A 112,992-nucleotide genomic window follows, 5' to 3' on the forward strand; every position below is an offset into this window, starting at 1 on the left:
TGAAGACAACTGGGGAGGTTGGTTAATACGAACGGGACAGTGGAGGAGAGGGTCCGAACGAGTGACGCGGGGACTCGTGGGGCGGTCGGTAAAGTCGTGGAACAGGTCTATGTCGCCCACACCGATCCACGCGGGCGGCAGCCCGTCGAGGTTCCTGCGCCTTGCCGCCGCAATATAGGGGCGATCGTCGAGGTCCTGTGGCGGGCGGCCGAGGTAGGAGGTCCAGGCGAAGCGGTTGGACTCCGGGGTCCACGTATAGATGGCGCTGTGGGGAGGGTCGACGCGTAGAGCCGTGCGGTCGTCGAGCATGGGGTAGATGAGGAGTTGGAACCGGACCGGCACTCCTGAATCGTGGGCGCGCTGGACTACGGCGGCGGCGAGTCCGCCTCCGGCGCTTTCGCCGCCGACGGCGATGCGGGCGGGATCGACGCCGAGGTCGGCGGCGTTGGCGTGGAGCCAGCGGAGCGCACCGAAGCAATCGTCCAGAGCTGCGGGGTACGGATTTTCGGGTGCGAGGCGGTAGTCGACGCTGACGACCAGAGCGCCGAGTTCGTCGGCAACGCGGCTGCACCAGGTATTCTCCTGCCGAGCGGCACCCATGACGGTTCCTCCGCCGTGGATCCAGAGCAGCGCTGCGCGCGGCGCTCGGCCTGATGCCTGGTAGGTGAGCACCTCGACGGGGAGGTCGTCGGTCGTGGCCGGCAGCGTGCGCCGCTCGACGCGGACGCCCGGCCTGGAGGCGGCTCCCGCCAAGGGCACGACGCGGCGGGCGATGGCCAGAGTGACCGGGTTGCCGAAGTTCAGCGGGAGGAAGAGCACGGGGTGCCGCAGCTCGCGGGGGACTGCCGCCAGAGCGCGGCGACGTGTGCTGATCGCCGCGGCAACGCCGAGGGTTGCTGCGGCGCCCAGTCCGGCGAGGACTCGTCGGGGTGTCATGTACTGCGCACCTTTCGTTCGGGTGGTCACGATTCTCGGGTTCAAGCGGTGGCGCCTTGACGGTCGGCCGCGGTTTCCAGGTCGGGCAGTGGTGGTCGGCAGATCTCGTGGGCCTCGTCGCTGGGAAGGCCGAACATCCGCAGCAGATCCTCGGTGACCTGGTCGGCCGCTTCGGCGTCGTCGCGTTCGGGGTTGTCGTGCGGGAGTTGGCCGAGGCAGAGCGCCGCGCCCGCGACAAGGGCGAGGGCCGGCTCGCAGTCACGAAGGTTGAACCGGCCGGTGTCGGCCGCGGCCTGGATGTCGCGCCGCGCCCGCGAGGCCATGTCCCTGTTCACGCCGGTCAGGGCCAGTCCGTTGCTGAGTAGGACTTTGCTGCGCTCTACCGAGGCGCGAAGGTTGTCACATGCGCAGGTCCGGTCTGACGAGCCCTGCTTCGTAGGCGAAAGCCACCGCCTGGACGCGGGTCCGGGCACCGCTCTTGGCGAGGATGCTGCTGACGTGTGACTTGATCGTGGTTTCGGCCAGATGCAGGTCCTCGGCGATCTCTCCGTTGCTCCGACCCGATGCGACGCGGGTGAGAACCTCACGCTCGCGTCCGGTGAGGTGATGGAGCCGGCCGCTGTCGTCGTGGTCCTGGTCCGGGACGGGGCTGTGCAGGCGGTGAGCGAAGGTGTCGAGGAGTTTGCGGGTCAGACTCGGCGCGATGACGGCGTCACCTCTGGCCACCGCGTGGACTGCGGCGATCAGTTCCTCGGGGCCGGCGTCTTTGAGGAGGAAGCCACTGGCTCCGGCGCGCAGCGCCTTGTAGACGCGTTCCTCGAGATCGAACGTGGTCAGGACCAAGACCCGTGAACGACTGCCGGAATCAACAATGCGCCGTGTGGCCTCCGTGCCGTCCATGCCAGGCATGTGCACGTCCATCAGAACGATGTCGGGCTGGAGTGCGGAGGCCATACGGACCGCCTCGGAGCCGTTGCCGGTCTCGCCGACGACGGTCAGTCCAGGTTGTCGTTCGAGGATCATGCGCACGGCGAGGCGTTGCGAGGACTCGTCGTCGACGTTCAGCAGGGTGGTCATGGTGCTGGTTCTTTCGTGGGGGCGGACCGGCGGTACGGGTGTGTACGGCGCTTCCCGAGTACGCCTACTCGTGTGCGATGTGAGCGCGGTGTTCGGCGAGTACGTCCAGTCCGAAGTCGGAGGTCAGGTCACGCCACACCGAGTGGGCGTGGTTGGCGTACCGCTGTGTGTTGTCGTACTCGATGAGGACGCGAGGGTCCTGCACCCGGTAGTAGTGCGGTTCCCCGGCGTCTGTGCTGCCCGCCCAGCCGAAATGCACGGCGTCGAGGACGGTGTCGGAGGCGTAGTGGGTGTCGTAGGCGTCCGCCAGGAACTCGGGTGCCCGTCCGGTGTAGAGGGTGACGAGCCGGCGCAACAGGTGTCGCTGCTCGTTGTTCAGGTCGCGACCGCTGATGCCGTTGGGGGGAATCGTGATGGCCACGCGCGCGTGATCGTTCTCGGTGTATCCGCTGCCCGCTTCCGCCCGGCGGTCGATGTCGTCGACGAGCCGGTCCAGCTCGGGGTCGGCGAACTGTCCGCGCCACAGGTCCTGCATGTGCATCATCGTGTCGCCGTGTTCGACGCGTGGGCGGTTGCCGGAGACGATGTCCGAGACCGCGGACGGGTGGAGCAGGGCGCTCCGGAGCTGGCCCGGGTCCAGACTGCGGACCAGTTGACGGGCCGTCTCCTCAGGGCCCTGCAAGGGCCGCAGGGTGCCTCCGATCAGCTCGGTCGTGGCCGGGTCGGCACCGATGAAGCAGGGGGTCGTGGAGACGAGCCGGCCGGCGACGACGAGGTTGTTCAGGGAGATGTGATGGCCGCCGAACCGCCATGCCCAGACCCGGTCGCCGGGGCGGCCGAAGATCCTCAGCCAATACAGGCCGGGGTCCCGTCCGCGCTGCCGGCCCCAGTGGACCCGCCACCCTTCCAGCTGGTCCAGGACGTTCTCCAGTCCCATCACGGTGGTGACCGTGGCGTAGCCCGGGATGGACAGTCCTGTGGCCACCAGCCGCATGGCCAGGCTCTGTTGGCGGGCGTTCTGGTCTCGGATAGCGAGCCCGCCGTGTTCGGTGGGGGTGTAGAACCAGCGCAGCCGCTCGGCCTCCGCATCCGGGTGGAGCGGGGAGTCGTAGGCGGCGAGCGGGAGTTGGTCCTCGCTCAGGCTGTCCAGCCAGGCGGTGGCAGCATCGGTCATCGCGGCCGCTGCCTTCTCCCGCCCGGCTGCCAGGGCGTCGGGCACGGTGCCCTCTCGGTCACCGGTCACCGGTGGACTCCGGGTCCTCGGAGATGTCGAGCATGACCTTGATGGCGTTGCCCCGGCGCTCGGCGTAGGTGTCGAACGCCTCGGCGACGTCGGGCAGGCCGAAATGGTGGGTGACCAGTTCCGCGGTGCGCAGCCGGCCCCGGGCGGCCAGGCCCACGGCGCGGGACACCGAACCGGTGCCCTCGCCGCGGACCGTGTGGATCGAGATGCCGTTCATCACGGCGTGGTTGAGGTCGGCCCGTACGGGCTCTTCGAAGAAGCCGACGAGGACGACCTTCCCGGACCGCTTGGCCATGCGCAGGGCGTCGTCCACCGCGCTCGGCGCGCCTGAGCACTCCAGGACGATGTCGGCGCCGACTCCGTCGGTCGCCTCCCGGACCGCCTCAACCGCGTCTTCCTCCCGGGAGTTGACGACCAGATCCGCGCCGAAGGACTTGCCGATGGCCAGCCTGGCTTCCCGCGTCCCCGCCAACGTGACAGTCCTGGCGCCGAGTTCACGTGCGACCTGCACCGCGAGCAGACCTATCGGTCCGGGGCCGATCACGGCGACCGTCGCACCGACGAGCAAGGTGTCGAGCACGTCGAAGGCGTGCATCACGGTGCCCACGGTGGTGAGGACGACCGCGGCGTCGAAGTCCACGGTGTCCGGCAACCGGTGGAGGGTCGCCACGTGGTTGAGCGCGTACTCCGCGAAACCCCCGTTGACGGTCATCCCCTGCACGCGGTGCCCGGTGTGCCGCAGGCCGTAATTGAGGCAGTCCGTGTAGGCCCCGGCCAGGCAGTTGGCGCAGCGCATGCAGCCGCGGTGGGCTTCCGTCACCACCCGGTCGCCGACCCGGAGCTCGTCCACGGCGCTGCCCACCGCAGCGACGACACCGGCGTACTCGTGGCCGGGTACGAACTCGCCCGCGGCCGGGCCGCCGTCCCTGAAGAAGTGCCGACTGCGGATCTTCAGGTCCGTTCCGCACAGGGACGCCCTGCGGACGTGCACCAGAACGTCTTCCGGTCCCACCTGCGGCACGGGCAGCGTCGTGACGGCGAGGGTGCCGGGCTCGCCCAGCACCGCGGCCTGCATGGTTTCCGGCAAGGACATAGGGGCCTCCAGTTACGGCCATGAACATGCGTCGGGAATCGACGGGCCGAAACGGCCCTGTTCCCCACCTCATCTTGCACGCCGGAAATACCTATTCCCTATTCGCGGCGCATAGGCATCCCTTATGCATGACGCGAGAGATTCCTATTGGAGACCCATCACGACCTCGTGGCAGTGTCATGTGGAAACGACGGACGTAGCCGTCGGCCGTACGGCCGGGGAACGGGGCCACGCGCCCAAGGAGCGAAGCTGTGGATCTGGGAATTTCGGGCAAGACCGCGCTCGTACTGGGCGGAGGTGGGGGTCTCGGCGGCGCGATCGCCCAGGCTCTCGCCGCGGAAGGCGCCGCTGTCGCCGTCGCGGACATCAGCCCACAGGCCGCCGAGCGCACCGCCGAGGCGGTGGCCGACGCGGGCGGGAAAGCCGTACCCCTGGAATGGGACCTCGCGGACCTGGGCGCGATCGACCAGCACATCGCGGCAGTCGAAGGGGCGCTCGGTCCGGTGGACATCCTGGTCAACAACACGGGAGGGCCGCCGCCCTCGCCGGTTGCGGGACAGGACCCCGACCTCTGGCTGAAGCACTTCCAGTCCATGGTGCTGTCCGTCATCGCGATCACGGACAGGGTCGTGCCACTGATGCGGAGCCGCGGCTGGGGCAGGGTCATCACCAGCGCCAGCTCGGGGGTGATCGCCCCCATCCCCAACCTGGGGCTGTCGAACGCTTTGCGGAGCAGCCTGCTCGGCTGGTCCAAGACGCTGGCCCGGGAAGTCGCGGCCGAGGGCGTCACCAGCAACGTGGTCGTCCCGGGACGGATCGGCACCCAGCGGATCAAGTTCCTCGACCAGGCCAAGGCCGATCGGGAGGGCAAGTCCGTCGCGGAGACGTCCGCCGAGAGCGTCGCGTCGATCCCTGTGGGCCGCTACGGCGAACCTCGGGAATACGCCGCCGCCGTCGCCTTCCTCGCCAGCGTCCAGGCCTCTTACATCACAGGCTCGGTCATTCGCGTCGACGGCGGACTCATCGCCAGCCTCTGAAAAAGACATCGGACTTCTGAGGAGGCACAACAATGGCACCCCTGGACCGCAACACCAATGGTGTTTTCGCCATCGCACCAACACCCTTCGACGAACAAGGCGCAATCGATTTCGACTCACTCAGCCGACTCATCGACTTCTACGGAGACGCCGGCGTCACCGGACTGACCCTCCTGGGCCAGATGGGCGAAGCACCCAAGCTCTCCCACGAGGAAAGCGTGCGCATCGTCCAGCACGTCCTCAAGCGCACCGATCTGCCGATCGTCGTGGGTGTCTCCGCACCCGGCTACGCCGCCATGCGGGCTCTCACGGCCGACGTCATGTCAGCCGGCGCCGGCGGCGTCATGATCGCCCCACCGAACACGCTGCGTACCGACGACCAGATCGTGAGCTACTACGAGGGAGCGGCGGGCGCCATCGGCGCGGACGTGCCGTTCGTGATCCAGGACTATCCGCTGTCGTTCTCCGTCGTCATGTCCCCTGCCGTCATCGCCCGCATCGCGAACGCCGCGCCGGGGTGCGTGATGCTCAAGCACGAGGACTGGCCGGGCCTGGAGAAGATCAGCGCACTCCGGCGACTCGAAGCCGAGGGCGCGATGCCCCGCCTGTCGATCCTGTGCGGAAATGGCGGCCTCTTCCTGGACTTCGAGACCGAACGCGGAGCCGACGGAGCGATGACGGGCTATTGCGTTCCCGAGCTCCTCGTCGACGTGGTGCGCCACACCGCCGCCGGCGACCGTGATGCCGCCCATGACATCTTCGACGCCCACCTGCCCCTGCTGCGCTACGAACAGCAGCCGGGCATCGGCCTGGCCGTGCGCAAGTACGTCATGAAGCGCCGCGGAATCCTGGCCTCCGACACCCAGCGCAAGCCCGGGCCCGTGCTCTCGGCGCGCGCCCGCACCGAGGTCGACTACTTGCTGTCCCGGCTCACCCGTAAGGACAGCAGGGTCACACTCACGGCATGACGGCACGGCAGTCGAAGGACCGCCCATCACGGCACATCCAGCGGAGCGCTCAGCCCCGCCCCACCAGCAGACCGGGACTCTGCAGGAGGAGCGGGGCGCAGTTCTACCGGAACAACTTACGGAGACCCCATGCCTGCGACAGAGCCGTCGGAGCCGCAGAGAACGTCCACCGCCACACTTCCTCCCCCGGCCGAGAGCGCAGCCACCGCATCCGGCCGCCTGATGCTCTCGATCGCCGGATCCCAGTTCGGCATCGCCACCGTCTACGGTGCGGTGCCCGGCCTCCTGCTCGCCCTTCAGATCGAACACCTCGCGGGGGACGACAAGGCCGGCGTGCTCAGCCTGTTCACCCTCGCCGGCGCCGTGACGTCCCTCATCGCTCAGCCGTTGGCCGGGTTCCTGTCCGACCGGACGCGCACGCGCTCGGGCAGCCGCACACCGTACGTACTGGGCGGCAGTCTGCTGGCAGCGCCCGTACTGTGGGCCATGGGCTGGACCCAGTCGCTGGTGGTCCTCGCCGTGCTCTACGTAGCCTCGGAGTTCGTCCTCAGCGCGGCCCAGGGGCCGCTCGCCGCCGTCATACCCGACCGCGTCCCGGTCGAACGGCGGGGACGCTACAGCGCCGCCCTCGGTCTGGGCATCCTGCTCGGGTCGGTCGCCGGGACCGTGCTGGGGTCGGTGACCTCCGGCGACCTGCACATCGCCTACCTCGTCGTCGGCTGCATCCCACTGGCCCTGGCCGGCTCGCGCCTGTTCCTCGCACCCGACCCCGACAACAGATCCGCGGTCCGCACGGCACAAATCGCGACCGGGACTCGCTGGTGGCGGACCTTTCTCGTGTCCCCGAGAAGCCATCCGGACTTCTGGTGGGTTCTCGGCAGCCGGGCCCTCACCTACACCGGCTTCTTCATGATCAACGGCTACGGTCTCTATCTGCTCGACGAGTACATCGGGCTGGGGGACGACGCCGTCGACATGGTGCCGATCGCCGCCGGGATCGCCGCCCTGTGCATCTGCGTATCGACGGTGCCGGCGGGCATCGTCTCGGACCGGGTCGGCCGTCGAAAGATCTTCGTCTGCGCGGCATCGGCGACGATGGCCGTCGGCCTGCTGATCCCTCTCATCTGGCCGACCGTGACCGGATACCTGACCATGATCGTCGTCATCGCACTGGCCTTCGGCTGCTTCGAATCCGTCGACAACGCCCTGCTCACCCAGGTACTGCCGCGCTCCGACTCCTACGCCCAGGACATCGGCGTCCTCAACGTCGCCGCGATCGCCCCGCAGATCCTCGCACCCGCGCTGGCCGGCGCCCTCGTGGTCGGCACCGACTCGTACGCCCTGATCTTCCCGGCCGGCACGCTCTTCGCCCTGCTCGGCGGGCTCAGCGTCCTGCGCGTGCGAGGCGTGCGCTGACGGCATGGGGCACGGGCGGCGCCCGGTCGCGTAGCTTGATCGCATGCAGCTACGTCAGCTGGAGTACTTCCTCGCGGTCTGGGAGGCGGGCTCCTTCAGCGGAGCGGCTGCGCGGCTCTATGTCACGCAGCCTTCGCTCTCCCAGCAGATCGGGGCCCTGGAGAAGGAGCTGGGCGCGGTCCTGCTGGAGCGCGGCCGGCAAGGGGTGACGCTGACTCCCGCGGGCCGTGTCTTTCTACCCCGTGCGCAGGACGTCGTCCGTGCGGTTCAGGACGCGCAGGACTCGGTGCGCGAGGTGGTGGAGGGCCGTCAGGGCGACGTCCATGTCCTGACCGTACGGTCCGTCGCCTCGGGGATCCTGCCGCCGTCCGCGGCACGCTGGCACTCGACGTACCCCTCCACCGTGCTGAGACTGCACGACTACTCCCACCGCAGGGACCTCGAAGAGGCCATGCGCAGTGGCCAGGGCGACATCGCGGTCGGTCCACGGCCCGACCCGTGGGAGGGACCCGTCATCTCCCTGGGATACGAGGAGATGGTGGTGACCGGCTCGGCCGAATACCCGGCGGAGGCAGCGGCCGATCCGGCCGAACTGGCCGCTGCCGACTGGGTGCTCTACGAGCAGGAACAGGGCATGAGCGAAGTGGTGGACCGCCTGGCAGGGCACCTCGGGTTCACACCGCGCGCCGTCGCACGCACGGGCCAGGTCTCCGCAGCGCTCCTGTTCGCGGTCGAGGGGATCGGCGTGACGGTGACACCGGAGAACGCGGTGCCGCTGCGCTGGTCGAGGCACGCCCGGCGGATCGGGCCCGGCTATTTTCGGGAACTGGTGGTGTTCAGCAGGAAGCTCCCCTCCCAACTGGCCGAGCGGTACCGGGACATGCTCACCACTTTGGAGTTGCCGCTGACCGCGGAGCGGGATCTGCCCGAAGGAGCACTTCGCTTCTGAGGGCCGTGAAGAATCAACACGCTGCTTCGCGGTCTCTCTGTCGCCGTCGGGGAGTTCACGAATGCGGGATGTCAACGGCAGCCGGCCGGTGCACCCGTGCGGGCGACGTCCATGACTTCCTTGGCAGCTCGCTGGGCAAGGGCCTGCCCTGAGGACCATCTGCAACCTGGTGACGGGCACCGGCTGCGTGAACGTCGTTACGCCCACGACATCGCGAACTCACTCCGGAGCCGGCCATCATAATGGTTACGCTGTTTCCGTTATTGCGCTAGGCTGAGCCGCTGCATCGATCGACCAAATCGCCCGTCTGGGCGCCGAGCGATGCACCCGGCCGGCAACTCGACCGCGCCCGACACATCCCATAACGGTCTCGCGACGACCCGCCCGCCGCAGGCCGTCACCGGTGACGCCCATGCCGCCACGACGCCGACACCCTGGAGATACAGCATGATCACCATCACCCTCGCCTGCGCCATCGCCCTGATCTTCGGGGCGAGCGGAGTGCTCAATGCACTCGCATTGCCGAAGGCGCGCGAGCTAGCCGCCGAGACCGGCTTCTCCGTCGCCGCCTACCGCCGCATCGGCGTGCTGCAACTGGCAGGAGTCGCCGGTGTGGCGCTCGGCCTCGCCATGCCGCCGCTCGGCGGCCTCGCGGGGACCGGGCTTCTCCTGCTGCTCGCCGGAGCTGTGGTCGTACACCGGCGCAACGGCGACCCGGTTGCCAAACTCGTGCCCGCCATAGTGTGCGCGGTGCTTGTCGCCTCATACCTCGCGGCCTTGTTCGCCTGAAGCGCTGCGGATCGAGGCCACGCCGCCACAGATGGGCAGCTGCCGCGGTTTCGCCCTGTAAGCAATGCTGCCCAAGCTGTGATTTCACCTCGAAGAGCCGGCCGACCGGGATGACCTCGGACCGCCACGCTCCCGAAGGGCAGATCCAGCCTGGGCTCAAGGGCGCTGAAGCCGCGACCGCACGGTCCGCCTGACTACACCAGCGCCCCGTCGACAGTTCCGACCCCCGAGGGGTAGACGATGCCTGTCCTGATCGTGATAGCGATCTACGCTATCCGGATCGCGCGCGCCCCCTTGGACTCGCGCCTGAAGAAGCGCAACGTCGGCCCCCTGTCGGTCACGACCGGAGCGGTCATGCTCTATCTGACCTGGGACTGGCTCAGGCCCGAGGGCCTCAGCGCTGTCTATTTCGTCCCGCCATCGGTCTGCTGCTGCTCGTCCTCATCTCACTCGGCCGGGTCGGCCGCATCCTCCGACTGCCCTACGAGCGCTGGCTGTTCCTGCATCGCCTCACCGGTCTGCTGCTCCTGTCGGCGCTGTTGCACGGCTGGTTCCTCGATCTCATCATCGACGGGTCCACGCCCCTCCTGGCGATCTACGTCACCATGGCCACCATCGGCATGACCGCCTACGCCTACGACGAACTGGTGCTACGGCACAGGGAACCCCGGGCGGACTACACCGTCCACCGGGTCGAGCGGCCGACGCCCGACATCCTCGACCTGACCCTCACGCCAACCGGCGAGACGGCGCTTCCCGTGACAGGAGGTCAGTTCGTCTACCTGCGGGCCGGCGGCTGGCACGAACACCCCTTCAGCGTCGCAGGAACGCAGGCCGACGGCTCAGTGCGCCTCACCATCCGTGCCCTTGGCCGCGGTACACGCCGCCTCTACGCGGACATAAGTGAAGGACACGCCGCAACCCTCAAGGGTCCTTACGGCATGTTCGACCACACCCTCGGCGGACCCCGGCAGATATGGATCGCGGGGGGCATCGGTATCGCGCCCTTCCTCGGCTGGCTCACCCACCCCGGTGCAGCGCCGCCCCGCACCGACCTCTTCTACTGCGCCCCCACCGCCGAAGACGCGCTGTTCCTCCCTGAACTCACCGCTGCGGCAGCACACCGCCCCGAGCTCCGGCTCCACCCGACGTTCAGCCGCAGCCACGGCCGTCTGACCGCCGAAAGAATCCAGGCCGAGGCCGGACCGATCACTCCCGACACCCACGTCTTCCTCTGCGGCCCCGCCTCCATGATCGAAAACCTCACTCGCGCCCTCCATCGCCAGGGCGTCCCCCGCCGGCATCTCCACGCGGAGCACTTCGCCTTCCGCTGACGAGCCGCCGACCATACGGGTCACATCAGCTGTAGGCCTGAATTCCGCGGTGAGGCAACGGCACGCAGCTCACGCCGGAGACCATGGCGCCGGCGTTCCGGCGCGGGCCCACCTCTGGCGGAACGCGACCGGGACGCTCGCCTCTGGAGCCATCGCCGGCCGCCAAACCGGATCCGTTGGAAGGAACCTCGCGCATGTGATCCACGAGGCCACTGCCGCCTGGATCCACTCACCGAAACGGAAACGCCGCCCTTCGTCCACATCACGGTCCCCATCGGGGATGTCACCGACCAGGACGATCTCAAGTGCACGATCCAAGCGAGCCACACGGCCATCTCCGCACCCGACCCGAGCAACAACTTCATCCCGGTCGCACGGAGCGCCGCCGCACCCCTCCCTTCCGGCACTGCCCGAGCGGGCGCGACCCCGGAAGGCCCGCGGCAGCCGTAGGCGTCAGCGGACACGGCAACCGAGCACCGAGCACCGAGCACCGAGCACCGAGCAAACCCTCCCCCCGATCTCGCCCACCAAAGCGATCGCACGGCGGCCATCGCGGCTGACCACAACGGGCGGCCCGGCACATAGGCCGCCGTGCCGCTGCTCGGCCTGGCCTGGCCGGTCAGGGCCGGGGCCGGAAGGATGGAAACAGCCGACGAGGCCCCCAACAGCCCGTGAAACACGCCAGTCCTGCATCACGTCATCGGCCAGATCAGTAGCCGCCGCCCATAGCAATCGCATCGATGGGCCGCTCTTGAGCGCCGATCCGACGGGGACACCTCCGAATCCCTGCGAGTCACCGGATGGCAGCTCAAAACTGCTGGAGATTCTGTTCCGCCCAGATGGTCTTGCCGACAGGCGTGTACCGGGTACCCCAGCGTTCCGTCAGCTGAGCGACGAGCAGCAGACCACGACCGCCCTCGTCGCTGACCCGGGCTCGACGCAAGTGAGGGCTGGTACTACTGCTGTCGGACACTTCACACGTCAATGTCTGATTCCTGAGCAGCCGCAGCCGGATCGGGCCCGTGGCGTAGCGGATGGCATTGGTCACCAGCTCGCTCACGATCAGTTCGGTGACAAACGCGGCCTCGTCCAACCCCCACGCGGTCAGTCGATCGCAGGCACGGCGGCGGGCCTCGGCCACGATGGCAGGGTCTCTCGGCAGGTCCCAGGAGGCCATATTCTCCTCGCCAAGGCCCCGTGCACGGACTACGAGCAGGGCCACGTCATCGGCATCGGCATCGGCATCGGCATCCGGGTGCATCTCGTCCAGGACGCTGTCGCAGACCGCTTCAAGAGACGGTGCCGGTCGGGCGAGCGCCTGACACAGCGAGCGAATCCCTTCGTCAATATCGTGGTCACGGCCCTCGATCAAGCCGTCGGTGAACAGCGCGAGCAGGCCCTCTTCGGGCATGTCCAGTTCTGCGGCTTCGAAGGGCAGGCTCCCCAGTCCCAGTGGAGGGCCGGCGGGCAGATCGACGACGCGGGTCGTGCCGTCCGGATAGATCAAAATCGGTGCCGGGTGCCCGGCTCGGGCCAGGGAGCAGGTGCCGGAGACAGGGTCGTAGACGGCGTAGAGACACGTGGCGCCGATTTCGCCCGGTATGGCGTCAGTGCTGTCGGCATCCTCGGCGTCATACGTCGGGCCGGCGTGCGTGACGATGTCATCGAGGTGAGTGAGGAGTTCGTCCGGCGGTAAGTCGATGTCGGCCAGGGTGCGAACCGCCGTGCGGAGCCGGCCCATGGTGGCCGAGGCACCGATGCCGTGACCTACGACGTCGCCGACGACAAGACCGACCCGAGCGCCGGGCAGCGGAATCACGTCGAACCAGTCGCCGCCTGCCCCGGCACTACCGCCTGCGGGGCAATATCGGGAGGCCGTCTCGACGGCAGGATGGATCGTCGGTCCCCTCGGTAGCAGCGAACGCTGGAGCGCCATCGCGATGCCGCGCTCGCGGGTAAAACGGCGGGCGTTGTCCAGGCAGACAGCGACCCTGGCGACCAGGTCCTCAGTGACGGTGAGGTCGTGGGGTTCGAAGGGTTCGTTGAAGGTCGCGTACCGGAGGAAGAGCACAGCGCCCAGCATTACGTCGTGGGCCCGAACGGGAACGGCGACAACGGAGTGTGCCCCGAAGCAGTGCACGTGGGCCGCATGGGCCGGATCCTCTCCCAGCCAACGGATGATCGCGGGGTCCTCGATGTCGTAGAGCTCCGCTCGGCCAGTGCCCAGGCATCTGGCGAGAGGAGACGACTGCGGATGCGTGTGGATCTCGCCGACATCGAGTACGGCCTCGGCGGGCAGCCGGCGCGAGCCCCCTTGGGCGGCCCGACGCAGCACGGCTGGTGCGGCAGGGGGACCGGAAGGCGGCAATTCACCGCGGAAGACACCATCCACAAGATCAACGCTGACGAAGTCTGCGAAGCGAGATACCGCGACATCGACGAGTTCCTGAGCGGTTCCGTACACGTCCAGGCTGGCACCTATGCGAGTGCGGGCCTCGCTCAGCAGGGCAAGGCGCCGACGGCTGTTGTACTGCTCGGAGTAGTCGGTCGCAGACAGCCCCACCGCACGCACCTGCCCGTTGGCGTCCTTGAGCGGGAAAACGTCCACCGCCCAGGCATGTGGCTTGGGCTCGCTGGGAAGCAAACCGAAGACCTCGGTGTACTCCGTCTCGCCCGTCTCGCCCACCCGCAGGATCCGTCGCTCGAGTTCCTCAAAAACGGCCCCCTGGAGGAACTCGGTGAGGCGCAGACCTCGGACTGCCCCGTCCGGGAAACCGGAGGCCCGCCGTATAGCGGCGTTACCCCGTAGCGCGCGCCCCTCGCGGTCGTAGAACCCGAGAGCGAGGGGCTGCTGTTCGAACATCCACCGCATGACCACGTCGTCCGAGGGCGTCTCCGATTCCGAGGGCACGGCTGTCACGAGGAAGGCCTCTTCCTGTCCTGTACCGACTATCGGGTGCAGGACGGCGCTCTGGCCCACCACATGACCGTCGTGACCTCGAAACCTCGATCGGTCCGGAGTGAGAAGGTCGGACAGCGGTCTGCCGACTATGTCATCGGGCGGGTATCCCAGGAGTTCCTGACCTCTAGGACTCCAGTACGCCACACGATTGTTCCCGTCTGTCACGGCGACGACGACGGAGAGTTCGGGGTGTGGCTCGTCTGGCTGACGAGCGCGCCGGTCAGGCGGCTCGTCGAAGCGGTGCATCGTGGCGTACCTGCCCTTCTACCTCATGCAGGCACCTTCCACGATCGTCCGCGAGGCCGTTCATAGCAAGGCGAGCACCATCCCGACCAGTCTGCGCCGACAGGCGAGGTCAGCGGTCTCATCGGTGGGCTGCCCACCAGGCGGCGCCGGCGCCGGCTGTGTCTTCCCTGCTTCGTCAGCGGCGGTGATGCGATGCTGGCCAAGGCCGAGTGCAGAGATTCCGCGGCGGGATAGCAGCGGCACGCGATCCGTCGACGGCCGGGCGCCATGTAAAGGTCCGGCATTGCAAAGGGTGAGACCGCTCTGCCCAGCAGCAGCGGCAAACCAGCGATCGCATACATGGGCCGGAACCCGAACTCCGGCGTGATGGCGATGCTCAACAACGCCGACGCGATCGCCCCAACCGCGAAGCCGGCGTTCCCGATCGCGGTGAACAGGTAACGGCGCGGCTCCGGGGCGAACTCGACGGCGAGCGCGATGCAGACGGGTATCACGCCGCCAAGCCCGATGCCGCCGAGGAAGCGGAACAATCCGAACAACTCACTCGTCGGCGCAGCGGCACAAGCAACCATGCACGCAGAGAACCAGCTCGTGCACAGCATCAACATGCGCTTGCGGCCCAACAAATCCGTCGCGAAACCGCACAGCAGCGCACCGAGCAACAGGCCGACGAGGCCGAGGCTCGCGATCACCCCGACCTGTGCCGCGTCGAGACCCCAAGGCCGATACTTCAACAACTCCGGGATAGTGGCGCCGAGAACCGATATATCGTATCCGTCGAAGAATATGATCAGGCAGCAATAAGCGGGGACGAAGGCCCTCAATCTTTTGCCGCGCAACGGTCGGAACGGCGTCATTGCATACTCCTCACCATTGAGGGATGACTGCACGGAAGGTGATATCACGGTCACGAATTCGGCAGCGCCCCACGATGGCTTGGCGCAATCTGGCCTGAAACGTTCACCAACCCGGTCGTGACGTCCGGGAACACGCTGCGGGACTAGGCTGCTATTGGTAATCGCGAGAACACAACGAAGTGCTGCCCACGGCAGCAAGCTCAGCCAAGGGACATGAACGGGGTACAACGCCTCCGAACCCTCCGGGACGGTTACATCGGGACCCTTAACGGATACAATGACTCCGAAACGCGCCTGTCTGAACGTATCACTGAGAGGCCGGCCGCCGAAAGGAGACCGCCGCATGGCTTCGGAGGTTCAGCCCGTTCCAGGCAGTCCTGCCTGGTGGTCGAGCCGGGCGCTCACCCTTACGCATCAGAGCGGGCGCCCACAGACAGACGTCGACACCATCGTCGACACGGCCCTGGAGCTCATCGACGACGTCGGGATCCAGGCGCTGACACTCCGCACCCTCGCCGAGACTCTCGGTTCCGGCACGGCAACGCTCTACCGCCGCTTCGACAGCAAGGACGAACTCCTCACCCTCGTAGCGGAGAGGATCTTGAGCGAAGTCCGCGTCACGCCTGAGGAACTGGAGGGCCTCCCCTGGCGAGAAGCCGTCGCCGTCGCCGCGAACGCCCTCCATGACACCCTTCGTCGACACCCACACGCAATACCCCTTCTCGCCGCTCAACTCCCCGTCGGCCCCAACGGCCTCCGCGCCAGAGAATGGCTCGGCGGGCTGCTCCTCGGGCACGGATTCTCGGTCCCCCTGGCCGCTCGCGCGTTCACAGCCATCGGTCATTACGTGATCGGCTTCGCGATCCAGCAGCACAGCCCGAGAACTTCAAGCCCCGAGGATCAGCGGCAACTCCGGAACTACTACCACTCACTAGACCCGGCCGCCTATCCGGCGACAACTGCGGCCGCCGACGAGCTGACTTCCGTGTCACCCCACGAGGAATTCCGATTCGGCCTGGACCTGCTCCTCGACGGCCTGGAGCAAGCCTCGCGCGAACGTCCCGGCAGGCGCCAACCCGGGCGAATCCCGCGACACCCCATCGAGAGCGATCCGGCCGCCTGACAGGCGGCGCCCTCGGACGATCAACCGCATGCAGGACTCACCGCCCCTCTCCGCTTGCCCTCGCCCCCGTAAACGGCTACGTTGTATCCGAAAGGTATCGGCTACAACGTAGCCAATACCTGGGAGGTGAGATGCCCCGGCCAGGCCCCCGCCGACCGGAACTACTCCATTCAGTCGAGTGCCATCCGCCGCCCAGTGCGGACGCATGGTCCAGTTCGCAGACCCCCAAGGCAGCGTGAGCGATCGCCGCCCTGCCCCAGAGAATCGATTGAGGTCGATCACCATGACAGAAGCCCACGACATCGACGTCCTGGTCGCCGGAGCCGGCCCGACCGGTTCCACCGTGGCGGCCGATCTGCTTCGGCGTGGACTTCGCGTGCGTGTCGTCAACAAGGCACCGCACGCCTTCGAGGGCTCCCGCGCCAAGGGGATCCAGCCTCGCACCCAGGAAGTCCTCGAAGACTTCGGCGTACTGGATGAGGCGCACGCGGAGGGCGGCCCCTACCCGCTCGCGGGACTACACCTCGGGCCAGTCACCGTGCCCTGGAAGATGCAGCAGCGCAACAAGCCGACCTCGGACGTCCCCTACCCGAACATCCTCCTGCTGCCGCAGCACCGGACCGATGCCATCCTGCACCGCCTGCTCCAACGCCTCGGGCTGACCGTCGAGTACGGGGTCGCCCTGGAAGGCTTCGAACAGGACGCGGACGGCGTCACCGTCACACTCTCCACCGGTGAGCGAGTGCGCAGCAAGTACCTCGTCGGCGCCGACGGCGGCGCGAGCGCCGTCCGCGAGGCCACCGGTCTTGGTTTTGTCGGGGAGACCGACGACTCCGACAAGACCCTCATCATCGACTGCTCGATCGACGGTCTGTCCCGTGACAGGTGGCACATGTGGCCCCGTGCGTCCGCGGGAGCATGCCCGCTGCCGCACTCCGAACAGTTCCAGGTGATGATCCGGTTGAAGTCGGGTGACACCCCGAATCTCGACCATGCCGCCCTGGCCGAGCAGTTCCACACGCTCACCGGCCTCAAGCTCCGCGACATCACCTGGGTCTCGGTGTTCCGGCCCAACGTCCGACTCGTCGAGCACTACCGCCAGGGGCGGGTCTTCCTGGCAGGCGACGCCGCCCATGTGCACACCCCTGCCGGCGCGCAGGGCCTCAACACCGGTGTGCAGGACGCATACAACCTTGGATGGAAGCTCGGCCAGGTCATCGCCGGCGCACCGGACAGCCTGCTCGACAGCTACGAGGCCGAACGGCTGCCCATCGCCGCAGGCGTCCTCGGCAAGTCCAGCGAGCTCTACCAGAGCCTCAGCAAGCACCGTGTCGCGGGCCTCAAGCGCGGAGACGAAGAACGCCAGCTCGGACTCACCTATCACGGCGGCCCGCTCGCGCCCGCTGACGCTCCGGCCACCAAGACCCTTCACGTGGGCGACCGAGCACCTGACGCACCGTGCACCGCACCCGGCACCAGCCGCCTTTTCGACGTCTTCCAGGGACCGCACTTCACCCTGCTGGCCTTCGGCCCCAAGGCCACCGCGGCATTGCCCAATCTGACGTGGCCGACCGAAGGTGCCGAGCTGCGCCGTTACGCAGTTCGCGCCGGGCGCGGAATCGACAGCGGCTACCTCACCGACGCCACCGGCCAACTGACCGACATCTACGGCGTCGACGGCGACGCGTTGATCCTGATCCGGCCCGACGGATACATCGGCAGTGTCATCACGACCGACTGGGTGGCCTCCTTCGCCGACTCGGCCAAGGCATTCACTCTGGACGCCGGGACTGGGACAGGTCGGCATCGGAACCCACAGATTATGTGAGGCCCCCGCTGCCCGTACCCGCCGGTGAGCTCCTGGGCCACCCCCTCGGCAAAGAGTCGTTCCGAGCAGACGAGCCGTCGAGTCAGGTCCGCTCAGCCAATGGTCTTTGCCTCGAAGTGCAGCCCGAAGGAGTCCACACCGACGGCCGCGCCAAGGCCGACAACGATCGGCGTCTCTTCTGGGTGGCGCACAAGTGGCTGTATGGCCGCATCGGAGGGTTCATCCCTCGATTGTTGTGGTTGAACTACGTCTGACTGCTGGGGATTATCCTTGTCCCTTTCGCGACGAAGGTCCTCATCGAGGACAGTGATTACCATCCTGGGCGCGACCGGCAACGCCGGATGGAGATCCACGTGGCGAAGCGGTTTCGGCGCCGCGCACGTTGATCGCGGCCGGACGCGACTGGGCCCGCCGCGTCGACGTCGTCATCGAATACGGGTGGGGCGAGCCCACCGCCCGCGCCATGGTCGACATGCTCACCGCCCGCACCGACCGCAGCGCACCGCTCACCTGGATCGACATCGGCTCCGCCGCCGGCTCGACCGCCCCCATCCCCTCTGCGGCACCGCGCTCGACCCGACTGCAGATCGTGGATCCGGCATCGGCGCCGTCCCCGACCGCGGCTTCATCAAGGAACTCCCCCAACCCACACCAGGCCGCGCATCCGGGTCTCCATGCCTGACCTCTCCCAGAAGCCCCTCGTGACAATTTTCGGCGTCCGTTGTGTGAGAACCGCGTTACGGATACATTGTATTCGAAATCATCGGCTGCTGGTCCGGGACGGGCCGCTCCCTGGCGCCGTGCCCTCTTCCCGGCGGCTACAGGTTCCAGCTCATGATCAAGCTGCGCGCCGACGAGGAACCGCATGCCCTACGGCCGCAGCTCGCCGGACAGCCGCCCTGGCGCATCGCCTCGCGCCAGGCCGAACAGGAGGAGCTTCAGGAATGTCAGCAAAGCAGGAGGTCGCCGAGGGCCTCTTGGTCCCGGTCGTGACCTTGGACTTCGTCGGCAGCCGCGCGGAGACAGAAGAGGCCACGTCGGGACTCTCGGCCGAATCACAGGCCGCGCTGCGCCAGTTCCCGTTGGAACGCATGACTGGCTACGGCGTCGACTACGCCGATGCCATCGAATTGCGTGCCCGCGTGATCGAGGGGCAGGACTGGCGCTCGGCTGCCACGGAGCTGGCGGAGGTTTGCCTGCGCCGTGTCGAGGCCGCCCCGGGGGACGCCGGCAGGCCCACCCGGATCGGCTACTTGCGCCGTACGTCCGCCCTGCTGCGCATGAGCCAGATGATGATGCTGTCCGACACCGCGCAGCGGCGGGCGATCTTCTCGCGGGCTGCCGAGCTCTACGCGCAAGCCGCCGAGCCGAGTGGTGACCGCGAGCGCGTCACGATCGAAACCGGGCGTGGCCCCTTGGCGGGGTGGGTCGTCCCCGCAGGCGGCACCGCAACCGGTTCGGCCATCATCATTGGCGGCGTCGAGGGCTGGGGCATGGATTTCGACAGCCTCGGCGAGGCGCTCGCGGCACGGGGCATCGACGCACTCCTGCTCGACGGCCCGGGGCAGGGTGAAACAAGGTTCACACACGGGCACTACCTCACCGCTGGCTGGCGCGACGCGTACGGGCGAGCCGTCGACTTCCTCGACCAGCGTTCGCCGGGCCGCCCGATCGGCTTCATCGGCAACAGCATGGGCGGCAGCGTCGCCATGGCCGTCGCGGTGCAGGACACCCGGATCAAGGCGTGTGTCGACAACGGCGGTATCCACGCACCATGGCTCGTGCCGCCGACCATGGGGACCTTCTTCTCGAAGATGGTGGCCGCCTGCGGCACCACTGACGCTGACGCGGCGGTAGACGTCTGGAAGACCGTCACCCCGCTCGCCGACGGACCGAACTCCGGCTACCCGCTTCTGGTCGTGCAGGGTGGCGAAGACCCCATGATCTCAATGGACCTCGCGGAGATCCTTCTGCAGGGTGCCCCGACCGACGACAAACAGATGCTCGTCTTCTCCGACGGCAATCACTGCGTCTACAACCACAAACACGACCGTGACGCACTCATCGCCGACTGGATGGCGGCGCGCCTGCGCGGCCTGCCGAGCCCCAAGATCGCAAGCTGAGAGGAACCACCCTCGTGATGATCATCGACGCACAGATCCACCTCTGGGCAGGCGAGAGCGCGCCACCGCACCACTGGCGCGCACCGTACACCGTCGATACCGCGCTGAGTGACATGGACGAGGCCGGCGTGGACCGCGCGGTCAACTGTCCGGCAATCTGGGATGCCGACGCGAACGACTACGCGGTGGAGGTGGCCAAGCAGCATCCCGATAGGTTCGCGACCCTCGGCTGGTTCCCCCTCGACGCCGCCGCGGACGAATCCCTCGTCGATTCATGGCTGGACAAACCCGGCATGCTGGGCCTGCGTTTCATGCTGGCTGCACCGGAGATGGCCGACCGCATCGCGTCGGGCGGGCTCGACTGGCTGTGGGCGGCCGCCGACCGGCGGAGGATCCCCGTGGGCCTCATGGTGCTGCCCCCTTACTTGCGCGCCGTCGGCGACGTCGCCGCCCGATATCCGGATATGCGACTGCTGATCGACCACCTCGCGGTCAACCCCTTCGAGAAGCTGCCCGACGCGGCCGGGCACCTCGACGCTCTCCTCGCCCTCGCGCGCCACCCCAACATCGCGGTCAAGGCGACGGGCGTACCGAGCATGGCGACAGACTCATACCCGTTCGCCAGCACACACGCCGTGCTGCGCCAGGTCTTCGACGCGTACGGCGCCGAGCGAATGTTCTGGGGCACCGACATTACGCGGCTGCAGTGCACATGGCGCGAGGCGGTGACGATGTTCACCGAGGAACTCCCCTGGCTGCGAGGCCGCGACCTGGAGTTCGTCATGGGCCGCGCCGTGGCCGACTGGATCGGCTGGCGCTGAGCAGCAAAACTGTCGACCGCGGCGTCGCCAACGACTGTAATCCCGGACGGGAGGACGTCTCTCCGGGATTACAGTCGTGCCGCATTCTCAGGCACTCCCAGGCTCAAGAGCCGGCGTCTCCACGATGCAAGGAGCCGCTCGCCTCGCCTCAGGCCGTGGAATCGCTGACGCCGTCGACATCGAACCCCGCGCTCGAGCAATGTGCTCAGTGCCCCCTGGCGCCTTCACGCTCATGCGAGGAGCTGAGCCCTGACTGTTCCAGCCCGCTGAGGAGCAGGTCCAGGCCGAACCGGAACTCCTCGTGCAACGGTACTGAGGTCAACTCGTCGGCCGCGGCCATCGTGGCCGGATAGGCGGTCGGGTCAAGGGAGTTGTAGTAGTCCCGCAGCTGGCCTTGATCCTCGGGGCGCGGTGCCCCGGGGCCGTGCTGCTGGATGGCAAAGCCGATCACGTAATGGCCGATTGCCGTGAAGGCGCGGGCTGCCAGGCCGACCGGGAACCCGTGGCTCAGGAACAGGGTGATGAGCCGTTCCCTGCCTCGAAGAGCGTTGGGGCCGACGGGAACTTGGGCCGCCAGCAAGGACAACGCGTTGGGGTGCCGGCACAGGGTGCCGTAGAAGGCCTCCGCAGCGACGGTCACGGCATCCCGCCAGGACAGGCCCTCCAGTTCCTCGGGCGGCACGCGTACTTCGCCCAGAATCCTGTCGCCGACGAGAGCGAGAAGCTCGTCCTTGCCGTTGAAGTGCCGGTAGAGCGTCGCCGTGCCCGAGTTCAGGGTGTCGGCGAGCATACGCAGGGTCAGCGCCTGGATGCCGACTTCGTCGATGAGCTTCAGGGCTGTGTCAACGATCCGCCCGGCATCCATCGGGGGGCGCCCACGCCGGTACGCGGGGGCGGGTGTCCGGCTCGCCCACCAGGCAGGACTCCCCGGAACCAGCTGGACCTCCAAAGCCATGGAGCGGTCATCCTCTCGGCCAGATCTGCTGAGGACACGTATCGAGAACAGGAGTTTCGGCCTTATCGTATCCGTTTTCGACAGCGGCACGGCGGGATGCGCCCACGCAAGGGCCAGACCGAGGGGCTGCATCCCGTTTCCGGCCTACAGGCCATCTCTTGTCGGCCGCGCACTCTGCACGAGGCGCTCCTCGACGTGGACGGCGGCGGCCTGGGGTTCCATTGGACGGAATCGCCCGGCCATCACCATGGGCGTAGCCCGCAGCTGCCACGCCTTCCCGCACTGGCTCGTCAGCTGCTGTCGGTTGACGCGCGACGGTCAGCCTCGCCGAGGCGAAGGGCGAAATGGGTGAGGCAAAGGTCTACGGAGCTGTCGTCCTGCCCAGCGACCTCAGCCAGAAGCTGGCGACGCTCTCCACCGACGCGGTGTCGGCCAGCCCTGTGGAACGGCCCGAGATCACCGTCTACACGAACCAGCTTGCAAGCGCCTCGAGCGCATCCATCGTGACCTCGTTCGCCGACCAGGCACTGTCACAGGCCAACCGGACGGTGGGCGAGCAGCTCACCACGGCCGTAGCGTCCCCCCGGGGCGCCGACGGGTCCCACGATCGAAGCCTGTCGGGGACCGCGCGCCTCGTCCTTTCCGAACCCATGAATGTCCAAGTCACGCCCTTCCAGAGCGTTCCGGACGGCACGGGCAACGGCATGTCGGCGATGTACTACGCCCTCCTCCTGGTGTTGGCCGGCTTCACCGGTTCCCTGATCGCCAGCAACTTCGTCGACGCCTACCTCGGCTTCATCCCGACAGAGATGGGGCCGGTCTACCGGCTGGAGGACAACTCGGGACACGGTCGCCTGGCCACCCTGACGATGAAGTGGGCCCTGATGTCCGGCCTTGCCGTCGTCGTCAGCACGGTGTATTTGGGTGTAGCCGCTTGGGCCGGGATGCCCCTGGAGCACCCTTGGACGCTATGGATGCTCAGCGTGCTCGCGATCACCGCCGTCGCCGTGGTCGTGCAGTCGATCCTCGCCCTGCTCGGCGGCCCGGGCATGGTGGTCAACCTCTTCCTGTTCATCGTGCTGTCTGTTCCCAGCTCGGGAGGCACGACGCCACTCGAGGCCACGCCTTCCTTCCTTCGGTTCCTCGCCTCATTCGAACCGATGCACCAGATCTACCTGGGCACCCGCTCGGTTCTGTACTTCGGAGCCACGTGGGACACGGGCCTGGGCCGCGCTGTGATCGCCTCGGTCGCAGCGATCGTTCTCGGCGTCCTGGTCGGCTTCCTCGGCACCCGTTCATACGATCGCAAGGGCCTGGTCAGGCGCCAAACACCTGCCGCCGTACAGGCTTGACCGCCGGAACCTCACCGGCGGACTCCGTCACAAACCTCCGCCTGGGGCCGCCTGACCGTGCGGTCCGTCAGTGGGCCGTCCGCGCTCGGTGTTCCGCGAGCTGATGGCCGGGGTCGCGTGTGGTGCCTCCATCGGCCTGACCACCGCAACGGCCACGCCTACCTCGGCGAGTTGCACCTCAGGGCGCCCGCCGGAGAGACGGGATCTGCGCGCGGCGCGCGGATCGTCGCGACGGCGGCCAATCTGGGGGGCATAGGTGTGGGGCCCCTGTTCGCGGGGCTGCTCGCCGAATACGCTCCGCACCCGTTGCGGCTGCCCTACGCGGTCTTCGTCGTCGCCCTGCTGATCCTGGCCTCGCTCGTCGCGCTCGCGCCCGAAACCGCGAAGGCGCCGACACTCAGGCCGCCGTACCGGCCCCAGCGCATCGCCGTGCCTCGGCACGGGCGTCGGCTGTTCTTTGCCGCCACCCTCGGGCTTCGCCGCCTTCTCCGTGTACGGCGTGTTCGTCGCTGCCGCTGCGCTGTTCAGAACACGCCAGGTGAACATCGAACTCGCCCGCCGCGCTGCTGAATCGAGACCCGGAGACGCCCATCGGTGACCTACGGGCCGCCGCCCCTTACTGCCGCTGCCAGCCGAGGGCAAGCCGATGACCGCTACTTTTCGGTATCATCGTAGCCGTTAAATGTTCCAGGGCGAGCGGATCCAACGCTGTGGTCGACAAGGTTCGACGATCCGGGCTCGCGCAAGACCGTCAAGAAACCCTCAGGTTCCCCGTGGGCGGGACGTCAATTCTGTTCTCGAAGATCAGCCTGTCCCTCCCATTCCTACCGGAAGACTCAGGTATGGCAACGCTCCTCTATCGGATGGGCTCCTTCGGGGCCGAGCGCTGGCGAACGATGTTGATCGGCTGGCTGCTCGCCCTCGGTGCCGTGGCCGGCTTGGGCATCTCGTTCGCCGGCACGTTCCAGGACAGCAGTTCCATCCCCGGCTCACCCGCTGAAACGGCGCTGACCAAGATGGACCGGCACTGGCCGGAACCGGTCGGCACGGGCGGGCAGATCGTCTTCCAGGCGCCCCCCGGACACCGGGTGACCGAGCCCGGGTTGCAGAAGTCCCTCACAAAGACCCTCGACGCGACGAGTCGTGTCGACGGAGTGATCGGGGTCAGCGATCCGGCCGAGGGCGGCGAGGTCTCCGAGGACGAGCGCACCGCGGTCGCCGAGATCCTCTTCGACACCAAGGACGGCGACGCGGCCGAAGCGACGCTCAAGGCCGTGAAGGACGCGGGGGCCGAGGCGCGAGGCGCGGGCTTCAAGACCGTGTACGGCGGTGACGCCTACTCTCCGCAGATTTCGCCCTTCGGTCCCGCCGAGATGATCGGCCTGGGGGTGGCACTGGCTGCCCTGGTGATCACGTTCGGTTCGCTGCTCGCCGCCGGCCTCCCGCTGATCACCGCCATTCTCGGCGTCGCCGGCACGATGCTCGCCATGATGGGCCTGGCGTCCGCATTCAACGTGTCTGACAACGCCCCGACCTTGGCCATCATGCTGGGCCTGGCCGTCGGGATCGACTACGCCCTGTTCATCGTCTCCCGCCATCGCGCCCAGCTCGCCGACGGCACTCCCGTCCGCGAGTCCATCGCCAAGGCCACTGCGACCGCCGGCAGCGCCGTCGTCTTCGCCGGCGCCACCGTCGTCATCGCCCTGGCGGGCCTGTCCGTCGCGGGTGTCCCGATGCTCACCTCGATGGGGCTCGCGTCCGCGGGAGCGGTCGCGGTCGCCGTCCTCATGGCACTCACCCTGCTGCCCGCCCTGATGGGCATGGCCGGGCGTCGGCTCGTCCCCAAGCCCGGTTCACGCGCCGCCCGGCAGGCCGACCGCGACAAAGCCAAGGCCACCCTGGGCGTGCGCTGGACGCAGGGAGTGCTGCGCCATCCCCTGCGCAACCTGATCCTGGGCACCCTCGCCCTCATCGCCCTGGCGATTCCCGCCACGCAGCTCAAGCTCGCCCTCACCGACGAGGGCTCCAACGCCACCACGACGTCCAGCCGCCAGGCCTACGACATGATCAGCGACGCCTTCGGGCCCGGCGCGAACGGTCCTCTGGTCATCCTCATCGAGGACGACTCCCCGGCCACCCTCCAGTCCACGGCGACCGCCGTCGAGAACAAGCTGAACGACACCGAGGGCATCGCGGACGTAAGCGGCGTCGACGTTGCCGAGGGCAAGAAGGCAGCCCGTATCCAGGTCATTCCCACCACTGGACCGCGCACTCAGGAGACCAGCGACCTGGTGTCCCAACTGCGTACGGAGATGCAGCCCATCGCCCGCGCGCACAGCAGCTACGTGGCGGTGACCGGGCTGACCGCCGTCAGCATCGACCTGTCCTCCAAGCTCGGCGACGCGCTGATCCCCTTCGCGATCGTCGTGATCGGCCTCTCCCTGCTGCTCCTGATGGTCGCGTTCCGGTCCATCGCCATCCCCATCAAGGCGACCGTGGGATTCCTGCTGTCCATCGGCGCGGCCTTCGGCGCCACCGTCGCGGTCTTCCAGTGGGGCTGGCTGTCCGGCCTGCTCGGTGTGCCCAGCCAGGGTCCCGTGGCCAGCTTCGTGCCCATCATCGTCATGGCCGTACTGTTCGGCCTCGCCATGGACTACGAGGTCTTCCTCGTCTCCGCCATGCGCGAGGACTACGTCCACCACCGCAACGCCCAGGCAGCGATCATCGCGGGCGCACGCAACGCCGCCCGCGTCGTGACATCGGCCGCGGTCATCATGATCTCGGTGTTCGTCAGCTTCCTCTTCTCTCACGACATCGACATCATGCCGATCGCGTTCGCACTGGCCTTCGGCGTCCTGGTCGACGCCTTCCTGGTCCGCATGATGCTCGTGCCGGCGGTACTGGCCCTCCTCGGCGACCGGGCCTGGTGGCTGCCCCGCCGACTCGACCGGATCCTGCCCCACCTCGACGTCGAGGGCGAGAACTTCCACGTGCCCGACGCCACCAGCAGAGAACACCGCCCCAGTGAGCCCGTAGCGCGATGAACAGCCGCGCCGATACCGGGAATTGTGTCGTATCGCCCCGTCCTCGAACAGGACAGAGGTGGCACAACTCCCCTGCCTCGCGCAAGGAGGACGCATGAAGGACGTTGACACTCCGAGCCCAGCAGACCACGTGCTCGTCGTGGACGACGACCCCGGTATCCGGCGCCTGCTGATCTCCGCACTCGGGTTCGCCGGATTCGAGGTGGACGTGGCGGGCGACCTGGCCGAAGCACTCGAACAGGTCGCCCGCCGGGCCCCGGACGTCATCGTGCTGGACGTCATGCTCCCCGGGGCCGACGGCTTCGACATTCTCCAACTGCTCCGATCCCGCACCGTCGACGTACCGGTCCTCTTCCTCACCGCACGCGATGCCGTCGAGGACCGGGTCCGCGGGTTGCGCCTGGGCGGCGACGACTACGTCACCAAACCCTTCAGCGTCGTCGAGGTCGGCGCACGTCTACAGGCCCTGCTCCGCAGAGCCCGCGGTGGCACCCTCGTGGCCGAGGACACCCTGTTGCGCTGTGCCGACCTGGAAATCGACGACCCACGCCACGAGGTCCGCCGCGCGGGCCGGCTCATCGAGCTCTCGCCCACCGAGTACCGACTGCTGCACCACCTCATGAGCCACCAGGGCCAGGTCCTCTCCCGGGCCCAAATCCTGGAAGCCGTCTGGCAGTACGACTTCGGCAGGGACTCCGTCGTCGTCGAACGCTTCGTCTCCAACCTGCGCCGAAAGATCGACCACGAACGCGTACCGCTGCTCCACACCGTCCGCGGCGTCGGCTACACCCTTCGAGAACAGGCTCAGCAGTGAAGCTCCATGGTCGTCTGCCCTGGTCCTTCTCCAGCGTCCGTCTGCGCCTGCTGGTCGGACTCTCCGTCCTCCTCACGGCCGTCCTGGTCGCCAGCGCGGCCAGCAGCACCCTTCTCCTGGAGGACTTCCTGCTGGAGCGGGACGAGACCACACTCAGAGCCAGTGCCGATCAACTCAGGGCCGTGATCGCCCAAGGCCCACAGTCCGCCGACGCCGACCAGTTCGGCGCACTTCTCGGCGCGCCGCTCGGCGTCGTCGCCGTCGATGCCGACAACCGCGTACTCGCCGCAACGGGTGCGGCCACCTCGGCCGCTGCCACACTCGCCGCACTGACCGACACCGTGCCGCCTGGTGAAGTCGTCACGTACGACAGAGCGGACGGCCGGAACAACTACAAAGCCATCCGCATCCTCAGCCCTGGGCTGACACTCGAACAAGACCCCGACGAACGCACCGTGAAGCCGGCCACACTCATCCTGGCCTTTGACACCTCTGTGGACGACGCGACCACCGACATTCTCGTCGCGCGCCAACTCGCCCTTGTCGGCGTCGCGTTGGCGCTCCTCCTGGGCCTTGCCACGATCGTCCTCCGGCTGGGCATGCGCCCCCTGGCCCAGATGGCTCACGCCGCCGACGCCATCGCCGCCGGCTCGCGCACCGAGCGCCTGCCCACCCGCGGCGACCACAGTGAGACCGACCTGCTGGCGGAAGCCGTCAACCGCGCCTTCGACGCCCAGGCACGCGCGGAAGCGACCGTCCGGTCGATGGCCGCCGACACCTCCCACGAACTGCGCACACCACTGTCGACGATCTCGGGCTGGCTCGACCTGCACCGCCAGGGCGGCGTATCGGGGCCGGGTCTGGAGAAAGCGCTCGACCACATCGAGAACGAGGTCGGACGCATGCGCCTGCTCGTCGAGGACCTCGCTCTGCTCGCCCGCCTGGACGCCGGCCGCCCTATGGACCGGGACGACGTCGACCTCACCGAACTCGCGGCCAGCGTCGTCGAAGACGCGCAGATCATCTATCCCGACCGCAGCATCGCCATGGCACCGTCATCGCCGACGCCCGTCCGCGGCGACGCCGCCCGCCTGCAGCAGGCCCTGCGCAACCTCGTCGGCAACGCCGTCCAGCACACCCCCGTCGGCACCGCCGTCCTGGTCGACATCACCCACCTTCATGGCGCCGTCCAACTCAAGGTCGGCGACAACGGACCAGGCATCTCACCTCAGGACCTGCCCCGCGTCTTCGAACGCTTCTGGCGCGCCGAGGCCAGCCGCAGCCGCGCCTACGGCGGTTCCGGCCTCGGCCTCGCCATCGTCGAAGCCATAGTTCACGCCCACCGCGGGCAGGTGTCCGTAGAGTCCGAAGTCGGCGTGGGCACCACCGTCACCATCCGGCTCCCTCACTCCACCAGCCGAAGACCGAAGGGGGTTGACGCGTAATGGCTTCGGGGACCCTGGCATCACCGCCAGCGCCCGGAGTACAGCGGCCTCGGCCACACCATCGGAACTCCGGAACAAGGCCGGGCGACTTGCCCGAAGGCCAGCAGCCGGACCCACACTGGTGAAGGTGGGCTACCTGCTCCTGAACCGGTCCGGACGCACGAAGTCCAGGCCCTCGACGGTCTGTTTGCCGATCGCCTCCTGTGCGGCGATGTGGCCATAGCCGGTGGCCATTTTGAAGCCCTTTCCGGAGAATCCGGTGGCGCAGTAGACCCTGCTGTTCTCGTCCAGCCAGCCGAGGAGGGGATGCCTGTCCTCGGTGAAAAGCTCGGGGAAGGCGTCGGAGCGCACGATGGTGGGGATCAGGCCGGGGAAGAAGTCGGTGACGATCTCGGTGACCTTTTCGACTTCTTGCGGGGTGAGTTCCCTGGGCACGGAGTCCGGGTCAGGAGTTTCCCTTCCGCGTCCGTCCAGTGGTCCGTCCACCGATGCCTTGACCGTCACGCCGTCGACGGCGGGCGCGCCGTACAGGGAGCGATCGCCGTACAGGCGACTGAAGACGGGGAAGTTCTCCGGCGAGAACTGCTTGCCGTCCTGGGCGACGAACCAGGTCAGGACGATCCGATGGGTTTCCGTGACGGCCTTGAGGTGGTCGGGCATGAGCCTTCGGGACCAGCCGCCCGAGGCGACGATGACCTTCTCGAACGTCCAGGCTCTGTCGCCCGAGGTGACGACCACGCCGTGTTCGGTTTCGGTGATGCTGTCCACCGGTGTGTTCTGAAGGACGGTGGCGCCATTCGCCTGTGCCGCCGCGACGGCGGCGCTGACGGCGCGGTCTGTACGCAGAACGCCGGCGCGGGGATCGTAGACGGCGCAGTCGTCCGGGCGGAGGTTGTGCTGGGGGTAGCGTTCCGCCAACTCCTCCCGGCTGAGGACGTAGTGCTCGGCTCCGCTGAGGCGCGTTGTCTCGAGGAGGCTGTTGATGAAGCTGCCGTTCCCCGTCCCGATGGACAGGCCCCCGGTAGTGGTGAGGATTTCCTGCCCGGTTTCCGCTTCGAGCTCGGCCCAGAGGCTGCGGGAGCGTTCCAGAATGGGGTAGTAGTCGGGCTGTCCGAAGTAGACCATGCGGAACAGGCGGGTGTCCCCGCCCACGGCACTGCGGCCGTGGGCGGGGGTGGCGGCCTCGAAGCCCACTACCGAGTCGGACAGCCGGGAGGCCTGCCACAGGGCCATGCTTCCGATGCTGCCCAAGCCGATGACTGCGAGTTCTGCGTCCATGAGAGCAGTTTCCTTTTCGTCTACTCGTGAAGTCCGGCGAGCCTGCTGCCGAATCGGGCCAGCAGTGAGGTCTTGCTGGAGCCCCTGCTTTCTTCCCACCGGTCGGCAATGCCGAAGAGCCGGTACATGGCGTGAACGCCCAGCCAGCGGATGGGTTCCGGTTCCCACTTCCGTGCCCGGTAGCCGACCCAGGGAAGAGTGGTCCGTTCGGTTTCCTTCTCGAAGGCGAGCTCCACGAGAGTCCTGCCGCCGACGTAGGCCGACGTGACGCCGTGCCCTGCGTAGCCGGTGGAAGATCCGATCCCCGACGCCGGATCCCAGTGCACGCCGCCGTTCCAGTCACGCGTGACGCCCAGGACTCCCGACCAGGCGTGGTCCACCTCGAAGGGGATGCCCGGGAAGAAGGTGCTGAGCTTGTGCGAGATCAGGTCAACGGTGGGCTGGGCGGTTGCACCCGCTCCCCCTGTGCCGGACCCGAAGCGGTAGGGGACACCGCGGCCCCCCATGGCGATACGGCCGTCCGATGTCCGTTGGGCGTAGATGAACGTGTGCGCGGAGTCGCTGAGGCACTGGAGTCCGTCCCAGCCGATCTCCTGCCATGCCTTCTCCGGCAAAGGCCTGGTCACGATCAACGAGGAATTGACCGGGATCAGGGTTCGGCGGCCAAGCAGCTGTCCCGAATAGCCTTCAGTGCAGATGAACGTCTTGGCCGCGGTGACGCGTCCGTTGGCCAGGGTGAGGGTCTTGCCCCCGACACTGTCCACTCGGCTGCCCTCGTAGATCCTTACCCCCATGGAGGTCAGGGTGCCGGCGAGGCCGTGGACGAGTTTCGCGGGGTGGAACCGCGCGCAGTGCTGGTAGGAGAGCCCGCCGTGGACGGTGGAGATGTTGATCCGGCTCCGGAACTCGTCCCGGTCGAGCATCTGGGTTTCGTCTTCCGTCAGCCCGTACTTCAGGTCGGCGTCACGCCTGGTGACAAGCCGGCCCAGCCCCGCCTCCGTGTGTGCGGCGACGAGCGCGCCCCCCTTGTGCTGATCGGCGTTGATACCTTCGGCCTGGAGGATGTCCAGGACGGAGTCGACGCCGGCGACGAATTCCTGCTGCAGCGCCCGGCTCGCTTCCAGCCCTCCCCCCGATGCGCGGGCGAAGGTGGCACGGTTTCCTGGTGGCATCGCCGAGAGCCAGCCACCGTTGCGTCCTGATGCGCCGTAGCCCACCTGTTCGGCCTCGAAGACGGCGACCGAGAGCGACGGTTCGAGCTTCTTGGCGAAGTACGCCGCCCACAGGCCGGTGTAGCCGCCGCCGACAATGGCCACGTCGACGGAGTCCTGGCCGGCGAAGCGGGGGAACGACGGCCTCTCGGCGGCCAGTCCGGCCATCCAGAAGCCGAGCTCTCCGTTTCGGGGTGGTGCCGCAACGGCGTTCATGTGCGTCCTTCTTCCGTGTCTGGGAACCGTGTGCGCCGGCGCCGGAAGGCGGTGTGGCCGCCGTCGACGGGGGCGGGTTGCCCCGGTGATGTACAAGGACTCCGACCATGCGAGGGACAGGACCGCGTCGACGATCTCCTCGGGGGTGGCGAGGCGTTGGAGCGGGATCTGCCCCTCACGCTCGCGCCGGGTGGCCTCGGGGTCGGACCTGGGCTGGAAGAAGGCCTCGATGACCGGGGTCGTGGTGCGGGCCGGGACGACGACGTTCACCAGAGGACTGCTGACATGCAGGCGTCGGGTTGAGAGCGATGGCGTCGACGGTGCCGAAGGTCTCCAGGGCTTCGCGGGCCAGGCACGTGCACGTCTTGACGTGCGGCCTGACGTCGAGGCTGTGCCTCGGCGGCCCTGCTTACGGTCGATGGTGTCCCGCATCACGCCGGCCGGCACGACCGGCTCCGGCTGGAGTGGCGATTCACTCGACGAGGGTGCCGAGTGCCTGTTGGAGCCGGTTCACAGCTGTACAGCTCATGATTGGTTCGCCGCTACACCGCGGTGCAGATCATCTGGATTTCGACAGGTGTGTTGAGGGGTAGCCCGGCGACTCCGATCGCGGTGCGCGCATGCCGTCCGTTCTCGCCCAGCACCTCGATGAGCAGTTCACTGGCCGCGTTGGCAACCTGCGACTGCCGACCGAAGTCCGGCGTACTGGCTACGAAGACCAGCATCTGCACGATCCGGACCCGGTCCAGGTCGCCCACCGCCTGCACAGCGGCGGCCAGGCAGTTGAGCGCGGCATGACGCGCGAGCTCCCGAGCCCTCTCCAGCTCGACGTCCCCGCCGACAATGCCCTGACCCAGCAGCTCGCCGTTCTTGAAAGGCAGTTGACCGGAGATGTGGATGCTGGAGTCCACCGCCCGGTGGTGCACGAAGTACGCGTTGCCGGCGAGGTCGGGGAGCTCCAGACCGAGGGCCTGGAGCCGAGCGGAAGCCGAGGCGCCCTTGACGGTTTGAGGCAGGGGCTGACTCATGCCGCCACCGCCTTGCTGCGGATCATTTCTCGATTCTCCGCTCAGGCGTCAGGGGCGCGGCAGGCCGAAGAGGACCGGGAGGTCGGCGATGTCGGTGATCCTCTCGTAGCCGAGCCAGTGCTCGTCGTGCTCGAAGCCGCGGTCGACGTACACCTTGTTCTTGATGCCCATGATGGCCGCGGAGCGGTGGTCGTACATCGGGCTCGCGGAGACGTGCACGATCTTGTCGGGTGTCACGCCGAGCTTGTCGAGCATGTACTCGAAGGCGCGGAGTCGCGGCTTGTAGACGCCCATCTCCTCGGCGCTGATGACGACCTCGAAGGGGGCCTTGAGGTTCTCCGCGAGGCGCACGGCATGGGCGGTGTCGCTGTTGGTGATGATGACCAGCGGGACTTCCTCGGCCAGGCGGTTCAGCGCCTCGGTGACACCGGGGTACGGGCCCCAGGTGGGGATGCGCTCATACACCGCCCGCGCCTCGTCCTCGCGGTACTCGAGACCGACGCTGCGCGAGGCACGTTCCATGGAACGTGCGACGACCTGGTGGAACGGCTGGTACGCGCCCGTGCACTCGTCGATCCGGTACGCCTTGCAGATCCGCAGGTACTCATCGGCGACCTCGGCCGGCAGCCGGTCGCCCAGGACCTCACGCATCGTGTCGTTGATGCTGAACTTGATCAGTGTTCCGTTCATGTCGAACGTCACGAACTTGGGCTTGATGTCGAATCCCACGAGTCCTCCTAGTTCTTCAGGGGGAAGCGATCTGAGACCGGGCCCCCTGGTCGATTGTCGACCATCTGACGGTCGATTGTCGACCATATAACCATCGGCTGTCAACGAGTCCATGGCCGGTCAGCGTTCAGGCTGCGCGGATCGGAAACGTCACCGATCTGCCAGGGGCTCGGCGTCTCACGCACGAGCCACGGACCGCCGCGCTCCCCCTCGCTCATCGCCGCGGAGACCGAGCAGGCCACCGAACCACCGCCCGGTCAATCACATCGACTCTGGTGGACACGCCCTGGCACGGCCGGCTGGTCCGGTTCCGCCCACCACGGCGCCTGCATGGTCGGCTGTCCTCTGCGGCAGGTCCCCAGGTACCCGCTTCGCCGGACCGGCATGGGCCTGGAGGCAGCCGCGCCTTCAGGGAGCGCCGTGCGCGGTAACCGCCTCGCTAGCAGCGTGGATGAAAAACCAGCGGAGGTATAGTCGACAAACGACCAAGTGGTCGACAATGAGCAACGGAGGGCGCCGGGGTGGACCACAAGTTCGAGTGGCAGGAGCAGCGGACGACGACGCCGGACGGTGTCTACCGCACCCTGCGTGCCGCCATCCTCAACGGGACCGTACCTCCTGGCGGCCAGCTGCGCGAGGCGCACATCGCCACGGATCTCGGGATCAGCCGGTCCCCGCTGCGCGAGGCGCTGACCAAGCTGGAGGAGGAAGGGCTCGTCGTCAAGATCCCCTACCGTGGAGCGTTCGTGGTAGAGGTCAGCGCGCGTGAGGTCGCCGAGATCGACTCGGTCCGGCTACATGTCGAACCGTACGCCGCCGAGCTCTCGGCCGAAGCACTGCGCGGTCCTGAGCGGCCTCAGTTGCTGCAAACCGTCGAAGATCTCCGCCGGGCTATGGAGAAGGACGACATCCCGGCCAGCATCGACGCGCACCTTCGCTTCCACAGGCTCTTCTACGATCTCTCGGGGCACGGCGTCCTGCAGAGTCTCTGGAACGGCTGGGAGACCAAGCTGCGCCTCTACCTCAGCGTCGATCACCGCACTTACAGCGACAACCCGCATCAATTGGTCGTCGAGCACGAGAGGTTGGCCACGGTTGCCCTGGAAGGCGACACCCACTCGTTCCGCCAGGAACTGGCTGCCCACTTCCCCATGGGGCTGCGAGCCCAGACGGGAGATCCAGGGGACCGCACGCCTCGCCATGCATGAGGCCATGCCGCCTGCGTGAAGTGTCCGACCTCACTCGTCACCGGGACGTTGTAGACCGATGTCGGGAGTCAAGGCGCGGGGGTGCGCCGGCAGCCAGTGCTGATGGCAGGCGTCCTGTGGTGACGTAGTTGTCCAGGATCAGACGGACATCGAGGCCGGTGGGACTTCCTTGTCGAGCTTCGTCAGGAACTTCTTCAACTCGACGGCCCGGTGGCGCCGGTGGAGGGAGCCGATCACCTTGCCGGTGGCGGCTTCCGGCGCGGCGAACAGGGTGGTGGAGTTGGTGCGCCGGCAGGAGGGGCAGAACGCGAAGCCGACGGCGTGCGTGATCGACGCGCAGAGCGTCAAGACCTCCACCAGCGTCCCCGCCACAAGTCAGGGCGTGGACGACGCCAAGAAGATCGTGGTCCGCAAGCGCAGCATCGTGACCGACACACTCGGCCTCCTGCTCGCGGTGCCGGTCACCGCGGCCAGCGTCCAGGACTCCATGGCCGGCATCCAACTGCTCGGCCAGGTCACCGCCGACCAGCCCGGCATCCGCAAGGTCTGAGTAGACGGCAGCTGCCGCAAGCACTTCGTCGAGCACGCCGCCACCCTCGGCATCGATAGAGAAATCACCGCCCGCCCCCGGGGACCAGGGGGTTGAGATCCCGAAAAGCTGGGCGGTCGGGCGAACGAACGGCGGGCTGATGCTGCACCGCCGCTTGGCCCGCGACTACGAGACGCTCCCGGCCCGCTCCGAAGCCATGATCCACCTGGCGGGGACGCGCACCCCGCCACCGCACCTCTGGACAGCGAACCCTGACTGGTAGTCAGGTAAGGCTGCTTCACTGCATCGCGCGCTGACCGTGCGCTGGCGAGCGAGGGGATGTTGGACATGAGGTGCGACTGCCTCCAGGAGGCGCGCAGCGACACCACCGGCATCGGTGTTTGCTCGCGCTGCGGCTTGGCCACCTGCGAGAAACACGCCCGCGCACGCCAGGTACAGGTCACCCGCCAGATCGGAATGGGCGCTTCGTACGGCCGCGTCCCGGCACACAGGGTGGCATGCCACACCTGCGACATCCCGAACTACTGGCGCGACGTCCGGGCTCAGCCGTGGCCACGACTCGGCGGCACGCTGGAGGCGCGACCGCGGACCACAAGATGCCGCAGGAGCAGGGCAGTGACGGAGCTGTCACCGGGGGCCAGGACGTCGACTGCGGCACGAGCGGGACGCCCTGCCCGGACCCGCGGGACTTCCGGGCACAGCCATGAAGTCCACGCCGACCAGGGATAGTAGACCGGCTTGCAACCAGTCTCGTCGGGTGTGAGGCCGGTCATCCGTGTCAACCGCTCGAGAACCATCGCTTCCAGCAGCGGCGGATCAAGTCGCGCGCGGTACCCGGTTGCAGCCCGAGGCTTAAGTCTGTATTGACAGTGCTCGACGGCCAGCCATATGGTCGACAAACGACAATATGATGGCTGTTTTAAGCCATCCTGCGGCTGTTTCTCCGCCACTGGTACTCGAGAGGAGAACCGAGTACAGATGATCAAGATCCATACGAAGCCTCGGCTTCCGCTCGGCTCCAGGCCAGCATCCACATCTCCGGTCAACTGCCTTTCAAGAACGGCGAGCTGCTGGGTCAGGGCATTGTCGGCGGGGACGTCGAGCTGGAGAGGGCTCGGGAGCTCGCGCGTCATGCCGCGCTCAACTGCCTGGCCGCCGCTGTGCAGGCGGTGGGCGACCTGGACGCCGCGATCGTTCGGCAGCAGAGGGGACCAGCATCCGCGCCCCCGATCATTCCCAGGCAGAACCACAAGGAGGGCAGCGTGAACCGGCTGCAACGAGCACTCGACGCTCTTGTCGAGCGGATCGACACCCCCGCGCCGATCGTGCTGGTCGACGTCATGCAAGGCAACATCGACCGCGTACAGGGCTTCGCCGACCAGCACGACCTCAAGGTCAGGCCGCACGTCAAGACACACAAGTGTGTGGAGATCGGCCGACGCCAGATCGAGGCCGGCGCGGTCGGGATCACCGCGGGCAATGTCGGTGAGGCCGAGGTCTTCGCCGCGGCCGGCTTCGACGACATCTTCCTCGCCTACCCGATCTGGCCCGCGGGATCGAAGAAGCCCCGGATTCGCCGGCTCGCCGAGTCCACCCGGCTGCGGGTCGGGGTCGACAACGTCGCGGCGATCGAGGCCCTCGCCGACGCGATGGGAGACGAACCGCACCGGCTACAGGTGGTGCTCGAGGTCGACTGTGGCGCCCGTCGTTCCGGGGCGCCGCCCGAGGCTGCGGGCGATCTCGCGCTCGCCGCCCGCAAACGCGGTCTGGTGCCGGTGGGAGTCTTCACCTATCCAGGGCACGGCGGCGCCGGCCGGGACGTTCGCCGGCGCGCCGCGCAGGACCAGGAGGCCGCGCTCACCACCGCGATACGCAGCCTCGCCGGTGTCGGGGTCACCGCTGAGGTGGTCAGCGCCGGCTCCACTCCCACCCTCGAGTTCTCCACCAGCAGCGTGATCACTGAGATCCGTCCCGGCGAGTACGTCTTCGGCGATCTGAACAACGCCCGGCTGGGCTCCTGCGAGGAAGACCAGATCGCGCTGTTCGTCGCCGGCACCGTGGTCAGCGACTGGGTCCCCGGCCAGGTCATCCTGGATGTGGGCACCAAAGCCCTCAGTCGCGAAGGCACCCCCGAGATCGGCTACGGCGGCATCGCCGGCACCAAGGCGGTTCTGGGCAAGCTCAACGAGTACCACGGGTTTCTTCCGCTGCCTGACGGCGAGTTCCGCCCCGGCGTCGGCAGCGTCGTACCGGTCGTGCCGAACCACGTGTGCCCGGTCGTCCTCGGCTTCGAGGAACTGATCGTCACCGACAGCACGGGCACGTCGCTGCAGCGCTGGCCGGTCGACGCCCGCGGATTCCTCAACTGACCGGCTTAGGGACAAGACCCCCGTGGCCGAGCCCGCGCCCCGACCGACCTCCCCCGTAAAGGAATGCCTGACATGAGACTCAACAACGTCACGGCCCTGGTGACAGGCGCCAGCAGTGGCATCGGACAGGCGGTGAGTTCCCACTTCCGCCGCGAGGGCGCGCGGCTGCTGCTCACCGGCCGCAAGGAGCGACTCGACGGCGCTCAGCCCGATGACCTGTACGTTCCCGGAGACCTCAACGACGAGGCGTTCGTCGAGCACATGGCCGAGCAGGCCGCCGAGTCGCTCGGAAGCGTTGACGTCGTCGTCCTCAACCACGGCCTCCAGGCGACCAGTTCGCTCACCGATATGCCCTACGACGACGCGAAGAACGTGCTCGAGAGCAACCTGCTCAGCGCGTTCCTGGTGATGAAGCACTTCGCGCCACTGATGCCCGAGACCGGCGGCTCGTTCGTCTGCGTCAGTTCGCGGCTGGGCATGGTCGGCATGTCCGGGCAGGTCCTGTATTCCGCCGCCAAGGGGGGCCTCATCATGCTCGCCAAGGGCGCGGCGATCGAATGGGCCCCGCGCAACATCCGTGTCAATGTCGTCGCTCCGGGCCTGACCGCCACCCCGATCATCGAAGCGGCGTTCCAGCGCAGGGCCGACCCCGAGGGCTACCGCCGCGAGCGCGAGAGCACGATCCCGCTCCAACGCCTGGCCACCCCTGAGGAGGTCGCTGACGCGGTGCTCTTCTTCGCGTCGTCGGAGTCGTCATACGTGACCGGATCGGTCCTGACCGTCGACGGTGGGTACACCGCCTTCTGAAACCCTGTTGGGGCATCAGCACCAGCATTGGTCTGAACGTCCCGTTCTCCCTCTCGCGTTCTACCTCCGGCGACCGCCGTTCGCGGCTTGCCCGAACGACCACGAGTCGAGCCGCATGCCCCGATCGCCGCACTCGAACTGCCCCACCCACAGTACGTCCCGCCAAGGACCGCATCCTCGCCACCCGGCCGACTGGACGCCACCGCGACGCGTCGTGCTGAGGACCGCCGCCACCCTGCGGGTCACCGCCTGTGACGGCTCCAGCCTCCCCACCGCCGTTCACCTGGCCTTCTGGCCGGCATCGCCCGGACAACAAAGTCGTCGGTGATGTCGATCCACGGCGAACACGCGCCCAGAAGCGACAACCGGCAACGCAAGATGCTCTGTCCGCGTTCGCCGCCCATCTTCGACGACGCCGACCTCGACCTCGCGGTCCGCGAAGCGCTGATCGCGAAGATACGGCTGGGCGGCCAGTCCTGTGTCGGCGCCAACCGGTTCCTGGTCCAGGAGGGAATCGCCGACGCGTTCGCCGACGCCATGGGCGAACGGATCGCCGCCACCAAGGTGGGGCCCCCGGACGGGGAGGACATCGAGCTCGGTCCGCTGGCCGACCACCGTGCGGTGGACAAGGTCCACCACCTCGTCGAGGACGCCGTGGCCCGTGGTGCCGTCGTCGTCGGCAAGGCGAACATCCCTGACGGGCCGGGCCACTATGCAGCCCCCACCGTGCTGGACCACGTCCCCGCCGACGCCGCGATCATGCACGAGGAGGTCTTCGGACCTGTCGCCGCGATCCACCGGTTCTCCACCGAGGCCGAGGCCCTCGCGGTGGCCAGCGACACCGAACACGGCCTCGCGTCGTACGTGATGACGTCTCACATCGACCGCGCCCGCCGGGTCGCCGCCCGTCTCCAGGCCGGAATGGTCGGCATCCACCGCGGCCTGGTCTCCGAGGTCGCGGCACCTTTCGGCGGGGTCAAGCAGTCCGGCCTGGGCCGCGAGGGCGGACCGGAAGGCCTCCACGAGTACCAGCAGCTCAAGTACCAGTCGATGCCCGGCTTCACCACCTGAGCAAGCCGGCACGTCGCCGGCCCGGCCGACCGGCGGATCTTCGACAGGAACGGTGGCGTGAAGCAGCTCCTCACCTGGTTCTCGTTCCAGTCGTACAACCACCTGGACCGCTGTATCCGCCACTACGCCTACCAGCTCCGCCTCGACACCATCACCACCGTTGACGCCGTTGCCGCAGGCGAGCCACAGCCCGGCAGCGACCACCGGTTCGTGGACCGTTGGCCAGGTGACCGGGGCACCTGAGTTCGCCGCGCGGGGGTCAGACGGCCGACGCCGACTTCTTCCGCGATGTGTGGCGCCCGCCCGTCACTTCCGCGCTGTCGTCCCGTGGGGAAGGGGCTCGACCGAGCGCAGGTGTTCCCTCAGCCACTGCTCGGTGTTGCTCACGTGCAGCAGTGCGGCGGCCTGGCTGAGGGCGGCGTCGCGGGTGGACAAAGCGTTGAAGATCGCCTCGTGCTCGGCGAGGGTACGGCCCGCGGCCTTGTCGTCGACCAGACCGCGCCAGATGCGGGCGCGCAGGGTGCGGCCGGAGATCCCTTCGAGGAGGGTGAGGAGGCTTTCGTTGCCCGTGGCCGAGACGACGGCGCGGTGGAAGGCGGCGTCGTGGGCGTTGAGCTGTTCGACGTCGTCGCGGGCCTCGCGCATGGCGTCCAGGTGCCGCTTCACCTCGGCCAGCTGTTCATCGGAGATCCGGGTGGCGGCAAGCGCCGTGGCGACCGGTTCGAGGAGCCGCCGTACCTCCATGAGGTCTTGCAGGGCGGCCGAGTCGCCCTGCAACAGCTCCACCGCCCCGCCGAGGCCCTCCAGGAGCAGGCTCGGTTGGAGGCTGGTCACATACGTGCCGTCGCCGCGCCGGACTTCCAGGACCCGAGCGACGGCCAGTGCCTTGACCGCTTCCCGGGCGAGGTTGCGGGACAGTCCCAGCTGGGCGGCCAGGTCCGGCTCCGGCGGGAGCTTCGAGCCCGGAGGCAGCGCACCGGTCCGGATCAGCTCACGGATCCGCTCGATGGCCTTGTCCGTCAGAGACACCGCGCATCCCTCCCCCCACCGTGCCCCGCGAGCACGTCCGACCTGATCAGCCCCTGAGCGCGGAGATCGTGCCAGAGACCGTCAGGGACGCGCTGATCTTGGAGTTTCACGTTCCGTATGACCTGATCCGGGGTCCGCATGCCGAGGGTGACGTTGATGATACTGGGATGCGTGTACGGGAAGGTGATCGCGGCGGCGGGCAGGGTGGTCCCGTGCCCCTTGCAGACCGCGGCGATCGCCCGGGCACGGGCGACCAGGTCCGGTGGGGCGTCCCGGTAGTCGTACTTCATGCCCTCGGCGGGCCGGTCTTGGGAGAGCAGTCCCGAGTTGAACACCCCGACCGCCACCACGCTCTTGCCCAGTTCCCGCGCGGCGGGCAGGACGTCGTCCAGCGCCGACTGGTCGAGGAGTGTGTAGCGCCCGGCGAGCATGACCACGTCGGCGGCGGTCTCGCGCAGGAAGCGGGCGAGCATCGCCGACTGGTTCATGCCGGCGCCGATCGCACCGATCACGCCCTGGTCGCGCAGTTCGGCGAGGGTGGGCATGGCCTCCTCGGCGGCCTGCCGCCAGTGGTCGTCGGGATCGTGCAGGTAGACGACGTCGAGGCGGTCCAGGCCGGTGCGCTCGAGCGTGTTCTCGATGGAGCGGAGTACGCCGTCGCGGCTGAAGTCCCACTGCCGGCGCAGGTCGTCGCGTACGACGAAGCCTTCGCTGTCGACGCCCTGTGGACGTTCGTTGGGGACGAGGAGCCGGCCGACCTTGGAGGAGATGACGTACGCGTCACGTGGGCGGCCTCGCAGGGCAGCGCCCAGCCGGCGCTCGGAGAGGCCGAGGCCGTAGTGCGGTGCGGTGTCGAAATACCGTAGGCCGGCCTCCCATGCCGCGTCGACGGCGGCGGTCGCGTCGTCGACCGGGGTGACGCGGTAGAGGTTGCCGATCACGGACGCCCCGAAGCCGAGCTCGGTGAGAGAGACGGAGGTGTTCTGAATCTTCCGTTGCTGCAAGGCGTGCTCCTGAGCTGTGGACAATGGGTCGCCGGTCAGCGTCTGACGTGGGCCGAGCCGCCCGCGATGAGTGCCTCGACCTCGGCGAGCGAGGCCATGGAGACGTCTCCGGGCGTGGTCATGGTGAGCGCGCCGTGGGCGGTGCCATAGGCCAGGGCGCGCTCCAGACCGACGCCGTCGAGCAGCCCGTGGATCAGGCCGGCGGCGAATCCGTCGCCGGAGCCGATACGGTCCAGCACCGCCAGGCCGGGCATGCGGGGGCCGGTGACGAAGCCATTGTCGGCGGACCAGGCGGCCGAGGACCAGTCGTTGACCCCGGCCGAGGGAACCCCGCGCAGAGTCGTCGCCAGTACCTTCGCGTCGGGCAGGAGGACGGCGACGCAGGCGAGTGCGTCGGGCACCTCGTCGGCACTGATCCGCACGTCGCCCGGATTCCTCCCGGCCAGGCCGAGGGCGCCCACCACGACGTCGGCGTGCCGGGCAAGCCGCAGATCGACCTCACGGGCGGCGTCGGCGCCGCCCCGGCCGGCCCACAGGCTGGGACGGTAGTTGGGGTCGTAGGAGACGGTGACCCCGTGACGGCGGGCCGCCGCCATCGCCTCGTCGGCGACGTCCACCGTGGTGTCTGACAGGCCCGCGAAGATACCGCCGGTGTGGAACCAGCGCACCCCGGCCGCGAACACGGGGTCCCAGTCGACGTCGCCTTTGCGCAGCTGGGAGACGGCGGTGTGGGCGCGGTCGCTGACGCCGAGCGCGCCGCGTATGCCGTAGCCGCGTTCGACGAAGTTGAGGCCGTTGCGGGCGGTGCGGCCGATGCCGTCGTCGGGCACCCAGCGGATCAGTGCCGTGTCGACGCCTCCCTGGAGGATCAGGTCCTCGACGAGTCGGCCCACCGCGTTGTCGGCGAGGGCGGTCACGACGGCGGTGCGCAGGCCGAAGCAGCGGCGCAGGCCTCGGACGACGTTGTACTCGCCGCCGCCCTCCCAGACCTGGAAGGCCCGGGTGGTGCGGATGCGTCCCTCGCCCGGGTCGAAGCGCAGCATCACCTCGCCGAGGGCCACCACGTCGATCACGCCCTGCTCCTCTCCACCGCGTCGGCGGTCAGCCGACGGATCTCGTCGTAGTCGCCCCGCCGAAGGTGGTCGGTGGTGGCCATCCAGCTGCCGCCGACAGCGAGGACCGCCGGGTGGGCGAGGTAGGCGGCCAGGCGGGAGGCGGCGATCCCGCCGGTCGGTACGAAGCGCACCCCGGGGAAGGGAGCCGCGAGCGCTCGCAGCGTCCGCAGGCCGCCGAGCGGCTCGGCGGGGAAGAGCTTCACGGTGTCGAGGCCCGCCTTCAGGGCCCGCATCAGCTCGGTCGCGGTGGCGACGCCGGGCACCACCGGCACCCCCAGCTCGCGGCACTTCGCGACGACCTCCTCGTCGAAGCCGGGGGAAACGACGAAGCGGGCTCCGGCCGCCACGGCCCGCTCCGCCTGCTCGGGCGTGAGGATTGTGCCGACGCCTACGGCCAGGCCACCGTGAGCGGCCATCTCCTTGAGCACCTGCTCGGCGTCGGGAGTGCGGAAGGTGACCTCGGCGCACCGGGCACCACCCTCCACGAGCGCGTCGGCCAGCGGGCCGGCGGTCGATACGCGCCGCACCGTGAGTACCGGCATCACGCGGGCGCCGTCGAGCACGGAGGCCGGGTCGGTTCCGCTCATCGGCCGAGCCATCCGCCGTCGACGGGCAGGACGACGCCGTGGACGTAGGCGGCGGCATCGGAGGCGAGGAACACCGTGACACCCGCCAGGTCCTCCGCGCCGCCCCAGCGTGCGGCCGGGATGCGGTCCAGGATCGCCTTGCTGCGCACCGGGTCGTCCCGCAGCGCCTGGGTGTTGTCGGTGGCGATGTAGCCGGGTGCGATGGCGTTGACGTTGACGCCGTGCGGGGCCCATTCGTTGGCGAGTGCCTTGGTCAGTCCGGCGATGCCGTGCTTGGCGGCCGTGTAGCCGGGGACGGTGATGCCGCCCTGGAAGCTGAGCAGCGACGCCGTGAAGATGACCTTGCCCTGGCCGCGGGCCACCATCGCCGCGCCGACCGCCCGGGTCAGCGCGAACTGGGCGTTGAGGTTGACGTGGAGCACCAACTCCCAGTCTGCGTCGCTGTGTTCGGCGGCCGGGGCGCGGCGGATCGTGCCCGCGTTGTTGACCAGGATGTCCACCGGCCGCTCCCGCCCGGCGAGGTCCGCGCCCAGGGCCCGTACCGCGTCCGGGTCGGCGAAGTCGGTGCGGATCGCCTCGAACGCACGGCCCGCGGCGCGGACCTCCTTCTCCACCGCGCTGCCGGACTCCTCCAGCGAGGCGCTGACGCCGATGACGTCCGCGCCGGCCCCGGCGAGCGCGCGGGCCATGGCCCGGCCGATGCCGCGCCGCGCTCCGGTGACGACGGCAAGTCTGCCGGTGAGGTCGAAGGCGGTCATACGGTGGCTCCCTGGGCGTCGTCGGTGCAGTCAGTGCAGTCGAGGAGAATCTTCATCACGTCGCCGCCGCCCTCCAGGGCCGCGAAGGCGGCGGGCGCCTGCGTGAGCGGCACGACCTCGCTGATCAGCCGGTCGGCCGGAATGGTGCCGTCGGCTACCAGGGCGACCGCCTTCTCGAAGTCGGAGCGGTCGTACAACCGGGCGCCGACGAGGGTGAGTTCGCGCCAGAAGAAGCGGTGCAGGTTGACCTCGCGGGGGCGGGGGTGAATGGCGACCAGGCACAGACGGCCGCGCACACCCAGCACATCGACCGCCGTGTCCACGCCGCCCGCCGCGCCCGACACCTCGAAGGCGACGTCCGCGCCCGCGTCACCGGTCCACTGCGTGACCAGCGCCGGCACGTCGACATCAGCCGGGTTCCACGCCGTCAGTCCCAACTCCTCGGCGAGCAGCCGACGGTGGGCGCTCAGCTCCACCACCCGGACCTCGGCGCCCGCGGCCCGCGCGACCAGCGCGATGAGGATGCCGACCGGGCCGCCGCCGACCACGACCACCTTCTCCCCTTCGGCGACCTCGGCCCGGCCCACGTCGTGCACCGCGACTGCCGTCGGCTCGACGAGCGCGGCCCGGTCAAGGGGAAGGGCGTCGGGCAGCCGGACGAGCGTCGAGGCGGGCACGATCCAGCGCTGCTGCATCGCACCCGGGGAGTCGATCCCGATGAAGTCCAGGTGCTGACAGACGTGCTGGTGGCCCGCGCGGCAGGCCGGGCAGCTGTCGTCCCAGCGCAGCGGCATCACGGTCACCGCGTCACCGGGCTGCCAGCCCTCCACCTCGGGGCCGACGCGGACGACCCGGCCGGACATCTCGTGTCCCAGGACGGCGGGTGCGGCGACCCGGGCGTCCATGTCGCCGTGGAAGATGTGCAGATCGGTGCCGCAGATGCCGACATAGGCGGGGGCAAGCTCCACCTCACCGGGACCGGGAACGGAGGGCGTGGCGGGAGCCGTGTCCAGGGTGCGGGCGGATGTGTAACGGACGGCGAGTGTCATCGTGTCGTCAGGGTCCCTTCAGCGCGGACGCCGATGGTCAGCAGCAGGTTGGCGTAGGTACGGGTGTCGGCGGTGACGATGGCGAGGGCCAGGTCGGGCGAGCGTGCGGCGTCGTAGAACTCGAAGCGGCCGAGCGTGTCGACCGGAACGGGGGCCAGCATCGAGCGGTACTCGGCGATGGCGGGCGGTTCCGCTTCGCCCTCCGGGGGCACCATCACGTGGGCCGACTCGACGGGCAGGGCGCGTATCAGGACGTCGAGGACGGTGGTGACGTCGAGCAGGCCGGGTGCCAGGTTGAGGTGGACGGTTCTGGCGCGCTCGCCGGTGGCGGTGCTCGCGGGGTAGTGGCCGTCGGCGAGCAGCACACGGGCGCCGTGGCCGGCTCCGGCCAGCGATTCGAGGATGCCGGGGTGCAGCAGTTCCGTCAGGAGCACGGTGTCCCCTCCTTCGTGGGGGCGGGGGTCAGGCGGTAGAAGGCGGTCGCGGTGCCGGCGAGCACCGCGTGGAGCTCGGTGGCGGAGCAGCCGTCCAGGAGTTCCTCGACGGTGGCGGCCAAGCGGTTCCAGCCGCCGGCGAGGATGCAGACCGGCCAGTCGGAGCCGAACATCAGCCGGTCGGGGCCGAAGGCGGAGAGCAGGACGTCCCATACCGGGCGGATGTCGTCGACCGTCCACTTCTCGTGGTCGGCCTCCGTGACGAGACCCGACACCTTGCAGCGGACCTGGGGATACCGGGCCAGTGCCCGCAACTGCTGTGCCCAGTCGGTCAGTTCCCGCCGCGCGATGGGCGGCTTGCCGGCATGGTCCAGGACGAGCGGCAGCTCGGGGAGCCGTTCCGCGAGGCGGATCGCCTGCGGCAGCTGGTGGCTGCGGATCAGCACGTCGTATCCGAGCCCGCGCTCGCCGACCGCTCTCAACCCCCGCTCGACGTCCGGCCGTTGGAGCCAGTGCGGGTCCGACTCGCCCTGCACGACGTGCCGTACGGCCCGCAGGTACCGGCCCGCGCGCCCGGGCCGCAGGTCGTCGAGTACGTCGCCGATCGCGGGGGACGTCAGGTCCGCCCAGCCGACGACGGCGCCGATCAGCGGGTCGCTGTCGGCCAGGGCGAGGAGATCGCGTGTCTCGGGCACGGACGCGACGCACTGGACGACCACCGTGCTGGTCAGTCGCCGTCCGGCGATCGGCCGGGTCGCGGCCGATCGCAGGGCGTGTGAGCTGAAGTTGCGGCGGATCGGCTCGTGGCCCGGTTCGTCCAGCCAGGGCTGCGGCCGGGTGCCCAGGTCCCACACATGGTGGTGGGCGTCGACGAGGGCCTGGACGTCAGACACGAGCGGCCCAGACGGGGCCGTCGGGGTAGGTGTACTCCTTGAGGGATTCGGGGTGCATCTGTGCGCTCAGTCCCGGCAGCGTCGGTGGGAGATAGTGGCCGTCGACGATGCGCACCGGGTCGACGAAGTGCTCGTGCAGGTGGTCGACGTACTCGATGACGCGGTCCGCGGTCGTGCCGGAGACGGCGACGTAGTCGAACATCGACAGGTGCTGGACCATCTCGCACAGGCCGACCCCGCCGGCGTGCGGGCAGACCGGCACGCCGAACTTCGCGGCGAGGAGCAGGATCGCGATGTTCTCGTTGACGCCGCCGACCCGGGCGGAGTCGATCTGCACGATGTCGATCGCGCCGGCCTGGAGGAGCTGCTTGAAGACGACCCGGTTGGCGATGTGCTCGCCGGTGGCGACCTTGATGGGGCTGACGGCCTTGCGTACGGCGGCGTGGCCGAGGATGTCGTCGGGTGAGGTGGGCTCCTCGATCCAGTACGGCCGGTAGGGGGCCAGGGCGCTCATCCAGTCGATCGCGGGCTGGACGTCCCATCTCTGGTTGGCGTCCACCGCGATGCGGATGGAGTCGCCGACGGTCTCGCGGGCCGTGCGCATGCGCCGTACGTCGTCCTCCAGGTCCGCGCCCACCTTCAGCTTGATCTGGGTGAAGCCGTCGGCGACGGCCTCGCGCGCCAGACGGGCCAGCTTCTCGTCGGAGTAGCCGAGCCAGCCGGGGGTGGTGGTGTAGGCGGGGTAGCCCTCGTCGATCAGGTGGCCGATGCGCTGTGCGCGGCCCGGCTCGGCGCGGCGCAGGATTTCCAGGGCCTCCTCGGGGGTGAGGGCGTCGCTGAGCCAGCGGAAGTCGACCTGGCCGACCAGGTCCTCGGGCGACATCTCGCCGAGGAAGCGCCACACGGGCTTGCCGGCGCGCTTGGCGGCGAGGTCCCAGGCGGCGTTCACGACGGCGCCGGTGGCCATGTGGATGGCGCCCTTCTCCGGGCCCAGCCAGCGCAATTGGGGATCGTGCACGAGGGAGCGGGAGAACGCGCCCAGGTCGGCGCAGACCTCCTCGACGGACAGGCCCACCACGTGCGGGGCCAGGGCCGCGATGGCGGCCGCCTGCACGTCGTTGCCCCGTCCGGTGGTGAAGGCGAGAGCGTGGCCCTCCAGTCCGTCGCCGGCGTCGGTGCGCAGGACGACGTACGCGGCGGAGTAGTCGGGTTCGGGGTTCATGGCGTCCGAGCCGTCGAGGTGTTCGGAGGTGGGGAACCGCACGTCCAGAACGTCCAGAGCGGTGATGCGGGCGGATGAGGGCACGGTGGAGGACATGGCGGCAACTCCTCTGGGAGGCAAGGGGGTATCGCTCGCTCCCCTTGCGACGAGACGTGAACGCGGCGGAGGTCGGGCGGCGGGCGACGGCCGCCCGGGTCACTCCTGGACCTTGCCGCCGGTGATGCGGGAGATGGCGAGGGCGCCCAGGATGATCAGGCCGTTGAGGGCGCCGATCCACTGGGCGGGGACGCCGCCGAGCGTGAGGACGTTCTGAATCATGAAGAGCAGGAGGATGCCGCAGAAGGCGCCGAACATGCTGCCCTTGCCGCCGTTGAGGCTGATCCCGCCGATGACGGCGGCGGCGAAGACGGTGAAGATGTACCCGTTGCCCTGGGCCGAGGCCACCGAGGCAAGGCGTCCGGACAGCATCAGTCCGGCGAGGGCGGCGAGCACGCTGCCGGTGACGATGACGATCCACAGCACCCGGTCGGTGCGGATGCCGCCCGCCTTCGCGGCGTCGACGTTGCCGCCGATGGCGTACAGCGAACGGCCGAAGCTGGTCCAGCCGAGCACCACGATCGCGACGGCGAACAGGACCAGGCAGATCCAGATCGAGGCGGGCATCCCGAACCACTGTGCGGTGCCGAGGTAGAGCATCGACTCGGGCAGCTGGAAGAAAGTCTGGCCGCCGGAGATACCGGTGAGGACACCGCGCAGCACGATCAGCATGCCGAGGGTGACGATGAAGCCGTTGAGACCGAAGCGGATGATCAGCAGGGAGTTGATCGCGCCGACGAGCGCGCCCACGGCGAGGGTGACGGGGATGGCCCACGCGCCGGAGAGCAGTCCGAGTCCGTGGCCCGCGCCGACCGGGACCACCAGCCAGGCCGCGACGCCGGGCGCGAGACCCATGGTGGACTCCAGCGACAGGTCCATCTTCTTGACGATCAGGACCATCGTCTGGGCGAGGACCAGCAGAGCCATCTCGGACATGGTCTGGAGGACGTTGACGAGGTTGTCGGCCTGTAGGAAGACCGGGTTGACGATCTGTCCGACGATCGCGATGACCACGATGGCCGGGACAAGCGCGAGGTCGCGCAGGCGGGCCAGGGGTATCCGGCCGCCGAGCAGAGCGATTCGCTTGGGGCCGGCCGCTTCCGTCTCGAGGGTGGGCGTGTCCGCGAGGGCGGTTTCAGGCATCGAGGTCCACTCCTTCCATCGCGGCCACGAGGTCGTGGTCGTGCCAGCCGCGGGCGATCTCTGAGGTCACACGGCCCTGGAACATCACCAGGACCCGGTCGCACATGCGCAGGTCGTCGAGTTCGTCGGAGGCGATGAGCACGCCGGTGCCGGTCTGCGCGGTCTCCTCGACCTTGCCGAGGAGGAACTCCTTGGAGCGCACGTCCACGCCCGCTGTCGGGTTGATCAGCACCAGCAGCCGGGGGTCGTCGGCCAGGGCCCGCGCCATGACGACCTTCTGCTGGTTGCCTCCGGACAAGGCGGAGACGGGCAGTTCGGGACCGGGAGTCTTGATCGCCAGGTGCTCGATCATGCCCTCGGCAAGCCGGTCCCGGCGGCCACGGCTCAGGAACCCGCCCTGGCCCAGCCGCTTGGGCACCGACAGGGTGGCGTTGTCCGCGATCGACATGTCGGGAACGAAGCCCTGGTGGTGCCGGTCCTGGGGGACGAACCCGGCGCCGGCGGCAAGCGCCGCGGGCACACTGCCGGGCCGGGGCCGCCTGCCGGCGATCTCCACCTCGCCCGCCGTTGCCGCCCGCAGCCCCACGACGGTCTCGGCGACCTCGGTCCGCCCGCTGCCGGCGGCCCCCGCGAGGCCGACGATCTCCCCGGCGCCCACCTGGAAGCTGACATCACCGTAGGTGGCGCCACTGTCCAGCGCGCGCACGGACAGCGCGGGCGTGACGGTGGTGTCGTGGGAACTCGACCGCTCCCGCAGCCGGTCGATCGCCGCCTCGCCGGTCATCGCCGCGACCAGCTCGGTGCGGGGCAGTTCCGCGACCGGGGCGGTCACGATGTGCCGGGCATCCCGGAACACCGTCACCATGTCGCAGATCTCGTAGACCTCCTTCAGATGGTGGCTGATGAAGAGGAAGGTCACGCCCTGGCGCTGCAGGTCGCGGATCCGGTCGAAGAGGCGGTTGATGGCCGCCCCGTCGAGCTGGGCGGTCGGCTCGTCGAGGATGATGAACCGGGCACCGAAGGACAGCGCCCGCGCGATCTCCACGAACTGCCGCTGCTCCACGCTCAGATCCCCGGCCGGGGTCTGCGGATCGACGTCCACCGACCACATCGACAGCAACTCCTGCGCCCGTCGGCGCACACCCTGCCAGCTGATCAGGCGGCTGCGGCCACGGTCGTGCCGGTTCAGGAAGAGGTTCTCGGCCACGGTCAGCGTGGGAATGATCGTCGACTTCTGGTAGACGCAGGCCACGCGCTGTCGCCAGGCGTCGCGGTCCGCGAGTCGTGGTGCAGGGCTGCCGCCGAAGGTGACCGTTCCCTCGTCGGGGGCCTGAAGGCCGGTGAGGACCGACACGAGCGTCGACTTGCCGGCTCCGTTGCGGCCCACGAGCGCGTGGGTCTCACCGGGCCCGATGGTGATCCGGGCGCCATCGAGGGCCACCGTCGGACCGAATCGTTTGACTATGCCCGCCGCCTCGACGACGGGCGGGTCCGAGGGTGCCCGTCCGTCGTCCGCCTGGGCGGGCGCGGGGGTGGCTGCTCGCTCCCCGTCACTCATCTCAACCGCCTTGTGCTGGATATCCGTTGGGTTCCTGGTAAAGGGATGTCAGCCGAGGTTGTTGCCCCACAGCGACTTGTCGTCACTCTTGACGCTGGGCACGCCGCCGTAGGTGCCGCCGTCGGCGGTGACCAGCGGGGCGGAGAGCTGGTCCTCGAGCAGGCCGTCGCGGACCTGGATGATCGTGCTGTCATGGTCCGTCTTGCCAGGCTTGAAGGTCTCCCCCTCGATCGCTGCCTTCAGGTAGTACAGGGCGTACTTGGCGTAGAGGTCGGCCGGCTGGGAGACCGTGGCGTCGATCTTCCCGGCGGCTATGTCCTTCAGCTCCTCGGGGATGCCGTCGTTGGACACGACGAACACGTGTTTCTTGTCCTTCGGGTCCACCAACAGACCCTTCTGCTTCAGGACTTGCAGCGTGCCGGACAGGGCGAAGCTGGACTGCATGTAGACGCCCTTGATGTCCGGGTGCTGAGTCAGTCGCGTCTGGAGCTTCTGCGCGGCGACGGCGCCGTCCCAGTTGGTGGCCTCGCCGAACACCTTGATGTCCGGATAGTTCTTCTTCATGCAGTCGTTGAACGCCTCGGTGCGGTCACGGCCGTTGATGGAGTCCAGGCCGCCCTGCAGCATCACCACCTTGCCCTTGCCGCCGAGCTTGGTCCCGAGGTACTGGCAGGCCTTTTCGCCGTAGGCACGGTTGTCGGCGCGCACGACCATGAACACCTTGCCCGTGTCGGGGCGGGTGTCGACGGTGACGACCGGGATCTTCTTCGCCTCCAACTGCGCCAGGGTCGGGGCGATGGCGGCGGTGTCCTGCGGCGCCATCGCCAGACCCTTGACGCCCTGGCTGATGAACGTCTGCGCGTTGGCAGTGAGCTTGGCGACGTCGTTCTGCGAGTTGGTGGTCTTCAGGTCCAGCCCCAGCTCCTTGGCGTACTGGGGCGTGTACTTGATGTACGAGTTCCAGAAGTCGGTGTCGGAGCGCGGGTAGTCGACGCCTACGAGGGGCATGCCACTCGACGACGTCGACGTGGCGGAGCCGCTGCACGCGCTGAGCAACGCCAGTGCGGACAGGGTGGATACGGCGGAACGGAGGGCGGTTCTGAATCTCATCGGTGCTTCCTCGCGCCGGTCCCGTAGCGGGAGATGTTTCGCCTCGACGACATCTGCATATCGCCGTGCAATAGAGATGGGATGTTTATAGACCCGCTCCCGATGCACTGTCTAGCTTCCCGTTCGGCCTATCACAAAGTACCAGTTCAACGGGCACTTAGTGGCTGAGAGGTGACGCGCTAGAACGAGATCCATCCCATCAATCCTCGCCGCCGGATGGACGCAATCAGCCATGAGCTCCTGACAGACATGCCATGTCTGGCAGTCGACAATCGCAACGAACAGGTCAGATAGGGGCGAATTACCTGACTGCCCGATACTTTTCATCCCTGCACGCCGGTTGACATCCCACGGAGACATGGCAGACCTTCATCTCCATGTCGAGTTCGTTCAACAGACGCCACTTCCTGGCCGGTGCCACCTGCGTCGCCACCGCGGCCGTTGCCGGAGGTGTGTTCGGTGCCGGCATCGCCCAGGCGGCGCCCAGCACCTACACACCGGACTGGAACTCCGTCGACCAGCACCCGCCGGCCCCGGAGTGGTTCCAGGACGCCAAGTTCGGCGTCTACTTCCACTGGGGCGTCTTCAGCGTCCCCGCCTATGGCAACGAGTGGTACCCGCGGAACATGTACGAGGCAGGCAACAACGCCAACCAGCACCACATCGCGACCTACGGGCAGCCGTCGGCATGGCCCTACCACAACTTCATCAACGGCGCTCAGGACCTGGCGGGCAACTTCGTACAGTTCGCGCCGAAGCTGAAGTCGGCCGGCGGGAAGTTCGACCCCGACGAATGGGTGCAGCTGTTCGTCGACGCCGGCGCCAGGTTCGCCGGCCCGGTCGCCGAGCACCATGACGGCTTCTCCATGTGGGACAGCCAGGTCAACGAGTGGAACTCGGTGAAGAAGGGCCCGGGCCTCGACCTGTTGAAGCTCTTCTCCACGGCCATCCGCGCGAAGGGCCTCAAGCTGCTGGTGGCCATGCACCACGCGTACAACTTCACCGGCTTCTACGAACACGCCCCCGCCCAGACGGACCCGAGCCTCAAGAAGCTCTACGGGCAGCTGGGGCCGACCGCGGAGAACCAGCTCTGGTACGACAAGCTCAAGGAGGTCATCGACCGCGCCCAGCCCGACATCCTGTGGCAGGACTTCAACCTGACCGCCGTCAACGAACAACAGCGCCTCAACTTCCTCGCGTACTACTACAACCAGGCCGACAGCTGGGGCCGTGAGGTCGTCGCCACGTACAAGGACGGCATGAACGGCAAGGGCGAGGTCTTCGACTACGAGCGCGGCGGCCCGGCCGACCTCACCACCCCGTACTGGCTGACCGACGACAGCATCTCCAGCAGCAGCTGGTGCTACACGCAGGGCATCGGCTACTACACCATCCAGCAGATGCTGCACTCGTTCATCGACCGGGTCAGCAAGAACGGCAACGTGCTGCTGAACATCGCGCCGATGGCCGACGGCACCGTCCCCCAGGCGCAGAAGGACATCCTGCTCGGTATCGGAGACCACCTGAAGCGCTTCGGCGAGTCGGTGTACGCGACTCGAGCCTGGACCGCGTACGGCGAGGGCCCGACGAAAATGGGGGGCGGCTCGTTCACCACTCCGCACGCCGGCACGCCGCAGGACATCCGCTTCACTCGCAACAAGGCCAACACCGTCCTGTACGCCACCGTCCTGGGCTGGCCCGGCAGCTCACTGACGATCAAAACCCTCGGCTCGGACCGGATCAACCTCTCGTCGCTGTCCTCGGTGAAGCTCCTCGGCACTACCGCCGGCACCTACATCGACCTGCCCGCACCGACCCAGAACTCCTCCGGCCTCACGGTCACTCTGCCCTCCTCGGCGCCGTACAGCGCGAACGCCTACGTCCTGAAGCTGGCCTTCTCCGGCACGATCCCGGCGCTGCGGCCGCTCGCAGGAGCCGTCGCCTTCACGGACGTCAACTACACCGGTAACGCCGGCGTGTTCGCCGTCGGCGACTACACCGCGGCCGACCTGACCGCGGCCGGACTGGGCGCGGGCACGCTCTCCTCCCTGCGGCCGGCCCCCGGTTACCAGGTGATCGGCTACTCCGGAGACAACTTCACCGGCACCTCCTGGACCTTCACCGCCGACAACCCCGACCTGCGGGTCACCGGCAACAACGACCGGATCACCTCGCTGAGGGTCCAGTTCAACCCGGCGACGCACTTCCGGGTCACCAACGCAACCAACGGACTTGCCCTGGACAGCGGCGGCAATGTGGCCTCCGGGGCGAACCTCAAGCAGTGGACGTGGGACGGCAGTTCCAACCTGCAGTGGCAGGCGGAGGCGGTCGGGGGCGGCTACTACCGGCTGGTCAACCGCACGAACGGCATGGTCGCCGACGGCTGGGGCGCCACCTCCGACGGCTCTCCCGCCCGACAGGCTCCCTGGAACGGCGGCACCAACCAGCAGTGGAAGATCACCCACAGAGGCGGCGACCGCTACTCGATCGCCAACCGCACCACCGGCCTGGCCCTCGACGGCGGCGGCAACGTCGGCTCGGGCTCCGTCACCAAGCAGTGGACGTACGGCAGCAGCACCAACCTGCTGTGGACCTTCACGGCCCTCTGATCCTTGTTCCCCGGACCCCCGCCGCCGCCCGGTTTCCGTTCCGAGTCGACCGGGCGGCGGTGGGTCACCACGGCGGTGAGTCACCACTGAGAACGCCTGACCGTCATCTGGATCGCGCTGCGGCCGAACGTCGTACAACCCACCGGGGTCCGGTTCGCCCGGCACTGACCCCGCCCTCCGCCCGCGCACCTCGCCCGCGGGACCGACGGGACGTCCGGACGGACGCCGAGCTGCCCACAGTCACGGCGTCCGTGCCGGATACGGAGAGAACGGAGAGCAGGACGAGTGCGCACGCCGGGCCGAGTACGGTCCAGGGCGCCAGCTCGACGTACGGCTGGTTCTCCGACAGCAGGCGGCCCCATTCGGCGGTGGGCGGCTGCTCGCCCAGACCGAGAAAGCCGAGGGAGGCCAGTACGAGGACCGTGGTGGGCAGGCGCAGCAGGGCGTTGCGCAGGACACCCGGCAGTACGGCGGGCAGCAGGTGGTGGCGGAGGAGATAGCCGGGGCCTGCGCCGAAGGAGACGGACGCGAGCATGTGGCCGCTGGCGCGCTCCTGTTCCAGCAACGCCGCGGCCTGGGCTGCGTAGGGCGTCCAGCCGACCATGCAGACCGCGAGGGCGGCACCCGAGGCGGACGGGCCGGTCACCGCGGTGGTCAGCAGTCCGGCGAGGACCGCCGGCATCGTCGACACCACTTCCGTGAGCCCCGCGCCGGCCTGCGCCGCCATGCCGAGCAACAGGCCGGTGAGCGTGCACACCGCGGTCACCGCGAGGGCCACGCCCACCGTGCGCAGCGCGCCGTGGCCGAGGCGGGCCAACAGATCGCGGCCGAGCGCGTCCGTGCCCAACGGGTGTGCGGCCGAGGGCGGGAGCAGTCGGGCCGCCGTGTCCACATGGAGCGGATCGCGGAGCAGTCCGGCGGTGACCAGCGCGAACAGTGCGAGGGCACAGGCGACGGCGGCCCAGCGGGTGAAGCGACCGCGGGAAGCGCCCGGTGCGTGCAGGGCGGGAAGGGCGCCGTCCCGTAGGGCCGGGCCGAGCAGTGCGCGGCGCAGGGCCCGGACGAGGAGGCCGGCGACGACGCCGAGCAGAATGAGGGCCAGGGTCGCGGTCTGCAAGGGTGGCAGGTCCTGCGCGATGGCGGCGTCCAGGGCGAGGCGGCCGAGCCCGGGAATGTTGAAGATCTTCTCCACCGCGACGGCACCACCGACCAGGGCCACGACGGTCGCCAGGAATTGTGGGAGCACCCCGGCCAGCGCGCGCCGCAGCGCATGCCGGGCCACGCGGCCGGGCGCGAAGCCGTAGGCGTGCCAGGTCCGGGCCCACGGCTCGTTGAAGGCGGCGGGCAGCGACTGGTCGAGCAGAGCGCCGATCATCGCCCCGGACGGAACACCGAGGGCGAGCGCGGGCAGGACCATAGACGCCGGTCCCTCCCATCCGCTGGACGGGAACCAGCCCAGCCACACCCCGCACACGGTGGCGAGGAGAGCGGCGAGCAGGAACTTGGGCAGCGCGGCGAGGACGGCGACCCCGATGGCGCCTCTCCTTTGGTGCAGCCGTCGCCGGGAGCCGAGGTAAACGGTGCGGGCGCTGACCAGTGCCGCGACCGCGATGGTGACGACGAGCGCCCCGAGCATCAGCGTGAAGGAGACCGCGAAGGCACCTGTCACCTGCGGCAGCACCGCCTCGCCCGACACCCAGGAGGTGCCCGCGTCGCCCCGCGGCAGCCCGCCCAGCCAGTGCGCGAGATGCGCGAACGGCCCTTCGTCCAGACCCAGTTGCTCCCGAACCGCGGCCAACTGCTCCGGAGTCGGGTCCTGGTCGGCGGAACGGGCCCGCAGGACCGTCAGGGCGGGGTCGTTGCCGGACAGCCAGGGCAGCATGGCCACGGCCGTCAGCAGCGCGGTCCCGGCGGCGAGGCGGCCGAGGCCCGCCCGCCACCGGGACGGGCCGGCCTCGGTACCGACCGACGTGACGCTCACCGGCCGCTACTTCAGGTGGGTGTCGACGTCGATCAGGGAGCGCTCGCGAGGGTCGAGGAGCACACCCTCGACATCGGTGGCGATGCCCTGGACGACCTTCTCGTGGACGAGAGGCACGAGAGCGTCGGTGCGCAGGATCTCGGCTTCGGCCGCCATGATCTTCTGCTGCCGCTTCGTCACATTGCCTTCCACGGCCGCGGACCTGATGGCCTGGTCCACCTCGGGGTCTTTCAGACGGGCGATGTTGTACACGCCGTCGCTCGTGTAGTCACTCGTCAGGTAGGCGACCGCGTCGCCGGTGTCGAGGAGCGTCACCCGGGAGAAGACGAGGGCGTCGTACTTGCCGGCGAGGAGGTCGGCCTCCATCTGCGTGTACTCGCGGACGTCCTGCTTCACGGTGAACCCGGCCTGCTCCAGTTGCTGCTGAAGGACGGTGGCGGCCTCGGGCAGTTCGGCGCGGTTGGTGTAAGTGGCCAGGCGCAGGGTCTTGCCCTTCGTCTCGGCCTTGACCTGCGCGGGTGTCGCGGCCTGGGCGCGGCCGGTGACCTCGAGGCGCTTGTCGGCGGCCCAGGGCACGGCGGGCCCGAAGAGGCCCTGTGCGGGGTCGGCGTACCCGCCGAAGACCGAGTCGACGAGCGCGGAGCCGTCCACGGCCTCACGAGCGGCCGCGCGCAGCGATGGATCGGTGAACAGGCCGCTGCCGGTGTTGAGGACGAGACTGTCGGTCCGTACCGACGGCACTTCATGCCGAGTTTTCGCGTCCAACAGTTTCGCCTGGGCGGTGGGTATCCACTCGGCGATGTCGACGTCGCCGCCGCGCAGGGCGTTGGCGCGGGCGGTGCCGTCGGCTATCCAGGTGATGTCGATGCCGGGGGCCTTGGCCTTGCCGCCCCAGTAGCCGTCGTAGCGGTCGAGGGCCGCCTTGGACTTGCCGGCCAGCTTCGTGAGCTTGAAGGGGCCCGTTCCGGTGCCGACCGGGCTGGCGGCGCCGTCCTTGCCGTACGCCTTGTCGGAGAGGATGGCCAGCGCCGGGCTGGCCAGGCGCAGCGGGAGCACCGGGTCGGCGGCCTTGGTGCTGATGGTGACGGTGTCGGCGTCGTCGGCCTTCGCGGTGAGGGTGACATCGCTGAGGACGCGAGGCTTGGGCGTTGCGGCGTCCGCGTGGTCGAGGGCCTTGACCACGGACTCGGCGGTGACCTTATGGCCGTCCTGGAAGGTGGCCTCGCGCAACTCGAAGGTCCAGGTGGTGGGGTTGACCTGCTTCCAGGACTTCGCCAGCGCGGGCGCGGCGGCGCCGTTCCCGTCCAGGGCAGTGAGGCCTTCGGCCACGGAGAGCTTGCTCAGCACGGTGGCGTCGTTGCTGTAGGGGGACAGCGCCTGCGCCGGCGGCACCGCGAGCGCGATCCTCAGCCGCCCGCCCGGCCCGCCTTCCGCGCCCGAACCGGAGCCCGGTTCGCTCGCCACGAAACATCCGGCCAGCAGCGGGGTGAGGGCCAGCGTCAAGAGGAGACCTCGGGGGGGCGTACGCATGGGTGTCCTGTCGTGCGAGAGGGGTGGCCTGAATCCCGGCACGCCAGAAAGAGCGAGGGGAACCCAGCCAGCATATAAGGCATGCCTAACTTGATCTAACCCCGGTAAGTGAATTCTCAACCAATGAGATCGAGTACGAGGTCACGCCATCCGCGACCGATGGCTTTACCGTGACGCGACCGGGCTCACCCTCGCGACGAGGGCGGGCGGGGCCTGTTCCTCGTCGCCCAGTTCACGCAGCGCTGGGGCACCTGCTACGTGCCCCGCGGCAAGGTGATCTGGACCGAGCAGTCGCTCCACAGCACGTCGGCAGAACCCGACGCAGACATGGCCGAAGCGCTGTTGGGCCGATGGAGCGATGCGGACCGGTGATCACCGTGCCGCGCGGTCAGGCCCTGGCATGACCGGCGCCCGCCGTGCGGCTCAGAACGCCGTGCAGCCTCCGTCCACGGGCAGGACGGCACCGGTGACATACGACGACTCCGGGCAGGCGAGGAAGAGTGTGGCGAGCCTGCGGAGCAGGATGGACTCCTCTCCGACGCGCTGGTAGGCAGCAGGGTCGGGGCGTCGCTGGAACGAGGCCTCGATGATCGGCGTCATGATCAGACCGGGCGCCACGATGGCGGCGCCGCGCGCGAGCGCGATGAGGCCGCCCTTGGCGGCGGAGTACAAGGTCTGGTTCGGCATGCCGACCATGCCGAGGCGAGAGCTGACGCACACCATCGCCGCTCCCGACTCGGGGGCCAGCGGCATCAGGTGCTTCATGACCAGGAACGCGCTCAGCAGGTTGCTGTGGAGAGGTCGCCCGCGAGGTAGAGATCGTCGCGGCGGAAGTGGGAGGCGACCGCCTGGCCGATCCCGCTCGATGCTCCGGTGATCACGGCGTTCACGTCCCGCAGTCTCATGTTCGTTCCTCTTCAGTGGTGGACAGGCCAGTACCGGTACCGGCGGCCGTCAGGCCAGCACCTGGCCGCTGCCGGCGAGGACCTCGGGGCGGAGCAGGGCGGTGAGGGTCTCGGCGGGCAACAGGCCCTTCTCCAGGACGAGTTCGGCGACACCGCGGCCGGTGGCGAGGGCCTCCTTGGCGATGTCGGTGGCCGCCGTGTAGCCGATGTGCGGGTTGAGGGCGGTGACCAGGCCGATGGAGTTCTCGACCGTCGTGCGCAGCACCTCGGTGTTGGCGGTGATGCCGGACACGCAGCGCTCGGCGAGGGTCAGGCAGGCCGCGCGCAGATGCGTGATCGACTCCGACAGGGAGTGCAGGATGATCGGCTCGAAGGCGTTGAGCTGGAGCTGACCGGCCTCGGCGGCCATGGTGATGGCGACGTCGTTGCCGATCACCTCGAAGGCGACCTGGTTGACGACCTCCGGGATCACCGGGTTGACCTTGCCGGGCATGATGGACGAACCGGCCTGCACCGGCGGCAGGTTGATCTCGCCGAGACCCGCGCGCGGACCGGAGGACAGCAGGCGCAGGTCGTTGCAGCTCTTGGACAGCTTGACGGCGATCCGCTTGAGCACGGCCGACATCTGCACGAACGCCCCGCAGTCCTGGGTCGCCTCGACCAGGTTGGCGGCCGTGACCAGCTGGAGCCCGGTGATCCCGGCGAGGTGGCGGCGGGCCGACTCCGCGTACCCGACGGGGGCGTTGAGGCCGGTGCCGATGGCCGTGGCACCCAGGTTGATCTCATGGATCAACTCCACCGCTTCCGCGAGCCGGCTGCGGTCCTCCTCGATCATGACGGCGTATGCGGAGAACTCCTGCCCGAGCGTCATCGGCACCGCGTCCTGCAACTGCGTGCGGCCCATCTTCAGCACGTCACGGAACTCGACGGCCTTACGGGCGAACGCGTCCTGAAGTACGGCCATCGCCTTGAGCAGCCCGCGCACCGCGAACACCGTCGCGACCTTCACGGCGGTCGGGTAGACGTCGTTCGTCGACTGCCCGAGGTTGACGTCCTCGTTGGGGTGCAGGAACCCGTACTGCCCCTTCTCGTGCCCGAGCAGCTCCAACGCCCGGTTGGCCACGACCTCGTTGGCGTTCATGTTGGTCGAGGTGCCGGCTCCGCCCTGAATGACGTCGACGACGAACTGGTCGTGCAGCTTGCCGGACCGGATCTCACGGCACGCGGCGACGATCGCGGCCGCCTTCTCCGCCGCCAGCAGCCCGAGCTCCTCGTTGGCGAGGGCGGCGGCCTCCTTGACGGCGGCCAGGGCATCGATCAGGTGCGGGTACGCGGAGATCGGCGTCCCCGTGATCGGGAAGTTCTCCGTGGCGCGCAGCGTGTGCACACCCCAGTACGCCTCGGCGGGAACATCCCGATCGCCCAGAAGATCATGCTCACTGCGGGTGACTGGGGTCATGGGGCTGGGGCCCTCTCTCGGGAGGCATGGTGGGAGGCCTTCCGCGCCGCTGCACGGAAGGCCCCCGCGGTGTCACCGGTGTCGTACCTGCTCAGAGCAGGCGATCCTTCGCCTTGTAATAGGCGCCGCCGAACGGCAGGAACCAGGGAGTGCCGTTGTAGAAGGGAACGGGCACCTTCGGGAAGCCGAAGCCGCGCAGCGGGTTGGCCTCCGGCTTGCCGTCCATCATCTCGGCGACCGCGCGGCCCATGTAGGTGGCCATCTGGACGCCGTGGCCGCAGTAACCCATGGAGTAGTACAGGCCGTTCACCTCGCCCGCATGCGGAATGCGGTCCCAGGAGAAGCCGACCATGCCGCCCCACACGTAGTCGATGCGCACCCCCGCCAGCTGCGGGAAGATCTCCGTCATCTCCCGCTTGAGGATGTCACCGCTCTTGACGTCGGACGCCGGATTGGACGGGGCGAAGCGGGCCCGGCCACCGAAGGCGAGGCGGTTGTCGGGGGTGAGGCGGACGTAGTGGCCGACGTTCTTGTGGGCGACCAGCAGGCGGCCGTTCGGGATGAGCTCCTTGGCGCGCTCCTCCCCCAGCGGCTCGGTGACGATGATGAAGCTGCCGACGTTGATCAGCCGCTTGCGGAACCACGGCATCGACTTGTCGGTGTAGGCGTCGGTCGCGGCCATGACCTGCTTGGCACGGACGGTGCCGTGCATGGTCTCCACCAGGAAACCGCCGCCGGGCAGGCGGTGGAGGCCGGTGGCGGCGTTGCGCTCGTGGATGTCGGCCCCGGCCCGCTCGGCCGCGCCCGCCAGACCGCCGACGAACTTGCCCACGTGCAGGGCCGCGCTGTCCGGGTCGAGCAGGGCGCCGTGGTAGTAGTCCGTGCCGAGTTCGGCCCGCAGTTCGCTCTTGCTCAGGACGACCGTCTCGTGGCCGAAGTTGTCGGCCAGGTCACGCTGCTTGGCGCGCAGGCCGTCGAAGTGGCCGGGCTTGCAGACCGCGCCGAGGCGCCCGGCGCGGTTGAAGTCGCAGTCGATGTTCTCGGTTCGGGTGAGCGCCTCGACGAGGTCGACCGCGTCGCGGAAGGAGTCGTAGAGCTCGCGGGCCCGCTCCTGCCCGTAGCGCTTGCGCGCCTCGGCGGGGCTGATGGTGATGCCCTGGGTGCACATGCTGCCGTTGCGCCCGGAGGCGCCGGAGCCGACCTTGTCCTTCTCGACGAGGACGGTCCGGGCACCCTTGCGGGCGGTGTGGTAGGCGGTGGACAGGCCGGTGAGGCCGCCGCCGATCACCACCACGTCCGCCTCTTCGGGCAGGTCCTTTCCGGAACGGTCGGGCAGGGCGGGGGCTGTGTCCAGCCAGTAGGGGATCTGCTTCATGGCGTACGTCCTCTGATGTTCTTTCAGTCCTGTGTCGCCGGTGCGCCGTGGGTCAGCAGCCGAGGAGCTTCGGCAGGCCCGACAGGTCGGGCAGCTCGTCGTAGGGCTGGTAGTCGGCGCTGCCCTTGCGGCCGTAGCGGTTGATCCACACCCGGCGCTTCAGGCCGAGGTCGCGGGTGGGGATGTGGTCGTACTCCCAGCCCTGGGCGACGTGAATGACCTGCGACGACTCGACGCCCATGGTCCGGAAGGCGTGCTTGAAGGTCTGGCGGTCCGGCTTGTAGGCGCCGGCCTGCTGGGCGGTGATGACGTAGTCGAACTCGACGCCGATGTTCTCGACGTTCCGCGCGATCAGGTTGTCGTCGGAGTTGGAGATGATGGCGATCTCGTACTTGGTCTTCAGCTTCCGCAGGGCCTCCGGGACCTCCGGCCAGGGGCCGAAGGTGGGGACGGCGTCCACGAGGGCCTCGCCGTCGGTCTCGCGGTACTCCAGGCCGTGCAGGCGCATGGCATTGCGCAGGCTGGAGTGCAGGACCTCGTGGTAGGGGCGGTAGGCCTCCAGGACGGCCTGGAAGCGCATGACGCGGAAGTCGTCGAGGAACTCGTCGACATCCAGGTTGTCCAGATCGAGCCGGTCCTCCAGGACCTTCAGGGTCGTGGGGCCGAGCTCGAAGTTGATCAAGGTGGCGTAGGCGTCGAAGGTGACGATCTCTCTCATGGTGTTCAGCCTCAGTCTCGCGGGTTTCCAGAGTGGGTGGGGGCTTCAGACGACGCGTTCGCCGGGGGCGACGATCGCGTCGAGTACGGCCAGGTCGGCCGGGCTCGGTATCCAGTCGGCCGCCGCCGCGTTGGCGGCGACCTGTTCGGGGGTCATGGCTCCGCAGATGACGGAGCCCACGGCGGGGAGGGCCGCCAGTGCGCCGACCGCGACCTGGAGGAGGGTCAGACCGCGATCGGCGCCGTACTCGGTGAGCGCCTCGACCTTGTCGAGGGCCGCATCGGTGAGCCAGCCCTGCCGCCAGGACAGCCGGCTGCCGGGCGGGGGCTTCTCGCCGCGCCGGTACTTGCCGCTGAGCAGGCCGTTGGCCAGCGGGTAGTACGGCAGCAGACCTACGCCGTGGCGCAGGCAGGCCGGGATCAGGTCCTGCTCCACGCCGCGGTCGAGCAGGTGGTACCGGTCCTGGGTGGACACGAAGGCGTCCGTGACGTGCTCGGCCGGGAGGTTGGAGCAGCCGACGTACCGGATCTTGCCCTCGTGGACCAGCTCCCGGAGGGCGGCGACCGTCTCCTCCAACGGCGTGACGCCGTCCGGCTCGTGGTACTGGTACAGGTCGATCCGGTCGGTGCCGAGCCGGGTCAGCGATGCCTCGACCGCGTACCGGATGTAGGCCCGGGCCCCGCGCGGGCCGTACATGTCGGCGTCCCGGCCCATCTCCATGCCGAACTTGGTGGCCAGCACCACGTGGTCGCGGCTGCCCTTGAGCGCGGCCCCGAGGAGCCGTTCGCCGTCGCCGCGCGAGCCACCCCCCTCACCCGACCCGCCGTACATGTCGGCGGTGTCGAACAGGGTGATCCCCGCGTCGAGCGCGGCATGGACGACGGCCTTGGTGCCCTCCTCGTCGAGGCGGGCGCCGAAGTTGTTGCCGCCGACGCCGACCACCGACACGGCCGGGCCGCGCTCTCCGAGTTTGCGGTATCTCATGACCGGTTCCCGAACCCGATGCAGACGTTCTTGGTCTGCAGGTAGCTGGCCAGGCCTTCGAGACCCTTCTCCCGGCCCCAGCCGCTGTGCTTGTAGCCGCCGAAGGGCAGCTCGACGCCGGTGCCGACGCCGGTGGCGTTGACATAGACCTGACCGGCCCGGATGCCCTCGGCCATCCGCATCGCCTTGTCGATGTCGCGGGTCCACACGTACGAGGCGAGGCCGTACGGGCTGTCGTTGGCGATCTCCAGGGCCTCGGCCGCGTCGTCGAACTCGATGACCGTGACGACGGGGCCGAAGATCTCCTCGCGGGCGCACCGGGCCTGGTTGTCCAGTCCGGTGAGGACGGTCGGCCGGACGTAGTAGCCGTCGGCCAATTCGGGGTCGGCGGGGGCGCCTCCGCCGGCCCGTGCCACGGCGCCTTCCTCGCGGGCCAGTTCGAGGTAGCCGAGGACCCGGTCCCGCTGGCGTGCGGCGACGAGGGGGCCGACGTCCGGGTCGCTGAGACCGGGGCCGATGCTGAGGGCGGCGGCGTGCGCGACGAGCTTGTCCAGGAACTCCTCGGCACCGCGCTGGAGGAGCAGCCGGGTGCCGGCCGAGCAGGTCTGCCCGGCGTTGCCGAAGGCCGAGGCGGCGACTGCGCCGAGCGCCAGGTCGAAGTCGGCGTCCGCGAAGACGACGACCGGCGACTTGCCGCCCAGTTCCGTGACCGAGGGAACCACGTTGGCGGCGGCCGCCTGGGCGACCTTGATGCCGGTCGGCACCGAGCCGGTGAAGGTGACCTGGTCGATGTCCGGGTGGCCGGCGAGGGCCGCGCCGGTCTCGCCGTCGCCGGGGACGACGTTCAGCACGCCCGGCGGGAGACCGCAATCCAGGGCGATCCTGCCGATCTCCAGCGGGGTCAGCGGCGCCTCGGGGGACGGCTTGAGCACCACCGTGCAGCCCGCTGCCAGCGCCGGGGCGGAGCCCCTCGCGGTGTTCTGGAGGGGGTAGTTGAACGGGATGATGTGGCCGGAGACGCCGATCGGCTCACGGACGGTGTAGTCGAGCAGGCCGGGGCCGAGCGGGATAGTCGAGCCGCCGAGCTTGTCGGCGACGCCCGCGTAGAACTCGAAGTAGCGGGCGGCCGCTTCGACATCCGCCTTCGCCTGGCGCAGCGGCTTGCCGACGTCCTGGCTCTCCAGACGGGCCAGACGTTCGCCCTGGTAGCGGATGGCCTCCGCGATCCGGTACAGGATGCGCCCCCGGTCCGCGGCACGCATCCCGGCCCACTCGGGAGCGGTGAAGGCCGCGCGTGCGGCGGCCACCGCCTGGTCCACGTCCGCCTTGCCGGCCAGCGCCACCTGGGCGATGGCCGTGTCGTTCGACGGGTCGAGGACGGTGAAGGAGCGTCCGTCGGCGGCGGGGACGTGCTTGCCGTCGATCAGCAGCTCGGTCAGCTGCAGTTCGTCGCTCATGGCTGGATCTCCCCCAGCACCTCGCCGAAGATGACGACCTCGTCGCCCGGGCGGACCGTGCGGATCCGGCGGACCCAGAGCACGATGCCGTCCTGCGGCGCGGTGACCTCTTCCAGCGTGTTGCCGTAGTGGTCGACGATGTGGGCGATCAGGTCGCCTTCCTTGCAGGTCTCCCCCGGCTCGGCGCGTGCGACGAAGAAGCCGCCGGAGGCGGAGCGGGCGAAGGTGCCGGAGACCGTCGTATAGGTGTCCCGCAGCGATGCCTCGCCGTCGATCATGCCGAGGCTGCGCAGGATGTTGCGGATCGAGTTCATGTGATGCTCGACGTTGGTCTCGCGGTAGGTGGCGCCGCCGCACTCGATGGTGATGGCGGGCTTGCCGGCCTCGAGGACGGGGTGGCGGACCGTGCCGCCCCACTTGCCGCCCTTCCAGACCAGCTCGTGCCCGGCGGCCAGGGCCAGGTCCGTCGCCAGGTTCTCGTAGCCGCCCTGGAGGATGACGAGGGGGGCGATCTCGCCGTAGGCGCCACCGGTGTGCAGGTCGACCACGGCGTCGACGGCCGGCACGACCTGCTCGACGAAGGTGGCGGCCAGACGCTGCGAGTACGAGCCCTCGGCGTCGCCCGGGAAGATCCGGTTGAGGTTGAGGTGGTCGATGCCGCTGGCGCGGGCGGCCGCCTCGAAGGCCGGGGTGTTCAGGCAGGGGATGCCGACGACGGTGCCGCGCAGCGTGGCCGGGTCGAGCTCGGCGAGCACACGGCGGATGGCCTCCTGGCCGTCGTACTCGTCGCCGTGCACGCCCGCGTCCACACACAGGACCGGGCCGTCCTGGACGCCGTTGACGACGATCAGCGGAATGCCGAGCTCCACGCCGTAGCTGCTGGTGCCGACGGGGATGAGGCCGTGCGCACGCTCGCCGGGGGCGACGGTCAGCGGACCGATGGAGTACATGTGGTTCCTTCCCAATAGATGGATCAGATGCGGGACGACGCCTCGGCGAGGGTGCCGGCGATGATCGCGGCGATACGGTCGAGGACGGCGCGGTCGCTGATCAGCGGGGGCGCTATCTGGACCAGCGGCGCGGAGCGGTTGTAGACGCGGGCCAGCAGCCCGGCTTCACGCAGCCGACGCGGGATCAGGTCGCCGATCAGGGCGGCTCGGGCCTTGGCGCTGAAAGCGCCGTCATCGAGGTCGCCGACGAGTTCGCAGGAGTAGAAGAACCCGGTGCCGCGGACGTCACCGACGATCGGCAGGTCCTTGAGGGCCGCCATGCGTTTGCCCAGGTCGCCCTGGAGACGGCGGACGTTGTCCAGGACGCGGTCGCGATCCATGATCTCCAGGTTGCGCAGGGCGATGGCCGTGCTCAGCGGGTGCCCGGCGAAGGTGTAGCCGTGGTTGAGGACCGCACCGGGCCGGTTGATGACCTCGGTGATCTTGGCGCCGACCAGGGTCGCGCCCAGGGGGGCGTATCCGGCGGTGATGCCCTTGGCGACGGTGACCATGTCCGGGCGGGCGCCGTAGCGGTCCCCGCCGAACCACTCGCCGATCCGGCCGAAGGCCGTGATGACCTCGTCGGCGACGAGCAGGAAGCCGTACCGGTCGGCCAGCGCCCGCAACCCCTGCCAGTAACCCTGGGGCGGGGTGATGCAGCCGCCCCGGTTCTGCACCGGCTCGGCGATGAGCATCGCGACGGTCTCGGGGCCCTCGGTCAGGATCGCGGCCTCCAACTCCGCGAGCAGCCAAGCCGTGTACACCTCGTCGTCCGCGAACTCCGGTGCGAGACCGCAGCGGTTGGTGTTCGACACGAACCGGGTGTCGATCGCCGGCGGGCCGTACGGCTCCGTCAGGCCGGGGTCGTCGTTGAACGACAGGGTGCCGATGGTCAGGCCGTGGTAGGCGCCGCGCCGGGCGATCGCTTTGGTGCGGCCCGGCTCGCCGCGCAGGGTGTGGTAGCGGCGGGCTATCTTCCAGGCGGTTTCGACGGCTTCGGCGCCGCCGCTCGAGAAGAAGGTGTGCTCGATGCCGACGGGGGCGATCCAGGACAGTCGCTCGGCGAGTTCGATGGCCGAGGGGTGAGCGGACCCGGTCCACAGCGGGCTGTAGCACAGCTCGCGCAGTTGCCGTTCGGCTGCCTCGGCGAACTCGCCGCCGTAGGAGTAACCGAGCTGGCAGCAGTACAGCCCCGACAGGCCGTCGATGTATCGCCTGCCGTCCGCGGCGTGGACGTACGGACCCTCCCCCCGCTGGACTACAAGGAGGTTTTCGCCCTCGTCACCGAGCGATCCGTTGGCGGTCATGTGCAGCAGCAGGTGCCGTTGAGCGGTGGCCGCGGTCAGCTGAGCGGCGGCGGTGGTGGTCATACGGCCTCGCCTCCGGGGTTGGCGACGCCGACGGTGTTCTCGACGGAGAGCAGAGAGTCCTGTCGTCCGGAGCCGAGCCAGCGGACCAGGGCGACCAGGCCCAGGGCGACGACGGCGAAGGCGATGAGAATCGCGCTGACCGCGGTCACGCTCGGGTCGATCTCGAAGGTGAGGGAGTTGTAGACCTGCACCGGCAGAGTCACGGTGTCGACCGAGGACAGGAACTGGGAGATGTAGAACTCGTCGAAGCTGGTGATGAAAGAGAAGATCGCAGCCGCGATCATCCCGGGTGCAGCCAGCGGGAAGGTGATGCGCCGGGCGATGGTCAGGCGGCCGGCGCCCATGCTCGCCGCAGCGTCCTCCAGCCGTTCGTCGATGCCCCGCAGGGTCGCGATCAGGATCAGCACCGCGATCGGTGCGGCCAGCACGGTGTGGCCGAGAGCGATGGCGATGGGGCTGCCCAGCATCGCGGCCGGCTCGAAGAGCAGGAACAAGCCGAGTGCGGTGACGATCTGGGGGATGACCAGCGGCCCGAGCACGAGGGCGAAGACCGCGGAGCGCAGCGGGAGTTCGCTGCGGACCAGGGCGGTCGCCGCGGTGACGCCGATGATCAGGGAGAACACGGTGCTCAGGGCGGCGATCAGGGCGCTCAGGGACAGGGCGGCGGGCCATTTGCTGCCGTCGGCGAACAGGGCCTTGTACCAGTTCAGCGTCCATGCCTCGGGTGGGAAGGAGGCGAAGGCGTTGTTGCTGAAGGAGGTGACGAGGATGACGACGATCGGCAGCGCGAGGAAGAGGAGGATGACGGTGGCCACGGCTGTGAGGGCGATGCGGCCGCTGAGGGACTTGCGCAGTTCCATCATGTCGCGCTCCTCTTCTTACGGCTGGCACCGAGCGAGGTCACGGCTTTGACCAGGAGCAGTCCGGCCAGGGTGAGGACCAGCAGGATGACTCCTTGCGCGGCCGCTCCGTTCCACTGGTTCTCCTTGGTGACCTGCTGGTTGATGAGGGTGGCGATCATCGTCTGGTTGGGGCCGCCCATCAGGGCGGGGGTGATGTAGTAGCCCAGCGAGAGGATGAAGCTGAGCAGTCCGGCGCTGGCCAGGCCCGGCGCGACCAGCGGCAGATAGATGCGGCGGAAGATGGTCACCTTGCCCGCGCCCATGCTGGACGCGGCCGCGAGCAGACGGCGGTCCACCCCGCGCATCACCCCGTACAGGAGGAGCACGGTGTAGGGGAGCATCATCGAGGTGGTGCCGATGACGACGCCGAGTTCGTTGTAGAGCAGCGGGAAGGGTGCTCCGGGAACCGACAGGCTGGTCAAAGTCTCGTTCACCAGGCCCTTGTCGCCGAGCATGATGATCCAGCCGTAGGTGCGCACCAGGGCGCTGACGAAGTGCGGGACGACCACGACCAGCATCGCCAGGCCCGCGAGGATGGGCTTGAGCCGGCAGATCGCCTGGGCCAGCACGAACCCGAACACCAGGCTGAGGATTGCCGTTTCGGCGGAGATCCGCAGGGTGGTGAACAGCACCGACAGGTTCACGCCGGTGAGGGCGTCGGCGTACCAGTGCAGCGTGAAGGAGCCGTCGGCGTCCTTCAGGCTCAGCAGCAGGGTGGAGAAGATCGGGTAGACGAACAACACCAGCAGATAGACGACAACCGGCAGCGCGTACAGGATCCCGACCCGCGTCCTGCGCGAGGCCAACAGCTTGCGGGGACGGGCGGGAGCCCCCGCGGTGAGGGTGGCGGCCATGACTCACCCGCCCTGTTCGTCAGCGAAGAGGTTGACGTCCTCGGGATCCGCACCGAGACCGACCCGCTCACCCGCGACCGGGCCCCGGCCTGCGGGTACCTCCAGGCGCAGCAGCGGCCCCTGACCTCCGTCGATGCGTACGCCGGCGCGGACGAGGGTGCCGACATAGGTGGCGGTCTCGACCGTGCCGGTACAGAACCCGTCATCGGCGGCACACGCACGCAGCCGACCCGGCTGCACAGCGACCTTGACCTCGGTACCGGAGGGCAGCCGGTGACGGCGCGCCTTCAGCAGAGTGCCGCTGGCATCCAGGCGGACCAGGGTGTGCTCGTCGGTGTGCTGTTCGATGCGGCCGGGCAGGAAGTTGGCCGCACCGAGGAAGTCCGCCACGAACGACGTCCTCGGCCGTTCGAACAGCTCCCTCGGAGTGTCGAACTGCTCGATCAGACCGTTGCGCATGACCGCGATACGGTCGGACATGACCAGCGCCTCCTCCTGATCATGCGTCACATAGATGACGGTCAGGCCGAGTTCCTGCTGGATGGTCTTGATCTCGACCTGGAGCTGGTCGCGGAGCTTCTTGTCCAGGGCGCCCAGCGGCTCGTCCATGAGGATCACCGGGGGGCGGTAGACCAGCGCCCGGCACAGGGCGACACGCTGCTGCTGACCACCGGACAGCTCACGCGGCCTACGGCCGCCGAACCGGGACAGGCCCGCGATCTCCAGGGTCTCCCCGACCCGGCGGCGGATCTCGTCCTTGCCCACCCCGCGCAGGGTGAGCGGGAAGGCGACGTTCTCCTGCACGGTCATGTGCGGGAAGAGCAGGTACTGCTGGAAGACGAAGCCCAGGCCCCGCTTCTGCGGGGCAAGACGGGTGACGTCCCGGCCGCCGACGGTGATGGTGCCGGAGTCGGGTTCGCAGAACCCGGCGATCATCATCAGCGTCGTGGTCTTGCCCGACCCGGAGGAGCCGAGGAAGGTGACGAACTCCCCGGCCGCGATCTCCATCGACGCCTCGTCGACGGCGACCACATCACCATAGGTCTTGCGCAGGGCCACCACCGACAGCGATTTACCGGTCGCGGTGGCCGGCTTGTCACCGGCCACCTCCACCGACGGTACGGCGATACCGAATTCAGCCACGAGCCCACTCCAACCAGCGCTTGGTGACGGCCGACTCGTTCTTCAGCCACCAGTCGACATCCGCGTCGAAACCCTTGTCGTAGTACTGCGGCGCACCCGCGAGCGCGTTGCGCTCGTCCTCGGTGAGCTCGGCGTAAGCAAGCGGGGAAGCCGGGTTCAACGGGAAGGCCTTGGCCAGGTCGGCCTGGATCTCAGAACGCAGCGCGAAGTCCGTGAGCTGGTAGGCGGCGTCCACATTCGCCGCGCCCTTGGCGATGGCGTAGCCCGAGAACTGGCGGCGCATGCCGTTGAGCTGCCTCTCGACCGGTACGCCCTGCTTCTGTAGATCAGCGATCCGGCCGTCCCAGACGGTGGACATCGTCACCTCCTGACGGCTGAGCAGCACACCGGGCAGCGGGCCGCTGTCCCAGAACTTCTTGATGTCGCCCCGCAGCCGCGTCAGCACCTTGAAAGCACGGTCCACATCCAGCGGGTACAGCTTGTCCATCGGCACGCCGTCGGCCAGCAGCGCGAACTCCAGCTCCGGCAGGTCGCCGTCCGGATTGCACATCGCACGGCCGCCCTGGAACGCCTTGGTGTCCCAGAAGTCCGCCCATGACTCGGGCTTCTTGCCGCCGAAGGCATCGGTGCGGTACGCGATGCACTGGCCGTAGAAGCCGTAGCCGATGGCATGGTCGGTGATCTGGTTCTCGGGGATCTTCGCGCTCTTCACGCTCTTGAGCCGGTCGAGGTCCAGCGCCTCCAGCGCGTCCTGCTTGACGTACTTGGTGTGCGACATCATCGAGTTGTTGATCAGGTCGCACTGCGGGCGGCCCTGCTTGATCTGCGCCAGCAGCGGGGCGTCGTCCAGGTTCAGCACCTTCACCTGGATGCCGGTCTCCTGCGTGAACGGCGTGTAGATCGCCTTCTGCAGAGCCGCGCCGTAGGAACCGCCGCTGTCACGGACGACCACCGTCTTGCCGCCCTCACCTCCGCTGCCGGACGACACACGGCTGGTGCCGGTACCACAGGCGGAGAGGGTGGTCGCGGCGGCGACACCCGCAGTGACCCCGCCTATTCCTCGCAGGAACAGTCTGCGGTCTATTCGGGCATCTTTCATTTGGTGCCTCCTGGTGGTACTGGCCGTGAGAAGGGGCGGCTTGGGGACGTGGGAAGGGGGGCGGCTGAAATGGGGGGTCTACGGGCGGGGATCCGTCTCATCGGATCCGGCACCGAGGCCGGGGGCCCGGAGGGTGTCGGCCCGCGCGGCCGTGTCGGGGTCCCACGGGACGGCGAGGGCGGCGAGTTCCTTGCCAGGGGCGACGGTGAGGCCGTGCATGCCGTAGAAGATCCGTCCGCCGGCCGGAGCGTGGACGGTGTGCTCCGTGCCGTCGACCGGGTCGACGATGCGGCCGAGGAGGTCGCCTTCGGCGACTTCGCCGATGACGTCGGCGTCGAAGGAGAACTCTGGGTACCACAGGCCGGTGGCCCCGGCGGTGACGCCGGCGGACCAGACCCACTCGCGGATCGGTGCCGGAGCGGAGTCGTCCTGGTCGAGGACGCCCAGATGGCGAAGTGCGGTCAGCAGGCCGTCGACGCGGCGGAGGGCGGTGGCCTCGTCCCGCTGGCCGAGCTGGCCCACCTCGACGAGGACCGCCGAGATGCCCCGGCGGGCGGCGGCCGCGTGGCTGTTGCCTCCCTCGGGCGTCAGCCCGAGGATGACGTCCTCGATGCCGAAGGAGCCCGCCAGTTCGGCCGTCGCCTTGTCCAGGTCAGGGTCACCGGTGAGGCGGTAGCCGACGAAGTCCCGCAGGACCTGGTCGATGCCGCCGCAGTGCAGGTCGATGTAGACGTCGGCGGCGTCGAGCAGGTGGGTGAAGAGCCAGGCGGCCAGCCGCTCGGTGGGGCCGCCGGCCGGGTCGCCGGGGAAGACGCGGTTGAGGTTGACGCCGTCGACCGGGGAGATGTTGAGCCGGCCCTGGTACACGGCGGGCGGGTTGGCGACCGGACAGATGATCACCTGTCCGTGCACCTCGTCGGGTCCCAGCCCGTCCGCGAGTCGCACGGCGGCGTCGATGGGCGGGAACTCGCCGCCGTGCACACCCGCGGTGATGACGACCCGGGGGCCGGGGCGGGTCCCGTTGACGAGGGTCAGCGGAATGTCCGCGGTGCAAGTGCCCAGGTCGGCGCGGACGGTGCCGCGGGCCTTGGTTCCCGGCTCGGCGACCAGGGTGCCGACGGAGAGGGTGGTGTCGTTCATGGTCATGCCTCCGTACGGCCGACGGTGGAGAGGAAGTCGATGGGCCGGGGCGAGGCGCCGTCCAGCGCGAGGTCCGCGGCGATGTCGCCGAAGGCGGGCGAGAGCTTGAAGCCGTGGCCGGAGAATCCGGCGAGCAGGATGACGTTCTCGGCGCCGGGCAGCGGGCCGACCAGGGGGCGGCTGCTCTCGGTGTAGCCCTCCATGTAGACGGAGAGGCGGGTGGGGTCCGGGTGCAGGTCGGGCAGGTAACGCCCGATCAGCTCGGAGAAGACCTCCAGCTCGTCCGGGCGCACGGTGCGGTCCAATCGGTTGGGGTCGTCGGCGAGCCGGTGCAGCGCGCGGGACAGTCCGAGCTTGACGGAGATGCCGTCCGGGGAGGGCAGGCCGTAGCAGTGGGTGGGTGCCGTGCGGATGAACGCCGGGCGCTCCTCGCCGAACCAGGCGTCGGGGGCGGTGGGCACGTACCAGGCGCTGACGAGACGGCGGACCTCCACCTCCCAGGGCAGGTCGGGCAGCAGGTCGTTGACCCAGGGGCCGGGCGTGACGACGGCGGTGTCGAAGCGCTCGCTGCCGGAGTCGGTGCGGATCTCCACTCCGCCCGCGACGGGGACGATCTCGCGGACCGTGCTGTAGCGGTGGATCACGGCACCCAGTTGCTCGGCGCGGCGGGCGGCGGTCTGGATCGTCAACTCCGGGCGGATGAACCCGGCACGGCGGTCGAGCACGGCCGCGTCGCCGTCCTCGATGCGGTACTGCGGGAAGCGCTTGGCGAGCGTCTCGGCGTCCAGCACCTCGTGGTCGAGGTCGTGCTCGGCGATGGACTGAAGGACGGTGGCCATCTGCTGGTGATCGGTCGGCCCCATGAGCAGGCACCCGGTCAGGCGGCGCAGCTCGCGGCCGGTCTCCTGCTGGAGCTGCTCCCAGAGGGCGTCGGCGTGCTTGAGGAGCGGGACGTACCGGGAGTCCTCGAAGTGGGCGCTGCGGAAGATGCGGGTCTCGCCGCCGGCGGCGCTGCGGTCGTGGCCGGGTGCGTAGCGGTCGTAACCGACGACCTCGGCGCCGCGTGCCGCCAGCCGCCAGGCGGCCTGGCTGCCCATCGTTCCGACGCCGACCACCGCGACGCGCTTCCTGGCAGCTGACACAGGACTTTCCTTTCGTATCGCCGAGGCGCATGCTGAGCCTTCGACGTGAGGATGTTCGATTCGAGATGGTTTGGGGCGGGAGCCAGGCCCCCTCGTGGGCCTGCGGCTCGCAACCGCCGCGTCTCGCAGTCCGGCTCACTTCCGGGGGACCCCTCGAAAGACCGTGCCACTATGTGGAATGCTGTGCTAGAATCTGGCACAGAGAATGACAGCGGCTTCAGGGAGGAGTCAAGAGGGTGTCCAGCGGAAATTTCGAGGATTAACAGGGGGAAACCGGATGGAAATGAAGAGCGTCACCAGGTCGCTGCGCGTCCTGGAGGCGGTCGCCCAGCATCAGCCCGTGACCGTGGGGGAGTTGACGAAGCTCTTCGGACTGCCGAAGTCCACCGTGCAGCGCACCCTGGTCACACTGGCGGAAGCCGGCTGGCTACGCGCCAACCGCAAGGACACCACCCGCTGGGAGATCGGCGCCCGCGTCCTGGCCGTACGACCCGCCGCCCTACAGGGCTCCAGCCTGTTCGCCGCCGCACGCGAACCCATGGTTCGCCTTCGGGACGCGGTGAACGAGACCATCCACCTGTCGGTGCCGGACGCCCTACAGGGCATGGTCGTCGTCGACCGCGTCGACTGCGACCACGCCGTACGCACCTTCCACACGATCGGCGACACCTCGCCCCTGCACGCCACCGCCGTCGGGCGCGCCACTCTCGCCCACCTTCCGAAGCGCGACGTCGAAGACCTCATCGCGGCGGGACTGGAGCGGTACAGCGACACGACTCCCGTCGAGCCCGACGAACTGCGCGCCGAACTGGACCGGATCCGCACCGACGGCTACGCGGTCAACCGCAACCAGTACCGGCCGGGCGTCTGCGCCGTCGCCGCTGCCGTGCTCGACGAGGACGGCACCCCGCTGGCAGCCGTGGCCGTCTCCATGCCCGAGGCGCGGTACGACGGTGAACGTGCAGCCAAGTGGGGCCGTCTCGTCGCCGACACAGCCGCGGAGATCTCACAGCGCCGTCTGGGCGCCTGAACGGCAGACGACGGCCCGCAAGCCGTCGACCGAGGGCCGGCCGCACGCGTCAGCGCGCGAGCCGGCCCTCAGTCGTGTGTCACGGCAGCCACCGCCCCGCGCCCGGCCGGGGGAAGGCCGGACACAGGGCAGCCGCACCACGCGGCCCGGCAGACATGCCGCATTGTGGAATGCTATGCTAGAATCCGGCATGGATCGTGATCGTGACTCCGTGCTGGAGTCACGAAATGAGAACCGGGAACCCACAGGGCTGAGGGGGCATCGGATGGAGATGAAGAGCGTCACCAGGTCGCTACGGGTCCTGGAGGCGGTCGCCCGACATCAACCCGTGACGGTCGGGGAGTTGACGAAAATCTTCGGGCTGCCGAAGTCCACCGTGCAGCGCACCCTGGTCACCCTCAACGAGGCGGGCTGGCTGCGGGCGAACCGCAAGGACACCACCCGCTGGGAGATCGGCGCCCGCGTCCTGGCCGTACGCCCGGCCGCCCTGAAGGGCTCCGGCCTGTTCGCCGCCGCGCGTGGACCCATGATCCGGCTCCGCGACGAGCTGAACGAGACCATCCACCTGTCGGTGCCGGACGCCCTGCACGGCATGGTCGTCGTCGACCGCGTCGACTGCGACCACGCCGTACGCACCTTCCACACGATCGGCGACACCTCGCCCCTGCACGCCACCGCCGCCGGGAACGCCGTCCTCGCCCATCTGGGGAAGTCCGAGATAGACGAGGTCACCGCAGTGACGCTGGAGGGTTACGGCGAGGAGACCATCACCGACCCGGGGCAACTGCGCGCGGAGCTCCGCTGCGTGAGAGAGCGTGGCTACGCCGTCAACCACAACCAGTACCTCCAGGGTGTCTGCGCCATCGCGGCACCCGTGCTCGACGGTGAGGGCACACCGCTGGCCGCCGTGGCCGTCTCCCTGCCCGACTCCCGTTTCGAGCCCGACCGGCTGCCCGAGCTGGGTCGGCTGGTCGCCGAGACGGCGGCGGAGATCACCGCCCGGCACCTGGCCTGACGACGGTCCCAGCGGCTCTGTGCGCGGTTGAGCAACACATCACTTCACGATCACGTAGATCTTGCGCACGGTTTCGACGGTCTTCCAGACACCGACGAAGCCCGGCTTCATGACGAAGCTGTCGCCTGCCTTGTAGACCACCGGCTCGCCACCATCCGGCGTGAGTTCGACGATGCCGGCGAGGATATGGCAGAACTCGAAGGTCTCGCCCTTGATCGAGCGCGTCTCGCCAGGCGTCGCTTCCCAGACTCCCGTATGGATCATCTCCCCGCGGGCGATGTCCTGGGGCCAGGTCATGAACGCGGGGTCGCCGGAAACCAGACGTTCCGGGAGCGGGCCGGATGCGTGCGGCGCGAAGGACGGATGGGTGTCGATGGTCTTCAAGAACGACATGTTCTTCCTTTCCTGGGCGGGAGATGTGCCGGAGGCGCTGATGGGCATGACGACGGTCAGCTCACGGGCACCGCGAGGTACTGGTAGTCCAGGAACTCGTCGATCCCCACCCGGCCGCCCTCGCGGCCCAGCCCCGACTGCTTGACGCCGCCGAAGGGTGCGGCCGGGTTGGACACCAGACCCGTGTTCAGCCCCACCATGCCCACCTCCAGCCGCTCACTCACTCGCAGGGCACGGTCGAGGCCCTCGGTGAAGACGTAGCCGACCAGGCCCCAGGGGGTGTCGTTGGCCCGGCGGATCACCTCGTCCTCGTCGTCGAAGGTGAGGATCGCGGCGACGGGGCCGAAGATCTCCGTGTCCATCAGGCGGCTGCCGGGATCGACGTCGGCCAGCACGGTCGGTGGGTAGAAGCAGCCGGGGCCTTCGGGTGTACGGCCTCCGACGAGCACCTGCGCCCCGCGCTCCACCGCGTCGGCGACCAACTCCTCCACCTTGGCGCGCCCCGTCCTGTCGATCAGCGGGCCGACATCGACGCCGTCCCGGGTGCCCGGACCTACGATCAGCGAGCCCATGCGCTCGGCCAGACGCCGCCCGAACTCCTCCGCCACGGAGCGGTGCACGAAGAAGCGGTTGGCGGCCGTGCACGCCTCGCCCATGTTGCGCATCTTGGCGACCATCGCGCCGTCGACGGCCTTGTCCAGGTCGGCGTCCTCGAAGACGATGAACGGCGCGTTCCCGCCCAGCTCCATCGAAGTTCGTACGACCGCCTCCGCGCTCTGGGCGAGGAGCAGCTGTCCGACGGCCGTGGAGCCGGTGAAGGAAAGCTTGCGCATCCGCCCGCCGCGCAGGAGCGGTTCGCACACCTCCCCCGCACGGGAGGTGGTGACGACGTTCAGTACGCCGTCCGGCAGCCCGGCCTCCTTGAGGATCGCGGCGAGGGCGAGGCTGGACAGGGGGGTCTGCGGGGCGGGCTTGAGGACCATCGTGCAGCCGGCGGCGACCGCAGGACCGATCTTGCGGGTGCCCATGGCCAGCGGGAAGTTCCACGGAGTGATCAGCAGGCAGGGGCCGACCGGGCGGCGGGAGAGCAGCATGCGGTTGCGGCCGTCCGGCAACGTGGCGAGGCCGCCGTCGATGCGCACGGCCTCCTCGGAGAACCAGCGGAAGAACTCGGCCGCGTACGCCACCTCTCCCCTGGCCTCGGCGAGCGGCTTGCCCATCTCGGACGTCATGAGATGGGCGAGTTCGTCGGTGCGCTCGAGGATGATCTCGTAGGCGCGGCGCAGGATCTCGCTGCGCACCCGGGGCGCGGTACGCGCCCACTCCTCCTGCGCCTGAACGGCCGCTTCCTCGGCAAGCTTGGCGTCCTTCGCGCCCGCGTCGGCAACGTGGCAGAGGACCTCGCCGGTGGCAGGGTCGTCGACGGGCATGGTGGCACCGTCCGCGGCGTCCACCCAGGCGCCACCGATGAACAACTGCGTGGGTGTGTCGGTCATGAGGTCTCTCCTGGTTGTCCGGGTCGGTCGGCGGCAGGGTCGAGCAGTTCCGCGAGGTGCAGGGCGCGGATGCCCCTGTCTCCGGCGAGATGGTCGATCTGGGTGGCACAGCTGAAGCCGTCGGCCACGACGACTGCCGGTGTCCGCGGGTCGACGTCGTCGAGGCGGGGCCTCAGGGCGAGGCCGGCGACGGCCATCGAGGTGTCGTAGTGCTGTTCCTCGAAGCCGAAGTTGCCGGCGAGTCCGCAGCAGCCCTCGGCCTCGTCGACCTTCGTCACGCCGAGGCGGCCGAGCAGGTCGCGGGGGTGGTGGCCCTTGAAGGTGGCGTACTCGTGGCAGTGGGTCTGCAACACGACATTGTCCGGCAGCTCCGGTGGCGCCCAGCCGGGTGCGGCGAGGTCGGTCAGGGCACCGGTGAGGGTGTGGACGCGGGCCGCGACGCGCCGGGCGGCGTCGGTGCCGAGGAGTTCGGGCACGTCACGCTTGAGCGCTGCGGCGCAGCTGGGTTCGGCCACGACGATGGGCCGGTCGTCGCCGTTGTCCAGGCGGGCGACCGTGCGGGCCATGATGCGGCGCGCGAGCGACAGCTGGCCGGTGCTCACCCAGGTCAGGCCGCAGCACAGGTCGTCCTGTGCTGTGCAGGGAAGGCCGGCGTCGGCGAGTACGCGGCTCGCCGACCCGGCCACCTCGGGGCGGAAGGCGCGAGTGAAGCTGTCCACGAACAGCAGCGTCTTCGCCGGCTCGCCGGTCCTCGCCGTGCCCAAGGACTTGCGCAGCGCGTGCCGGGAGGCGAAGGCGGGGATCCGGCGCTTCGTGGTCACGCCGCCGAGGCGCGCGAGCAGCTTCCCGAGGGGGCCGCGCAGCAACGCGTTCACCGGGCGGGCCGCGTACCCGACGAGCTTGGACGTCAGGGGCAGCCAGCCCAGGGAGTAGTGGGAGCGGGGTCTGACTCTGCCCTTGTAGTGCTGGTGCAGGAACTCCGCCTTGTACGTGGCCATGTCGACGCCGACCGGACAGTCGCTGGAACAGGCCTTGCAGGACAGGCACAGGTCGAGGGCGTCACGCACCTCCGTGGAGCGCCAGCCGTCCTGGACGGTCCCGCCCCGCACCATCTCCTGGAGCAGACGGGCCCGGCCCCGCGTCGAGTCGTTCTCCTCCCCCGTGGCCCGGTAGCTGGGACACATCACGCCACCGACGTCGCTGCGGCAGCGGCCGACCCCGACACAGCGGCGTACCGCTCCCGCGAAACCGTCCTCGTCGTGGGGGAAGGAGAACAGCGTCTCGACGGGCAGCAGCACCTCGGCGGGCGTGTGCAGCGCCAGGTCGGCGTCGAGGGAGGCCGGGGCCACGATGACGCCCGGGTTGAGCAGCCCCTCGGGGTCGAAGATCTCCTTGAAGCCGGCGAATGCCCGGATCAGCCGGTGGCTGTACATGACCTCCAGCAGCTCGCCCCGGGCCCGCCCGTCGCCGTGCTCGCCCGACAGGCTTCCGCCGTGCCCGACGACCAGGGCGGCGGCCTCCGTCAGGAACCGGCGGGTGGCGGCCCGTCCACTGTCCGTGGCGAGGTCGAAGTCGATGCGCACATGGACGCATCCCGCGCCGAAGTGCCCGTACAGCACGCCCGTCAGGCCGTGCGCGGCCAGCAGCTTGCGGAAGTCGCGCAGGTAGGAGGCCAGGTCCACGGGCGCGACCGCCGCGTCCTCCCAGCCCGGCCAGGACTCCCCGCCGTCGACCAGACGGGCGGCGAGCCCGGCCCCGTCCTCGCGGACCCGCCACAGCGAGCGCCGTTCGGCCGGACTGTGCACGACCCGCCCACCGGTCATCCGGCCCCGTGCTTCGAGCACGTCCAGCAGTTCGCCGGCGCGGGCGTCGACGGCCGCCTGATCGTCACCGTCGAGTTCGACGTACAGCCAGGCACGGCCCTCGGGGAGTCCGGTGACGGAGTCCGGGCCGCGCCGGGCGCGCATGGTGGCGACGATCGCCTCGTCCATGCCCTCCACGGCGGTGGGATTCCAGCGCAGGATCTCCGGGACGTCCTCGGCGGCGTCGACCACGTCGTCGTAGCCGAGGGTGAGGAGGGTGGAAGCCTGTGCGGTCGCCACCAGGCGGACCGTCGCGGCGGTGACGACCGCACAGGAGCCTTCGGTGCCCACCAGTGCGCGGGCCATGTCGAAGCCGTGCTCGGGCAGCAGGTGGTGCAGCTGGTAGCCGGAGACCTGGCGCGGTACCCGGCCCAGCTCGGTGCGGATCGACGCCAGGTCGCCGTCGATCAGGCGGCGCACGTCCGCTTCCAGAGCGGCGACCCGCTGGACGGCATCCGTGTCGTACGGGTCGGCGGCCCGCAGTCCGGTCCGATCGGCGACGGCCCTCACGCCGTCGGCCGTCACGATCTCCAGCGCCTCGATGTGCCCGCTCGTGCGCCCGTGCCGCACGGACCGGTTGCCGCACGCGTCGTTGCCGATCATGCCGCCGATGGTGCAGCGGCTGTGCGAGGAGGGGTCGGGGCCGAAGGTGAGGCCGTGCAGGGCGGCCGCGGAACGCAGCGCGTCCAGGATCACGCCGGCCTCGACGCGCGCGGTGAGGGTCACCGGGTCGATGTCCAGGATCCGGTTCATGTACCGGGAGAAGTCCAGCACGACGCCGGGTCCGACGGCGTTGCCCGCCATGCTGGTGCCGCCGCCGCGTGCGGTGACCGGGACGCCTGTCTCCCGGCAGGCCCGCAGCACCGCGACGACGTCGTCGGCGCTGCGGGGAAACACCACGGCCCGCGGCGGGACCCGGTAGTTGGAGGCATCGTAGGCGTAGAGGCCGGTGGAGCCCGGACCGGTCTCCACCCGCAGGCCGGGAGCGGTCTCGGCGAGCCGTACGACCAGCGGCTCCAGGGCCGTGGTGGTGTCGTTCATCGCCGTGCCGCTCCCGATGTCCCGGCCTCGACCGCGGTCGCCCACGCCTGGAGGCCCTCGTCCACGGCCGTCTCGTCGATGACGAGTGCCGGAATCATGCGGACGACCTGGTTCCAGGCGCCGCACAGCAGCAGGAGCAAGCCCTCCTCGACGGCGGCGCGCTGGACGCGGGCGGCGGTCTCGGGGTCGGGGCTGCCGTCCTCGGTGACGAACTCCGTGGCGAGCATGAGGCCGAGGCCGCGCACGTCGCCGATGCCCGGCGTCCGGTCGGCGATCGCCTCCAGGCCCTGGCGCAGCCGCTTGCCCATCGCCTCGGCGTTCTCGACGAGCTTCTCGTCGCGGACGACGTCGAGGGTGGCGCAGGCCGCTGCGCAGGCAACGGCGTTGGCGCCGTATGTGCCGCCCTGCGAGCCGGGCCACGCCTTGGCCATCAGCTCCTCGGAGGCGGCGATGCCGGACAGCGGGAAGCCGCTGGCCAGGCCCTTGGCGGTGACGAGGATGTCGGGTGTGACGCCGAAATGGTCGTGGCCCCAGAAGCGGCCGGTACGGCCGACGCCGGTCTGCACCTCGTCGGCGATCAGCAGGAAGCCGTGCCGGTCCGCCCGCTCCCGCAGCCCTTCCATGAACGCGCGGTTGGCGGGCACGTACCCGCCCTCACCGAGCACCGGCTCGACGATGATCGCGGCCGTGTCGGCGGGCGAGGAAATCGTCTGGAGGGTGTAGTCCAGCTCCTTCAGGGCGAAGCGGGTGGCGGTCTCCTCGTCCCAGCCGTACCGGTAGGCGGACGGGAAGGGAGTGACGACCACGCCGCTCATCAGCGGGGAGAAACCGGAGCGGAAACGGGTGCCGGAGGTCGTCATGGCGGCGGCTGCGACGGTACGGCCGTGGAAGCCGCCGTGGCAGACGATGACGTTCGGCCGACCGGTGGCCTGGCGGGCCAGGCGCAGCGCGGCCTCGACGGCCTCGCTGCCGGAATTGGTGAAGAACAGGCTGTCCAGACCCGCGGGCAGCACCTCACCGAGCTTTTCGACGAGGTGGCGCAGCGGCTCGTGCATGACCGTCGTGTACTGGCCGTGGATCAGCGTGCCCACCTGCTCCTGGGCCGCCGCGACGACCTTGGGGTGGCAGTGCCCGGTGCTGGTGACGCCGATGCCGGCGGTGAAGTCGAGGTAGCGGCGGCCGTCCTGGTCGAAGAGGTGGACGCCCTCGCCCCGGGCCGCCACCACGGGCGTGGCCTGGCGAAGGTGCGGCGACAGTGCGGTCATGTTCGTCTCCCGGCCTCGGTGTTCGCTCTACAGCGGTCTCCCGAGCATCTCCGCGGACGGGGGGTGCGCCAACCTGCGATCTGTCCGGCCGGGCCGCGACATCCGGACGATGTGTCAGCCTCCTCGAAGGCATGCCGGGTGCCCTTCGCTCACGGACCGCACTTGCGCTGGTCAGCGACGCTTGTCACAGTGGCCGGGCACTCCCGGGCGCTGGGCCGTGCTCGGCAGGGACCCCATGGAGACATGTGAACGACAACCACCCGGCCGACCATGGGCCCACCCGTGCGCTCACCGTGGCCGACGTCCTGGCCCTTCCGGTCCTGGCCGCGGGACAACCCCGAGTCGTCACCGGTATGACCGACCTGGACCGGCCGGTCAGGTGGGTCCACATCACCGAACTGACCGACCCCGCGTCCTTCCTCAAGGGCGGCGAACTCGTCCTCACGACCGGCATGCCGCTTCCGGAGGACGCGGCCGGTGTCCGCCGGTACGTGGACGAACTCGCCGGCATCGGGGCCGCGGCGCTGGTCATCGAACTCGTACGCCGCTATCACCGCCCGCCGGACGCGCTCGTCGACGCCTGCCGCCGGCGCGGCCTCCCCCTCGTCACCCTCGCCAAGGACGTCAACTTTCTGGAGGTCACCCAGGTCGTGCACACCCTGCTGCTCGGCAACCAGGCGGACGCGATGCGCCGCGCCCAGCGCATCCACGAGGCGTTCACCGCCCTGACCCTGCGCGGCGCCGGCCCGGAGGACGTGGTGCGTGCGGCGGCGGAGATGTGCGGCCGCACGGTCGTCCTGGAGAACCTGGTGCACCAGGCCCTGATCTGCGAACCGTCCGGGCTCACCGTCGAGGAGGCACTCGCCGAGTGGGAACAGCGCTCCAGGGCGACCGGGCCCGGCGACAACGCGGCGATACGCGGCCCGGAAGGCTGGCTCACCGCCTCCGTCGAGTACCAGGGCGAGCGCTGGGGTCGCGTGGCCATGCTCCCGGCGCGCACCGACGGACCGGCGTTCGGGCCGGAGGACATCACCCTGCTGGAGAGGACCGCGATGGCACTGACCGTCGCGCGCCTGATCCACCCCACCCCATGGGAACGCACCGCACACCGGAACGCCCTGCTCGACCTCGTGGAACAGCGCCACCGCTCCGCGGAGGACGCCCGCGCCCGCTGCGCCGCACTGGGCCTGCCGACTGATCGAAGCCATTTCGTCGCCGCCCTGGTGGAGCTGCGCGCAGAGAAGCGGGGAGCCGAGACCGAGTCCCGTCTGCTTCAGGAGCTGAGAACGGCAGGCGTCCCGGCTCTCGTCGGCGAACTGGCCCCCGACCGCCTCGGCATTCTGCTGGCTCTGCGCACCTCCCAGCCCTGGCGTCCCATCGTGGAGCGCCTGTCCGGCACGGTACTGGGCCTGGCCCCGGAAGCAGTCGTGAGTGTCGGCTCCGAGGTCACGGACCTCACCGACACCGCCCGCTCGTTCCGTGCAGCGGCCCGCGTCGCCGAGGCCACCCCGCCCGGTCAGCCCCTCCCCCCGGACCGCTCCTTCCACGAGCTGTCCGACATCGGTCTGCGCCGCCTGCTGTACGCGCTCCGTGAGGACGCCCGGATCCAGGAGTACACCGAACGGCAGCTCCGGCGCCTCATCGACCACGACACCCAGCACGGCACCGACCTGCTGACGACCCTGCGCCACTATCTCGACGCGGCCGGCAACAAGACGACCGCCGCCCGCCGGGGCGGCCTCTCCCGCGAGACCATGTACCAGCGCCTGCGCACCATCGAGCGTCTCCTCGCCCGTGACCTCGAATCGGGCGACCAGCGCACCGAGCTCCACGTGGCACTCACGGCACTCGACGTGTTGCGAGCCGACTGACGCGGAGTCCCGGTGCGGCTGATGGCAGGGACGCTCAGTCCTCGTAGCGCGACTCGATCGTGGTCGGCCAGGTGCCCGTGCGGTCGTGGTCGCCGCCCCGTACCGGGGGCCGACACGAGCAGCGCGCCGCCGTGGACGTCGGCGTAGCCGAACCGGACCCCGGCTCACCGCTCGTTTCGGCGGACCGGGACCGTCTCCCACCGGACGTGACATGACCGGCGCCGGGCGCGTGCTTGCCGCCCGACGCCAGGACAGCCGTCCGCGGCGACGGCCCTCGCCGCGGACGGCACCGAAAAGACAGTCACTTCGGTGCACTCCCTGTGACAGCGCAGGCAGTGCCGTTGAGGGTGCAGGAGGTCGGCGGGGCGGTGTTGCCGGTGTGGGCTGCCTGGAAGCCGAGGTCGGCCGAAGCGCCTGGAACGAGGGCGGCGTTGTGGGAGGCGTTCCTGGCCGTCACCCGGCCGGAGGCGGCCGAGTAGTCCGCGTTCCAGCCGGAGGTGATGGTCTGGCCATCGGGCAGGGTGAAGGCAAGGGACCAGCCGTCGATCGGGGTCGTGCCGGTGTTGGCGATGGTGATGTTCGACGTCAGGCCGGTGTTCCAGGCGCTGACGGTGCTGGTGATCCGGCAGGACGCCGTCCCCGGCGCCGGGTTGGAGGTCTGGAACTGTGTGAAGAACTTCCAGACCTCCTGCGGCAGCCAGGTCCTGGAGCCGCTGTCACCGGCGGCCCCGTCCTGCGGAGCGGCGATGTGACCTTCGTCGAACGCGGCCCAGGCGACCGGACGCCCTGCGGAGCAGCCCGCGTAGTGGCCATGCGCCGGCAGGACTCCCTCAGACGCGGGTCCACTTCTGGTTGGCCTGGCCGTCGCAGGTCCTCAGGACCAGAGGGGTCCCGTTGGCGGTGCCGGCCCCATTGGCGGCGAGGCACAGTCCGGCGTGGACGTTGCGGATCGACCCGTCGGAGTTCACGGTCCACTTCTGGTTGTTCTGGCCGTTGCAGGGCCAGGTGATGACCCGGGTGCCGTTGGTGGTGCCCTGGTTGTAGGCGTCCAGGCATTTGTCGCCGTAGACGCGGAGCTCGCCGCCGGCCCAGGTGGTCCACAGCTGGTTGGCGGCGGTGTGGCAGTCCCAGATCAGTGCCGTGGTACCGGCCGCGGTGGAGGCACGGTCGACGTCCAGGCAGCGGCCGGATCCGTTGCCGCGCAGGCGTGCGGTGGTGGAGGCCAGTGGGCTGCCGCCGGTCATCTTGAACACGGCGACACCGTGCGCGGGGACACTCGCCGAGATCTGGCCGGAGGTGCTGGATGGGCCGCCGGTCCACAGGTCGGTGAGGGTGAACGCCCCTCCGGCGAGGCCGACCTGGGCGGCCGTGGTGGTGACCGTCGCGGTGTTGCCGCCCCGGTTGAACAGGCCCACGGCGACCGAGCCGTCGGACAGGGGCTTGGCGAACACCTCGGTGTCGCCGTCGTCGCGCACGCGGCGTCCGCCCGCGCCCAGCGAGTCCTGGTTCACCGCCAGCAGGCGGGGGTTGCGCAGGATCGCGCTCACGTCGGCGGACATGGTCCGGATGTCGTTGCCTGCCATGAGCGGGGCACTCATCAGCGCCCACAGGGCGAAGTGGGAGCGGGACTCGGTCAGTGACAGGCCGGGACGGCCGACGACGAGCATGTCGGGGTCGTTCCAGTGTCCCGGGCCCGACTGGGCGGCCAGGGGGGCGGTGATGTCCAGGACGTTGCCGACGCCCATCGGGTAGCTGTTGGTGTTGTTGTTCTGCCAGATGTCGAGCAGGTCCTCGGTGGTGCGCCACAGGTCGGCGACCTCGCCCCAGTTGTGCTTGTCGCCGGTGGGGGCGTGGAAGCTGTTGGGGTTGATGCTGTAGACGATCGGCCGGCCGGTGGCGCGCAGGGCGTCGCGCATGAGGGTGAACTGTGCGATCTGCTCGGTGAGGGTGCCGTTGCCGGAGCACCAGTCGTACTTGAGGTAGTCGACGCCCCATGAGGCGAACGAGGCGGCGTCCTGGGCCTCGTGGCCCTTGCTGCCCGTGGAGCCGGGGTAGGTGCCCACGCCCTGCGCGCAGGTTTTCTCGCCCGGTGCCTGGTAGATGCCGAACTTCAGGCCCTTGCCGTGGATGTAGTCCCCGAGTGCCTTCATCCCGCTGGGAAACTTGGTCGGGTTGGCCCGCAGGTTGCCCGCCGCGTCGCGCTGCGGGTCGAACCAGCAGTCGTCGACGACGACGTACCGGTAGCCGGCGTCCTTCATGCCCGAGGACACCATCGCGTCGGCAGCCCCGCGGACCTGCGCCTCGGTGATCCCGCACCCGAAACTGTTCCAGCTGTTCCAGCCCAGCGGAGGGGTGAGCGCCGGGCTGCCCGGCGCAGCCTCAGCGGTCGTGCCGGCCGAGGCGGTGACGCAGGCACTGAGCGTCAGCGCAGTGGCCGCGAGGAGGCGGAGCAGCCGTCCGCCTGATCGTCTGGGCACCAAGGGGCTCCTCAGAGGGAAGGGCGCCATGGACGGGCGCCTCGAAGACAAATGTCACGTCCATGACACGAGTGGAGGGACAAGGGCGGTTCGAAGTTTCGTGAACCATTCGGAAAGTCAAGGCTTCACGGATATTAGAGAGACCATCGAGCAAGTCAACACCCACCGCCGAACAACCCTTCACAATGCAACAGTAGAGCCTGTGAAAAGCGGCATATCTGAACCATACCGACAGATGATCTTCTCTGACATGGGATCATCGGCTTCGAATGTTTCGAAGGTCACGACGATTCGTGCGAGAGGTATTGACGGGGTTCACCGGCCTCCTATCATCCAGGGTGCGCAACAAGTCGATCCATGTTCGACATCGCGTATACAGAGAGCCGCTCCGCACGAGCCGAGCAAGGCACCTCCGGGCAACTCCAGCCGACAAGGCTGGGCCACAGAAGGAGACGCCGCACGTGCAAATGTCATGGACTCATCAGACTCTGTCTCGCCGCCGCGCGGTGACGGCCGCCGCCGGTCTGGCCGCCGGCGCCCTGCTTCCTCCGGCCGCGGCACCCGGCACCGCTTCCGCCGCTGCCCCGGGTCCGGACCTCGCGACCGCGGCGGCCTACACGAACCCGGTGATCTGGCAGGACTTCGCGGACATCGACGTCATCCGTGTCGGTGACGCCTTCTACGCCTCGGCCTCGACGATGCACTACTCGCCGGGTGCGCCCGTCCTGCGGTCGTACGACCTGGTGAACTGGGAGATCGCCGGCCACTCGGTGCCCGTGCTCGACTTCGGCGCCAAGTACGACCTGAACGGTGCCCGCGGCTACGTCAGAGGGATCTGGGCGTCGTCACTGGCCTACCGGCCGAGCAACAGAACCTTCTACTGGCTCGGCCAGATCGACTTCGCCCGGACGTACGTCTACACCGCCACCGCCGCCGAGGGGCCATGGAACAGGCTGACGACGATCAGCACCCCCTACTACGACGCGGGGCTGCTCGTCGACGGTGACGACACCCTCTACGTGGCGTACGGCAACACCACCATCAGCGTGGCCCAGCTCTCGCCCGACGGCCGCACCCAGGTCCGCACCCGGCAGGTGTTCACGACACCCTCGAGCGTCGGCACCCTTGAGGGCTCCCGCTTCTACAAGATCAACGGGCAGTACTACATCTTCCTGACCCGCCCCGCGAACGGCCAGTACATCCTCAAGTCGTCGAGCGGCCCCTTCGGTCCGTACACGATGCGGCAGGTCCTCCTCGACCTGCGTGGACCGATCCCCGGCGGCGGCGTCCCGCACCAGGGCGGGCTGGTACAGACGCAGAACGGCGCCTGGTACTACATGGCCTTCGTCGACGCCTACCCCGGTGGCCGGATGCCCGCCCTGGCACCCGTCACCTGGACCTCGGACGGCTGGCCGGTCGTGCAACTCGTCGACGGCGCATGGGGCACCTCGTATCCCCGCCCGGCCGTGCCCCCTCCGCCTCGCCCGGTGGCCCCCATGACCGGCGTCGACACCTTCGACGGGCCGGCCCTGAAGCCTCGATGGGAGTGGAACCACAACCCGGACAACACCAAGTGGTCGGCCGGCAACGGGCTGACCCTGCGGACCGCGACCGTCACCAACGACCTCTACTGGGCCCGCAACACCCTGACGCACCGCATCCAGGGCCCCACCTCCACCGCCACGGTCCAGCTCGACCACTCCGCGATGCGGGACGGCGACCGGGCCGGACTGGCGCTGCTGCGTGACTCCTCCGCCTGGATCGGCATTCGGCGAGACGGCGTCGTCCCACGGCTGGTGATGGTCAACGGGCTGGCCATGGACGGCAGTTGGAACACCACCAGCACCGGCGGTGAGGCCGCGGGCACGGCCGTCTCGGGCAGCCGCGTCTGGTTGCGCGCGACCGCGGACATCCGCCCCGGCACCGGACGCCTCGGCACCTTCTCCTACAGCACCGACGGAACCACCTTCACCCGCCTCGGACCGGCCTTCTCCCTTGGCAACGACTGGCGGTTCTTCATGGGCTACCGATTCGCCCTCTTCAATCACGCCACACAGGCACTCGGCGGCGCGGTCCGCGTCACGCGGTTCGAGCTGTCCACGCCCTGAAGCGGCCCACCGATCGCGTCACGCCTCGAGGAGGTTCACCGACCGCACGACGAACCCCCCACCCCCCTCACGAGGAGAACCATGAACCCGCTGAAACGGCTCGGCTGTCGCCGAGCCTCGGTCCTCGGCCTGCTGGCCGCGACCGTCCTGGTGACGCCCGGGACGGCAAACGGCGCGCCCGAGGCGGTGAAGGCCTCGACCCTGGGCGCCCAGGCGGCCCAGTCCGGACGGTACTTCGGAACCGCCGTGGCCGCGAGCCGGCTCGGCGACGGCACCTACACCGGCATCCTGAACCGTGAGTTCAACTCGGTCACGGCCGAGAACGAGATGAAGTGGGACGCGACCGAGCCCTCCCGCGGCTCGTTCACCTTCGGACCCGCCGACCAGATCGCGAACCGCGCGCAGGCTCGCGGTCAGCGCCTGCGCGGCCACACCCTGGTCTGGCACTCCCAACTGCCCGGCTGGGTCAGCTCCATCAGGGACGCGAACACCCTGCGCGGCGTGATGAACAACCACATCACCACCGTGATGAACCGCTACAAGGGCCGGATCCACTCCTGGGACGTGGTGAACGAGGCCTTCGCGGACGGCGGCAGCGGCCAGATGCGCAGCTCGGTGTTCCGGGACGTGCTGGGCACCGGCTTCGTCGAGCAGGCGTTCCGCACGGCACGGTCGGCCGATCCTGCGGCCAAGCTCTGCTACAACGACTACAACATCGAGGACTGGGGGGCCGCCAAGACCCAGGGGGTCTACCGCATGGTCCGCGACTTCAAGTCGCGCGGCGTGCCCATCGACTGCGTCGGCCTCCAGGCCCACTTCGGCACCGGCGGCCCGCCTGCAAGTTTCCAGACCACGCTGTCGAACTTCGCCGCCCTCGGTGTGGACGTCCAGATCACCGAACTGGACATCGCGCAGGCGCCGCCGACCGCGTACGCGAACACGGTCAGGGCCTGTCTGAACGTCGCACGCTGCACCGGCATCACCGTCTGGGGCATCCGCGACAGCGATTCCTGGCGTGCCTCGGAGAACCCGCTGCTGTTCGACCGGGGCGGCAACAAGAAGTCCGCGTACAACGCGGCCCTGACGACGCTGGGCGGCACACCCACCGCCACCCGCACCACGCCCGTCACCACCAGCGGCGAGCCCGGCGCCCCGCGCAGCGCCACCAACGCCGCTGCTCTGCCCAGCCGTTACTCTTGGAGCTCCAGCGGCCCGCTGATCTCGCCGAAGCCGGACTCGACCCACAACATCGCCGGGATCAAGGACCCGACGGTCGTCCGGTACAACGGCAAGTACCACGTGTTCGCGAGCACCGCCGGCTCCTCCGGCTACAACCTGGTCTATCTGAACTTCAGCGACTGGTCCCAGGCCGGCTCGGCCACACACCACTACCTGGACCGCACCGCCATCGGGTCCGGTTACCGGGCCGCACCGCAGGTCTTCTACTACGCGCCGCAACGCCTGTGGTACCTCGTGTACCAGACCGGCAACGCCTCGTACTCCACCAACCCCGACATCAGCAACCCGAACGGATGGAGCGCGCCGCGCCACTTCTACTCGTCGATGCCCGACATCATCAAGCAGAACATCGGCAACGGCTACTGGGTCGACATGTGGGTGATCTGCGACAGCGCCAACTGCTACCTGTTCTCCTCCGACGACAACGGACACCTGTACCGCTCGCAGACGACCGTCGGCCAGTTCCCGAACGGGTTCACCAACACCGTCATCGCGGCCCAGGACTCCAAGTACGCCTTGTTCGAAGCGAGCAACGTGTACAAGGTGCAGGGCAGTAACCAGTACCTGCTGCTCGTCGAGGCCATCGGATCGGACGGCCGACGCTACTTCCGGTCCTGGACCTCGGGCAGCCTGGCCGGTTCCTGGACGCCCCTGGCCGCGTCCGAGAGCAACCCGTTCGCACGGGCGGGCAACGTCTCCTTCCCCTCGGGCGCCTGGACCCGGGACATCAGCCACGGCGAGATGATCCGAGCCGGCCACGACCAGACACTGACCATCCCCTCCTGCCGGCTCCAGTACCTCTACCAGGGCATGAACCCCAACGCGGGCGGCGACTACAACCTCCTCCCATGGCGGCTCGGCCTCCTGACCCAGACCAACTCGACCTGCTGACGGACTGTGCCGTGGGAGCGCTTCCGATGGGAGCGCTCCCCGCGCCCGCCGCCGGCCTTCGGACGCATCCCTGTCAGAAAGCCGAGGTAATGCCATGCGCCGCAGACTTCTCGCCCTGTTGGCAGCGCTCTCCTCGCTGCCGCTGGCGCTCACCGCCGCGCCGTCCGCCCACGCGGCCGACCCGACGACCATGACCAACGGGTTCTTCGTGGACCCCGACTCCAGCGCGAAGCGGTGGGTCGCCGCCAACCCCGGCGACGGCCGGGCGGCCGCGATCAACGCTTCCATCGCCAACACCCCGACAGCACGCTGGTTCGGCTCCTGGAGCGGCACCATCGGCACAGCCACCGGCGCGTACGCGGGCGCCGCGGACGCCCGCGACAAGCTGCCCCTCCTCGTCGCCTACAACATCTACCACCGCGACTACTGCGGCGGTCACTCCGCGGGCGGAGCCTCCTCTCCGTCCGCCTACGCGAACTGGATCGCCCAGTTCGCGGGCGGAATCGCCGGCCGCCCAGCCGTCGTCATCCTCGAACCGGACTCCCTCGGGGACTACGGCTGCATGACACAGGCCCAGATCGACGAACGCGAGAGCATGCTGACCGGAGCACTCACCGAGTTCAACCGTCAGGCCCCCAACACCTGGGTCTACCTCGACGCCGGCAACCCGGCCTGGGCGAGCGCGGCGACCATGGCCACGCGCCTTCACGAAGCGGGCCTCCGGCAGGCACACGGTTTCTCGCTCAACGTCTCCAACTACCTGACCACAGCCGAGAACACCGCGTACGGCAACGCGGTCAACAGGGAACTCGGCGCCCGGTACGGCTACACCAAACCGTTCGTCGTGGACACCAGCCGCAACGGCAACGGCTCCAACGGCCAGTGGTGCAACCCCTCGGGCCGCCGCATCGGCACCCCCTCCCAGCTGGGCGGAGGCGCCGAGATGCTCTTGTGGATCAAGATCCCGGGCGAGTCCGACGGCAACTGCGGCGTGGGCACCGGCTCCTCGGCCGGACAGTTCCTCCCGGAGGTCGCCTACAAGATGATCTACGGCTACTGATCCAGGGCCGCTCGGACGCGGGTCCGCGGGCCGAGGTCGACCGCACCCGAGAAAGGCGCGGACCGGCCTCGGCCCTGACGTGAGGTCAGCCCCAGTTGAGGAAGGCGGTGCCCCAAGCCTCGTTGAGGGCGTCGAGGGTGCCGTACTCGTTGTTGAGGTGCCACATGATGAGGGCCGGGTGGCCGCCGTAGCGGGCGGCCAAGTCCTCGGTGACGGCGGCGGCGTAGCGGCGGTAGGTGGCGCTGGAGTGCGAGAAGTGCTGCCGGCCGCCCCACCACTCGGTGCGGCCGTCCTCGGTGACGGGCAGGGTGTCGGGGTGCAGCCGGCCCATCCAGGGCGGGGGCGAGGAGGTCGGGGTGGCGAGGACGACGCCGATGCCGTTCGCCTGCCCGCCGAAGAGGAGGCGGCCCCGGCTCGCATCGCTCAGAGCGGGCATCAGGCGGGCTCCCCGTACTGCGCTCCGCGTCCGTTGGTGGAGATGTAGACCCGGCCGTACGCGCGCGGGTCGCCGGTGATGGCGGCGGAGCGGTAGATGGCGTTGAAGTGCGGCAGGTACATGATCGCCTGCGCCACGGCCCGCACCCGGGGCCGGACCACGCTGTCGATGAGCAGCGCGAGGGGCGATGGGGATCGGGCGGTCTCGCTCCTGACCGCGGCCCCGCCGTGAAAGCCGGGGCGGTTCCTGTTGCGCTGGAGGGGAGACAGCGCTGCGGCCCGGCCGACGTCCTGACGGCCGGTGCCGGGCGGGCTGGACCTCGTTGAGCGGCCCGCCACCCGTTCGCGGACGAGCCAGCCCCGTCATTCGAGACCCGCCGACCCCGACACGTGCCCCGTGAAGTGCGGCACGGAGGCGGCCCACATCGGCGGCCGCACCGCGGCTGCTGGCGAGCGGGGACGCGCAGGCCCCGGCCCCGGCCGCTCCGGCACCCCGAACGCACCAGCCGGAGCGCCGTGGAGCAGGGGCCGATCTAGGCTGGAAGCAGCCGCTGGAAACCAGCCCTGACGGGCACGGCTGTCCGGACGGAGGCGTGGTGCGTGGAGATGGCCGACAAGCAGGATGCCCCCACTGCCGCTGTCGTGGTGGACCCGGACGGCATGGTGAGCGGCTGGAGCGAGGGGGGCCGGCTGCTGCTGGGCTGGACGGCGGAGGACACCGTCGGGCGCCCCGTGACCGACCTGCTGGTCGATCCCCCGCCACCCGGCTTCCCCGAGGGCTACGGTGCCGGCCCCGACCCCACGGGGTTCATCCCCCTGCGCCACAGGAACGGTTCCACGGTCGACGCCGTGGTGACGACTCACCCACTGCTCGGCCCCGACGGGCGGGCGCTGGGCCACGTGGTGACCATCCAGCGTTGGGGACGCCGTCCGGTGATCGCCGACCGAGCGTTCGAGCAGTCTCCCTTCGCCCTGGGTGTTTACGACCCTGAGCTGCGGTTCCTGTGGATCAACGCCTCCTCGTGCCGGGTGATCGCGCACTCCGAGGAGCAAGTGCTCGGCAAGAAGTACCGCGAGGTGCTTCCCGAATTCGACCGCACGTTGTTTCCCGAAAGGGACGACAAGCCCTACACCGACGCGCTCGCCCAAGTGGCGAGGACGGGCGAGCCCACGCGTCTGATCACCGTCTTCCGCCCGCGCGGCAGCGACTACGCCAACGCCTGGGCCACCAGCATCTGGCCCGTCCGGGATGCCGAGGGCAGGGTACGCGGGATCGCCAACTGGGGATTCGACATGAGCGCCGAGTACTGGGCTCGGCAACGCCTGCTCATCCTCAACCAGGCCAGCGGCGGCATCGGCCGGACACTCGACGTGATCGGCACCGCCCAGGAACTGGCCATGACCCCGGTGCCGAAATTCGTCGACCTCGTCAGCGTGGATCTCTTCGACGAGGTACTGCACGGAGAGGAACCGCCCTCCGTGTCCGCGTTCGCGCCCGGCGAGACGATCAGGCTCAGCCGTGCCGCCCAGCACAGCGCGAAGGACGGCGCCGACCGGGCTCCCGGGCCCACGAAACCCGTCACGCACCGACCCGGTTCCGTCGCCGCCCGCTGCATGGCCACCGGCAGGTCCACAGTCGAGCTCGCAGCTGACCCCGGCCAGGGCGGCGAGTGGGCCTTCGGGCCTGGGCTCGCCGCCGACCCGGCCCACTGGCCACCGGGCAACCCGGTGATCGACGAGTCCATCGCCGCGGACGGGCTGACGGGCCGGATCACCGTGCCGCTCCGGGCGCGCGGCGCGCTGCTCGGCGTCGTCGCCTTCTCCCGCCTCGACCGGCCCGAGGCCTTCACCGCCGACGACCTGATCCTCGCCGAGGAGCTGACCGCCAAGGCAGCCGTCGCCATCGACAACGCCCGCCGGTACTCGCGCGAGCGCTCGACCGCGCTGACCCTGCAACGCAGCCTGCTGCCGCAGGGACTGCCGATCCAGGAGGCGGTCGACGTGGCCTCCCGCTACCTGCCCGGCGGGACCGAGGCGGAAGTGGGCGGTGACTGGTTCGACGTCATTCCGCTGTCCGGCGCCCGGGTCGCCCTGGTCGTCGGCGATGTCGTCGGTCACGGACTGCACGCCTCGGCCAGCATGGGCCGGCTGCGCACGGCGGTCCGCACCCTGGCCGATGTCGACCTGCCGCCGGACGAGCTGCTGACCCACCTGGACGACCTGGTTCTCCACCTCGCCAGCGACCTCCAGCCCGGCAGCCACTTCCAGCCCAGCGGCGAGTCCGGCGCCACCTGCCTGTACACCGTCTACGACCCTGTCTCCCGGCGCTTCACGCTGGCGAGCGCCGGCCATCCGCTGCCGCTGATCGTCTCTCCGGACGGCACCAGGACACCCGTAGCCGCACAGCCGGGACCGCCGCTCGGCATCGGTGGGCTGCCTTTCGAGGCCACCGAGCTCGAGCTGCCCGAAGGCAGCCTGCTCGCCCTCTACACCGACGGGCTGGTGGGAAGCCGCGAGCACGACGTCGACCAGCGGATCACCGAACTGCAGCGGGTCCTGGAACACTCGGCCACCTCACTGGAGGCCCTGTGCGACACGGTGATGGACGTCATGCTCCCCGAACGCCGCACCGACGACGCCGCCCTGCTGCTCGCTCGCACTCACGCGCTGGATCCCCACCACGTCGCCGACTGGGACATCGAGCCCGACCCCGCGCAGGTACCGCGCGTCAGGAAGTTCGCCGTCGACCAGGTCGACGCCTGGGGCCTGGAGGAGGCGGCCTTCGTCACCGAACTGGTCGTCAGTGAGCTGGTCACCAATGCCATCAGATACGGCGAGCCGCCGATCAGGCTGCGGCTGATTCGCGATGCCTCCCTGATCTGCGAGGTCTCCGACGCCAGCAACACCGCTCCGCACCTGCGCCGGGCCCGCGCCTTCGACGAGGGCGGCCGGGGCCTGTTGCTCGTCGCCCAGCTCACCCGAGGGTGGGGCACCCGGCACACCACCAACGGCAAGACGATCTGGTGCGCGCAGCCCCTCCCCCCAGTCTGAGCCGCACTGACATCCAAGCCCACGGACCGTCGCCGGCCGCGCGGCAGGGCACGGCAACGGGTCCTTCCCGCCGACGGGGGGTGTTCCGATCCCGCCCATGAGCCGCGCCGCAAGGGGGCCTCCTTGCACAGCCCCAGTCCGAGGAACCCCCTCACTCAAGATCCGGACCATTCCCGGGCCAGAGATCCAGCCAAAGTCACAGCAGGCACTGTTTGCGCTGGTCAGCGATGTGCTGCCCTCGACCGAGCCCGGCTTGCGTGCTGACTCCCAATTCCTCCCACGACTGCACCCCTCCTGACCAGTGCCTTGACTGACGCGCTGCCACTCGTTCATGGACTGCTCGATGAGACGGTTCGCCTGCTCTCGACCGTCCCGCCGACCGGGACTGCACCGACTGCCGGCGCGCCGCCCGCGGCAACGACACCGCGTCAAAGGAGGAGTGGCTCGCCACCCGCCGCGCCGAGGAACGGCGAGCCGCCGCAGAGTGGGTCGAGCAGTTCGACATGCCGTCGTTGGAAGGCCCCGAACGGGCCTTGGACTGGGGCGGATGCTCCCGCCACCGGCTGATGACCGACGCACACACCGCGCTCGTCATCGAGGGCACCTGGAACGACGCTGACTGGGCGGAACTGGAAGAGAAGGCACGCGCGGTCAGTGAAGCAGGGTGGTGGATCGACCAGCGCGAAGCAGACGGCGCGGACCTGATCGATCTCCTCGACTCCGCGACCGAGCGCGGCCTCGGCACCGAGAATCCCTTCCGTTGAGCCCTACCGGCGCAGCAGTCTCCACTCCCCGCCGACAGGGCGTCGGATCCCTGTCTCACAGTTCGCTCCCGTCGCTCCTCCGACCTCCGTTCCAGAAGCCCGTCCACCGTCTTGTCCCCAAGGCAGTTTCACCACCCCGGTTTCCAGAACGATGTCGGGGCAGCGAAAGAAGCCCGCATCAGCCTTCGCCGAGCATGGGGTGCGCTTCACCGGACTCGACCCGGCCGACCGGTTCCCGAAGGCCCTGCCCCTGCTGGCCGAACTTCGACATCGCCAGCGTCTACGCCGCAGTCAGCGGCTGACCGAACCCAGGACTCGACAAGAGCCCGAGGCCGTCTCCCTCGTACCGACCGTCACTGGCCCTCCTACGGCAGCCCCGGCCTGACATCTTCCTCGGCTACGGTGCGCCGGTCGAAGACGGATGCGCGAGGGAGTCAGTTGATGAACACGGTGGGGGCCACGACGGGCGCGGGCCCGATGAAGCGTCGTCTGGGTGTGTCGGACGCGGTGGTGATCGGCCTGGGCTCCATGATCGGGGCCGGGATCTTCGCCGCGCTCGGCCCGGCGGCCGGCGCCGCCGGATCCGGGCTGCTGATCGCCCTGGCCTTGGCGGCGGTCGTGGCGTACTGCAACGCGACGTCCTCGGCACGGCTGGCCGCCCTTTACCCGCAGTCCGGGGGCACCTACGTCTACGGGCGGGAGCGGCTGGGCGACTTCTGGGGCTACCTGGCCGGCTGGGCCTTCGTCGTCGGCAAGACCGCGTCCTGCGCGGCGATGGCTCTGACCGTCGGCGCCTACCTGTGGCCCGGCCAGGCTCACGCGGTGGCCGTGGCCGCCGTGGTGGTGCTGACGGCGGTGAACTACGCGGGGGTGCAGAAGTCGGTGCTCCTCACCCGGTTCATCGTCGCGGTCGTCCTCGTTGTGCTCGCTGCCGTGGTGGTCACCGCCCTGACCTCCGCCGGCGCGGATGCCGCGCGGCTGGACATCGGCTCGGACGTCACCGTCGGCGGAGTGCTTCAGGCGGCGGGCCTGCTGTTCTTCGCCTTCGCCGGCTACGCCCGCATCGCCACCCTCGGCGAGGAGGTCCGCGACCCTGCCCGGACCATCCCGCGGGCCATCCCGATCGCGCTCGGCATCACCCTCGCCGTCTACGCGCTGGTCGCCGTCGCCGTCCTGACGGTGCTGGGGCCGGCCGGGCTGGCGGAGGCCACTGCCCCGCTGTCGGACGCCGCACGGGCCGCGGGCGCCGGCTGGCTGGTGCCCGTCGTCCGCGTGGGCGGTGCCGTCGCCGCGCTCGGCTCACTCCTCGCGCTGATCCTCGGGGTCTCCCGCACCACCCTGGCCATGGGCCGCGACCGGCACCTGCCACACACCCTGTCCGCTGTCCACCCCCGCTTCGGCGTTCCGCACCGCGCCGAACTGGCCGTCGGCACCGTCGTCGCCCTGCTCGCCGCGACCACCGACGTGCGCGGCGCGATCGGCTTCTCGTCCTTCGGCGTCCTGGCCTACTACGCCATCGCCAACGCCTGTGCCTGGACCCTCACGCCGCGAGAGGGGCGGCCCAGCCGGCTCGTCCCCGTCACCGGCCTGGCCGGCTGCGCGGTCCTCGCCTTCGCCCTGCCCTTGAGCACCATCGTCTCCGGCACCGCCGTCCTCGTCCTCGGGGCTGCCGTCTACGGGCTGAGAAGGGCCAGGACCCGCAGCTCCCGCCCCTGACAGCGGCCCCGCGCGCGCCCAGCTGCGTTCCTGTGCAGGTCAGTACAGGGTCCGGACGGCGTACATGGTGCCGAGGGTGGCGGCGAGGGCGCCGAGCAGGAGGCGGAGCGCGGTTTCGGGCAGGTGGGGCTGGAGGCGGGCGCCGAGGTAGCCGCCGATCAGGCCACCGAGGCCGCAGGCCAGGCCCAGCCACCAGTCGGGTGCGACGGGTCCGGAGCTCGCCTGAGCCAGTGCCGCGTAGGCGGCGGCCCCGGCGACGGAGGTGGTGAAGGTAGCGGCGAGCGTGGCCGGTGCGACGCGGGCCATGGGCATGCCGCGCGCTGCGAGGACGGGCCCGAGCAGGGAGCCGCCGCCGATCCCGTAGATCCCGCCGACCACCCCGACCGTCAGGGCCAGGGCGGCGAGGACGGGCGGCGACGGCTCGGCCGCGCCGGGACGCTGCCGGTCCGGGCGCAGGGTGCGCCAGCACAGCCACGCTCCGAGCGGCAGAAGGAGGGCGGCGACCAGGATGCGGAAGACGCCGGGGCCGGGGAGGGCGAAGACTCGGACGGCGGCGCCGGCGAGGACGCCGGGCAGCGTCCAGGTGACCAGGCGCCGGGCCAGTCCGCCGCGCAGAGCGCCGTCGCGGCGGTAGCGCCAGAGGGCGCCTGGCCCGGCCACCACGTTGAACAGCAGGTTCGTCGGCGTGACCGCGGGACTCGGCACACCGAGGACGCTGAGCTGGACCGGCAGGAGGAAGACCGCCCCGGACACGCCGACCGGAGCGGTCACCGTCGAGATCAGCAGGCCGGCCGCGAAGCCGGCCCAGATCGTCCACTCCACCACTGCCCCCCGCCGCTCCTTGATCGCCCCGTCAGTATCAACGGACCGGGCCTCGCAGGCGGGTGCGGGCAACGAGATGTTCATGAGCAGCAGGTGCAGCCCGCCGTGCAGTCGCACGCGTCCGTCTCGGCCGCAGCCCTGGGGGCGGGGTGCGCGCGTGGGCGGTGGGTGCACAGCAGCCCTTGCCCGGCGTCGCGGCCTTCCTTGTCGGCGAGGGCGGCGGTGACCGGGGTGGCGACGGGGGCGGCGACGAAGTACATCGACGCCGCCGTCACCCAGGTCCGCGCCGAGGGCCCACGAGATCCGGGACGAGGACAATGCCCGGCTCTCCCCGCTCAAGCACCGCAACCTCAACGTGCTCGGCCGCTACAGCTTCACCGCCTCCACCCCGGCCGCCGGCGCCCTGCGCCCGCTGCGCGACCCGGACGCCCCGGGGCTCGACGAGGACGAGGACGGTATGGAGAGCCTGACCCGGGCGCCGGGTCAGCTGCCGTAGGCACACCCGGCGTCGGCCTTCGCCTCGGCGGGGGTCTGGGCCGGGTCTGCGGCCTGTTCGTCCGGGGTGCAGCAGGCCGTGGTGCCGCAGCAGGTATCGGGCGAGGCGTCGGCCTTCTGAAGGGTGTCGGCGTCGGCCTTGACGACGTAGACCTCCCAGGGCTCCTTGCCGGGGCCGTGGACCCACACCTTGTCCTGAAGGGCGTAGCAGCAGGAGGTGTCGGCCTCCTCGAAGGTGGCCAGGCCCGCTTCCTTCAGCCGTTCGGTGGCGGCGGTGACCTGTTCGGTGGAGGTGACCTCGACGCCGAGGTGGTCCAGGCGGGTGTCCTCGCCCGTCTCACCCTCGATGAGGACGAGCTTGAGCGGGGGCTCGGTGATGGCGAAGTTGGCGTATCCCTCGCGACGCTTGGCGGGCTCGGCGGTCCGCGAGCCGCTGGGTGGGGAGGCCGCGGCCGAGCTGTCGCGGATGTTCAAGGCACTGTCGGACCCGATCCGGCTGCGGCTGCTGTCACTGATCGCCTCGCATGAGGGCGGCGAGGCGTGCGTGTGCGACCTCATCGGCCCGTTCGACGTCTCCCAGCCCACGATCTCCCACCATCTGAAGGTGCTGCGGGAGGCCGGGCTGGTGGGCTCGGAGCGGCGCGGGACCTGGGTGTACTACTGGGTGCTTCCCGAGGCCCTGGCCAAGCTGTCCGCCCTGCTCCAGACGCCGGCCGTGCCCGCGCGGATCCCCGCGTGAGCGCGCCCGCGCCGCTGCTGCGGCGGGCGGTTGTCGAGGGGCTGGGCACGGCCGCGCTGGTCGCGGTGGTGGTCGGCTCCGGCATCCAGGCCACCGAGCTGACCCGCGACGTCGGTGTGCAGTTGCTGGCCAACTCCCTGGCCCGTCTTCGGCCTCGGCGTGCTGATCGCCCTGCTGGGACCGGTGTCCGGGGCGCACTTCAACCCGGTGGTCACCCTGGCCGCCTGGTTCACCGGCCGCCGGACCGGCGAAGCTCCCAACCTGCCCGGCGTCGCCGCGTACGTACCCTCGCAGATCACCGGGGCGATCGCGGGGGCGGTGCTGGCCGACACCATGTTCGGCAAGCCGATGGTGCACTTCTCCACCCATGACCGGTCCGCCGGCCACCTGTGGCTCGGCGAGGTGGTGGCCACCGCCGGGCTCGTCTGGCTCGTCTTCGGCCTCGCCCGCGCGGGCCGCGCGCACCTGGCGCCGGTCGCGGTCGCCTCCTACATCGGGGCGGCGTACTGGTTCACCTCCTCCACCTCCTTCGCCAACCCGGCTGTGACGATCGGCCGGGCGTTCACCGACACCTTCGCCGGCATCGCCCCCACCGCCGTGCTGCCGTTCATAGCTGCCCAGCTGCTCGGCGCCGCCGTCGGTCTGGGCCTGGTCGCCGTCTGCTTCGGCCGTCCGGCCACCGCGGGCGAGGACGAGGTCGTCGTTCCCCGCGGCAGGCCGCAGCCCGCCGCCCCCGCCCCTTCCTCTGAAGAAAGCACACTGACCTGATGAGCACTTCCGCCACCCCGTCCGTGCTGTTCGTCTGCGTACACAACGCCGGCCGGTCCCAGATGGCCGCAGCCTTCCTCACGCACCTCGGCGGCGACCGCGTCCAGGTCCGCTCGGCCGGATCCGCTCCCGCCGACACCGTCAACCCGGCCGTGGTGGAGGCCATGAAGGAGGTCGGCATCGACATCGCGGCCCAGACCCCCAAGGTCCTCACCGTGGAGGCGGTGCAGTCCTCGGACGTGGTGATCACCATGGGCTGCGGCGACACCTGCCCGTACTTCCCCGGCAAGCGGTACCTGGACTGGCAGCTCGACGACCCGGCCGGCCAGGGCGTCGAGGCGATCCGGCCGATCCGCGACGAGATCGAACAGCGCATCCGCCACCTGCTTGCCGAGCTCGGCATCGAGGCTCGTACGTAAAGGCCACGGCAACGCCCGGCTGCACCTGCCATGGTGCGGCCGGGCGTTCTCGTGGAAGGTGTCAGTGGTAGGCGTGGACGACGGCGTGGCCCTTGCCGCGGCCGATCATCCACTTGTTGACCGGCGTCGTGATCACGAAGGCCACGGCGAAGCCGCCCAGCAGTGCCGTCCAGAACAGCGCGTCCGACAGGTGGGCGTCCATCGCTCCCGGCGTCAGGGCGATGATGCCGTTGTCGACCAGCTCCATCACCGCGATCGAGACGGTGTCCGCGGCCAGCGCCACCTTGACCGCGCTCTTGAAGCCCAGGCCGGCGCGGCGGACCGCGAACAGCGTGAACGAGTAGCCGAACAGGAACGCCAGCGAGATCGCCAGGACCATGGTCTGGACATTGCCCCACAGCAGGGCGGTGCCGATGACCATGCCGAGGATCTCGCCGATCGCGCACCCGGTCAGGCAGTGCAGCGTCGCCTTCGCGGCCGCCCCCCAGGTCACCGTGCCCATCTGATGCCCGGCATGCCCCGCCTGGGCCTGGTGCGCGCTGTGGTCGTGAGCGGTGCTGGTGTGGTGAGCGCTGTGATCCATGACCGTCATCCCCAATCGCGTCCAGCGTGTCACCGCTGCCGCGGGACCCACATGACAACCGTATACCCCCTAGGGGTATTCCACGAGGGGTGCGAGCCCGACGAGAGACGCAGGGGTGTGCCGGGCGCCGCACGCCCGGCACATCCCTGCGAGCGCGGGTCAGTTCCTGCCGAGCAGGTCGCTCATCCTGGTGATCTCGGCGGTCTGCGAGGTGATGATGGCGTCCGCCATCGTCTGGGCCTCGGGGAAGGAGCCGTCGGCCTTCTCCGTCTTGGCCATGGCCACCGCGCCTTCATGGTGCTTGATCATCATCTCCATGAAGGCGGTGTCGAACGCCTTGCCCGAGGACGCCTTGAGCTTGTCCATCTCCTCGGCCGTCATCATCCCGGCCGTGCCGTGCGCGGAGTGGTCCATGGCCCCTTCGGCGGGGACCTGCTCGCCCCAGGTGGTCAGCCAGCCCGAGAGGGTCTCGATCTCCGGGTCCTGGGCCTTCTTGATCTCGTCGGCGAGCTTCTTGACCTCGGCGGACTCGGCCCTGCCGGGCGCGAGGTCGGCCATCTCCACGGCCTGGCGGTGGTGAGGGATCATCCCCTTGGCGAACGCGACGTCGGCCGCGTTGTGCTTGCCCTGGGAGACCGGAGCGGACGAGGACGCCGAGGCCGACGGGCTGTGGCCGTTGTGCCCGGCGGAGGTGTCGTCGCCCGACCCGCACGCGGCGAGCACGACGGATGCGGCGCCCGCGGCGGCGACGAGGGCAGTCCGGCGGATGAGGTTCTTGTTCATGGTGCTGCAACTCCTTGATGCGCCGCCCGGAGCGGGCAGGTGCCAGTGCGGAAGTGAGAACGCGCCGGAGCGCGGCATCCCTTGCCGGCCCGAACCGGGACGGGAGGGTGCCGTGCGGGCGGTCCTATATCCGCAGGAGTTGCAGCTCAGCGAGGTCGGGCGGCGCCCGCCCGCTCTCCGGCGTCCCGGCCGCACAGCCGGGCAACGCCACCGACGCAGGCCCGGTATCGACGGCCGCGGCCAGGGCGGGAGGCGCGTACGCGGCGCCGACACCGGCCGCCGCGCACATGGCGTCCGCGTGCTCCGCGTGCCCCATACCGCCGTCGGTGTGCGAGCAGTCAGCGGCAATCTGCGGGCCGGCGTCGTCGTGGACCATCGCCCTGGCGTGGCCACTCGCGGCCACCGGCGCGGGAGCGGGCCCCGGGCCCAGGCCGTGCATGGCCAGCACACCGGCCAGCACCGCCAGCACCAGCAGCACGAAGCCACGCCCGGCGGGGCGACGGCTCGGCTGCAACGTGCTGGTCATGCGGTCATCGTACGATCCGGCCCGGCGACACCGCGCCCCTGACCGTCCGAGAGCCATCCGGCGGGTTGACAGGGCTGCCGGCGATTCTCACAAACGGTCATCTGTGAGAGTTCTGCGACAGCCCCCGGAGCGATCACGTTTCCGCAGATCGCCGTTCGCGAAAGTCCTCTCGAAACCCGCATGTTGCGCGAGGCACTTCTGCGAGACTTCCCGGATGGATCTCCCGCCCGATCGGGCGGTATTGGCGTTGGAACATCACGACTGCCCGAACTGCGACGCGCCTGCCGCACCTGCGGCGGGAAAACCGCCGCGAAGTACCACACTCCGCCCTCGTCCCCGTGCTCCGCGAGAAACTCGAAGGCCGCGTCCCCGCCGACCGCCACCCCGACCGCGCGTGGAAGCAGGGCCCGGCGCTCGCCGTCGCGCCCGCGCCCCGCACCGAGCGCCCGGTCCGCATCGGGTACGCGAGGACGTCAACCGCGCGGCAGGAGCTGGCGAGCCAGCTCGAAGCCCTCCTCCGCGCGGAGTGCCACAAGATCTTCAAGGAGCAGATCAGCACCCGGGTGAAGATCCGGCCTGAGCTGGAGAAGACGCTCGCCTTGGCCCACCAGTTCCAGGAGGCCGCCCCCGAGACGCCCGTCACCCTCACCGTGCACGAGCTCAAGCGCCTCGCGCGCAACGCGGCCGAGCGGATGACGCTGTCCGCCGAGCTCCAGGCCGGCGGCATCCAGCTCGCACTCCTCACCGGCCCGCTCATCGGGATCTACGACCCCAACGGCATGGGCGCCATGTTCTTCCCGTCCTGGCCGTGGCCGGTCAGATCGAGCGCAACTACATCCGGGAGAAGGCCCTCGAAGGCCAGGTCATCGCCGCGTCCAAGGGCAACCACGGCGGGCGCCCGAAGGTCATCGACGATGACATGCTCACCTTCGCCGTCGCGCTCAAGGACAAGGGCGTCCCCGTCCCCGACATCGCCAAGAGGCTCACCATCAAAACCGGGAAGAACGCGGGCAAGTCGCCTTCGGTCGCCTCGCTCTACCGGGCCCTCGCACCGAGGACACCGCGGCCGACGACGGCCTGCCGATGCGGCCCAGGCCCGTCCGCATCCGCCGACCCGAAGAACCGCTCACCCCCGAGGGTTGACCGCTGTGGCCCAAGGCCGTCTCTGGAGAGCTACAGACCGCACCCCCGCCGACCGGCGGGGGATGGGCCTGCCATGTGGCTGGACTATTGCATCGTGAGCAGCGCTTGGTGTTCTGTGAACAGCAGGTAAGACGCTGGTCATAGCGTTGGGGGCAGTTGGGGGGCGTCCCCACCCGTTGTGTCTCAAGCAGGACAGACCTCCCACGATCGGGCCTACTGGAGGAGGAGGTATCCGCTGCGACCCGAACCTCGGGTTGATCTTGATCACCTCTTTGAATACGCAGCCCGGCCCTGTGAGTCGATGCGGGCCGGCAGTTGGGGCCGCACTGAGGTGAACGACTCATACATTCGTGGATCTGTCATCGAATCACGGCTCATGACGTTGTGGCCTGTGCATGGCCCAGGTCGGCTGCCCATCAGGGTCAGGGCTGCCGGGGTGCCGCCGTGACGGTCGCCGGTCGGAACGGCTGGGAGGAGCTACCGTGACCTGCAACTCCCCTGACAACGGGCCCGGGATCGGCCCCGACGATGCAGTCGCCGTTGAGCACCGTGCTGCCACGGGCAACGCCGGGGCCCGTACCGAGGCGGCGCTTGCGGAGGTGCTGGCCGATGTTCTGCACACCGAGCGGGTGCCGGTGGACGGTCACTTCTTTACCGACCTCGGCGCCGACTCCCTGGTCATGGCTCACTTCTGCGCCCGCCTCCGCAAACGCGACGACCTTCCCACCGCGTCCATGAAAGACGTGTACCGGCACTCCACGATCCATGACCTGGCGGCCGCCCTCTATCAGACCGACCCGTCTCCCGCTCCCGTCACGGCAGGTTCTGCGGAACCCGCCCAGGACGTCGAGCCGTTCGACGCCCCTGCCGGTCGATCGTCCGGTACATGGCAGTACGTGCTGTGCGGCGCGGCCCAGTTGTTGACCTTTGGCGGCATGTCATGCCTGGGCGGCCTTGCTTTCGTCCGGGGCTATGCGTGGATCGTCGCCGGTTCCGGCACGGTGGACGTCTACCAGCGGGCGGTGTTGTTCGGGGCGGCGGTCTTCCTGGTCATGTGCGCCGTTCCGATCGCGGCCAAGTGGCTGCTGATCGGCCGCTTCACACCACGCGGGATCCCGGTGTGGAGTTTCGGCTACCTGCGCTTCTGGTGGGTCAAGACCCTCATCCGGTCCAGCCCGGTCCGGCTCTTCATCGGTTCACCGCTGTACGTGCTGTATTTGAGAGCATTGGGCGCGCACATCGGCAAAGGTGTCACGATCCTCACTCGCAACGTTCCGGTCTGCACCGACCTGATTTCCCTCGGTGACGGTTCGGTCGTCCGCAAGGACGTGTTCTTCTCCGGGTATCGCGCGTACGACGGCTGGATCGAGACGGGGCCGGTGACCCTCGGTGCTGGTGTGACCGTCGGTGAGCAGTCGGTCGTCGACATGCACGTGTCGATGGGTGACGACGCACAGCTGGGCCACGCCTCTTCCCTGCACCCGGGACAGACCGTGCCGGCCGGCCAGGCGTGGCACGGCACACCCGCGCAGCCGACCGACACCGACTTCCGCACTGTCGGCCCGGGGACCTGCGGCACACTGCGCAGGACGCTCTACGGTTCGTGGCAGCTCATCGGCATGCTTCTGCTGTACCTGCCGCTGACCGTGGCAGGCATCAGCATCGTGGCGTCCGCGGTGCCGCAGCTCAACGCCGTGGTGACCATCGGAGTGGCGGCCTTCAGCAGCCCGGCGTTCTACCTGGAGGCACTCATCGCTTCCCTGGTCGCCTTCTTCGGCGGCCTGCTGATCGGCCTGCTGGCGATCAACACAATGCCGCGCCTGCTCAATCTCCTGCTCGAGCCGGGCAAGACCTATCCGCTGTACGGCTTCCACTACGGCGTTCAGCGCGTGGTCACACGCATGACCAACATCAGGTTCTTCACCACGCTGTTCGGGGACAGCTCGGCGATCGTCCACTATCTGCGGTCCCTCGGATACGACCTGTACCGCGTGGAACAGACGGGGTCGAACTTCGGCTCGCTGGTCAAGCACGACATCCCGTACCTGACTCAGGTCGGCAGCGGAACGATGATCGCCGACGGCCTGTCGGTCATCAACACCGAGTACTCGGCCACCTTCTTCCGCGTGAGCCGAACCACGATCGGGCCGCGCAACTTCCTCGGCAACAACATCGCCTATCCTCCACGCGGCCGGACCGGCGAAAACTGCCTGCTCGCGACCAAGGCCATGGTCCCCGTCGACGGACCCGTCCGCGAAGGTGTCGGCCTGCTCGGCTCTCCCAGCTTCGAGATACCCCGCACCGTGATGCGCGACCAGCAGTTCGACGACCTGGCCACCGGCGACGAACTGCGCCGCCGCCTGGCCGCCAAGAACAAGCACAACGCGCTCACCGCGAGCCTGTTCCTGCTGGTGCGCTGGGTCCACTTCTTCGGGCTCAGTGTCATCGCCATGGCCGCCGTCGACCTCTATCCCACCGCCGGCGCGGGAGTGTTCGCCCTGGCCGGCCTGCTCACCCTGGCGTTCACCGTCTGCTACTTCGCGCTGGTCGAACGGATCGTCACGGCAATCCATCCTCTGAAACCGCTGTACTGCTCGATCTACGACCTCTCCTTCTGGCGCCACGAACGCTACTGGAAACTCTCCTCCCACCGGTTCGAACAGATCTTCAACGGCACGCCGTTCAAGACCATGGTCTGGCGCCTGCTGGGGGTCAGGATCGGAAGCCGGGTCTTCGACGACGGCTGCGCACTGCCCGAGCGAACCCTCGTCACCATCGGGAACGACAGCACCCTCAACGCCGGTACCGTCATCCAGTGCCACTCGCAGGAGGACGGCGCCTTCAAGTCCGACCGCATCACCCTGGGTGCGAACGTGACCGTCGGCGTCGGTGCCCTCGTCCACTACGGCACCACGGTCGGCGACAACGCAGAACTCACCGCTGACGCCTTCCTGATGAAGGGCGAGGAAGTACCCCCTCGGGAGCAGTGGGGCGGGAACCCCTCGCGGGAGACGGGTGTCGTGTCTGCACGGCGGGGCGATCGGCAACTGACCGGTGCCGGGTGACCTGAGCTGCCCGCAGGTAGGCGGCTTCGCCGGCCTGTCCGGCAAAACGTACGTGACACCCGTGTGCCTCAGCGCTGCAGATCGAGCGACGGCCCTTTCACTCCGCGGACGGTGCCCCGAGTGCCGGGCCCGTCTGCGGCCGGGTTCCGTCAGCGAAAGCCGGCAGGCCCGGGACGCAAGTGACGACGGGCCCTACCGCCTTACCACCACCCGAGCTCGCGCCGCCGAACACAAAGCACGCCGCGGGCTGACCATCTTCAGCACGTCACACAGGGGCGATCAGGGCGTAGCGTTCATCGTCCACCTCGCTACCCCACAAGTCCGGTTATTACTGAGCGGTTCAACTCGTAGGCCAGAAACAAGCGACCGTGGGTCGCGGCCAGGTCCTTGGCGCTGACTCCGCCGTTCCACGGCAGCAACTCGGCGCCGACCACATACGGCAGCACCAACCAGAACCGCGTCGCCATCGCCTCGAACGAGTCGTTCGTGGACCTGGACGTTCACCGAGCCGCGACTCTGCGCGGCCATCGTCGACCGCCTCACCTTCGGCAGGAACATCATCGAGACCGGGACCGAGTCCTACCGACTCGCCAGCACCAGGGCAGCAGGCAGAGGACACCGCGAGGGGCTGACGTCCATGGGCGTCGTGCTCATCGCCGTCATGACGACCGCATTCACTGGTCCGGGGTCGGGCTGGATGTGATGACCTCTCATCAGGATCCGGTCAATCGGTTGCGCTGGACGCGGATCTCGCCGCGCACTGCTGACAACTTCTCTCCGCACCCGGAAAGATCACGGGCATGGCATCTCACGCGAACCAAGTCCGCGCCCTGTCCTTCGACACTGTTGCCACTCAATATGCTGCCACCCGGCCGGACTATCCGTCGGCCCTCTTCCACGCCGTTGAGGAACTCGCCGGCCGACCGCTGGCCGGCGCCGACGTGCTGGACTGCGGAGCGGGCACTGGCATCGCCACTCGGCTGATGCGCGAACGAGGCGCCCACGTCGTCGCCCTGGAGCCGGGCGCCGGTATGGCGGCCGAGTTGCGCGCGGCCGAGCCGGAGATCCCACTGGTGCGGGGCGAGGGGAACTGCCTGCCGTTCGCCGCCGGCAGTTTCGACGTGATCACCTACGCCCAAGCCTGGCACTGGACCGACCCGGCCCGCTCCGTCCTCGAAGCCCTGCGGGTGTTACGCCCGCACGGCGTGCTGGCCCTGTGGTGGAACCAAGCCGACGTCCGCGTCCCGTGGGTCGCGGCGGAGGATGCCCGACTCGCGCCCTTCACCCGCGACTACCCGGCAACCGTGGCCGAGCTGCTCGCCTCGTTCCCGGTCCACGTGGCTACGCGCGAGATCCCGTGGTCGCGCCGGATCACCGTTGAGGAGCACACCAGATACCTCGCCACCCACTCGCACTTCGCGGTCATGGACCCCATCGAGCGGGCCGAACTCCTCGACAGCAACCGCACCGCACTGGCTCGGATCTTCCCCGACGGCGAGCTCGACGAGCCATACCTGTGCGGCCTGACCGTCGTGCGATCAGCCACCACCCCCATGTGAACGGAACCCAGCGCCCACAGACACCTCACCGCGGGAACCTTCAGGCCGTGAGTGTCGATGCCGCTCGTGAACGGTCTTCCAGGGACTGTAGCGCTCCGGCAGGTCACGCCACTGCACACCGGTGCGGATCCGGTACAGCACCCCGTTCATCACCGGGCGGTGATCCCGCCACCGGCCACACCGCCCGTTGCTCACCGGGAGGAGCGACGCAAGCAGCTGCCACTGAGCCTCCGTCAGATCACCCCTATGCCCCACAGTCCCATCAACAGCTCACCTGATCGCCAGGCCACGGCCTAGCTCGCGGAGAACCGAAGGCTCTGACTCGGTCGAACGCCTGGACCAGGCGACTGGCGGGGCAGGTGCGGAGAACCCGTTCCGCTGAGAAGAGCCGGAACATACCCGGAGACCGCCGGTTGGCCAAACCGGCGATCCTGCGGACCCTTGATCCTCCCACCGCCGCTCCCCCGCGTGAAAGGAACCGCATGTCCCTGCCCCCACCCGCCCCGGCCTGGTGCGGACGTGTCACTGGAACTGTGCGAAGAACCTCCAGATCTCTGCTTTGGTCCAGGTGGCGACGCCGCTTTCGCCGGCGGAGCCGTCGACCGGACCGGGTATGTGGCCTCCGTCGAACGCGGCCCATCGGACCGGGTATCCGGCACGGCAGCCCGAGTAGGTGGTGGTGATGTGCGTTCGGCTGCCCTGCGCGGGCTCGCGCGGGCTCTGGGGGGTGCAGCCGTTGTTGTTGACGAATCTGTCGCGCAGGGACCGTCCTTGCGCGATGTTGAGGACGGAGTCGCTGACGCCGTGGATTCCGAAGTAGGCGATGGGCTGGGCGCCGCCGCTGCACCCGCTGATCTGAGCGCCGGAGATGACCGCGACGGCCCTGAAGACGTTCGCCCGGCTGCACGCGAGTGCGTGGCTCATACCGCCGCCCCAGCTGAATCCCGTGGCGAAACGCTGTGCCGGGTCGACACAGAGGCCGCCCTCGATGCGCCGGATCATGTCGTCGACGAAGGTGACGTCCTCACCGCCCGAATTGGCCCAGCCGTTGCCGAGGCCCTGGGGGGCGACGAGGATCGCGCCGTTGTTCGACTGTTCCTGCTGGCCGTAATAGGACCAGGCGCTTCCGCTCGTGCCGCCCGAGGCGACGTCGCCGGCGGTTCCGCCCCGCCAGTGGAACGCGAAGATCAGCCGGTAGGGGTGGCTGTTGTCGTAGTCGGCGGGAACCCTGAGGATGAAGCTGCGGCTCTTACCGCCGCTCTGAATCGTGTGCGTACCGCTCGCCAGAGTCGGGGTGCTGCCGCATCCGCCGCCGCCACCGGACGACAGCTTGATCATCTGCCATTGCTGGTTGGCGCCGCCCCAGTCGGAGTACTGGACGACGTTGCCGCCGTCGGCGGTGGAGGCGCCCTGCACCTCCACCGCCTTGCTGCTGGTGCGGTTGATCAGCCGGACGTGGCCCGCGTCGGAATCGGCCAGGCGGAACTGCTGGTTGGCCCCGCGGTGGTCGGCCCACTGCTGGATCGCGGCACCGTCTGCGGTCGAGGCGCCGGCCACGTCGAGAACCTTGCCCGAATGCCGGGCCTTGAGGCGGTAGAAGCCGTCGCCGGAGTCGATGAACTGCCACTGCTGGTTGACTCCGTCGTTGCGCGTCCACTGGCTGACCCGCGCGCCGTCGGCGGTGGACGTGCCGGAGACGTCCAGCGCCTTGCCGCTGTTGCGATTGACCACGACATACCAGGCATTGGTGTCCACCGTCGCCGCCTCGGCGGGTGCCGGATTCACCGCGGCGAGCATGCCGATCGCGAGGGTCGCCGCCACCACGGCGGCGACCCGGGACCACCAGCGATGTCCGCAGGGAGGGGCGAGGGAAGCCGCACCGTGGGTCTTCATCGGTTCACCCTTTCGTTCGTAACGGGTCCCATCAGGTGCGGGTCCAGCGTTGGTTGCTGCCGTTCGAGCAGGAGTAGAGCTGGATCAGGGTGCCGTTGGCGGTCCCCGATGCGGCGGCGTCGAGGCAGAGGCCGGACTGGACGCCGACGATGGATCCGCCGGAGTCGAGGCGCCATTTCTGGTTGTCGCCACCCCAGCAGCTGTAGATCTGCACTTTGGCGCCGTTGCCGGTGCCGGCGGCGTCCAGGCACTTGTTGCCGTAGACCCTGAGCTCGCCCGCGGCGGTGTAGGCCCACTGCTGGTTGGTGCGGTTGTTGCAGTCCCACAGGTGAAGCTGGGTGCCGTCGGTGGTACTGGTGCCGGGCACGTCCAGGCAGCGGCCCGAACCGACGCCCTTGATCGGTCCGGAGTCCGAAGGGGGCGTAGGGGAGCCGCCGTTGAGTGCGTTGAGGACGGCGGTGTAGGCGGCCTTCTTGCTGCCGTCGCCGTTGAACAGCAGCGGCGAGTGCTCCGGTCGCCAGGAGTCGGTGTCACGCACACCCCAGACGGTGATGCCGAGGCAGCGCGGGACGGCCAGGCAGTCGTTGGTCACGTTGGCGTAGGTCGTGGCCGAGGCGCCCTGGATGTCGAGTTCGGTGATGGCCACGTCGACACCCAGAGCGGCGAAGTTCTGCAGGGTGGTGCGGAAGTTGCTGTTGTAAGGGCTGCCGCTGTTGAAGTGCGACTGGAATCCGACGCAGTCGATCGGCACGCCGCGCTGCTTGAAGTCCCGGACCATGGCGTACATGGCCTGGGTTTTGGCCCAGGTCCAGTTCTCGACGTTGTAGTCGTTGTAGCAGAGCTTGGCGGCCGGGTCGGCGGCGCGCGCGGCGCGGAAGGCGACCTCGATCCAGTCGTTGCCGGTGCGTTGCAGGTTGGAGTCGCGCCGGGCTCCCGAACTGCCGTCGGCGAATGCCTCGTTCACGACGTCCCACTGGGCGATCTTGCCCTTGTAGTGGGCCATCACGCCGTTGATGTGATTGATCATCGCCTGACGCAGCGTGCTGCCGCTGAGGCTCTGCATCCAGCCGGGCTGCTGGGAGTGCCAGGCCAGGGTGTGGCCGCGCACCTGCTTGCCTCTCTGCACCGCCCAGTTGTAGACGCGGTCACCGGCGGTGAAGTTGAACTGGCCCCGCTGCGGTTCGGTGGCGTCGATCTTCATCTCGTTCTCGGCCGTCACCGAGTTGAACTCACGGCCCGCGATCGTCGTGTACGCCGAGTCGCCCAGCCTGCCCGAGGCGATGGCGGTGCCGAAGTAGCGGCCGCTCTGCGCCGCCGCGGCGCCGAGCGTGGTCTCGGCGGCGTGTGCGGTCGGCGGCGCGACCAGTGTGGCGACCGTCCCGAGGACAGCGACGACCAGCGCCAACAGCAGGCCGCGGACTTTCCGGCGGACAACGGGTCTGGGAAGTGCATACGAGCCCATGGCTGTGCCTCCAAGGCAGAAATCACGGAAGGACTGAAGCGCAGGGGAATGCGTCGTCCGCTCCCACTCGGCAGACGGACGGGGCGGGCCGGAACCCGGGCAGCACGGGATCACCGGACACCGCGTTCATGGGACCGGGACGATCTCGACCGGCCGGGATGGCACCCGGTCGGCGGTCGGGTGACGTACGGCGGGGCGGCGGTGACTCGACACAGACATGGGGTACTCCATCGCGGCTCAGCGGGGGACCGCAACGCAGCGTCGCGTACCTCTCCGACTGCGCGAAGAGCCAGGATGCGCTGGTGCGAACCTCACCGGAACGAGACGGGGTGGCGCAGGTGCTGTGGTGCGCGGATCTGTCGTGCAGCTGTGCGTGGATGTGCCGTGCAGCACGATCACCCAGGGCCGACGTGGTTCAACATCGAACTATGGCCGGGTTCTCAGACTCGGATGATTGAGGCATCGACGATGGGTCGTCAACACTCTCCGCAGAAGAAGTTTCCGTTCGTCGCCCGAAACTTTCGCCGCTTGCTCGACTTCTCTCCTCCGCGCGGACGCCTCGGACCGGCGAGCTGTATCGCAGACTCCGGAGCGTTTCCGGTCGGCGTGACAGCTTGTCGAGTCCGTAGGCGTGGCGCTGTTTGTGGACAGATCGGCGACAAGCCTTGACCAGAGGGCTCCACATTCCTAGCTTGTGGCGTCACAGTCTCCGGGAATTCCTCGAATGTTTCGAGAGTGTCCCTGCCCCCCGTCATGCCCGCCCCGCGGTTCATCGGGGTCACCTCACCCCCACCCTCCAAGGAGGCCCTCTGATGTGGTTTCGCCACCCGCCCCCGGTCCGCCCAGGACGCTTACTCGCCGTCCTTGCGCCCTTGCTGCTCGTGGCCACCCTCCTCGGTGCCCAGCCCGCCGGCGCGGCGACCGTAGACCCCAACGCCTCGTATGTGCTGGTCAATCGCAACAGCGGCAAGGCCCTGGATGTCCACAACATGGCGACCAACGACGGCGCCCGCATCACCCAGTGGACCAGGAACGATCAGAACCAGCAGCAGTGGCAGTTCGTCGATTCCGGGGGCGGCTACTACCGCATCAAGTCCCGCCACTCCGGCAAGGTGCTGGACGTCCACAACTGGTCCACCGCGAACGGCGGCTCGATCGTCCAGTGGGCCGACCTGAACGGCACCAACCAGCAGTGGCGGCTGGCCGACAGCTCGGACGGCTACGTGAGGTTCATCTCGCGCCACAGCAACAAAGCCCTCGAAGTACAAGGCGCCTCCACCGCCGACAACGCGAACGTCGTCCAGTACGACGACTGGGGCGGCGCCAACCAGCAGTGGCAGCTCGTCAAGGCCGGCGGCGTCAATCCCGGCCCGTGCGATCTTCCGTCGACATACCGATGGACATCAACGGGCGCGCTGGCGCAGCCCAAGCCGGGGTGGGTCTCGCTCAAGGACTTCACCGTCGTCCCCTACAACGGCAGGCAACTCGTCTATGCGACGACGCACGACACGGGGACGAGTTGGGGTTCGATGAACTTCGGCCTGTTCACCAATTGGTCGGAGATGTCCTCGGCCGGCCAGAACACGATGTCGGCTTCCACCGTCGCGCCCACGCTCTTCCACTTCGCGCCGAAGAACATCTGGGTGCTCGCCTACCAGTGGGGTGGGACCGCCTTCTCCTACCGGACGTCGAGCGACCCCACCAATCCGAATGGCTGGTCGTCCCAGCAGGTGCTCTTCTCCGGAAGCATCTCCGACTCCGGAACAGGACCCATCGACCAGACGCTCATCGGTGACGGGACGAACATGTACCTGTTCTTCGCCGGTGACAACGGCAAGATCTACCGGGCCAGTATGCCGATCGGGAACTTCCCGGGCAGCTTCGGCACTACCTCGACCGTGGTCATGAGCGATACGAGGAACAACCTGTTCGAGGCCCCGCAGGTCTACAAGCTGCAGGGCCAGAACCGCTACCTCATGATCGTCGAGGCGATCGGCTCGCAGGGCCGCTACTTCCGCTCGTTCACGGCCACCAGTCTGAACGGCTCATGGACACCCCAGGCCGCGACCGAGAGCAATCCCTTCGCCGGCAAGGCCAACAGCGGCGCCACCTGGACCAACGACATCAGCCATGGCGAACTGATCCGCACCAGCGCCGATCAGACCATGACCGTCGATCCCTGCAATCTGCAGTTGCTCTACCAGGGGCGCAGCCCCAACTCCGGCGGCGACTACGGCCTCCTGCCCTACCGTCCGGGTCTGCTGACACGGCAGCGATGACAGCGTGACACGAGTCCGGCTCCGGCAGGCAGCCGGCGTGGGGGGGGGGGGGGGGGGGGGGGGGGGGGGGGGGGGCGCGGGCGGCCCCCCCCCCCCCCCCCCCCCCCCCCCCCAGAGCCCGGCACCAACACCGAGCACCTCACAAGCAGAGGCCACCTCACCCAACCCCCACCCGGCCTAAAGCGGCAGCGCAGGGGCACAAGCGAAG

General features: G+C 69.2%; 90 protein-coding genes and 11 pseudogenes. 42 read left to right on the forward strand and 59 right to left on the reverse strand.

Features of this window, described 5'->3' with window-relative positions; genetic code table 11:
• The 5 genes from ACFYX4_RS35730 to ACFYX4_RS35750 form a co-directional block, all read right to left on the reverse strand.
• Positions 1–966 (reverse strand): alpha/beta hydrolase (locus tag ACFYX4_RS35730; protein WP_389342669.1); only part of this gene is annotated, 966 nt, incomplete at its 3' end.
• A gap of 11 nt (positions 967–977) precedes the next feature.
• On the reverse strand, positions 978–1,409 hold the full coding sequence (locus ACFYX4_RS35735; RefSeq protein ID WP_389342672.1) for a hypothetical protein: 432 nt from the start codon (positions 1,407–1,409) through the stop codon (positions 978–980).
• The gene (locus ACFYX4_RS35740; protein WP_389342675.1) at positions 1,336–2,013 is read right to left on the reverse strand and encodes a response regulator; all 678 of its coding nucleotides are present in this window, start codon (positions 2,011–2,013) and stop codon (positions 1,336–1,338) included. Before ACFYX4_RS35740 ends, ACFYX4_RS35735 begins: the two co-directional genes overlap by 74 nt.
• 64 nt (positions 2,014–2,077) lie before the next feature.
• Positions 2,078–3,256, reverse strand: a complete 1,179-nt coding sequence (locus ACFYX4_RS35745; RefSeq protein ID WP_389342678.1) for a DUF3500 domain-containing protein — start codon at positions 3,254–3,256, stop codon at positions 2,078–2,080.
• Positions 3,246–4,349 (reverse strand): zinc-binding dehydrogenase, encoded by a 1,104-nt coding sequence (locus ACFYX4_RS35750; protein WP_389342681.1) that lies wholly within the window; start codon positions 4,347–4,349, stop codon positions 3,246–3,248. The genes ACFYX4_RS35745 and ACFYX4_RS35750 overlap by 11 nt, the downstream gene beginning before the upstream one ends.
• A 251-nt stretch (positions 4,350–4,600) precedes the next feature.
• On the opposite strand from ACFYX4_RS35750, the gene ACFYX4_RS35755 reads away from it, so the two are divergent.
• The 6 genes from ACFYX4_RS35755 to ACFYX4_RS35780 all read left to right on the forward strand — a co-directional run bounded on the left by ACFYX4_RS35755 (position 4,601) and on the right by ACFYX4_RS35780 (position 10,842).
• On the forward strand, positions 4,601–5,386 hold the full coding sequence (locus tag ACFYX4_RS35755; RefSeq protein WP_389342683.1) for an SDR family oxidoreductase: 786 nt from the start codon (positions 4,601–4,603) through the stop codon (positions 5,384–5,386).
• A 32-nt stretch (positions 5,387–5,418) separates the two neighbouring features.
• Positions 5,419–6,354 carry a dihydrodipicolinate synthase family protein gene (locus ACFYX4_RS35760; protein WP_389342686.1) on the forward strand — a complete coding sequence of 312 codons (936 nt, stop codon included), beginning with the start codon at positions 5,419–5,421 and terminating at the stop codon, positions 6,352–6,354.
• Between the two features lie 129 nt (positions 6,355–6,483).
• Complete coding sequence (locus ACFYX4_RS35765) at positions 6,484–7,770, forward strand: MFS transporter (protein ID WP_389342689.1); 1,287 nt, start codon at positions 6,484–6,486, stop codon at positions 7,768–7,770.
• Between the two features lie 43 nt (positions 7,771–7,813).
• On the forward strand, positions 7,814–8,719 hold the full coding sequence (locus ACFYX4_RS35770; protein ID WP_389342693.1) for a LysR substrate-binding domain-containing protein: 906 nt from the start codon (positions 7,814–7,816) through the stop codon (positions 8,717–8,719).
• Between the two features lie 447 nt (positions 8,720–9,166).
• Positions 9,167–9,508, forward strand: coding sequence for a DoxX family protein (locus ACFYX4_RS35775; protein ID WP_389342696.1), 342 nt, complete (start codon positions 9,167–9,169; stop codon positions 9,506–9,508).
• Between the two features lie 539 nt (positions 9,509–10,047).
• Positions 10,048–10,842 carry a hypothetical protein gene (locus tag ACFYX4_RS35780; RefSeq protein ID WP_389342700.1) on the forward strand — a complete coding sequence of 265 codons (795 nt, stop codon included), beginning with the start codon at positions 10,048–10,050 and terminating at the stop codon, positions 10,840–10,842.
• An 808-nt stretch (positions 10,843–11,650) separates the two neighbouring features.
• Here ACFYX4_RS35780 and ACFYX4_RS35785 read toward each other — a convergent pair.
• Complete coding sequence (locus tag ACFYX4_RS35785) at positions 11,651–14,050, reverse strand: SpoIIE family protein phosphatase (protein WP_389342703.1); 2,400 nt, start codon at positions 14,048–14,050, stop codon at positions 11,651–11,653.
• Positions 14,051–14,073: 23 nt separating this feature from the next.
• Entirely contained in the window at positions 14,074–14,907 is an 834-nt protein-coding gene (locus ACFYX4_RS35790) for an MFS transporter (protein ID WP_389342706.1), read from the reverse strand.
• A gap of 343 nt (positions 14,908–15,250) precedes the next feature.
• Here ACFYX4_RS35790 and ACFYX4_RS35795 point away from each other — a divergent pair, with 343 nt between their 5' ends.
• The 5 genes from ACFYX4_RS35795 to ACFYX4_RS35815 all read left to right on the forward strand — a co-directional run bounded on the left by ACFYX4_RS35795 (position 15,251) and on the right by ACFYX4_RS35815 (position 20,802).
• Positions 15,251–16,030 carry a TetR/AcrR family transcriptional regulator gene (locus tag ACFYX4_RS35795; RefSeq protein ID WP_389342709.1) on the forward strand — a complete coding sequence of 260 codons (780 nt, stop codon included), beginning with the start codon at positions 15,251–15,253 and terminating at the stop codon, positions 16,028–16,030.
• A 235-nt stretch (positions 16,031–16,265) separates the two neighbouring features.
• A complete protein-coding gene (locus tag ACFYX4_RS35800; RefSeq protein WP_389342713.1) occupies positions 16,266–17,858 on the forward strand; it encodes an FAD-dependent monooxygenase in 1,593 nt (530 codons plus the stop codon).
• Between the two features lie 382 nt (positions 17,859–18,240).
• Positions 18,241–18,540 carry a hypothetical protein gene (locus tag ACFYX4_RS35805; protein ID WP_389342716.1) on the forward strand — a complete coding sequence of 100 codons (300 nt, stop codon included), beginning with the start codon at positions 18,241–18,243 and terminating at the stop codon, positions 18,538–18,540.
• Between the two features lie 262 nt (positions 18,541–18,802).
• Complete coding sequence (locus tag ACFYX4_RS35810; RefSeq protein WP_389342719.1) at positions 18,803–19,981, forward strand: alpha/beta hydrolase; 1,179 nt, start codon at positions 18,803–18,805, stop codon at positions 19,979–19,981.
• Positions 19,982–19,998: 17 nt separating this feature from the next.
• Entirely contained in the window at positions 19,999–20,802 is an 804-nt protein-coding gene (locus tag ACFYX4_RS35815) for an amidohydrolase family protein (RefSeq protein ID WP_389342909.1), read from the forward strand.
• A gap of 205 nt (positions 20,803–21,007) precedes the next feature.
• Here ACFYX4_RS35815 and ACFYX4_RS35820 read toward each other — a convergent pair whose 3' ends face one another.
• On the reverse strand, positions 21,008–21,667 hold the full coding sequence (locus tag ACFYX4_RS35820; protein ID WP_389342722.1) for a TetR/AcrR family transcriptional regulator: 660 nt from the start codon (positions 21,665–21,667) through the stop codon (positions 21,008–21,010).
• A 419-nt stretch (positions 21,668–22,086) separates the two neighbouring features.
• Here ACFYX4_RS35820 and ACFYX4_RS35825 point away from each other — a divergent pair.
• From ACFYX4_RS35825 to ACFYX4_RS35840, 4 genes and pseudogenes are all read left to right on the forward strand, one after another.
• Positions 22,087–23,109 (forward strand): annotated as a pseudogene (locus ACFYX4_RS35825) (DUF3533 domain-containing protein); the annotation flags it as partial.
• 842 nt (positions 23,110–23,951) lie between these two features.
• The gene (locus ACFYX4_RS35830; RefSeq protein ID WP_389342725.1) at positions 23,952–26,153 is read left to right on the forward strand and encodes an MMPL family transporter; all 2,202 of its coding nucleotides are present in this window, start codon (positions 23,952–23,954) and stop codon (positions 26,151–26,153) included.
• A gap of 94 nt (positions 26,154–26,247) precedes the next feature.
• Positions 26,248–26,967 carry a response regulator transcription factor gene (locus ACFYX4_RS35835; protein ID WP_389342728.1) on the forward strand — a complete coding sequence of 240 codons (720 nt, stop codon included), beginning with the start codon at positions 26,248–26,250 and terminating at the stop codon, positions 26,965–26,967.
• Entirely contained in the window at positions 26,964–28,412 is a 1,449-nt protein-coding gene (locus ACFYX4_RS35840) for a sensor histidine kinase (RefSeq protein ID WP_389342731.1), read from the forward strand. The genes ACFYX4_RS35835 and ACFYX4_RS35840 overlap by 4 nt, the downstream gene beginning before the upstream one ends.
• Before the next feature lie 132 nt (positions 28,413–28,544).
• On the opposite strand, the gene solA (ACFYX4_RS35845) is transcribed toward ACFYX4_RS35840, so the two are convergent.
• From solA (ACFYX4_RS35845) to ACFYX4_RS35860, 4 genes are all read right to left on the reverse strand, one after another.
• Entirely contained in the window at positions 28,545–29,690 is a 1,146-nt protein-coding gene (gene solA / locus ACFYX4_RS35845; protein WP_389342734.1) for an N-methyl-L-tryptophan oxidase, read from the reverse strand.
• 20 nt (positions 29,691–29,710) lie between these two features.
• On the reverse strand, positions 29,711–31,117 hold the full coding sequence (locus ACFYX4_RS35850; protein WP_389342737.1) for an NAD(P)/FAD-dependent oxidoreductase: 1,407 nt from the start codon (positions 31,115–31,117) through the stop codon (positions 29,711–29,713).
• Between the two features lie 542 nt (positions 31,118–31,659).
• On the reverse strand, positions 31,660–32,145 hold the full coding sequence (locus ACFYX4_RS35855) for a RidA family protein (RefSeq protein ID WP_389342740.1): 486 nt from the start codon (positions 32,143–32,145) through the stop codon (positions 31,660–31,662).
• 48 nt (positions 32,146–32,193) lie between these two features.
• Complete coding sequence (locus ACFYX4_RS35860; RefSeq protein WP_389342743.1) at positions 32,194–32,874, reverse strand: haloacid dehalogenase type II; 681 nt, start codon at positions 32,872–32,874, stop codon at positions 32,194–32,196.
• A 521-nt stretch (positions 32,875–33,395) separates the two neighbouring features.
• Here ACFYX4_RS35860 and ACFYX4_RS35865 point away from each other — a divergent pair.
• Positions 33,396–34,082 (forward strand): GntR family transcriptional regulator, encoded by a 687-nt coding sequence (locus ACFYX4_RS35865; protein WP_389342746.1) that lies wholly within the window; start codon positions 33,396–33,398, stop codon positions 34,080–34,082.
• Between the two features lie 138 nt (positions 34,083–34,220).
• On the opposite strand, the gene ACFYX4_RS35870 is transcribed toward ACFYX4_RS35865, so the two are convergent.
• The gene (locus tag ACFYX4_RS35870; RefSeq protein WP_389342933.1) at positions 34,221–34,439 is read right to left on the reverse strand and encodes a hypothetical protein; all 219 of its coding nucleotides are present in this window, start codon (positions 34,437–34,439) and stop codon (positions 34,221–34,223) included.
• Between ACFYX4_RS35870 and ACFYX4_RS35875 the strand changes: the two are divergent.
• The 6 genes and pseudogenes from ACFYX4_RS35875 to ACFYX4_RS35900 all read left to right on the forward strand — a co-directional run.
• Positions 34,363–34,894: pseudogene (locus tag ACFYX4_RS35875) on the forward strand (transposase); the annotation flags it as partial. The gene ACFYX4_RS35870 and the pseudogene ACFYX4_RS35875 sit on opposite strands and share 77 nt — an antisense overlap.
• Before the next feature lie 907 nt (positions 34,895–35,801).
• Positions 35,802–37,001 (forward strand): alanine racemase, encoded by a 1,200-nt coding sequence (locus tag ACFYX4_RS35880; RefSeq protein ID WP_389342749.1) that lies wholly within the window; start codon positions 35,802–35,804, stop codon positions 36,999–37,001.
• A 72-nt stretch (positions 37,002–37,073) separates the two neighbouring features.
• Complete coding sequence (locus ACFYX4_RS35885) at positions 37,074–37,808, forward strand: SDR family NAD(P)-dependent oxidoreductase (RefSeq protein WP_389342752.1); 735 nt, start codon at positions 37,074–37,076, stop codon at positions 37,806–37,808.
• Between the two features lie 211 nt (positions 37,809–38,019).
• A pseudogene (locus ACFYX4_RS35890) lies at positions 38,020–38,186 on the forward strand (IS110 family transposase); the annotation flags it as partial.
• A complete protein-coding gene (locus tag ACFYX4_RS35895; RefSeq protein WP_389342912.1) occupies positions 38,187–38,879 on the forward strand; it encodes an aldehyde dehydrogenase family protein in 693 nt (230 codons plus the stop codon). It abuts the pseudogene before it with no gap.
• Between the two features lie 6 nt (positions 38,880–38,885).
• Positions 38,886–39,122, forward strand: a pseudogene (locus ACFYX4_RS35900) (AbfB domain-containing protein); the annotation flags it as partial.
• A gap of 63 nt (positions 39,123–39,185) precedes the next feature.
• Here the strand turns inward: ACFYX4_RS35900 and ACFYX4_RS35905 are convergent.
• The 12 genes from ACFYX4_RS35905 to ACFYX4_RS35960 all read right to left on the reverse strand — a co-directional run bounded on the left by ACFYX4_RS35905 (position 39,186) and on the right by ACFYX4_RS35960 (position 50,877).
• Positions 39,186–39,908 (reverse strand): FadR/GntR family transcriptional regulator, encoded by a 723-nt coding sequence (locus ACFYX4_RS35905; RefSeq protein ID WP_389342755.1) that lies wholly within the window; start codon positions 39,906–39,908, stop codon positions 39,186–39,188.
• Positions 39,899–40,912: an aldo/keto reductase gene (locus tag ACFYX4_RS35910; protein ID WP_389342758.1), complete on the reverse strand. Its 1,014-nt coding sequence runs from the start codon at positions 40,910–40,912 to the stop codon at positions 39,899–39,901. Before ACFYX4_RS35910 ends, ACFYX4_RS35905 begins: the two co-directional genes overlap by 10 nt.
• Before the next feature lie 35 nt (positions 40,913–40,947).
• Positions 40,948–41,985 carry a sugar kinase gene (locus tag ACFYX4_RS35915; RefSeq protein WP_389342762.1) on the reverse strand — a complete coding sequence of 346 codons (1,038 nt, stop codon included), beginning with the start codon at positions 41,983–41,985 and terminating at the stop codon, positions 40,948–40,950.
• Positions 41,982–42,614: a bifunctional 4-hydroxy-2-oxoglutarate aldolase/2-dehydro-3-deoxy-phosphogluconate aldolase gene (locus tag ACFYX4_RS35920; RefSeq protein ID WP_389342765.1), complete on the reverse strand. Its 633-nt coding sequence runs from the start codon at positions 42,612–42,614 to the stop codon at positions 41,982–41,984. Before ACFYX4_RS35920 ends, ACFYX4_RS35915 begins: the two co-directional genes overlap by 4 nt.
• Positions 42,611–43,372, reverse strand: a complete 762-nt coding sequence (locus ACFYX4_RS35925) for an SDR family NAD(P)-dependent oxidoreductase (RefSeq protein ID WP_389342769.1) — start codon at positions 43,370–43,372, stop codon at positions 42,611–42,613. The genes ACFYX4_RS35920 and ACFYX4_RS35925 overlap by 4 nt, the downstream gene beginning before the upstream one ends.
• Positions 43,369–44,421, reverse strand: a complete 1,053-nt coding sequence (locus ACFYX4_RS35930; RefSeq protein ID WP_389342772.1) for a zinc-binding dehydrogenase — start codon at positions 44,419–44,421, stop codon at positions 43,369–43,371. The genes ACFYX4_RS35925 and ACFYX4_RS35930 overlap by 4 nt, the downstream gene beginning before the upstream one ends.
• Complete coding sequence (locus ACFYX4_RS35935) at positions 44,418–44,855, reverse strand: RbsD/FucU domain-containing protein (protein WP_389342775.1); 438 nt, start codon at positions 44,853–44,855, stop codon at positions 44,418–44,420. The genes ACFYX4_RS35930 and ACFYX4_RS35935 overlap by 4 nt, the downstream gene beginning before the upstream one ends.
• Positions 44,846–45,748, reverse strand: coding sequence for an amidohydrolase family protein (locus ACFYX4_RS35940; RefSeq protein WP_389342778.1), 903 nt, complete (start codon positions 45,746–45,748; stop codon positions 44,846–44,848). Before ACFYX4_RS35940 ends, ACFYX4_RS35935 begins: the two co-directional genes overlap by 10 nt.
• Positions 45,741–47,066, reverse strand: a complete 1,326-nt coding sequence (locus ACFYX4_RS35945; protein WP_389342781.1) for an L-fuconate dehydratase — start codon at positions 47,064–47,066, stop codon at positions 45,741–45,743. The genes ACFYX4_RS35940 and ACFYX4_RS35945 overlap by 8 nt, the downstream gene beginning before the upstream one ends.
• A gap of 99 nt (positions 47,067–47,165) precedes the next feature.
• Positions 47,166–48,209, reverse strand: a complete 1,044-nt coding sequence (locus ACFYX4_RS35950; protein WP_389342784.1) for an ABC transporter permease — start codon at positions 48,207–48,209, stop codon at positions 47,166–47,168.
• Positions 48,202–49,767, reverse strand: a complete 1,566-nt coding sequence (locus ACFYX4_RS35955) for a sugar ABC transporter ATP-binding protein (RefSeq protein WP_389342787.1) — start codon at positions 49,765–49,767, stop codon at positions 48,202–48,204. The genes ACFYX4_RS35950 and ACFYX4_RS35955 overlap by 8 nt, the downstream gene beginning before the upstream one ends.
• 48 nt (positions 49,768–49,815) lie before the next feature.
• Positions 49,816–50,877, reverse strand: coding sequence for a sugar ABC transporter substrate-binding protein (locus ACFYX4_RS35960; protein WP_389342790.1), 1,062 nt, complete (start codon positions 50,875–50,877; stop codon positions 49,816–49,818).
• A gap of 377 nt (positions 50,878–51,254) precedes the next feature.
• Between ACFYX4_RS35960 and ACFYX4_RS35965 the strand changes: the two genes are divergently transcribed.
• Entirely contained in the window at positions 51,255–53,486 is a 2,232-nt protein-coding gene (locus ACFYX4_RS35965; protein ID WP_389342793.1) for an alpha-L-fucosidase, read from the forward strand.
• A 103-nt stretch (positions 53,487–53,589) separates the two neighbouring features.
• On the opposite strand, the gene ACFYX4_RS35970 is transcribed toward ACFYX4_RS35965, so the two are convergent.
• From ACFYX4_RS35970 to solA (ACFYX4_RS36050), 17 genes are all read right to left on the reverse strand, one after another.
• Positions 53,590–55,368 carry an ABC transporter permease subunit gene (locus ACFYX4_RS35970; protein ID WP_389342915.1) on the reverse strand — a complete coding sequence of 593 codons (1,779 nt, stop codon included), beginning with the start codon at positions 55,366–55,368 and terminating at the stop codon, positions 53,590–53,592.
• A gap of 105 nt (positions 55,369–55,473) precedes the next feature.
• Positions 55,474–56,997: an ABC transporter substrate-binding protein gene (locus tag ACFYX4_RS35975; RefSeq protein WP_389342796.1), complete on the reverse strand. Its 1,524-nt coding sequence runs from the start codon at positions 56,995–56,997 to the stop codon at positions 55,474–55,476.
• A gap of 423 nt (positions 56,998–57,420) precedes the next feature.
• Entirely contained in the window at positions 57,421–57,762 is a 342-nt protein-coding gene (locus ACFYX4_RS35980; protein WP_389342799.1) for an SDR family NAD(P)-dependent oxidoreductase, read from the reverse strand.
• A 14-nt stretch (positions 57,763–57,776) separates the two neighbouring features.
• Entirely contained in the window at positions 57,777–57,902 is a 126-nt protein-coding gene (locus ACFYX4_RS35985; protein ID WP_389342802.1) for a hypothetical protein, read from the reverse strand.
• A gap of 49 nt (positions 57,903–57,951) precedes the next feature.
• Complete coding sequence (gene aspA / locus ACFYX4_RS35990; protein WP_389342805.1) at positions 57,952–59,361, reverse strand: aspartate ammonia-lyase; 1,410 nt, start codon at positions 59,359–59,361, stop codon at positions 57,952–57,954.
• Positions 59,362–59,452: 91 nt separating this feature from the next.
• Positions 59,453–60,736 carry an NAD(P)/FAD-dependent oxidoreductase gene (locus tag ACFYX4_RS35995; RefSeq protein WP_389342808.1) on the reverse strand — a complete coding sequence of 428 codons (1,284 nt, stop codon included), beginning with the start codon at positions 60,734–60,736 and terminating at the stop codon, positions 59,453–59,455.
• Between the two features lie 52 nt (positions 60,737–60,788).
• Positions 60,789–61,454: a haloacid dehalogenase type II gene (locus ACFYX4_RS36000; RefSeq protein ID WP_031484183.1), complete on the reverse strand. Its 666-nt coding sequence runs from the start codon at positions 61,452–61,454 to the stop codon at positions 60,789–60,791.
• Between the two features lie 45 nt (positions 61,455–61,499).
• Positions 61,500–62,438: an aldo/keto reductase gene (locus ACFYX4_RS36005; protein WP_389342813.1), complete on the reverse strand. Its 939-nt coding sequence runs from the start codon at positions 62,436–62,438 to the stop codon at positions 61,500–61,502.
• Positions 62,435–63,895 (reverse strand): aldehyde dehydrogenase family protein, encoded by a 1,461-nt coding sequence (locus ACFYX4_RS36010; RefSeq protein WP_389342816.1) that lies wholly within the window; start codon positions 63,893–63,895, stop codon positions 62,435–62,437. Before ACFYX4_RS36010 ends, ACFYX4_RS36005 begins: the two co-directional genes overlap by 4 nt.
• Complete coding sequence (locus ACFYX4_RS36015; protein WP_389342819.1) at positions 63,892–64,845, reverse strand: succinylglutamate desuccinylase/aspartoacylase family protein; 954 nt, start codon at positions 64,843–64,845, stop codon at positions 63,892–63,894. The genes ACFYX4_RS36010 and ACFYX4_RS36015 overlap by 4 nt, the downstream gene beginning before the upstream one ends.
• Positions 64,846–64,868: 23 nt before the next feature.
• A complete protein-coding gene (locus ACFYX4_RS36020; RefSeq protein ID WP_389342822.1) occupies positions 64,869–66,254 on the reverse strand; it encodes an aminotransferase class III-fold pyridoxal phosphate-dependent enzyme in 1,386 nt (461 codons plus the stop codon).
• Positions 66,251–67,117, reverse strand: coding sequence for an ABC transporter permease (locus ACFYX4_RS36025; protein WP_389342825.1), 867 nt, complete (start codon positions 67,115–67,117; stop codon positions 66,251–66,253). Before ACFYX4_RS36025 ends, ACFYX4_RS36020 begins: the two co-directional genes overlap by 4 nt.
• Positions 67,114–68,010: an ABC transporter permease gene (locus tag ACFYX4_RS36030; RefSeq protein WP_389342828.1), complete on the reverse strand. Its 897-nt coding sequence runs from the start codon at positions 68,008–68,010 to the stop codon at positions 67,114–67,116. Before ACFYX4_RS36030 ends, ACFYX4_RS36025 begins: the two co-directional genes overlap by 4 nt.
• A 3-nt stretch (positions 68,011–68,013) precedes the next feature.
• Entirely contained in the window at positions 68,014–69,153 is a 1,140-nt protein-coding gene (locus ACFYX4_RS36035) for an ABC transporter ATP-binding protein (protein WP_389342831.1), read from the reverse strand.
• Positions 69,146–70,252 (reverse strand): extracellular solute-binding protein, encoded by a 1,107-nt coding sequence (locus tag ACFYX4_RS36040; RefSeq protein WP_389342834.1) that lies wholly within the window; start codon positions 70,250–70,252, stop codon positions 69,146–69,148. The genes ACFYX4_RS36035 and ACFYX4_RS36040 overlap by 8 nt, the downstream gene beginning before the upstream one ends.
• A gap of 78 nt (positions 70,253–70,330) precedes the next feature.
• Entirely contained in the window at positions 70,331–71,392 is a 1,062-nt protein-coding gene (locus ACFYX4_RS36045) for a succinylglutamate desuccinylase/aspartoacylase family protein (RefSeq protein ID WP_389342837.1), read from the reverse strand.
• Positions 71,393–71,394: 2 nt separating this feature from the next.
• Entirely contained in the window at positions 71,395–72,534 is a 1,140-nt protein-coding gene (gene solA / locus ACFYX4_RS36050) for an N-methyl-L-tryptophan oxidase (protein WP_389342840.1), read from the reverse strand.
• A gap of 283 nt (positions 72,535–72,817) precedes the next feature.
• Between solA (ACFYX4_RS36050) and ACFYX4_RS36055 the strand changes: the two genes are divergently transcribed.
• Together ACFYX4_RS36055 and ACFYX4_RS36060 are read left to right on the forward strand one after the other, a co-directional pair.
• Positions 72,818–73,564, forward strand: coding sequence for an IclR family transcriptional regulator (locus ACFYX4_RS36055; protein WP_389342918.1), 747 nt, complete (start codon positions 72,818–72,820; stop codon positions 73,562–73,564).
• A gap of 271 nt (positions 73,565–73,835) precedes the next feature.
• Entirely contained in the window at positions 73,836–74,579 is a 744-nt protein-coding gene (locus ACFYX4_RS36060) for an IclR family transcriptional regulator (RefSeq protein WP_389342921.1), read from the forward strand.
• 39 nt (positions 74,580–74,618) lie between these two features.
• Here the strand turns inward: ACFYX4_RS36060 and ACFYX4_RS36065 are convergent, their stop codons facing one another.
• From ACFYX4_RS36065 to ACFYX4_RS36080, 4 genes are read right to left on the reverse strand one after another with little or no spacing between them, the layout of a single operon-like run.
• Positions 74,619–74,972, reverse strand: a complete 354-nt coding sequence (locus ACFYX4_RS36065) for a cupin domain-containing protein (protein WP_389342843.1) — start codon at positions 74,970–74,972, stop codon at positions 74,619–74,621.
• 56 nt (positions 74,973–75,028) lie between these two features.
• Complete coding sequence (locus ACFYX4_RS36070) at positions 75,029–76,468, reverse strand: NAD-dependent succinate-semialdehyde dehydrogenase (RefSeq protein WP_389342846.1); 1,440 nt, start codon at positions 76,466–76,468, stop codon at positions 75,029–75,031.
• Positions 76,465–79,371 carry an FAD-binding and (Fe-S)-binding domain-containing protein gene (locus ACFYX4_RS36075; RefSeq protein ID WP_389342849.1) on the reverse strand — a complete coding sequence of 969 codons (2,907 nt, stop codon included), beginning with the start codon at positions 79,369–79,371 and terminating at the stop codon, positions 76,465–76,467. The genes ACFYX4_RS36070 and ACFYX4_RS36075 overlap by 4 nt, the downstream gene beginning before the upstream one ends.
• On the reverse strand, positions 79,368–80,636 hold the full coding sequence (locus ACFYX4_RS36080) for an aspartate aminotransferase family protein (RefSeq protein ID WP_389342852.1): 1,269 nt from the start codon (positions 80,634–80,636) through the stop codon (positions 79,368–79,370). The genes ACFYX4_RS36075 and ACFYX4_RS36080 overlap by 4 nt, the downstream gene beginning before the upstream one ends.
• Before the next feature lie 245 nt (positions 80,637–80,881).
• Between ACFYX4_RS36080 and ACFYX4_RS36085 the strand changes: the two genes are divergently transcribed.
• Entirely contained in the window at positions 80,882–82,507 is a 1,626-nt protein-coding gene (locus ACFYX4_RS36085) for a PucR family transcriptional regulator (protein WP_389342855.1), read from the forward strand.
• 301 nt (positions 82,508–82,808) lie between these two features.
• On the opposite strand, the pseudogene ACFYX4_RS36090 reads toward ACFYX4_RS36085, so the two are convergent.
• Together ACFYX4_RS36090 and ACFYX4_RS36095 are read right to left on the reverse strand one after the other, a co-directional pair.
• A pseudogene (locus ACFYX4_RS36090) lies at positions 82,809–83,312 on the reverse strand (cellulose binding domain-containing protein); the annotation flags it as partial.
• 25 nt (positions 83,313–83,337) lie between these two features.
• Positions 83,338–84,984: a glycoside hydrolase family 27 protein gene (locus ACFYX4_RS36095; protein ID WP_389342858.1), complete on the reverse strand. Its 1,647-nt coding sequence runs from the start codon at positions 84,982–84,984 to the stop codon at positions 83,338–83,340.
• A 467-nt stretch (positions 84,985–85,451) separates the two neighbouring features.
• Here ACFYX4_RS36095 and ACFYX4_RS36100 point away from each other — a divergent pair, with 467 nt between their 5' ends.
• From ACFYX4_RS36100 to ACFYX4_RS36110, 3 genes are all read left to right on the forward strand, one after another.
• Positions 85,452–87,092, forward strand: a complete 1,641-nt coding sequence (locus ACFYX4_RS36100) for a glycoside hydrolase 43 family protein (protein WP_389342924.1) — start codon at positions 85,452–85,454, stop codon at positions 87,090–87,092.
• Positions 87,093–87,173: 81 nt separating this feature from the next.
• Complete coding sequence (locus ACFYX4_RS36105) at positions 87,174–89,222, forward strand: non-reducing end alpha-L-arabinofuranosidase family hydrolase (RefSeq protein ID WP_389342862.1); 2,049 nt, start codon at positions 87,174–87,176, stop codon at positions 89,220–89,222.
• A 94-nt stretch (positions 89,223–89,316) separates the two neighbouring features.
• A complete protein-coding gene (locus tag ACFYX4_RS36110) occupies positions 89,317–90,282 on the forward strand; it encodes a glycoside hydrolase family 6 protein (protein ID WP_389342865.1) in 966 nt (321 codons plus the stop codon).
• Positions 90,283–90,370: 88 nt separating this feature from the next.
• On the opposite strand, the pseudogene ACFYX4_RS36115 reads toward ACFYX4_RS36110, so the two are convergent.
• Positions 90,371–90,718, reverse strand: a pseudogene (locus ACFYX4_RS36115) (beta-galactosidase); the annotation flags it as partial.
• Complete coding sequence (locus ACFYX4_RS36120) at positions 90,718–90,855, reverse strand: hypothetical protein (RefSeq protein WP_389342936.1); 138 nt, start codon at positions 90,853–90,855, stop codon at positions 90,718–90,720. The pseudogene ACFYX4_RS36115 and the gene ACFYX4_RS36120, both read right to left, overlap by 1 nt.
• Before the next feature lie 468 nt (positions 90,856–91,323).
• On the opposite strand from ACFYX4_RS36120, the gene ACFYX4_RS36125 reads away from it, so the two are divergent.
• The 3 genes from ACFYX4_RS36125 to ACFYX4_RS36135 all read left to right on the forward strand — a co-directional run bounded on the left by ACFYX4_RS36125 (position 91,324) and on the right by ACFYX4_RS36135 (position 96,248).
• The gene (locus tag ACFYX4_RS36125; RefSeq protein ID WP_389342868.1) at positions 91,324–93,768 is read left to right on the forward strand and encodes a SpoIIE family protein phosphatase; all 2,445 of its coding nucleotides are present in this window, start codon (positions 91,324–91,326) and stop codon (positions 93,766–93,768) included.
• 566 nt (positions 93,769–94,334) lie between these two features.
• Complete coding sequence (locus ACFYX4_RS36130) at positions 94,335–94,532, forward strand: hypothetical protein (RefSeq protein ID WP_389342871.1); 198 nt, start codon at positions 94,335–94,337, stop codon at positions 94,530–94,532.
• A 441-nt stretch (positions 94,533–94,973) separates the two neighbouring features.
• Positions 94,974–96,248, forward strand: a complete 1,275-nt coding sequence (locus ACFYX4_RS36135; RefSeq protein ID WP_389342874.1) for an APC family permease — start codon at positions 94,974–94,976, stop codon at positions 96,246–96,248.
• Positions 96,249–96,287: 39 nt separating this feature from the next.
• On the opposite strand, the gene ACFYX4_RS36140 is transcribed toward ACFYX4_RS36135, so the two are convergent.
• Together ACFYX4_RS36140 and ACFYX4_RS36145 are read right to left on the reverse strand one after the other, a co-directional pair.
• The gene (locus ACFYX4_RS36140) at positions 96,288–97,070 is read right to left on the reverse strand and encodes a sulfite exporter TauE/SafE family protein (protein WP_389342927.1); all 783 of its coding nucleotides are present in this window, start codon (positions 97,068–97,070) and stop codon (positions 96,288–96,290) included.
• An 80-nt stretch (positions 97,071–97,150) separates the two neighbouring features.
• Positions 97,151–97,345, reverse strand: a complete 195-nt coding sequence (locus ACFYX4_RS36145; RefSeq protein ID WP_389342939.1) for a hypothetical protein — start codon at positions 97,343–97,345, stop codon at positions 97,151–97,153.
• Between ACFYX4_RS36145 and ACFYX4_RS36150 the strand changes: the two are divergent.
• Positions 97,320–97,566 (forward strand): annotated as a pseudogene (locus ACFYX4_RS36150) (Tn3 family transposase); the annotation flags it as partial. The gene ACFYX4_RS36145 and the pseudogene ACFYX4_RS36150 sit on opposite strands and share 26 nt — an antisense overlap.
• Here the strand turns inward: ACFYX4_RS36150 and ACFYX4_RS36155 are convergent.
• On the reverse strand, positions 97,554–98,039 hold the full coding sequence (locus ACFYX4_RS36155; protein ID WP_389342877.1) for an ArsI/CadI family heavy metal resistance metalloenzyme: 486 nt from the start codon (positions 98,037–98,039) through the stop codon (positions 97,554–97,556). The pseudogene ACFYX4_RS36150 and the gene ACFYX4_RS36155 overlap by 13 nt on opposite strands.
• Here ACFYX4_RS36155 and ACFYX4_RS36160 point away from each other — a divergent pair.
• From ACFYX4_RS36160 to ACFYX4_RS36170, 3 genes and pseudogenes are all read left to right on the forward strand, one after another.
• Positions 97,942–98,304: an ArsR/SmtB family transcription factor gene (locus ACFYX4_RS36160; RefSeq protein ID WP_389342880.1), complete on the forward strand. Its 363-nt coding sequence runs from the start codon at positions 97,942–97,944 to the stop codon at positions 98,302–98,304. The two genes, ACFYX4_RS36155 and ACFYX4_RS36160, sit on opposite strands and share 98 nt — an antisense overlap.
• Positions 98,301–99,072, forward strand: a pseudogene (locus ACFYX4_RS36165) (aquaporin). Before ACFYX4_RS36160 ends, ACFYX4_RS36165 begins: the two are co-directional and overlap by 4 nt.
• Entirely contained in the window at positions 99,072–99,491 is a 420-nt protein-coding gene (locus ACFYX4_RS36170) for an arsenate reductase ArsC (protein ID WP_389342883.1), read from the forward strand. The pseudogene ACFYX4_RS36165 and the gene ACFYX4_RS36170 overlap by 1 nt, the downstream one beginning before the upstream one ends.
• Positions 99,492–99,552: 61 nt before the next feature.
• Here the strand turns inward: ACFYX4_RS36170 and ACFYX4_RS36175 are convergent, their stop codons facing one another.
• The 3 genes from ACFYX4_RS36175 to ACFYX4_RS36185 all read right to left on the reverse strand — a co-directional run bounded on the left by ACFYX4_RS36175 (position 99,553) and on the right by ACFYX4_RS36185 (position 101,383).
• Positions 99,553–100,074, reverse strand: a complete 522-nt coding sequence (locus ACFYX4_RS36175; RefSeq protein ID WP_389342887.1) for a DUF4396 domain-containing protein — start codon at positions 100,072–100,074, stop codon at positions 99,553–99,555.
• Positions 100,075–100,233: 159 nt separating this feature from the next.
• A complete protein-coding gene (locus ACFYX4_RS36180; RefSeq protein ID WP_389342890.1) occupies positions 100,234–100,857 on the reverse strand; it encodes a DUF305 domain-containing protein in 624 nt (207 codons plus the stop codon).
• 124 nt (positions 100,858–100,981) lie between these two features.
• Positions 100,982–101,383, reverse strand: a complete 402-nt coding sequence (locus tag ACFYX4_RS36185) for a DUF6153 family protein (protein ID WP_389342893.1) — start codon at positions 101,381–101,383, stop codon at positions 100,982–100,984.
• A 338-nt stretch (positions 101,384–101,721) separates the two neighbouring features.
• Between ACFYX4_RS36185 and ACFYX4_RS36190 the strand changes: the two are divergent.
• The 5 genes and pseudogenes from ACFYX4_RS36190 to ACFYX4_RS36210 all read left to right on the forward strand — a co-directional run.
• Positions 101,722–102,150 (forward strand): annotated as a pseudogene (locus ACFYX4_RS36190) (recombinase family protein); the annotation flags it as partial.
• 41 nt (positions 102,151–102,191) lie between these two features.
• Positions 102,192–102,656 carry a hypothetical protein gene (locus tag ACFYX4_RS36195; protein ID WP_389342942.1) on the forward strand — a complete coding sequence of 155 codons (465 nt, stop codon included), beginning with the start codon at positions 102,192–102,194 and terminating at the stop codon, positions 102,654–102,656.
• 265 nt (positions 102,657–102,921) lie between these two features.
• Positions 102,922–105,591: a Pls/PosA family non-ribosomal peptide synthetase gene (locus tag ACFYX4_RS36200; RefSeq protein WP_389342896.1), complete on the forward strand. Its 2,670-nt coding sequence runs from the start codon at positions 102,922–102,924 to the stop codon at positions 105,589–105,591.
• A 450-nt stretch (positions 105,592–106,041) separates the two neighbouring features.
• Positions 106,042–106,195, forward strand: a pseudogene (locus ACFYX4_RS36205) (ATP-binding protein); the annotation flags it as partial.
• A 196-nt stretch (positions 106,196–106,391) separates the two neighbouring features.
• Positions 106,392–107,150, forward strand: a complete 759-nt coding sequence (locus ACFYX4_RS36210) for a class I SAM-dependent methyltransferase (RefSeq protein ID WP_389342899.1) — start codon at positions 106,392–106,394, stop codon at positions 107,148–107,150.
• A 33-nt stretch (positions 107,151–107,183) separates the two neighbouring features.
• Here ACFYX4_RS36210 and ACFYX4_RS36215 read toward each other — a convergent pair.
• The 3 genes and pseudogenes from ACFYX4_RS36215 to ACFYX4_RS36225 form a co-directional block, all read right to left on the reverse strand.
• Positions 107,184–107,405, reverse strand: a pseudogene (locus tag ACFYX4_RS36215) (transposase); the annotation flags it as partial.
• A gap of 267 nt (positions 107,406–107,672) precedes the next feature.
• On the reverse strand, positions 107,673–108,974 hold the full coding sequence (locus ACFYX4_RS36220; RefSeq protein ID WP_389342930.1) for an RICIN domain-containing protein: 1,302 nt from the start codon (positions 108,972–108,974) through the stop codon (positions 107,673–107,675).
• A 100-nt stretch (positions 108,975–109,074) separates the two neighbouring features.
• Positions 109,075–110,505, reverse strand: coding sequence for an endo-1,4-beta-xylanase (locus tag ACFYX4_RS36225; protein WP_389342902.1), 1,431 nt, complete (start codon positions 110,503–110,505; stop codon positions 109,075–109,077).
• Between the two features lie 812 nt (positions 110,506–111,317).
• On the opposite strand from ACFYX4_RS36225, the gene ACFYX4_RS36230 reads away from it, so the two are divergent.
• Positions 111,318–112,784, forward strand: coding sequence for a non-reducing end alpha-L-arabinofuranosidase family hydrolase (locus ACFYX4_RS36230; protein WP_389342905.1), 1,467 nt, complete (start codon positions 111,318–111,320; stop codon positions 112,782–112,784).
• Positions 112,785–112,992: the final 208 nt, after the last annotated feature.

Origin of the sequence: Streptomyces sp. NPDC002328 (genome assembly GCF_042890065.1) — a bacterium.
Taxonomy (GTDB): domain Bacteria; phylum Actinomycetota; class Actinomycetes; order Streptomycetales; family Streptomycetaceae; genus Streptomyces.

Bases quoted from the DNA above. Each gene is read 5' to 3' on its own strand.
- ACFYX4_RS36110 (WP_389342865.1), top strand. From the start codon at position 89,317: ATGCGCCGCAGACTTCTCGCCCTGTTGGCAGCGCTCTCCTCGCTGCCG.
- ACFYX4_RS36045 (WP_389342837.1), bottom strand. From the start codon at position 71,392: ATGAACGACACCACCCTCTCCGTCGGCACCCTGGTCGCCGAGCCGGGA.
- ACFYX4_RS36030 (WP_389342828.1), bottom strand. From the start codon at position 68,010: ATGGCCGCCACCCTCACCGCGGGGGCTCCCGCCCGTCCCCGCAAGCTG.
- ACFYX4_RS36230 (WP_389342905.1), top strand. From the start codon at position 111,318: ATGTGGTTTCGCCACCCGCCCCCGGTCCGCCCAGGACGCTTACTCGCC.
- ACFYX4_RS35895 (WP_389342912.1), top strand. From the start codon at position 38,187: ATGCTCTGTCCGCGTTCGCCGCCCATCTTCGACGACGCCGACCTCGAC.
- ACFYX4_RS35885 (WP_389342752.1), top strand. From the start codon at position 37,074: ATGAGACTCAACAACGTCACGGCCCTGGTGACAGGCGCCAGCAGTGGC.
- ACFYX4_RS35985 (WP_389342802.1), bottom strand. From the start codon at position 57,902: ATGAGACTGCGGGACGTGAACGCCGTGATCACCGGAGCATCGAGCGGG.
- ACFYX4_RS36170 (WP_389342883.1), top strand. From the start codon at position 99,072: ATGAGCACTTCCGCCACCCCGTCCGTGCTGTTCGTCTGCGTACACAAC.
- ACFYX4_RS35855 (WP_389342740.1), bottom strand. From the start codon at position 32,145: ATGAGTCAGCCCCTGCCTCAAACCGTCAAGGGCGCCTCGGCTTCCGCT.
- ACFYX4_RS35980 (WP_389342799.1), bottom strand. From the start codon at position 57,762: ATGAAGCACCTGATGCCGCTGGCCCCCGAGTCGGGAGCGGCGATGGTG.
- ACFYX4_RS35965 (WP_389342793.1), top strand. From the start codon at position 51,255: ATGTCGAGTTCGTTCAACAGACGCCACTTCCTGGCCGGTGCCACCTGC.
- ACFYX4_RS36010 (WP_389342816.1), bottom strand. From the start codon at position 63,895: ATGAGCGACGAACTGCAGCTGACCGAGCTGCTGATCGACGGCAAGCAC.
- ACFYX4_RS35740 (WP_389342675.1), bottom strand. From the start codon at position 2,013: ATGACCACCCTGCTGAACGTCGACGACGAGTCCTCGCAACGCCTCGCC.
- ACFYX4_RS35750 (WP_389342681.1), bottom strand. From the start codon at position 4,349: ATGTCCTTGCCGGAAACCATGCAGGCCGCGGTGCTGGGCGAGCCCGGC.
- ACFYX4_RS36160 (WP_389342880.1), top strand. From the start codon at position 97,942: ATGGCGAAGTTGGCGTATCCCTCGCGACGCTTGGCGGGCTCGGCGGTC.
- ACFYX4_RS35760 (WP_389342686.1), top strand. From the start codon at position 5,419: ATGGCACCCCTGGACCGCAACACCAATGGTGTTTTCGCCATCGCACCA.
- ACFYX4_RS35790 (WP_389342706.1), bottom strand. From the start codon at position 14,907: ATGACGCCGTTCCGACCGTTGCGCGGCAAAAGATTGAGGGCCTTCGTC.
- ACFYX4_RS35785 (WP_389342703.1), bottom strand. From the start codon at position 14,050: ATGCACCGCTTCGACGAGCCGCCTGACCGGCGCGCTCGTCAGCCAGAC.
- ACFYX4_RS36180 (WP_389342890.1), bottom strand. From the start codon at position 100,857: ATGAACAAGAACCTCATCCGCCGGACTGCCCTCGTCGCCGCCGCGGGC.
- ACFYX4_RS36105 (WP_389342862.1), top strand. From the start codon at position 87,174: ATGAACCCGCTGAAACGGCTCGGCTGTCGCCGAGCCTCGGTCCTCGGC.
- ACFYX4_RS35930 (WP_389342772.1), bottom strand. From the start codon at position 44,421: ATGACACTCGCCGTCCGTTACACATCCGCCCGCACCCTGGACACGGCT.
- ACFYX4_RS35820 (WP_389342722.1), bottom strand. From the start codon at position 21,667: ATGGATGCCGGGCGGATCGTTGACACAGCCCTGAAGCTCATCGACGAA.
- ACFYX4_RS35810 (WP_389342719.1), top strand. From the start codon at position 18,803: ATGTCAGCAAAGCAGGAGGTCGCCGAGGGCCTCTTGGTCCCGGTCGTG.
- ACFYX4_RS35955 (WP_389342787.1), bottom strand. From the start codon at position 49,767: ATGAGTGACGGGGAGCGAGCAGCCACCCCCGCGCCCGCCCAGGCGGAC.
- ACFYX4_RS36060 (WP_389342921.1), top strand. From the start codon at position 73,836: ATGAAGAGCGTCACCAGGTCGCTACGGGTCCTGGAGGCGGTCGCCCGA.
- ACFYX4_RS36040 (WP_389342834.1), bottom strand. From the start codon at position 70,252: ATGAAAGATGCCCGAATAGACCGCAGACTGTTCCTGCGAGGAATAGGC.
- ACFYX4_RS35765 (WP_389342689.1), top strand. From the start codon at position 6,484: ATGCCTGCGACAGAGCCGTCGGAGCCGCAGAGAACGTCCACCGCCACA.
- solA (WP_389342734.1), bottom strand. From the start codon at position 29,690: ATGGACGCAGAACTCGCAGTCATCGGCTTGGGCAGCATCGGAAGCATG.
- ACFYX4_RS36130 (WP_389342871.1), top strand. From the start codon at position 94,335: ATGACCGACGCACACACCGCGCTCGTCATCGAGGGCACCTGGAACGAC.
- ACFYX4_RS36055 (WP_389342918.1), top strand. From the start codon at position 72,818: ATGAAGAGCGTCACCAGGTCGCTGCGCGTCCTGGAGGCGGTCGCCCAG.
- ACFYX4_RS35995 (WP_389342808.1), bottom strand. From the start codon at position 60,736: ATGAAGCAGATCCCCTACTGGCTGGACACAGCCCCCGCCCTGCCCGAC.
- ACFYX4_RS36025 (WP_389342825.1), bottom strand. From the start codon at position 67,117: ATGATGGAACTGCGCAAGTCCCTCAGCGGCCGCATCGCCCTCACAGCC.
- ACFYX4_RS35975 (WP_389342796.1), bottom strand. From the start codon at position 56,997: ATGCGTACGCCCCCCCGAGGTCTCCTCTTGACGCTGGCCCTCACCCCG.
- ACFYX4_RS36125 (WP_389342868.1), top strand. From the start codon at position 91,324: ATGGCCGACAAGCAGGATGCCCCCACTGCCGCTGTCGTGGTGGACCCG.
- ACFYX4_RS36185 (WP_389342893.1), bottom strand. From the start codon at position 101,383: ATGACCAGCACGTTGCAGCCGAGCCGTCGCCCCGCCGGGCGTGGCTTC.
- ACFYX4_RS36000 (WP_031484183.1), bottom strand. From the start codon at position 61,454: ATGAGAGAGATCGTCACCTTCGACGCCTACGCCACCTTGATCAACTTC.
- ACFYX4_RS35850 (WP_389342737.1), bottom strand. From the start codon at position 31,117: ATGAACGCCGTTGCGGCACCACCCCGAAACGGAGAGCTCGGCTTCTGG.
- ACFYX4_RS36100 (WP_389342924.1), top strand. From the start codon at position 85,452: ATGTCATGGACTCATCAGACTCTGTCTCGCCGCCGCGCGGTGACGGCC.
- ACFYX4_RS36075 (WP_389342849.1), bottom strand. From the start codon at position 79,371: ATGAACGACACCACCACGGCCCTGGAGCCGCTGGTCGTACGGCTCGCC.
- ACFYX4_RS35970 (WP_389342915.1), bottom strand. From the start codon at position 55,368: ATGCTGCCCTGGCTGTCCGGCAACGACCCCGCCCTGACGGTCCTGCGG.
- ACFYX4_RS35830 (WP_389342725.1), top strand. From the start codon at position 23,952: ATGGCAACGCTCCTCTATCGGATGGGCTCCTTCGGGGCCGAGCGCTGG.
- ACFYX4_RS36135 (WP_389342874.1), top strand. From the start codon at position 94,974: ATGAACACGGTGGGGGCCACGACGGGCGCGGGCCCGATGAAGCGTCGT.
- ACFYX4_RS36225 (WP_389342902.1), bottom strand. From the start codon at position 110,505: ATGGGCTCGTATGCACTTCCCAGACCCGTTGTCCGCCGGAAAGTCCGC.
- aspA (WP_389342805.1), bottom strand. From the start codon at position 59,361: ATGACCCCAGTCACCCGCAGTGAGCATGATCTTCTGGGCGATCGGGAT.
- ACFYX4_RS35770 (WP_389342693.1), top strand. From the start codon at position 7,814: ATGCAGCTACGTCAGCTGGAGTACTTCCTCGCGGTCTGGGAGGCGGGC.
- ACFYX4_RS36080 (WP_389342852.1), bottom strand. From the start codon at position 80,636: ATGACCGCACTGTCGCCGCACCTTCGCCAGGCCACGCCCGTGGTGGCG.
- ACFYX4_RS35920 (WP_389342765.1), bottom strand. From the start codon at position 42,614: ATGAGCGGAACCGACCCGGCCTCCGTGCTCGACGGCGCCCGCGTGATG.
- ACFYX4_RS35815 (WP_389342909.1), top strand. From the start codon at position 19,999: ATGATCATCGACGCACAGATCCACCTCTGGGCAGGCGAGAGCGCGCCA.
- ACFYX4_RS36005 (WP_389342813.1), bottom strand. From the start codon at position 62,438: ATGAGATACCGCAAACTCGGAGAGCGCGGCCCGGCCGTGTCGGTGGTC.
- ACFYX4_RS36065 (WP_389342843.1), bottom strand. From the start codon at position 74,972: ATGTCGTTCTTGAAGACCATCGACACCCATCCGTCCTTCGCGCCGCAC.
- ACFYX4_RS36175 (WP_389342887.1), bottom strand. From the start codon at position 100,074: ATGGATCACAGCGCTCACCACACCAGCACCGCTCACGACCACAGCGCG.
- ACFYX4_RS35945 (WP_389342781.1), bottom strand. From the start codon at position 47,066: ATGTCCTCCACCGTGCCCTCATCCGCCCGCATCACCGCTCTGGACGTT.
- ACFYX4_RS36020 (WP_389342822.1), bottom strand. From the start codon at position 66,254: ATGACCACCACCGCCGCCGCTCAGCTGACCGCGGCCACCGCTCAACGG.
- ACFYX4_RS35835 (WP_389342728.1), top strand. From the start codon at position 26,248: ATGAAGGACGTTGACACTCCGAGCCCAGCAGACCACGTGCTCGTCGTG.
- ACFYX4_RS36070 (WP_389342846.1), bottom strand. From the start codon at position 76,468: ATGACCGACACACCCACGCAGTTGTTCATCGGTGGCGCCTGGGTGGAC.
- ACFYX4_RS35775 (WP_389342696.1), top strand. From the start codon at position 9,167: ATGATCACCATCACCCTCGCCTGCGCCATCGCCCTGATCTTCGGGGCG.
- ACFYX4_RS35925 (WP_389342769.1), bottom strand. From the start codon at position 43,372: ATGACCGCCTTCGACCTCACCGGCAGACTTGCCGTCGTCACCGGAGCG.
- ACFYX4_RS35795 (WP_389342709.1), top strand. From the start codon at position 15,251: ATGGCTTCGGAGGTTCAGCCCGTTCCAGGCAGTCCTGCCTGGTGGTCG.
- ACFYX4_RS36200 (WP_389342896.1), top strand. From the start codon at position 102,922: ATGGCCCAGGTCGGCTGCCCATCAGGGTCAGGGCTGCCGGGGTGCCGC.
- ACFYX4_RS36015 (WP_389342819.1), bottom strand. From the start codon at position 64,845: ATGTACTCCATCGGTCCGCTGACCGTCGCCCCCGGCGAGCGTGCGCAC.
- ACFYX4_RS35960 (WP_389342790.1), bottom strand. From the start codon at position 50,877: ATGAGATTCAGAACCGCCCTCCGTTCCGCCGTATCCACCCTGTCCGCA.
- ACFYX4_RS36210 (WP_389342899.1), top strand. From the start codon at position 106,392: ATGGCATCTCACGCGAACCAAGTCCGCGCCCTGTCCTTCGACACTGTT.
- ACFYX4_RS35950 (WP_389342784.1), bottom strand. From the start codon at position 48,209: ATGCCTGAAACCGCCCTCGCGGACACGCCCACCCTCGAGACGGAAGCG.